General features: G+C 43.1%; 107 protein-coding genes, 2 riboswitches and 1 other annotated feature (2 of these 110 running past the window's edge). Of the genes, 47 read left to right on the plus strand and 60 right to left on the minus strand.

The annotated features are described in order from the left end of the window. From E2R51_RS10130 to E2R51_RS10140, 3 genes are all read right to left on the minus strand, one after another. Positions 1–227, minus strand: the 5' portion of a protein-coding gene (locus E2R51_RS10130) for a YwdI family protein (protein ID WP_133376926.1). The gene continues 55 nt to the left of window position 1, outside the view; only the first 227 of its 282 coding nucleotides appear in the window; it begins with the start codon at positions 225–227; its stop codon lies beyond the left edge, outside the window. Between the two features lie 74 nt (positions 228–301). Then, positions 302–973 carry a uracil-DNA glycosylase gene (locus E2R51_RS10135; RefSeq protein WP_133376927.1) on the minus strand — a complete coding sequence of 224 codons (672 nt, stop codon included), beginning with the start codon at positions 971–973 and terminating at the stop codon, positions 302–304. Positions 974–996: 23 nt separating this feature from the next. Beyond that, complete coding sequence (locus E2R51_RS10140; RefSeq protein WP_165967195.1) at positions 997–1,629, minus strand: DUF4230 domain-containing protein; 633 nt, start codon at positions 1,627–1,629, stop codon at positions 997–999. A 355-nt stretch (positions 1,630–1,984) separates the two neighbouring features. On the opposite strand from E2R51_RS10140, the gene pdxK reads away from it, so the two are divergent. The 4 genes from pdxK (at position 1,985) to bshB2 (ending at position 4,976) form a co-directional block, all read left to right on the plus strand. Next, a complete protein-coding gene (gene pdxK, locus E2R51_RS10145; protein WP_133376929.1) occupies positions 1,985–2,824 on the plus strand; it encodes a pyridoxine/pyridoxal/pyridoxamine kinase in 840 nt (279 codons plus the stop codon). A 92-nt stretch (positions 2,825–2,916) separates the two neighbouring features. Then, positions 2,917–3,192, plus strand: a complete 276-nt coding sequence (locus E2R51_RS10150) for a hypothetical protein (protein WP_133376930.1) — start codon at positions 2,917–2,919, stop codon at positions 3,190–3,192. A gap of 717 nt (positions 3,193–3,909) precedes the next feature. Further along, complete coding sequence (locus E2R51_RS10155) at positions 3,910–4,257, plus strand: YojF family protein (protein WP_133376931.1); 348 nt, start codon at positions 3,910–3,912, stop codon at positions 4,255–4,257. A 38-nt stretch (positions 4,258–4,295) separates the two neighbouring features. Then, positions 4,296–4,976 (plus strand): bacillithiol biosynthesis deacetylase BshB2, encoded by a 681-nt coding sequence (gene bshB2 / locus E2R51_RS10160; RefSeq protein ID WP_205703323.1) that lies wholly within the window; start codon positions 4,296–4,298, stop codon positions 4,974–4,976. Positions 4,977–5,019: 43 nt separating this feature from the next. On the opposite strand, the gene E2R51_RS10165 is transcribed toward bshB2, so the two are convergent. The 5 genes from E2R51_RS10165 to sda form a co-directional block, all read right to left on the minus strand. Next, positions 5,020–5,970 carry an aminoimidazole riboside kinase gene (locus E2R51_RS10165; RefSeq protein WP_133377084.1) on the minus strand — a complete coding sequence of 317 codons (951 nt, stop codon included), beginning with the start codon at positions 5,968–5,970 and terminating at the stop codon, positions 5,020–5,022. A 155-nt stretch (positions 5,971–6,125) separates the two neighbouring features. Continuing rightward, on the minus strand, positions 6,126–7,238 hold the full coding sequence (locus E2R51_RS10170; protein ID WP_133376933.1) for a DUF1648 domain-containing protein: 1,113 nt from the start codon (positions 7,236–7,238) through the stop codon (positions 6,126–6,128). Beyond that, the gene (locus E2R51_RS10175) at positions 7,235–7,633 is read right to left on the minus strand and encodes a GntR family transcriptional regulator (RefSeq protein ID WP_133376934.1); all 399 of its coding nucleotides are present in this window, start codon (positions 7,631–7,633) and stop codon (positions 7,235–7,237) included. The genes E2R51_RS10170 and E2R51_RS10175 overlap by 4 nt, the downstream gene beginning before the upstream one ends. Before the next feature lie 137 nt (positions 7,634–7,770). Then, complete coding sequence (locus E2R51_RS10180; RefSeq protein ID WP_133376935.1) at positions 7,771–8,640, minus strand: Cof-type HAD-IIB family hydrolase; 870 nt, start codon at positions 8,638–8,640, stop codon at positions 7,771–7,773. Positions 8,641–8,770: 130 nt separating this feature from the next. Further along, positions 8,771–8,926, minus strand: a complete 156-nt coding sequence (sda, locus tag E2R51_RS10185; protein ID WP_133376936.1) for a sporulation histidine kinase inhibitor Sda — start codon at positions 8,924–8,926, stop codon at positions 8,771–8,773. 273 nt (positions 8,927–9,199) lie between these two features. Between sda and E2R51_RS10190 the strand changes: the two genes are divergently transcribed. After that, the gene (locus tag E2R51_RS10190; protein ID WP_133376937.1) at positions 9,200–10,564 is read left to right on the plus strand and encodes a YjiH family protein; all 1,365 of its coding nucleotides are present in this window, start codon (positions 9,200–9,202) and stop codon (positions 10,562–10,564) included. Between the two features lie 225 nt (positions 10,565–10,789). Here E2R51_RS10190 and E2R51_RS10195 read toward each other — a convergent pair whose 3' ends face one another. The 3 genes from E2R51_RS10195 to E2R51_RS10205 all read right to left on the minus strand — a co-directional run bounded on the left by E2R51_RS10195 (position 10,790) and on the right by E2R51_RS10205 (position 14,846). Continuing rightward, complete coding sequence (locus E2R51_RS10195) at positions 10,790–12,055, minus strand: ATP-binding protein (protein ID WP_133376938.1); 1,266 nt, start codon at positions 12,053–12,055, stop codon at positions 10,790–10,792. A gap of 257 nt (positions 12,056–12,312) precedes the next feature. Beyond that, positions 12,313–13,263, minus strand: a complete 951-nt coding sequence (locus E2R51_RS10200; RefSeq protein ID WP_133376939.1) for an L-threonine 3-dehydrogenase — start codon at positions 13,261–13,263, stop codon at positions 12,313–12,315. Positions 13,264–13,655: 392 nt separating this feature from the next. Next, a complete protein-coding gene (locus E2R51_RS10205) occupies positions 13,656–14,846 on the minus strand; it encodes a glycine C-acetyltransferase (RefSeq protein ID WP_133376940.1) in 1,191 nt (396 codons plus the stop codon). Between the two features lie 358 nt (positions 14,847–15,204). Between E2R51_RS10205 and E2R51_RS10210 the strand changes: the two genes are divergently transcribed. Further along, positions 15,205–16,590: a tetratricopeptide repeat protein gene (locus tag E2R51_RS10210; protein WP_133376941.1), complete on the plus strand. Its 1,386-nt coding sequence runs from the start codon at positions 15,205–15,207 to the stop codon at positions 16,588–16,590. Positions 16,591–17,052: 462 nt separating this feature from the next. Here E2R51_RS10210 and E2R51_RS10215 read toward each other — a convergent pair whose 3' ends face one another. The 7 genes from E2R51_RS10215 to ybaK all read right to left on the minus strand — a co-directional run bounded on the left by E2R51_RS10215 (position 17,053) and on the right by ybaK (position 23,996). Continuing rightward, on the minus strand, positions 17,053–18,147 hold the full coding sequence (locus E2R51_RS10215) for a PRK06851 family protein (RefSeq protein WP_133376942.1): 1,095 nt from the start codon (positions 18,145–18,147) through the stop codon (positions 17,053–17,055). 86 nt (positions 18,148–18,233) lie between these two features. Beyond that, positions 18,234–19,385: an acyl-CoA dehydrogenase family protein gene (locus E2R51_RS10220; RefSeq protein ID WP_133376943.1), complete on the minus strand. Its 1,152-nt coding sequence runs from the start codon at positions 19,383–19,385 to the stop codon at positions 18,234–18,236. Between the two features lie 138 nt (positions 19,386–19,523). Continuing rightward, positions 19,524–20,180 (minus strand): YczE/YyaS/YitT family protein, encoded by a 657-nt coding sequence (locus tag E2R51_RS10225; RefSeq protein ID WP_133376944.1) that lies wholly within the window; start codon positions 20,178–20,180, stop codon positions 19,524–19,526. Between the two features lie 248 nt (positions 20,181–20,428). Further along, a complete protein-coding gene (locus tag E2R51_RS10230) occupies positions 20,429–20,773 on the minus strand; it encodes a YflT domain-containing protein (protein WP_133376945.1) in 345 nt (114 codons plus the stop codon). 93 nt (positions 20,774–20,866) lie between these two features. Continuing rightward, positions 20,867–22,291, minus strand: a complete 1,425-nt coding sequence (locus E2R51_RS10235; RefSeq protein ID WP_240733033.1) for an SLC13 family permease — start codon at positions 22,289–22,291, stop codon at positions 20,867–20,869. 318 nt (positions 22,292–22,609) lie between these two features. After that, the gene (locus E2R51_RS10240; RefSeq protein ID WP_133376947.1) at positions 22,610–23,395 is read right to left on the minus strand and encodes an SDR family oxidoreductase; all 786 of its coding nucleotides are present in this window, start codon (positions 23,393–23,395) and stop codon (positions 22,610–22,612) included. A 145-nt stretch (positions 23,396–23,540) separates the two neighbouring features. Next, positions 23,541–23,996: a Cys-tRNA(Pro) deacylase gene (gene ybaK, locus E2R51_RS10245; RefSeq protein ID WP_240733049.1), complete on the minus strand. Its 456-nt coding sequence runs from the start codon at positions 23,994–23,996 to the stop codon at positions 23,541–23,543. Between the two features lie 192 nt (positions 23,997–24,188). Between ybaK and E2R51_RS10250 the strand changes: the two genes are divergently transcribed. Next, positions 24,189–25,577, plus strand: a complete 1,389-nt coding sequence (locus E2R51_RS10250) for an MFS transporter (protein WP_133376949.1) — start codon at positions 24,189–24,191, stop codon at positions 25,575–25,577. A gap of 41 nt (positions 25,578–25,618) precedes the next feature. Here the strand turns inward: E2R51_RS10250 and E2R51_RS10255 are convergent, their stop codons facing one another. The 6 genes from E2R51_RS10255 to E2R51_RS10275 form a co-directional block, all read right to left on the minus strand. Then, entirely contained in the window at positions 25,619–27,805 is a 2,187-nt protein-coding gene (locus E2R51_RS10255; protein WP_133377085.1) for a DNA topoisomerase III, read from the minus strand. Between the two features lie 221 nt (positions 27,806–28,026). Beyond that, a complete protein-coding gene (locus E2R51_RS10260) occupies positions 28,027–29,880 on the minus strand; it encodes a cation:proton antiporter (RefSeq protein ID WP_133376950.1) in 1,854 nt (617 codons plus the stop codon). 122 nt (positions 29,881–30,002) lie between these two features. Continuing rightward, complete coding sequence (locus E2R51_RS10265; RefSeq protein ID WP_240733034.1) at positions 30,003–30,692, minus strand: NAD(P)H-binding protein; 690 nt, start codon at positions 30,690–30,692, stop codon at positions 30,003–30,005. Positions 30,693–30,775: 83 nt separating this feature from the next. Further along, a complete protein-coding gene (locus E2R51_RS19990) occupies positions 30,776–31,627 on the minus strand; it encodes a transglutaminase family protein (protein ID WP_240733035.1) in 852 nt (283 codons plus the stop codon). A 60-nt stretch (positions 31,628–31,687) separates the two neighbouring features. Next, the gene (locus E2R51_RS19995; RefSeq protein WP_240733036.1) at positions 31,688–32,656 is read right to left on the minus strand and encodes an alpha-E domain-containing protein; all 969 of its coding nucleotides are present in this window, start codon (positions 32,654–32,656) and stop codon (positions 31,688–31,690) included. Further along, on the minus strand, positions 32,637–34,106 hold the full coding sequence (locus E2R51_RS10275) for a circularly permuted type 2 ATP-grasp protein (RefSeq protein WP_133376951.1): 1,470 nt from the start codon (positions 34,104–34,106) through the stop codon (positions 32,637–32,639). Before E2R51_RS10275 ends, E2R51_RS19995 begins: the two co-directional genes overlap by 20 nt. 215 nt (positions 34,107–34,321) lie before the next feature. Between E2R51_RS10275 and E2R51_RS19815 the strand changes: the two genes are divergently transcribed. Together E2R51_RS19815 and E2R51_RS10280 are read left to right on the plus strand one after the other, a co-directional pair. Further along, a complete protein-coding gene (locus E2R51_RS19815) occupies positions 34,322–34,495 on the plus strand; it encodes an SE1832 family protein (RefSeq protein ID WP_165967196.1) in 174 nt (57 codons plus the stop codon). Positions 34,496–34,742: 247 nt separating this feature from the next. Continuing rightward, entirely contained in the window at positions 34,743–36,809 is a 2,067-nt protein-coding gene (locus E2R51_RS10280; RefSeq protein ID WP_240733037.1) for a cation:proton antiporter, read from the plus strand. 387 nt (positions 36,810–37,196) lie between these two features. On the opposite strand, the gene E2R51_RS10285 is transcribed toward E2R51_RS10280, so the two are convergent. After that, on the minus strand, positions 37,197–37,583 hold the full coding sequence (locus E2R51_RS10285; protein WP_133376952.1) for a VOC family protein: 387 nt from the start codon (positions 37,581–37,583) through the stop codon (positions 37,197–37,199). 27 nt (positions 37,584–37,610) lie between these two features. Beyond that, positions 37,611–38,993, minus strand: coding sequence for an MATE family efflux transporter (locus tag E2R51_RS10290; protein ID WP_133376953.1), 1,383 nt, complete (start codon positions 38,991–38,993; stop codon positions 37,611–37,613). A 166-nt stretch (positions 38,994–39,159) separates the two neighbouring features. Further along, positions 39,160–39,267, plus strand: a riboswitch (TPP riboswitch). Between the two features lie 101 nt (positions 39,268–39,368). Here E2R51_RS10290 and E2R51_RS10295 point away from each other — a divergent pair. From E2R51_RS10295 to E2R51_RS10320, 6 genes are all read left to right on the plus strand, one after another. After that, entirely contained in the window at positions 39,369–40,004 is a 636-nt protein-coding gene (locus tag E2R51_RS10295) for a YkoF family thiamine/hydroxymethylpyrimidine-binding protein (RefSeq protein ID WP_133376954.1), read from the plus strand. Then, the gene (locus E2R51_RS10300) at positions 40,005–40,595 is read left to right on the plus strand and encodes an ECF transporter S component (RefSeq protein WP_133376955.1); all 591 of its coding nucleotides are present in this window, start codon (positions 40,005–40,007) and stop codon (positions 40,593–40,595) included. Beyond that, positions 40,579–42,252 (plus strand): ABC transporter ATP-binding protein, encoded by a 1,674-nt coding sequence (locus E2R51_RS10305; protein ID WP_133376956.1) that lies wholly within the window; start codon positions 40,579–40,581, stop codon positions 42,250–42,252. The genes E2R51_RS10300 and E2R51_RS10305 overlap by 17 nt, the downstream gene beginning before the upstream one ends. Further along, positions 42,233–42,991, plus strand: coding sequence for an energy-coupling factor transporter transmembrane component T family protein (locus E2R51_RS10310; protein ID WP_133376957.1), 759 nt, complete (start codon positions 42,233–42,235; stop codon positions 42,989–42,991). The genes E2R51_RS10305 and E2R51_RS10310 overlap by 20 nt, the downstream gene beginning before the upstream one ends. Positions 42,992–43,182: 191 nt before the next feature. Then, positions 43,183–44,733 carry an ABC-F family ATP-binding cassette domain-containing protein gene (locus tag E2R51_RS10315; RefSeq protein WP_133376958.1) on the plus strand — a complete coding sequence of 517 codons (1,551 nt, stop codon included), beginning with the start codon at positions 43,183–43,185 and terminating at the stop codon, positions 44,731–44,733. Positions 44,734–44,879: 146 nt separating this feature from the next. Next, positions 44,880–46,415, plus strand: coding sequence for an FAD-dependent oxidoreductase (locus E2R51_RS10320; RefSeq protein WP_133376959.1), 1,536 nt, complete (start codon positions 44,880–44,882; stop codon positions 46,413–46,415). Positions 46,416–46,471: 56 nt separating this feature from the next. Here the strand turns inward: E2R51_RS10320 and proC are convergent, their stop codons facing one another. Further along, positions 46,472–47,281, minus strand: coding sequence for a pyrroline-5-carboxylate reductase (proC, locus tag E2R51_RS10325; RefSeq protein WP_133376960.1), 810 nt, complete (start codon positions 47,279–47,281; stop codon positions 46,472–46,474). A gap of 162 nt (positions 47,282–47,443) precedes the next feature. On the opposite strand from proC, the gene E2R51_RS10330 reads away from it, so the two are divergent. From E2R51_RS10330 to E2R51_RS10360, 7 genes are all read left to right on the plus strand, one after another. Next, a complete protein-coding gene (locus E2R51_RS10330) occupies positions 47,444–47,788 on the plus strand; it encodes an ArsR/SmtB family transcription factor (RefSeq protein WP_255509747.1) in 345 nt (114 codons plus the stop codon). Between the two features lie 19 nt (positions 47,789–47,807). Beyond that, positions 47,808–49,106 (plus strand): arsenic transporter, encoded by a 1,299-nt coding sequence (locus tag E2R51_RS10335; RefSeq protein WP_133376961.1) that lies wholly within the window; start codon positions 47,808–47,810, stop codon positions 49,104–49,106. Positions 49,107–49,128: 22 nt separating this feature from the next. Continuing rightward, the gene (gene arsC / locus E2R51_RS10340; RefSeq protein ID WP_133376962.1) at positions 49,129–49,548 is read left to right on the plus strand and encodes an arsenate reductase (thioredoxin); all 420 of its coding nucleotides are present in this window, start codon (positions 49,129–49,131) and stop codon (positions 49,546–49,548) included. Between the two features lie 82 nt (positions 49,549–49,630). Beyond that, positions 49,631–49,990: an arsenite efflux transporter metallochaperone ArsD gene (arsD, locus tag E2R51_RS10345; protein WP_133376963.1), complete on the plus strand. Its 360-nt coding sequence runs from the start codon at positions 49,631–49,633 to the stop codon at positions 49,988–49,990. Between the two features lie 18 nt (positions 49,991–50,008). Further along, on the plus strand, positions 50,009–51,730 hold the full coding sequence (arsA, locus tag E2R51_RS10350; RefSeq protein ID WP_133376964.1) for an arsenical pump-driving ATPase: 1,722 nt from the start codon (positions 50,009–50,011) through the stop codon (positions 51,728–51,730). A gap of 40 nt (positions 51,731–51,770) precedes the next feature. After that, positions 51,771–52,199 carry a protein-tyrosine phosphatase family protein gene (locus E2R51_RS10355; RefSeq protein WP_133376965.1) on the plus strand — a complete coding sequence of 143 codons (429 nt, stop codon included), beginning with the start codon at positions 51,771–51,773 and terminating at the stop codon, positions 52,197–52,199. A gap of 14 nt (positions 52,200–52,213) precedes the next feature. Further along, the gene (locus E2R51_RS10360) at positions 52,214–52,501 is read left to right on the plus strand and encodes an adhesin (protein WP_133376966.1); all 288 of its coding nucleotides are present in this window, start codon (positions 52,214–52,216) and stop codon (positions 52,499–52,501) included. 645 nt (positions 52,502–53,146) lie between these two features. Here the strand turns inward: E2R51_RS10360 and E2R51_RS10365 are convergent. Beyond that, on the minus strand, positions 53,147–54,016 hold the full coding sequence (locus E2R51_RS10365; protein WP_133376967.1) for a permease: 870 nt from the start codon (positions 54,014–54,016) through the stop codon (positions 53,147–53,149). Between the two features lie 55 nt (positions 54,017–54,071). Continuing rightward, positions 54,072–54,368, minus strand: coding sequence for an ArsR/SmtB family transcription factor (locus E2R51_RS10370; RefSeq protein ID WP_133377089.1), 297 nt, complete (start codon positions 54,366–54,368; stop codon positions 54,072–54,074). Positions 54,369–54,588: 220 nt separating this feature from the next. Between E2R51_RS10370 and E2R51_RS10375 the strand changes: the two genes are divergently transcribed. Then, a complete protein-coding gene (locus E2R51_RS10375; protein ID WP_133376968.1) occupies positions 54,589–55,392 on the plus strand; it encodes an alpha/beta fold hydrolase in 804 nt (267 codons plus the stop codon). 37 nt (positions 55,393–55,429) lie between these two features. Here E2R51_RS10375 and E2R51_RS10380 read toward each other — a convergent pair whose 3' ends face one another. The 3 genes from E2R51_RS10380 to E2R51_RS10390 form a co-directional block, all read right to left on the minus strand. Beyond that, positions 55,430–56,389 (minus strand): ATP-grasp domain-containing protein, encoded by a 960-nt coding sequence (locus tag E2R51_RS10380; protein ID WP_133376969.1) that lies wholly within the window; start codon positions 56,387–56,389, stop codon positions 55,430–55,432. A gap of 44 nt (positions 56,390–56,433) precedes the next feature. Continuing rightward, positions 56,434–57,477: an LLM class flavin-dependent oxidoreductase gene (locus tag E2R51_RS10385; protein ID WP_133376970.1), complete on the minus strand. Its 1,044-nt coding sequence runs from the start codon at positions 57,475–57,477 to the stop codon at positions 56,434–56,436. A gap of 107 nt (positions 57,478–57,584) precedes the next feature. Further along, positions 57,585–57,691: riboswitch (SAM riboswitch) on the minus strand. 167 nt (positions 57,692–57,858) lie between these two features. Continuing rightward, complete coding sequence (locus E2R51_RS10390; RefSeq protein WP_133376971.1) at positions 57,859–59,130, minus strand: hemolysin family protein; 1,272 nt, start codon at positions 59,128–59,130, stop codon at positions 57,859–57,861. Between the two features lie 705 nt (positions 59,131–59,835). Between E2R51_RS10390 and E2R51_RS10395 the strand changes: the two genes are divergently transcribed. Further along, the gene (locus tag E2R51_RS10395; protein WP_133376972.1) at positions 59,836–61,215 is read left to right on the plus strand and encodes a dipeptidase; all 1,380 of its coding nucleotides are present in this window, start codon (positions 59,836–59,838) and stop codon (positions 61,213–61,215) included. A 150-nt stretch (positions 61,216–61,365) separates the two neighbouring features. Here the strand turns inward: E2R51_RS10395 and E2R51_RS10400 are convergent, their stop codons facing one another. From E2R51_RS10400 to E2R51_RS10425, 6 genes are all read right to left on the minus strand, one after another. Beyond that, the gene (locus tag E2R51_RS10400) at positions 61,366–61,578 is read right to left on the minus strand and encodes a hypothetical protein (RefSeq protein WP_133376973.1); all 213 of its coding nucleotides are present in this window, start codon (positions 61,576–61,578) and stop codon (positions 61,366–61,368) included. A gap of 128 nt (positions 61,579–61,706) precedes the next feature. Continuing rightward, positions 61,707–62,354 (minus strand): 3'-5' exonuclease, encoded by a 648-nt coding sequence (locus tag E2R51_RS10405; RefSeq protein ID WP_133376974.1) that lies wholly within the window; start codon positions 62,352–62,354, stop codon positions 61,707–61,709. A gap of 15 nt (positions 62,355–62,369) precedes the next feature. Then, complete coding sequence (locus E2R51_RS10410) at positions 62,370–64,271, minus strand: DUF294 nucleotidyltransferase-like domain-containing protein (RefSeq protein ID WP_133376975.1); 1,902 nt, start codon at positions 64,269–64,271, stop codon at positions 62,370–62,372. Next, positions 64,240–65,916: a sodium:solute symporter family protein gene (locus tag E2R51_RS10415; RefSeq protein ID WP_133376976.1), complete on the minus strand. Its 1,677-nt coding sequence runs from the start codon at positions 65,914–65,916 to the stop codon at positions 64,240–64,242. The genes E2R51_RS10410 and E2R51_RS10415 overlap by 32 nt, the downstream gene beginning before the upstream one ends. Positions 65,917–65,964: 48 nt before the next feature. Then, entirely contained in the window at positions 65,965–66,267 is a 303-nt protein-coding gene (locus E2R51_RS10420; protein ID WP_133376977.1) for a DUF4212 domain-containing protein, read from the minus strand. Between the two features lie 22 nt (positions 66,268–66,289). Further along, entirely contained in the window at positions 66,290–66,472 is a 183-nt protein-coding gene (locus tag E2R51_RS10425) for a hypothetical protein (RefSeq protein WP_133376978.1), read from the minus strand. A gap of 493 nt (positions 66,473–66,965) precedes the next feature. Between E2R51_RS10425 and E2R51_RS10430 the strand changes: the two genes are divergently transcribed. From E2R51_RS10430 to E2R51_RS10440, 3 genes are all read left to right on the plus strand, one after another. Continuing rightward, positions 66,966–67,187, plus strand: coding sequence for a YuzF family protein (locus tag E2R51_RS10430; RefSeq protein ID WP_133376979.1), 222 nt, complete (start codon positions 66,966–66,968; stop codon positions 67,185–67,187). A gap of 72 nt (positions 67,188–67,259) precedes the next feature. Continuing rightward, positions 67,260–68,150 carry a manganese catalase family protein gene (locus tag E2R51_RS10435; RefSeq protein ID WP_133376980.1) on the plus strand — a complete coding sequence of 297 codons (891 nt, stop codon included), beginning with the start codon at positions 67,260–67,262 and terminating at the stop codon, positions 68,148–68,150. Positions 68,151–68,216: 66 nt separating this feature from the next. Continuing rightward, complete coding sequence (locus E2R51_RS10440; protein ID WP_133376981.1) at positions 68,217–68,411, plus strand: YwbE family protein; 195 nt, start codon at positions 68,217–68,219, stop codon at positions 68,409–68,411. A 16-nt stretch (positions 68,412–68,427) separates the two neighbouring features. Here the strand turns inward: E2R51_RS10440 and E2R51_RS10445 are convergent, their stop codons facing one another. From E2R51_RS10445 to E2R51_RS10460, 4 genes are all read right to left on the minus strand, one after another. Then, on the minus strand, positions 68,428–70,710 hold the full coding sequence (locus E2R51_RS10445) for a helicase C-terminal domain-containing protein (protein ID WP_133376982.1): 2,283 nt from the start codon (positions 70,708–70,710) through the stop codon (positions 68,428–68,430). 91 nt (positions 70,711–70,801) lie between these two features. After that, complete coding sequence (locus E2R51_RS10450; RefSeq protein ID WP_133376983.1) at positions 70,802–71,986, minus strand: class I SAM-dependent rRNA methyltransferase; 1,185 nt, start codon at positions 71,984–71,986, stop codon at positions 70,802–70,804. 113 nt (positions 71,987–72,099) lie between these two features. Then, positions 72,100–72,915 (minus strand): uroporphyrinogen-III synthase, encoded by an 816-nt coding sequence (locus E2R51_RS10455; protein ID WP_133376984.1) that lies wholly within the window; start codon positions 72,913–72,915, stop codon positions 72,100–72,102. 39 nt (positions 72,916–72,954) lie between these two features. Beyond that, positions 72,955–73,395 carry an SRPBCC family protein gene (locus E2R51_RS10460; protein WP_133376985.1) on the minus strand — a complete coding sequence of 147 codons (441 nt, stop codon included), beginning with the start codon at positions 73,393–73,395 and terminating at the stop codon, positions 72,955–72,957. Positions 73,396–73,646: 251 nt separating this feature from the next. Between E2R51_RS10460 and E2R51_RS10465 the strand changes: the two genes are divergently transcribed. Beyond that, a complete protein-coding gene (locus E2R51_RS10465) occupies positions 73,647–74,456 on the plus strand; it encodes an SGNH/GDSL hydrolase family protein (RefSeq protein WP_133376986.1) in 810 nt (269 codons plus the stop codon). Between the two features lie 144 nt (positions 74,457–74,600). On the opposite strand, the gene E2R51_RS10470 is transcribed toward E2R51_RS10465, so the two are convergent. From E2R51_RS10470 to E2R51_RS10495, 6 genes are all read right to left on the minus strand, one after another. After that, complete coding sequence (locus tag E2R51_RS10470; protein ID WP_133376987.1) at positions 74,601–74,909, minus strand: hypothetical protein; 309 nt, start codon at positions 74,907–74,909, stop codon at positions 74,601–74,603. A gap of 18 nt (positions 74,910–74,927) precedes the next feature. Beyond that, positions 74,928–75,875, minus strand: a complete 948-nt coding sequence (msrB, locus tag E2R51_RS10475; protein WP_133376988.1) for a peptide-methionine (R)-S-oxide reductase MsrB — start codon at positions 75,873–75,875, stop codon at positions 74,928–74,930. A gap of 99 nt (positions 75,876–75,974) precedes the next feature. Then, entirely contained in the window at positions 75,975–77,678 is a 1,704-nt protein-coding gene (argS, locus tag E2R51_RS10480; protein WP_133376989.1) for an arginine--tRNA ligase, read from the minus strand. Between the two features lie 51 nt (positions 77,679–77,729). Then, positions 77,730–77,950: a binding site (T-box leader), on the minus strand. Between the two features lie 209 nt (positions 77,951–78,159). Further along, a complete protein-coding gene (locus tag E2R51_RS10485) occupies positions 78,160–78,534 on the minus strand; it encodes a response regulator (RefSeq protein ID WP_133376990.1) in 375 nt (124 codons plus the stop codon). A 268-nt stretch (positions 78,535–78,802) separates the two neighbouring features. After that, on the minus strand, positions 78,803–79,171 hold the full coding sequence (locus E2R51_RS10490) for a VOC family protein (protein WP_133376991.1): 369 nt from the start codon (positions 79,169–79,171) through the stop codon (positions 78,803–78,805). A gap of 319 nt (positions 79,172–79,490) precedes the next feature. Further along, on the minus strand, positions 79,491–80,240 hold the full coding sequence (locus E2R51_RS10495; RefSeq protein ID WP_133376992.1) for an AraC family transcriptional regulator: 750 nt from the start codon (positions 80,238–80,240) through the stop codon (positions 79,491–79,493). A gap of 275 nt (positions 80,241–80,515) precedes the next feature. Here E2R51_RS10495 and E2R51_RS10500 point away from each other — a divergent pair, with 275 nt between their 5' ends. The 8 genes from E2R51_RS10500 (at position 80,516) to argF (ending at position 91,706) form a co-directional block, all read left to right on the plus strand. Continuing rightward, complete coding sequence (locus E2R51_RS10500) at positions 80,516–81,862, plus strand: MFS transporter (RefSeq protein ID WP_133376993.1); 1,347 nt, start codon at positions 80,516–80,518, stop codon at positions 81,860–81,862. Between the two features lie 494 nt (positions 81,863–82,356). Further along, on the plus strand, positions 82,357–83,388 hold the full coding sequence (argC, locus tag E2R51_RS10505; RefSeq protein WP_165967197.1) for an N-acetyl-gamma-glutamyl-phosphate reductase: 1,032 nt from the start codon (positions 82,357–82,359) through the stop codon (positions 83,386–83,388). A 17-nt stretch (positions 83,389–83,405) separates the two neighbouring features. Next, on the plus strand, positions 83,406–84,632 hold the full coding sequence (gene argJ / locus E2R51_RS10510; protein ID WP_133376995.1) for a bifunctional glutamate N-acetyltransferase/amino-acid acetyltransferase ArgJ: 1,227 nt from the start codon (positions 83,406–83,408) through the stop codon (positions 84,630–84,632). Then, a complete protein-coding gene (gene argB / locus E2R51_RS10515) occupies positions 84,595–85,377 on the plus strand; it encodes an acetylglutamate kinase (RefSeq protein ID WP_133376996.1) in 783 nt (260 codons plus the stop codon). The genes argJ and argB overlap by 38 nt, the downstream gene beginning before the upstream one ends. After that, entirely contained in the window at positions 85,374–86,534 is a 1,161-nt protein-coding gene (locus tag E2R51_RS10520; RefSeq protein WP_133376997.1) for an acetylornithine transaminase, read from the plus strand. Before argB ends, E2R51_RS10520 begins: the two co-directional genes overlap by 4 nt. Before the next feature lie 72 nt (positions 86,535–86,606). Further along, on the plus strand, positions 86,607–87,668 hold the full coding sequence (locus E2R51_RS10525; protein ID WP_133376998.1) for a carbamoyl phosphate synthase small subunit: 1,062 nt from the start codon (positions 86,607–86,609) through the stop codon (positions 87,666–87,668). Then, positions 87,661–90,756 carry a carbamoyl-phosphate synthase (glutamine-hydrolyzing) large subunit gene (locus E2R51_RS10530; RefSeq protein WP_133376999.1) on the plus strand — a complete coding sequence of 1,032 codons (3,096 nt, stop codon included), beginning with the start codon at positions 87,661–87,663 and terminating at the stop codon, positions 90,754–90,756. Before E2R51_RS10525 ends, E2R51_RS10530 begins: the two co-directional genes overlap by 8 nt. Further along, positions 90,753–91,706, plus strand: coding sequence for an ornithine carbamoyltransferase (gene argF / locus E2R51_RS10535; RefSeq protein ID WP_133377000.1), 954 nt, complete (start codon positions 90,753–90,755; stop codon positions 91,704–91,706). The genes E2R51_RS10530 and argF overlap by 4 nt, the downstream gene beginning before the upstream one ends. 280 nt (positions 91,707–91,986) lie before the next feature. On the opposite strand, the gene E2R51_RS10540 is transcribed toward argF, so the two are convergent. Beyond that, a complete protein-coding gene (locus tag E2R51_RS10540; protein ID WP_133377001.1) occupies positions 91,987–92,736 on the minus strand; it encodes an SDR family NAD(P)-dependent oxidoreductase in 750 nt (249 codons plus the stop codon). 138 nt (positions 92,737–92,874) lie between these two features. Between E2R51_RS10540 and E2R51_RS10545 the strand changes: the two genes are divergently transcribed. Both E2R51_RS10545 and E2R51_RS10550 read left to right on the plus strand, forming a co-directional pair. Then, positions 92,875–93,282, plus strand: coding sequence for a DUF2500 domain-containing protein (locus E2R51_RS10545; protein ID WP_240733038.1), 408 nt, complete (start codon positions 92,875–92,877; stop codon positions 93,280–93,282). Between the two features lie 65 nt (positions 93,283–93,347). Next, positions 93,348–93,824 carry a hypothetical protein gene (locus tag E2R51_RS10550; protein ID WP_133377002.1) on the plus strand — a complete coding sequence of 159 codons (477 nt, stop codon included), beginning with the start codon at positions 93,348–93,350 and terminating at the stop codon, positions 93,822–93,824. Positions 93,825–94,053: 229 nt separating this feature from the next. Here E2R51_RS10550 and E2R51_RS10555 read toward each other — a convergent pair whose 3' ends face one another. The 3 genes from E2R51_RS10555 to E2R51_RS10565 form a co-directional block, all read right to left on the minus strand. Then, complete coding sequence (locus tag E2R51_RS10555; protein ID WP_133377003.1) at positions 94,054–95,154, minus strand: YflT domain-containing protein; 1,101 nt, start codon at positions 95,152–95,154, stop codon at positions 94,054–94,056. 222 nt (positions 95,155–95,376) lie between these two features. Next, entirely contained in the window at positions 95,377–96,204 is an 828-nt protein-coding gene (locus E2R51_RS10560) for an aldo/keto reductase (RefSeq protein ID WP_133377004.1), read from the minus strand. Positions 96,205–96,343: 139 nt separating this feature from the next. Beyond that, entirely contained in the window at positions 96,344–97,090 is a 747-nt protein-coding gene (locus E2R51_RS10565; RefSeq protein WP_133377005.1) for a Cof-type HAD-IIB family hydrolase, read from the minus strand. 193 nt (positions 97,091–97,283) lie between these two features. Here E2R51_RS10565 and E2R51_RS10570 point away from each other — a divergent pair, with 193 nt between their 5' ends. The 9 genes from E2R51_RS10570 to E2R51_RS10610 all read left to right on the plus strand — a co-directional run bounded on the left by E2R51_RS10570 (position 97,284) and on the right by E2R51_RS10610 (position 106,747). After that, complete coding sequence (locus E2R51_RS10570) at positions 97,284–97,763, plus strand: hypothetical protein (protein ID WP_133377006.1); 480 nt, start codon at positions 97,284–97,286, stop codon at positions 97,761–97,763. 259 nt (positions 97,764–98,022) lie between these two features. Then, positions 98,023–99,018: a LacI family DNA-binding transcriptional regulator gene (locus E2R51_RS10575; protein WP_306462116.1), complete on the plus strand. Its 996-nt coding sequence runs from the start codon at positions 98,023–98,025 to the stop codon at positions 99,016–99,018. A 21-nt stretch (positions 99,019–99,039) separates the two neighbouring features. After that, entirely contained in the window at positions 99,040–100,341 is a 1,302-nt protein-coding gene (locus tag E2R51_RS10580) for an ABC transporter substrate-binding protein (protein ID WP_133377007.1), read from the plus strand. A gap of 496 nt (positions 100,342–100,837) precedes the next feature. After that, on the plus strand, positions 100,838–102,109 hold the full coding sequence (locus E2R51_RS10585) for a carbohydrate ABC transporter permease (RefSeq protein ID WP_133377092.1): 1,272 nt from the start codon (positions 100,838–100,840) through the stop codon (positions 102,107–102,109). Positions 102,110–102,121: 12 nt separating this feature from the next. Further along, positions 102,122–102,943, plus strand: coding sequence for a carbohydrate ABC transporter permease (locus E2R51_RS10590; protein WP_133377008.1), 822 nt, complete (start codon positions 102,122–102,124; stop codon positions 102,941–102,943). 14 nt (positions 102,944–102,957) lie between these two features. Beyond that, positions 102,958–103,686 (plus strand): ThuA domain-containing protein, encoded by a 729-nt coding sequence (locus E2R51_RS10595; protein ID WP_133377009.1) that lies wholly within the window; start codon positions 102,958–102,960, stop codon positions 103,684–103,686. Between the two features lie 5 nt (positions 103,687–103,691). Continuing rightward, complete coding sequence (locus tag E2R51_RS10600; protein ID WP_133377010.1) at positions 103,692–104,717, plus strand: Gfo/Idh/MocA family protein; 1,026 nt, start codon at positions 103,692–103,694, stop codon at positions 104,715–104,717. Between the two features lie 8 nt (positions 104,718–104,725). Beyond that, a complete protein-coding gene (locus E2R51_RS10605; protein WP_133377011.1) occupies positions 104,726–105,766 on the plus strand; it encodes a Gfo/Idh/MocA family protein in 1,041 nt (346 codons plus the stop codon). Positions 105,767–105,778: 12 nt separating this feature from the next. After that, entirely contained in the window at positions 105,779–106,747 is a 969-nt protein-coding gene (locus tag E2R51_RS10610) for a sugar phosphate isomerase/epimerase family protein (RefSeq protein WP_133377012.1), read from the plus strand. 894 nt (positions 106,748–107,641) lie between these two features. Here E2R51_RS10610 and E2R51_RS10615 read toward each other — a convergent pair. The 8 genes from E2R51_RS10615 to E2R51_RS10650 form a co-directional block, all read right to left on the minus strand. Further along, complete coding sequence (locus tag E2R51_RS10615) at positions 107,642–108,478, minus strand: MurR/RpiR family transcriptional regulator (protein ID WP_133377093.1); 837 nt, start codon at positions 108,476–108,478, stop codon at positions 107,642–107,644. 75 nt (positions 108,479–108,553) lie between these two features. Then, entirely contained in the window at positions 108,554–109,396 is an 843-nt protein-coding gene (locus tag E2R51_RS10620) for a carbohydrate ABC transporter permease (protein WP_133377013.1), read from the minus strand. A gap of 31 nt (positions 109,397–109,427) precedes the next feature. Continuing rightward, the gene (locus tag E2R51_RS10625) at positions 109,428–110,321 is read right to left on the minus strand and encodes a carbohydrate ABC transporter permease (RefSeq protein WP_133377014.1); all 894 of its coding nucleotides are present in this window, start codon (positions 110,319–110,321) and stop codon (positions 109,428–109,430) included. 278 nt (positions 110,322–110,599) lie between these two features. After that, positions 110,600–111,931, minus strand: coding sequence for an ABC transporter substrate-binding protein (locus tag E2R51_RS10630; RefSeq protein WP_483299928.1), 1,332 nt, complete (start codon positions 111,929–111,931; stop codon positions 110,600–110,602). 81 nt (positions 111,932–112,012) lie between these two features. Then, positions 112,013–112,936: an N-acetylmuramic acid 6-phosphate etherase gene (gene murQ / locus E2R51_RS10635; RefSeq protein ID WP_133377015.1), complete on the minus strand. Its 924-nt coding sequence runs from the start codon at positions 112,934–112,936 to the stop codon at positions 112,013–112,015. A 35-nt stretch (positions 112,937–112,971) separates the two neighbouring features. Next, on the minus strand, positions 112,972–113,952 hold the full coding sequence (locus E2R51_RS10640) for an N-acetylglucosamine kinase (protein ID WP_133377016.1): 981 nt from the start codon (positions 113,950–113,952) through the stop codon (positions 112,972–112,974). A gap of 392 nt (positions 113,953–114,344) precedes the next feature. Next, positions 114,345–114,788: a threonine/serine exporter family protein gene (locus E2R51_RS10645; protein ID WP_133377017.1), complete on the minus strand. Its 444-nt coding sequence runs from the start codon at positions 114,786–114,788 to the stop codon at positions 114,345–114,347. A gap of 15 nt (positions 114,789–114,803) precedes the next feature. Next, positions 114,804–115,343, minus strand: the 3' portion of a protein-coding gene (locus tag E2R51_RS10650; protein WP_240733039.1) for a threonine/serine exporter family protein. Its footprint extends 252 nt past the window's final position; the window shows 540 of its 792 coding nt (coding positions 253–792); its start codon lies beyond the right edge, outside the window; it ends in the stop codon at positions 114,804–114,806.

Raw genomic sequence — 115,343 nt, forward strand, 5'->3', positions numbered from 1 at the left:
TCCTTTTGCATGGAAACAGGCTGTTGTACAGGAGCCTGATACACCGACGAAGGCTGAACTGGTTCGATTCGTTGGGCAGAAATGCCGCCTGACGGTTCATCCAAGGCCAAATCACATAACGTTCTAATGGCATGCAGATGCTCTCTCATTTGTGATGAGGGGGCTTGTTTTGCCTGTCCAACCTGTTGTTCAATCTTGGCCAGCAGCTTTTCATGTGAGATATTCAATTGCTGCACTCTCCTTTCATTGCTGCTTATTAGTTTAAATGAATAAAATTGATGTCCAAAAGCACAAAAAACGTCTACTCCAACGACCAATCTATTTCATCGATTCCATTTGCACGCAAGTATTTATTCGCTTTCGAAAAAGGCTTGCTTCCAAAAAAGCCCCGATGAGCAGATAACGGACTCGGGTGCGGTGCTGTCAGCACACAATGCACATTCTCATCGATCAGCTCTCTTTTTGATCCAGCAGGTTTTCCCCACAAAATAAAGACAGTCGGTTTTTCACGCTGGCCAACCAAATGAATAATTTCATTCGTCAGCGTTTCCCATCCCTTCTTACGATGAGAATTCGCCTGCCCTTCGCGGACGGTAAGGACCGTATTTAGCAATAATACTCCCTGTTTACTCCATTTATCAAGGTAACCATCTGTAGGTACTGGAACCTGCATATCGTCTGCAAGTTCCTTAAAAATGTTTTTTAATGAAGGGGGAATTTTCACACCAGGCTGTACAGAAAAGCTCAAGCCATGAGCCTGCCCCTTTCCATGATATGGATCCTGCCCTAAAATAACCACCTTTACATTCTCAAAGGATGTATTATACATCGCCTGATAAATAGAATCCATCGGAGGAAAAATCGTTTCCTCCGTGTATTCTTCTTTCAGAAATGCCCGAAGCTCTTGATAATAAGGTTTGGAAAACTCTTTTTCAAGAAGAGGCTGCCAATCATTTTGAAATAGTTCTTTCATTATGCTTTCACCTCTTCCATTCTTTATTCATCCTCGAATAGAATCGTGGCTTCATAACCAGCAAGCTTGAAGAATTCACTTAATACCCGCTCAGCATTTTTATCTGCCTGACTGAGCAGACCCTGGTCGGTTGCTTCTTCCTTTATCATATCCTGCGCTTGAGCGGCAATCTCAAAGCCTTCCTCCCAATTCACATTGCTCCTAAATAAACCTTCTACAGAAAAAGCTTGAATATTTCCCAAATCGATCGCAGGGTCCTGTAAAAGTGTGGAGCGTGGGATCGTAATTTCAATCTTTTGTGCTTCTGCATCAAGACGTACATCGTCCTCAGTTATTTTTTCTAAATCCACTCCTGCTAAAACAGTACCCGGTACCACAAGCAATAAACGGCGCTGGGTCCCAGGCAGATTAATAGAAATATTTTGCCCGAAGAACTGATTATCCGTTTGCTCTATTACCGCTTTAACGTATGCCTGAGAGGTGGCAAGAGAACTCATATCTCTAATTTGTTCGACAAAAGCTTCTGATTCCTGTTCTGTATTGTCCCCTGAAAGCCATGCGGTCGAGATCAAAATACTGATTCCAAGCAGGACCAGAAGTACCAGGACAAGCAATACATATTTTAAGCGCCAAAGCCAAAATATTGATTTCCCCATTTTCATAACCATATTAAGCAGTATGGGATACGTGATTGCTTATCCAAGCGCCGCCTGAATTAAAAACAGTCATATGCCCCTCCCCTTTCTATACCATTCACATTCTATTAATTATACGAAAAACGTCGTTTAATGGAAACCTATACCTGCAGGCACGTAAATGGCCGACACACCGCTGTCCATATTTCAGACAAATCCATTACTATTTCCCTTTTATACGACGAGATATTTCCCAGGAAATTCTCTCCCTTGCCCGGTTGATCAGAATAATGTAAATACAGGCTTTTCCATGCTATGATAAGAACAGAATAAACACGAATTAATGCGAATACGCATATCTTTAGGAGGAATGATCATGACATTAATGAAAACATTGACGATAGCCGGGTCAGATACAAGCGGAGGCGCTGGAATTCAAGCAGATTTAAAAACCTTCCAGGAACATGGCACATATGGAATGACGGCTTTAACCACTGTCGTAACAATGGATCCAAATAACCATTGGCATCACAATGTCCACCCTTTGCCAATTGAAACATTAAATGCTCAGCTGGACACTGCTCTTTCTACTGGTGTTGATGCCATCAAGACGGGCATGCTGGGTTCAGTCGAAATCATCAAGACGGCCGCTTCAGCCATTGACCGTTCTGGTGTTCAAAAAGTAGTGATTGATCCCGTAATGGTGTGTAAAGGCGAAGACGAAGTGCTTTATCCGGAAACAGTGGGCGCTATGCAGGAGTATTTGCTTCCCCGCGCGACAGTTGTCACACCTAATTTATTTGAAGCCGGACAGCTCGCTGGAACAGGTACTCTGCACTCAATTGAGGATATGAAATCAGCTGCAAAAAAAATTCTCGATTACGGAGCTGCATCAGTCGTTATCAAAGGCGGAAAGCAGCTGGAGCATGGAGAAGCACTTGATCTATTCTACGATGGCACAACATTTTTTATCCTTGAAGCTGAAAAAGCAGAAACAACATACACCCATGGAGCAGGCTGTACATTTGCCGCTGCCATCACAGCAAACCTCGCTAATGGCCAGGCTGTAAAAGAAGCCGTAACCAACGCCAAGCAGTTTGTTACAGCAGCCATTCACCACGGCTGGAAACTAAATGAATATGTCGGTCCAGTTATGCATGGTGCCTTTACTCGATTTGAAAAAAACGAAATTAAAGAGCAATCCATTAAGGCATAATATGCCATTTTTAAAAACATATCTCAGTAATACGTTTAAATCCCTCATTTTAAGGAATACAGAAAGTAAAAGCTTTGCTATGAGGTGAAGATATGATTAATTTTGTAATTGCTCTCGCAATAGGCATCGGTGTATTTCTTGGTTTTTCGTTCATTACGGACTCAACAGGGCTTGCTGTTGGAGCAGGTGTCATCGCGCTGATTATAGCTATGATCGCGGTAGGCTTCTACACCGGACAGCGCAAGGAACAAATTTCAAAAAATGAAGAAGTCCCGCTTGAAAAAGACCGTACACCTGAAAAGGAAAACAAACAGGGTTACAATCCTGACAGCAGTAACGAAAAACGCATTAAAGATCCAACGAAATAACGAAACCGCTGCTCATGTTCGGAGCAGCGGTTTTTTATTTATGCGCTTGTGGATTTCTCGGGTAACGATAAATGGGGAAAGATTTGCTCTCCCGGCTCATCTCGCTACGTCCCCTCTGGCTTGCGAGATCCCCCGCAGACCGATAAATACAAAAACATTTGCGATATAATGCGAAACATGTACGATAAATCACTAAACCGGTTAGATATATTTGCGAAACGGAGAGGTTTGATCGATATCTTCTCAAATGTGATTGATATAACTCAAATGATGGGCGATATCTTCCCGATGTTGTATGATAAACCGGAATATGTGTGCGATAAATCGCCCCCGGCTCACCTTAACCTCACTACGTCCCTGCGAGATCCCCCGCAGACCGATATATACAAAAACATGTGCGATATAATCCCAAACATGTACGATAAATCACCAAACCGGTTAGATATATTTGCGAAATGGAGAGGTTTGATCGATATCTTTTCAAATATGATCGATATAATCCAAATGATGGGCGATATCTTCCCGATGTTGTGCGATAAAACCATAAACGTGTACGATAAATCCCCCACATCCGCCTCCACATCGCCCTCCCTCCCCGCTCCCACGCAAGCATTAAACATGTGCTCCCATCATCACAATCCATTTTTTCGCTTTCTTGTTTTATTTCGAGTAATATAGAAAGAATAGAATGTATGTATGTGGATAAGGAGGTTCTTTATGCAGCCTGTCAATATTGAAGAGGTACAGACATTGATTGACCGCTTTGCGGGAAAGGATGTCTATATTCATTTAGAAACAACGAATGGTTCCTATGCCACTCATGTGGATGAAGCGTTTTTTAACGCAGGATGTTTTATAAGAAATGCCAAAGTGCGCTATGAGCTTGGTAAAATTATTGGTGATGCTCCGTCACGAGTTGGTCTGAAGCTGGAGCTCGGATGGATCTATGCACAAGGCATTACGCACTTTGAATTGGATTCAAACAAACGTTTGCTTATGGCCGGACATGACCATCAGGGCAAGCTTGCTGTTGCATTGCAAATTAGCGAAACTCCGTTTGAATAGGTTGTTTGACGATTTTTCAGGAAGGGGACCGTACGATGATTGTTAAAGAAAAACATGTACTTGTCGTTTTCCCGCACCCGGACGATGAAGCGTTCGGCGTTTCGGGGACGATTGCAACACATCTTCAAATGGGGACTGGTGTAACCTACGCCTGTCTGACGCTTGGAGAAATGGGACGAAACCTTGGTAATCCCCCATTCGCTACCCGAGAATCCTTGCCGCTTATCCGTAAAAAAGAGCTGCAGGGTGCTGCAAATGCAATGGGTCTTACCGATCTTCGCATGATGGGTCTTCGCGATAAGACCGTTGAGTTTGAGGATGACGAAAAAATGACTGCCATGATAAAAAAATTAATCGATGAAGTCAATCCTTCATTAGTCATCACATTCTATCCGGATTATTGTGTTCATCCTGACCACGAAGCAACTGCCCGTGCAGTTGTGCGTGCGGTTGGACGGATGCCTGAAGCGCTAAGACCAAAACTGCATTGTGTGGCTTTCTCTAATAACACCCAGGCTGAGCTTGGGGAGCCCGATGTGGTTCACGATGTCTCTGCGGTTCGTGATCTTAAATTAAATACCATGCGTGCTCATATTTCTCAAACTGCCTGGATGCTGGAGGATTTAGAAAAACGTCTTGCAGAACAGGACCCTGAGGCAGTTAAATGGGTTACACAAGAACGCTTTTACAACTACCGCTGGGACCAGGGGTATGTATAAAACGTAAAAAAGATGCCGTGCGCTGTATGCGCCCGGCATCTTTTTATTTTTCTTTTAAATAGCCAGAAACCTCTTCAAACGTTGGAAGTGCAGTCATCGCACCTTTGGTAGAGGCTGCAAGTGCACCTGAAATACTGCCCACTTCAACCATTCGAACAGCATCGTTAAGCGTAATGGCATTGATGTCCCCTTCATAGGAATGAAGCTCAAATAAAACACCTGACACGTAAGCATCCCCAGCTCCAGTAGTGTCAACAGCTGTTACTTTTCGAGCAGGAACATGGGTGTGACCGTCTTTTGTATACACATAGCTTCCTTCTGATCCATGAGTGACAAGGATCAGCGGGATAGGGTATTGCTGGAGAACAGCCACCCCTTCTTCTATATCAAAAGTTCCGGTTAAAAACTCCAATTCCTCTTCAGAGATTTTCAGTACATCGACCTTATCAAGCATAGAAACGATGGTACGTCTTGCCTCTTCAGGGCTCTCCCACAAATTTAACCGCAGATTTGGATCGTACGACACAATTAGGCCATGCTTTCGTGCAAGCTCCACTGCCTTGATCGTTGCGCCTTTGGAGGGTTCACTTATCAGGGAAATTGATCCGAAATGAAATACCTTTGATTTTTCAAATACCTCTTCATTCAGATCTTCCTCTGATAAAAACCGATCTGCGCTTGGTGTAATGTAAAAATCAAAGCTTCGTTCACCATCCTCAGCAAGTGTGACGAAAACCACACCAGTTCTCACATCTTTTGTGAGCATCATTGATTCCGTGTTAACCCCATATGTATTTAATGTTTCCTTTAAAAACAGGCCCAGTACATCTTGACCAACCTTGCCGATAAAATGTGATTCCACGCCTAAACGGGAAACACCCACTGCGACATTCGCTGGAGCCCCGCCTGGACTTTTATGGTAGCTGCTATTGGTTTCATCTAAAGGAATAAAATCGATTAAAGCTTCACCTAAACTGATTACGCCTTTTTTCATCATTAACTCTCCCTGCTCTAGAAAATTTTCATTGATCATATTTTATCATAAGTTGCAAAATGTTGTTTATGGCAGCCCAAATAAGCAAAAGATGAACACTTCGGCTAAGAAGTTGTTCATCTTTTAAGTTGAATTCTCCAGTATTTACTGTTTATTTAAGCTCCAAGCAGGAAGGGAATGCCTGCTGCCAATAAGATAATGACGATAAAAACCACCCAGGCCACAGGTCGGGCAAGGTTGACCGTCCAGCCCACTCCAAATCGCTTCTCAAGAAAAATAGCTGGATCATTTTTATTAAAATACAATTGCCCTAATTTCCAATAGTGATCATCGTCACGGTCGATCACTGCACTTTCACCTCCGCCATGAGTACGAACACGGCTTCCCCCCTGCCCGGTCGTAATAGAAATCAGAATACTTGCGATCAGTACACCTATGCTGAAAATTAATGGAACAGCAACAAGTACTTGCTGATTGACGGGATAGACATTCGCTACCTGAATCAGTGAGAACATTGCGGTTAAAGCTGTGCCGGTTATGATGATGAAGGCAGACCATCTTCTTCTGAAAATAAGGTTCTGCTTTTTTGATCGTTCCGGTTGCTCGGCACTGATCTGCTGTTTGGCTCTGCTTATGATTACATTTACAAATAGGAACAGAAGGGTTAAATAAATTTGCATCACCGGCATAATCATGACGGTACGGTACGATTTATCTGCCCAATTGGTCACATCCCCTTCAAAATTATACTTCATTGGAATTCTTTGGGGGATCTGCTCATAGAGCTGGATGGTCCATAACAAAGTGCCAACAGCAATGAAAAAGGGAATGATAAACCACAGATTTGAATAAGTAGGACGGGCATCACGAAATGTTGTATCGACCCACACCTGCTGTGATTTTTCTTTGTTCCATGCTTTTTCAGATTTCAAACGCTTCATCCCAAAATGAAACTTCAAATAAATTGCAAAGCCCCCCAGCATGTAAAAGCCGACGGTTCCAAGAATGACTATACTTAATGTTTGTTCATCCATAGAGAGCTGTCCTGCTGCCAATAAAAAAATCAATATGGTGATCATGCTTAGAATCCCTGACAAAAGTGCGTAACGTTTTCTCATCAATTTTAGCAACGGTTCATCATAAACGGCTTCCGGGATCGAAACGCCAAAACTCTCCGTTCTTCGTGTCCAATATGGAATAAACATGAAAGAAATAAAGACAGGAATGAAAACAAACAATAAAAAAGGGACTATTTGCAAACTATTCATTCGTGATCCTCCTTTATATGGTTAAGCTCCTCATAAATGGCTTTGACCATCTTATTGAACTCTTCTTCTTTAACCCCTCTGCAAACGGCTTCTGCGATTAGTGGATGCAAGCTTTTCTGCAGGTTTTTCCGATACTCATCGTTCGCCTGAGGAATTCCTTCCGGGTTAATGACTACGCCTCTTTGTCTGTGAATTAAAATAAAACCTTCCTGCTTTAGCTGCTGATAAGCTTTATTTACGGTATGCAGGTTAATGCCTAAATCTGATGCCATTGAGCGAACAGACGGTAAACTCTCTCCTAAAAGCAGGTCCTTCCTTGCAACGCCCGCTATAATTTGATTTTTTAATTGCGTGTATATTGGTTCCTCTGCTTCTAAATCAATATGAATATACAAAGCATACTCCTTTCTGCAAATTTATTCGCTTGTTATATATATAGTATAACAGATGTTACATAATGATACTACTTTGGAAACTATTTTTCCAAAAAAAAAGACCGCCATGCTGGCGATCAAATTCGTGTTAAATCTATTTAGGATGATGGAACCATAACTAGCTGCTGAATCGCTTTAGCGACACCGTCCTCGCGGTTGGTGGCAGTTATATGAGCACACTGTTCTTTAATATCATCAGGTGCATTTCCCATTGCTACAGCATAACCAGCTTTTTTCATCATGGAAATGTCGTTATAATTGTCTCCAATTGCCATGACGTTCTTTAGGGAAATTCCTTTTTGTTCACAATACCATTCAAGCGCGAGGCCCTTTTGAGCATGAAGGCTCGTGATCTCCAGATTTTCCTTCCCAGAAGAACTGATCGCCAGCCCATCAAGCTTTTCAAGAATATTTCTTGCCTGCTCAAGTGATTCCGGATTTGATGAAAAAGCTAAGAATTTAAAAACGGTTTGAGCACTGTCATTGAAGATGCATTCATATCCTTCAACCACTTCTATATGCCCTTCCTCATAGCGGTTATTTGCTTCAGTGTGAACATGTGGAAGAGGCGTATCGGGATTAGTAGTAAGGAAAATATCAATCAAAAGCTGAATGCCCTGCTCCTTGTCATTTGTAAAGGTTCCCTGATCTGTATACACTTCAAAATAAATATCGAGTTCTTCAAGTTGTTTTGCCGTATGCTTCGCCATTTCCTTATCGATGCCTTTAACAAAAAGCTGTTCTCCGGTTTCGTTACGTATTTCCGCACCGTTGACCGCAATGACAGGGCAGATAATGCCGGCTTGTTTAAGAGGAATCATTGCCTCCTGATACGACCGACCGGTTGCCACGAGCACTTCCACCCCATGTGCCTGTGCTTCTTTAATCGCTTTTATATTTTCAGGACCAACGATATGGTCCTTATTTAGGAGTGTTCCATCCATGTCTGAAGCCATTAATTTGATCATAATCGTCACCTTTCTTCTTTTAATGTTCCTTATTGTATCATGCCCTACTTTTTGGAAGCCCTTACAGTGTTTTAACTTTACAATTTCTTAATCAATATAAAAAACATGGCAATTGAATCACCATGTTTGTTTAGCTTATTAATTGCACTAATTCTCTTGATGTAATTTCGCTTTCGAGAAGTTTTATAAAATCTTCCGAAAGATCCTTTTCTATGGCCATTTCAAAGGCTTCAATCAGTTTTTCATCAGACAATTTGTTAAGGGAACGCAATATGACCCACCTCATTTATTCTTTTTTTATTTATTTCCCGATTTACAACACTTTACACCTATTTTTAACTAAAATTTTATTTTCTGAATATAATATATTTTTCAGACATTTATTGAAATGTTAGAGAAGGAACAGTTATAGTAGTAGTAAGGCTTAACAAGTTTTTTTCAGGGTATATTTAAAAAACATTGGATTTTGTAAAGGGAGTGAATTAAAATAGAATATGTCTTATTTTTATACAGGAAATAAAATTTCCATTTTATTTACTAAAATCAAAGGAGAGAAAGTATGAAACACCCTAAATCTATAGATTATTTGCGCTTTATCATCCCATCCATAATTGGGATTTTATTATTTATGACTCCTTTCCCATCCGGAGATGGGTCTGTTACGATTCCAATCGCTATTTTATCCAATCTGCTTCAGGATGGAATCGGAAATATTATTCCCGCTCTCATGACATCTATTATTGTACTGACTGCTTTACTAACGTTGCTGGCACGGTTGGGCAAACCAACTTTTATTATGAACAGTGATTTTTTGAATAACCTGTTTTTTGTAACCTGGTTCTGGGTCATCGTCCGCGTGGTGGCTGCTGTCTTTGCAGTTATTACCCTTTTACAGCTTGGCGGCTCAGGCACAGAATATATTTGGTCATCAGATACAGGCGGATTACTGCTTGAAGAAGGCGGACTATTAACCGTATTATTCTCTGTATTTTTGTTCGCCGGAATGTTTTTGCCTTTATTATTAAATTTTGGACTGCTTGAATGGTTCGGTTCGTTAATGGCGAAAATTATGCGCCCTCTTTTCACTTTGCCTGGCCGCTCCTCCATTGATACACTCGCTTCGTGGCTTGGGGATGGAACAATTGGCGTGTTGCTGACCAGCAAGCAATATGAAGAAGGTTTTTATTCCAAGCGTGAAGCTGCTGTTATTGGTACGACCTTTTCGATTGTATCGATCACCTTCAGTATTGTTGTGATTGAAGAAATTGGACTGGGCAGCTATTTTGTACCCTTCTATTTGACCGTTACACTTGCGGGTATTGTTGCTGCTTTTATTATGCCGCGTATTCCGCCTCTGTCACTTAAAAAGAAAACGTATATCACAGAAGCTGCGGAAGATGCTGATCTTGAAAAAATTCCAGATGGCAAAAGCCGCATGCAGCATGGCACTGAAATGGCTTTGGCTGCCGCTAAACGAAACAACAGTGTGAAAAAATTTGTTGTTGATGGCAGCAAAAACATTTTGGATATGTGGATGGGTGTAGCTCCAGTGGTTATGGCTTTTGGTACGATTGCACTTATTCTTGCAGAAAAGACCAGCACATTTGTTATTCTTGGTGCTCCTTTTGTGCCAATTCTTGAATTACTTCAAATACCTGATGCAGCAGAAGCAGCACAAACAATGGTTGTTGGTTTTGCGGATATGTTTTTGCCAGCAATTATCGGACAAGATATCCCCTCTGAATTGACCCGGTTTGTAATCGCGGCTGTCTCTGTTACTCAGTTGATCTACATGTCCGAGGTTGGGGGACTTCTTCTGGGATCACGGATTCCTGTTTCATTTATTGATCTCGTGTTGATCTTCATTTTGCGTACGCTTATCACTCTGCCGATTATTGCAGGTGTTGCACACTTACTTTTTTAACAGAATAAAAAACAAAAAAGAGGATGGGACAAAATTTGTCTCATCCTCTTTTGCCTGCTCACTGCGCTTCAGGCAGACGTTTTCCGCAGGGACTCTGCTTAAGCCCTCCTCAGGCTTCGCCCTTCGGGGTCTCAAGCGGAGTCAAATCCTGCAGGAATCGCCGCCTTCCACTCCGTTCACCTCACGTTTTCAATTAAATTAACTCGGTTAATATGCCTTTTGCAGTTATGTCCCAAACTCTTCTTTTTTGTATAGCGGGAGCTTTATCTGCACTGTAGTGCCCTTGTTTAATTCACTCCGGAAAGTAAGCTGGCCTCTGTGTTCATGAATGATTTTGTGACAGATCGTAATTCCTAAGCCCATCCCTTTTGGTTTCGTGGTAAAGAACGGCTGCCCTAACTGCTCAAGATCTACATTTGAAATACCAGTGCCTTTATCTTCTATTGAAACTTCAATAAAACTTTTTTGATTCCTGCTTCTTATCGTGAGCCTGCCTCCTTCATTCATCGCTTCAATTCCATTTTTCACAAGATTGATGATCACCTGTACCAGCTGATTGCGATCGCCCAAAACCAGATCAAACTCTGCTTCAGCTTTCTCAAAGTGCAGCGTAACATCTTTATCCATTGCCTGGTGCTTCATTAAATTTAGTACGTACTCTATGGCAGCGTGAATGGAAAACGATTCCTCCAGGCGTGTTCTGGGTTTTGATAATACCAACAGCTCTTCTACAATCGAATGGATGCGATCGATTTCTGAAGACATTACCCCTATGTTTTCATTTGACAGCATAGGTGCTTCTCTCATGAGCTGAACAAAACCTTTCAGACTCGTTAACGGATTTTTTATTTCATGGGCTACCCCTGCTGCCAGTTCACCTGCAACTGCCAGTTTTTCCTGCCTTACCAGACGCTCTTCAGCGATTTTCTGCTGGGAGATATCACGGCCGATTGTGATCAGTGCCTTTCTCTGTCCATTTTTAAAAAAAATAGGCACTTTAATCACATCAAATGTTTTAAGTTCTCCTGAAGGAATGTAGAAGGATTCCTCGCAGCGGACCGTCTCGGCATTCTGCCATGTTTCTTCATCTGATGTAGCACAGTAGTCGAAGGCGTCTTTAAAAAAAGGATTCAATTCCCCAAGTTGCCGGTCTGTTTTTCCTATATACTGGTTTTCTTCCAGCTCATAAAGTTCCAGACCAAAATCATTGGTTCTTATCCACCGTCCTTCGCCATCTTTAAAGCACACAAAATCTGGCATGGATTGAATAAGAGCTGTCATTTTCAGTTCTTCTTCTTCCATTTCCACAAACAAATTCTTCACTTTACGATATCGATAGAAAATAATGGATCCTGTCACGGCAATTAAAAGAGCTATAAAAATTTCAGAAGCAATATAGACATCCGTTGGCACCAGCCCATTTAAACCTGCAATAACGAGGGTCATTTCTATAATAAAAAGTAAGATAAAAAGTCCCAATAATACTTTCATTTGAGATATTACGTAAGACTGTAACAGCTTTATCACCTCCCCGGCCGCGATTTCTTCTTCATTTACTCTTTTTCATACCCAAAGTATATGCCATATTGATGTCACATGTCGAATGATGCTGGATTAAATAAGCAGAAAATTTTATATATTCAGATGAGAAAGTTGTGTATGTTGTGAATAAAAGGGCTAATTTCAATTTCTTATAAAATAGATATAGATTAACCCGCTTGAACAAATTTGTTCAAGCGGGCTGTTAATTAGCTCATGATGGTTGTTCTTAGTTTTTGCAGCATGTCTTCTGTCATAGAAGACAGATCATGCGTTGTTTTAAAGCCCCATTCCCTCATGGCAGCTGTGGCATCAATGGAATTCGGCCAGCTTTCAGCGATTGCCTGGCGAACAGGATCGACCTGGTAATTTAATTCAAAAGCAGGAATATGTTTTCTTATTTCTGCTGCGATTTGTTCGGGATCAAAGCTCATTGCCGTGACATTAAACGCATTTCGGTGTTTTAAACGTGATGGGTCAGCCTCCATTAAATCAACAATTGCCTGAAGTGCATCCGGCATATACATCATATCCATGTATGTACCTTTGTCGATAAAGGAGGTATAACGGCCTGTTCTCAGAGCTTCATAATAAATCTCCACGGCATAATCCGTTGTACCGCCGCCTGGAGGCGTAACGTATGAAATTAATCCAGGGAAACGGACCCCTCTTGTATCCACGCCGAAGCGGCTGTGGTAATAGTCGCAAAGAAGTTCTCCTGCCACTTTGTTGATGCCATACATTGTTGTCGGACGCTGCAGCGTGTCCTGAGGAGTCGCTTCTTTAGGTGTATCAGGTCCAAAGGAACCTATAGAGCTTGGTGTGAAAAATTGGAGCTTCTGCTCCCGCGCTACTTCAAGAGCATTAACCAGTCCGCCCATATTTAAGTTCCATGCAAGCTGAGGGTTTGATTCTGCCCGTGCAGAAAGCAATGCAGCCATGTGCATCATCGTATCAACATTATACTTTTGAGCAACTGCAGCCATTTGGTTGGCGTTTGTTACATCAAGTATTTCAAACGGTCCTCCGTGAACGACTTCATTATCTACAGAACGGATATCTGATGCAATAACTGCTTCGGCACCATATTCTTTTCTTAATTTCACGATTAATTCTGATCCAATTTGACCAAGAGCTCCCGTTACTAATATTCGTTTCATTCCGATGTCCTCCTTAGTTGCATGTATACGTAAAATGACTGGCTATGAAAAGAACAAGTGTCCTCGTAGAGAATACACCTTGTTCCGTTGATGTTTTTATATACTTATAATTTAACATATTCAAATAAAAATGTTTATACCGGGAGGACAAATCAGAAAATTTACTTTTTTACGAATCTATTTTTCCCAGGATTTCCTCTCCACTTAATCAACTTTTCTGCATGCTGCAAAAGGGACAGGGTCAGTTAAAAGGGACAGCTTAATTTCCCCTTCAAGGTAACCTAAGCTTTACTATTTTACGGCGTAATACAAAAATGATTCTTTGTAAAAAAAGAATACCCTAACGAACATGTTCTTGTTCGTTAGGGCATTCCGGCTGGATTTTTTTATTTTCAACTAATAATATTTAGTTCTTTGCCTACTTTTTCATAGGCTGCTAATGCCTCATCAAGCATTTCTTTTGTGTGAGCCGCTGTTGGCATATTGCGAACACGTCCTGTACCGCGCGGAACGGTCGGGAAGACGATTGACTTTGCATAAACGCCTTCTTCGCTCAGGCGTTTACTGAATTGCTGCGTCAGCTTTTCTTCACCAATAATACATGGCGTGATAGGCGTTTCACTGTTTCCGATGTCAAAACCGATCTTTTTCAGCCCGTCTTTTAAGTAACGGCCATTTTCCCATAGCTTGTCGTGAAGCTCCGTGCTGTCAATTAACATCTGCAGTGCTTCTGTGATAGCTGCTGTATCCCCCGGTGTGAGGGCGGTTGAGAAAAGGAATGGGCGCGAACGGACCTTCAGCCAATCGATCAGGTCCTGTGTTCCTGCGACGTACCCGCCAACAACACCAATTGCTTTTGAAAGTGTTCCCATTTGGAAATCAACTTCCTTGGCCAAACCGAAGTGCTTAACAGTTCCAGCCCCTTTTCCCATAACACCTGAACCGTGTGCATCGTCTACATAGGAAATTAAATCAAACTCTTTTGCAATTTCCACAATTTCCGGAAGCTTGGCAACATCTCCATCCATGGAGAAAACTCCATCTGTGATAACCATTACTTTATTGTATTGCCCGGATTCTGTTGCTTCCTTCGCTTTCGCCCGGAGGTCTTCCATATCTGAATGATTAAACCGGATTATTTTTGCCCGTGACAAGCGGCAGCCATCAATAATAGAAGCATGATTTAATTCATCAGATAAAATCGCATCATTCTTATCCATTACAGCTGATATAGCTGCCATATTGCAGTTGAACCCGGATTGATAGGCAACAGCCGCTTCTGTACCTTTAAACTCAGCCAGCTTGTCCTCCAGCTTAACATGAAGATCAAGCGTTCCATTTATCGTACGAACAGCTCCTGCACCTACGCCGTATTTATCAATTGCATTTTTTGCGATTTCTTTTAGATGGTCATTCGTTGCAAGACCGAGGTAGTTGTTTGAAGAAAGATTAATAAGCTCTCTTCCCCCAATCTTTATCTTTGCCCCGTTTGCTCCTTCAACGGGATCAATTTCGTTATATAATCCGCGTTCTTTTAAATCGTTTAAGTTATCTTTTAAAAATTGATCTAAGATTTTCGCCATGATAATTCCTCCTAAACTGGTTTGAATCAGACAAATGTCCTTCTGACGTAAACAGTATAACCAAAATTCTATTGTTTATTAGCTCTTTATTCCATAGTAAGTTTAACATGTTTGTTTCATATGGACAATTATTCTTAAGCTGAGGCTGCGGGTTCCGGCATGGCATTACTCTCTTCCCTCATGCTTCACCTATCATTTCTATATAATCAGCAGATTCATTCAGCATTACCTGATCAAAATCTTCTTTTATAGATAATATTGGATATTATGTGTGTATTTTCAACATTTCTTTCTGGGAAATGATTATACTCGGAAGGGTTGATATGTTATGGTAGAAGTATTAAAGGGAGGGATTCGTATGAACCATTTGACCACAATTACGTTGATGGAAAAAGGAAATCGCAAAACCCTGCTTACTCCAATTCGGATGGCTGTCCATTCACCCTGCAGCATTTTGGAAGCCACTTCATCCACTGGAGATCTTTATCACGCATATTTTTATCGGCAACAATTCCTTGCCGCCAAAAAGATAACCCGATCAAAACGGAGCAGTTATCTTGAACAGGCGCTGACAAAAGGAATTGTTTTTTTATGTCCACATCCCGTGGTTGATAAGCTGGTATCGCAAAACGAAACTTTTAAAAACCGTTCTTTAACTGACTTGCTTTCCTTTACAAAAAGACGCTACACCCCGATCGAGGTCTCGCAGATTTTCCGCTGTATGGATTCATTAATTCAAGGTGACAAGCTGTTTAAAGTGATGCGGGATGTTTATTACGACTACCGCAGGGATGGAAAATGGGGAAAAGCCTACTCGGTTTTGCTTACTCTTGAGGAAGCATTTCCTGAAAACCAGTGGATTGCAAGCACAAAACACGATGCGAGCTTTTCGTCCTACCATGAAAAATATGAGTTGAATGATGAGTCTCTCTTGCAGCATGACCGCTCCACGCTTGAATGGAAGCTGTGGAAAAATCGCGAGCACCCGGTACACCGTTCGGTATGGATGTCCTCCTTTGGGAATGACCCCTCTTATTCCATTGCATCCTTCTCTCTTCTTTATGAGGAGCAGTACTTGAACACGACCGAGGATTCTTTTTCCTTATTTTTAGATACAGCCAGACATCATTTCACGCAGCATGAATTAAAGGATATTCTTATTAGAATGGCCGATTCAGAACACAGCGTGATCCATCAGGCGGCATTTAGGCAATGCATTCGAATTTCTGCCTGGGAGGAAGCAATGACCACGCTTATCCACCATCCATTTGACCTGTCAGCACAAGACAGCAGAAACATTAAAGAAGCCATCCCAAAAGTAAATTGGGATAACCAACTTCCAATCGAACAGCTGAGTATGGCACTCATTCCCATTTTAAAAGAGAACAAACATGAGTTGGATTCCATTCTGACCGCCTGCATCCCGATACTAAGTAAAACTCATAATCTGGCTTATCTTGTGGACTGGTTAAAACCTCTTGAAAAGGTGCAATGCAACCTGCCAATTTATCAGCGGGTTCAGAAGCTGCTCAAATATGCGGAAGATCCAAATCAACAGGCACTTGCCGGTGAACTTTATTATCAGCTGGGCTTAAACCGGGAAGCCATTGATTCATTCAGTTATGAAATGGAATTGAATCCTGAGGACCCATCTCCTGTAAAATGGCTGTCGACTCTTTACCGGGAAACTGGTCAGGCTGATGAAGCAGCTGCTTACCAGCAGCTCTTGCAATCGATGCGTTAAAGACAGCATCCAGGCTGGGTAGAATGGAAAATTCAAGAATTCCTGTAAAATGAGACCCTAGACATCCTAGACCGGTTCATTTTCGCTGCAGGCGACGCTTTCCGCGTGGCGGGAGGCTCACCCTTCCCGCTGTATCACGCAGGAGTCGCCGCCTTCCGCTCCAATGAACCTAGGCGTTCCAATGTTTACAGGATAATAATTAAAGGAAAATATTCTGCAAAATGAAAAATAAGACTGGGACAAATGTGTCTCAATCTGTTCTAGCGGTTCACTGCGCTTCAGGTGGACGCTTTCCGCAGGGACTCTGCTTTAGCCCTCCTCAGGCTTCGCCTTTCGGGGTCTCAAGCGGAGTCAAATCCTGCCGGAGTCGCCACCTTCCGCTCCGTTCACCTCATATTTGCAATTAAAATAGGCTCAATATACTTAATTTATAGAGTTTTGTCCCAGAACTAAAACCTACTATTACGTCTCTGCAATCTCTTCAATTTGGGTGTGAATTGCCTGTTGAATTTGTTCTACTCTCTTGAAGTCCATTGCCTGAATATAAATGGACTCCAATTCATCATGGAGGTGCTTCGCTTTTTTCAAGCAGGCTGTTCCTTCATTCATTTTAGCGTTATACCGGTCACGTATTTCTTTTATTTGGTGCAGATTTTCTTCATCTGTGCCTTTTTGAATAATTTCTTCATACGTATCCAGAATTTCGTCTCCCTCCCGCTCAGGGAAGTACTCGTGAGGAGCAGTACTGTCAAATATGGCGAACCCGAGTTTTCGTACAATGACCATATCCAGGCTCCCCGGATCGAAGCCGCAGTGGTAAATTTCCACATCCAGCCCCCGGTCTTCGGCGGTTTGCGCTATTTTCTTTAAAAAAGTTGATTTTCCAGTGCCTGGTCTTCCCTTTATAAAATAACGTTTCGGAAGCTCATAGGTGAGATTTGGAACATAATCGACTGCACCCTTAGGAGTGGCAGCACCTAAAAAACGGTGTTTAACATCCGCTTTTCTGTTATCATTACTTTCACCAAAAAGCTTTTGTATATAGCTTTTCGCCAGCTTATCAGCCGCTTCACGATCCAGCTTGCCGATATAAATTTCTTCCCATTCATCATGAATCTTTAATGCTTCAGCAAAGGTTTGATAGGCTTCTTTATAACACCCTTCAATCTCTTTATTATACTTTTCCACTTCTTTCACATGATTCTCCAGCTTCTTTCGGTTCCATGCCTGCCCCAGATTCACATATTCTTCTTTTGCACCTGGCGCTGTTGGTTCTAAAATATGGGGAGCCGTTCCATCCACCAAACCGATCTTTAATGCTGGAATAATCATGCCATCCAGCGAGTCAGGATCACCTGCGCAGTGAATCCATTCAATATTATATCCTTTTTCAAGCCAGGCATGGCCGATCTGCTTCATCAGCGTGGACTTGCCTGTACCAGGTCCGCCTTTTAAAATCCAAAGCCGATTCAGAGAAGAAAGATTTGAATCAAAGAAGTGGTGGAATCCTTTCGCGGTATTTCCTCCAGCGAAATAATGACGAATCTTACCAGTCATACTTCATCCCCCCGTTTTAAAGTCCTACTTGACCATGTATATGTTGATTTATTCCTTCTATTCGATTCAAATAAAAAAACATCCAATTAAGGATGTTTTACAGCTTTGTCTCCAAAGGATTTTTTAACCATATCCTCCATCGGCGGGTTATGAAGACCCATGCGGACGTCATTATAATAGCGCTGCATGAGGCTTGATTCTGACATTGCCTGAGGACCGACAATTCTCATTGCTCTGTCTACAATATCAATCGCTGCGTTCGTTACTTTTACTTTTGCAGACTGAAGCAGGTTTTTCACCTCATCTTTCTCTAATGCTTCATCGTAGGCAAGCGCTGTGTGATAAAGAACTTGGCGCGCACTCAGCAGCTCAATGTCCATTTCGCCGATTTGCTGCTGGACTGTGGAAAGAGACCCGATTGGTTCACCAAGAGAAGCCGGTTCATAATCAGCTGCAAAGGATACGGCTTCATCCCGCGCAGCTGCAGCAATACCGATATAGCAGGCAGGAATATGAAGCAGCCAGCCAGGTGCTGCGGATTTATTTTCGGCGTCATGTTTTTTTACGAGATAGTTTTTTGGTATTTCTACGTTTTCCAATACTAAATCATGGCTCGCAGTTCCCCGCATCCCCACACTGTCCCAGGTTTCCTTAATACTTACCCCTTCCGTATCCTGAGGTATAACAAAAGTTGCCACTTCCTCCGTCTCTTTAATGGTTGCAGTCACAAAGAAATAATCGATGAGCGGAGCAAGTGAAGTATAGGATTTTTCACCTGATATTGTCCACTTCCCATTTTTTTCGGTTGCAGTTGTCATTGGCAGCGCTCCGCGAGTGGGGCTTCCTGCACCCTTTTCCGTCGCTGCTGTATTGATTAAAGCACCAGCTCTTATTTTCTCAGCCAGCCAGGAAACCACCTCAGGGTTCCAGTTCCGTTTCTCACTGAACTCAAGCAAGCTTCCCCCATGCCACCCTATAGATAGTGAGGTTGCTCCGCTTCCTTTGGCGATTTGTTCCTGTCCTAAAACGAGCGTATACAAGTCTCCGCCAGCTCCTCCAAATTCTTTTGGAAGAGTCAAGGAATGATAAAAAATATTCTTTAAATCCTCTATATTCTCTTTAGGATATGAATTCAGTTTACTAAGATTATGTTCTCTTTCCTTAAATGCAGGGATTAATGCTTCAATTGTTTCGATCATTGACTGCTGTTCGTTTGTGCGGACGAAATCGAACACCAAACCACTCCTGTCTATCCTTCTGTTTTCTGTAAGTCTACCTTAATCATATGCATAATTCCAAGCAGATCGATTGGACATTAGACCCTTTGCCTTTAAAAAAGAAGCCGATAAAAATCAGCTTCTCCTTAAGTCTTCTATTTACAACGCTTTTTTTGATGCCAGTTGCTGTTCGTGATTTTTATTTTCCCTGTCCATCAGCCGCTGAAGAAGGATCGTACTTTGAGGAAGAGAAAGATGTACGATGGAGCCAACGAAGAAAGCCGTAATCAGTGTTCCCACTCCAACTGGCCCGCCTAAGCCAAACCCTGCAGCTAATACGACTAATTCAATTCCTCTTCGCACTCTGCTTATCCCCCAGCCGGTTTTTTCAACGACCATCATCATAACCGTGTCCCTCGGACCTGCCCCAAGATCCGCACTTACATAGATTCCAACGCCGTAACCCATTACCACAACGCCGAGGACAAAAATAAAGATAACTCCTGCCAGTGAAGAAGGCTCTGGAAGCAGCCAATTAAAAAGATCGATAAAAACGCCGACTAGCAGCATATTTAAAATAGCTCCGATTCTGGGAAGCTTTTTCGTTAGTGAACAAGTCACCAATAAAATAAGGGAACCCATAATAATTGACCAGGTTCCAACCGTCAAACCCAATTGTTGAAACAAGCCAACATGCAGCACATCCCATGGACTAATGCCGAGCCTTTGACCCTTTATCGTCATGGTGATTCCAAGTGCTAATATCACGAGTCCCGCTAAGAAAAAAATCCAGCGCAGTCCATAATTCCGTTTCATTTGCCATTCCTTCTTTCAGTCCAGTTAATTCTTCGACTAGCTAAATTGTTATTTTCATACTTTAACATAAAACGGCCCGCCGCTTCGATTAATTTATTTTAATACTGCAGAAAAATAGAGGCTGTTTGGGTGATAGATGGTAAAGGGACTGAACTGGCAAGCATCCAGGGTGTCACCATAAAAAATCTGCACAAAAAAACCCTTATGAACAAGTCTCTTGTTCATAAGGGCATCCTGTATTAATTATCTTAGATCGCAAAACCAGCAGGTGCGTCCTTGATCACCACAATAATTTTACCTTGATCCAGCTTGTCCTCCAGATTTTCAGCTTCTGCCGGAGTGAATCCAAGCTCTTGGAATTGTGCACGAAGCTCGTCGCCTTTTTTGCGGAACACGTTTTTCGCTGCTGTAGCAATCCCTACATCAGAAGCGCCGACTGTGTTTGCATCTGCGTTGCCTGCCACACGTTTTGTGCGGTCGTCATCGTGAGTGATCACGTAAATGGTATCTTCATTAATGCCTCTTGTTTTAACGGAGTTAACGGCATTTACAACTTCTTCATCGTTTGAATATTCTTTGTAAAATAAGCTCATTTGTTATCTCCTCCTAAATTAGTCTACATGAAGAATATTACCCGCTGATAAAGCTAGTAAACATAGATAACTAGAAAAAGAATTTCAAACTGCCTACTGCATGACAATTGGCTGCCAGAAATAAACGAACAGCACGATGACAAAAATCGCTAAAATATTCATAAAGAACCCTGCTTTCACCATATCATTAATTGTTAAATAATCCGAGGTGAAAACAGCAGCGTTTGGCGGTGTCGAAATAGGCAGCATAAAAGCACAGGATGCACTAAGAGCGACGATTCCCATGATTGCGTAAGGTTCAACACCAATGCCCAGTGCCAGTCCGATACTGATTGGGATAAGCATATTTGAAACGGCGGTGTTAGACATGATCTCTGTCATAAACAGAACAATTGCAGCTAAAGCAATCAGGATGAGGATAAATGGCAGCGACCCCAGCCCCTGTAACAGCTCGCCAAACCAACCCGTTAAATTCGAAGACTCAAATGCTGCTGCAAGCGATAATCCGCCCCCAAATAAAAGCAGAATCCCCCAAGGCAGCTCCTTCATATCCTTCCAGACCATTAATCCTCCTTTTGCCTGTTTGGCAGGAAAAAGGAACATGGAGGTCGCACCAATCATGGAGATGGATGTATCGGAAAGTGCATACGCCGCTGGAAGAAATCCACTTGTCATCCATAGCAAACCGACGACAGAAAACACTGTTAACACGGCTTTTTCCTCATATGACATTGGTCCAAGCTCCCTCAGCTGTTCTTTTGCGAAGTCGGAGGAGATATCCTTTTGATTCTTAACTTTAAATTGGAACTTCGTTATATAAAAATACATGAAGACCAGTAACACGAGTGTCAACGGAAACCCAAATAAAAACCAATCAAAAAACGTCACAGTCCGGTCAAGACTGTTGGCCGCTACAGCGACAAATACGGCATTTGGCACCGAGCCGATAATCGTTGCGAGACCGCCGATGGATGCTGCGTAAGCCACTGACAGAAGCAATCCTTTAGCGAAGCGCTGAAGAGATTGTTCATCCAAAAAGTTTTTCTCTTTAATTTCAGTGATTAATGCGAGAGCAATCGGGAGCATCATGAGAGCAGTCGCCGCATTGGAGATCCACATCGACAGCCCGGCGGTGGCGATAATAACGCCCAGAATGATACGCTGACTGCCAGTCCCGACAAAGGATAAAATAAACATGGCAATTCTCTTATGTAAGTTCCACTTCTGAATAGCAAGTGCGATCGTAAAACCACCCATGTACATAAATACAATAGGGTCGGCATAAGCCATCGTTGCTGTTCTTTCCTCTGCACCGCCCGTAATCGGGAGCAGAAAAATCGGCAATAAAGATGTCGCCGGAATTGGCATAGCTTCCGTGATCCACCATGCAGCCACCCAGGCGGTTACAGCAAGCACAGCTCTCGGTTCGTCCCCAAGACCGGTGAGAGACGGGATAAAATATAAAATGGCGAATAATGAAGGACCAAGCAGCAGCCCTATTTTTTGTCTAAGATCCACATGACTTTCCTCCCTTAACGTGTTAATTTGAAACCGCTTACGAAAGTCCAAATTTATCATGAGAGAACAGAAATGTAAATATCGCATTCTATTAAATAAATTTTCATTTGGTCATTTTCGCACAGATTTCCCAACTCATGAAAGATCATTAGCATGGAGAGGAGAGGATAAAAACCGGACTGATGCCCATGGCAGCTTTTTTACATGCAGTGAATCCTATAGTCTCCCTTTGCTGAATCCACTAAAAAGCACAAAAGACCCCGGCAGAAGGACGAATAAAAAGTGCCTTCTGCCGGGGTCTTAGTATTAAAATACATATTATACTTTCTCTTCCCACTTGTCCTTTTCTTCCTGCTTCATCATATCCTCTGTTTCCTGCGGAAAGGCGGTACGGAAGGCATGGTGATCAGCTTCAATAACTTCGACCATTTTATCAATCATGTCCTGAGGGGGATATTGCTGATCAAGAAGCTGCCTCAAATCGTCAAACGATTCCTCCGGTGTAAAATTCTTTTCAGGGTCGTACCATTTTTTTCTTTCTTCAAACATCCGGTCATTGAATCCAGTTTCAAATGGTCCCGGATTAATGGTTGCCACTTGGACGCCAAATTCCTCAAGCTCTGCTTTCATCGTTTTCGCAATGGCTTCGATTGCATGCTTGGAGGAAACGTATGCGCCAAGATATGGCATGCCGACAATTCCTACAATGGAACTGAGAAACATAATTTTACCCTGCTTTTTCTCCACGAATTTTCTGGCAGCTATTTGAGCGTTCTCAAGTGTGCTGAAAACATTTGTCTCGTAAATGCGTCGCACACGGTCAACCGGAATTTCAGCGATCGGACCGCCTTCACCAATCGCTGCGTTGGCTACGAATACATCGTAGTCGTATTCCGCAATCAGCTCCTGATCCCGCTTGCTTGTAATATCTAATTTAATCACTTCAAGCTCCACTCCGGCTTCAGACGCCGCTTCACGTAAGCTTGTCACTTGAGAAATCACTTCAACCGAGGCAATGACATGATGCCCCTTTTTTGCTAAACCGATTGCTGTTCCTTTACCAAGACCGGTTCCTGCCCCTGTAATAAAAATTGTTTTGCCCATTTACTTGTTCCTCCTTTATAAAAACATCCTTATAAAGGGAATACCCTGCTCAGCATTCCTAAAACAACCAAATATGCTCGTCATATCTAAAGAGGGATAAACCGTTTAATGGCGCAGCAAAAAATTGCCTGGAGCGTTATCGGGATTATTCCTGTACTATATCCGCAAAAACTGCTTCCGCTGCCAGAAGCAGGTCCTCTACCTTTACCTCAATCTGTTTGCCTACCTGCCCCCCGCTAACCAGTACAGCCGTTAAAGATGAGGCTTCTTTTGCCAGAAAAGTGGGGTACTTTTTCTTCATTCCGATGGGAGAGCATCCCCCTTTTACATATCCCGTTACCTTTTGCAGGTCCTTAACAGCGATCATGTCAATTTTCTTTTCACCTGCCGCATGGGCCGCTTTTTTTAGGTGCAGCTCCTTTTCCACTGGCACCAGAAAAACATAATATTGTTTCGAAGCAGATTGTGTAACAAGGGTTTTATAAATTTCATCTGTTTGTCTCTCAGTCTTACGGGCTACTGAAATGCCATCATTTTGTCCGTCTGACTCGTCGTAATGAATGATGCCATAGGAAATATTAGCAGCATCGAGCTGACGCATGGCGTTTGTTTTCCCCTTTTGATTCTTAACCAAATCGACCACCATCCCGTTGTTTGAATAGTTTTATTATAGCTTATCCAAACATTTTAGGTTGAAGATCCATCACAAAAAACCTATGATTAGTTTGATCCCCGAAATAATTTTTACGACTATAGATAAAAATAGGTTTTTAGGAAATGAAGGTGGTACTCTATGCATAAAAAATCAGAAACGATAAAAGAAGTCCCTGAGGCTCAGAAAAAGAAACTAACCTTTCTTGTCTGTTTAATATTGGCCTTTACTGTGATGAACGGCACGATGTTTAACGTTGCCATCCCGGATATTTCAGCAGATTTTGATTTATCCCCTTCTCAGGTGAGCTGGGTGATGACCGGGTATATTTTAGTTTTTGCGATCGGATCGCTGATGTACGGGAAACTGGCAGATCTCTTTCCAATCCGGACCCTGTTTACTGTCGGCATCGCATTGTTTTCATTTGGAGCATTGCTTGGCTTTCTTTCACCAAGCTTTGAGGTGCTTATTCTGGCTCGTATTCTGCAGGCTATGGGAGGCGCAAGTATTCCAGCCCTTTCTTTTATTATCCCTTCCCGCTTTATGCCCAGCAGCCGTGGGAAAGTATTTGGCTATGTGGCATCAACAGTCGCTTTCGCTTCCGGTGTGGGACCGATCTTGGGCGGTGTTTTAGGAGGAGCCTTTAACTGGCGGTTTTTATTTATTTTTTCTGTATTTGCCGCTCTTTCAATCCCTCTGTTCAGAAAATGGCTTCCGCGCGAGGAACGGCGCTATGGTTCTGTCGATCTACTTGGCGCAGGACTGATCGCTGTTTCTGTAGCAAGCCTGTTGTTTTTTATCACGACATTTAATTATTTCATGCTGCTTGTTTTTGTCCTGTTTATCATTCTGTTTGTTTGGCGGACTATCAAGGCGCAGGAACCTTTTATTCAGCCTTCTATATTAAAAAACAAACGGTATACGGTAACTGTATTTTCCAGCTTCTTTGGAACCGCCTGCCTGTTCGGTTTGATTTTTGTTATTCCGATTATGCTGCGTGACCTGAATACGTTATCGACCATCGGCATTGGGATGGTTCTTTTCCCTGGAGCCATTGTGAGCGGCATCCTCGGTCAGTACGGCGGACGGGTCATTGATCAAAAAGGCGGAGTGCCTGTTGTAAAAGTGGCATTAACGTTGATTGCTGCTGGCTGTCTGCTCATCTCTACTTTTGCAGGGAGCAGCGCGCTGGTTATTTCGCTTTGTATGCTGGTCGCTTATATCGGCTTTCCGCTGATCCAAAGCTCAACAGCCGACCTGCTCACAACAACTCTGTCAACTGAACAGACCGGAGTGGGAATTGGCCTGTTTAATCTCTTAAACTTTATGGGAGGCGCATTTGCCAGCGCCATTTTTGGCAGTGTGCTTGAAATTCAGAGTGTTACAACAAAGTTGAATATCCTCTCATCAAACGGGTCAAATGTACTTTACAGCAACCTCTTTCTAGTCTTAAGCCTGCTTGCTATCCTGACCGCTGCTGCTTTTTCTGTTTTTTACAGCAGGGCAGCACGGGAGATTGACACCCAATAAAAAAATGCGCTTCAGCCAAACCGGCTGAAGCGCATTTTTCTTTAAAGCTTTAAATTTTTTAAAGCATCTGCCAGTGCACTATTAACCGGCTCTTCTTTATTTTGTTTTTTCATGTAATTGGCTACATCCCGTTTACCCGCTTTATTATTAGAGGATTCTTTTCTCCTCTTTTGGAAAGCCGACAGTTTTTCACGATGGCCGCAGACACAGCTGAAGGTCTGCCCTTCTCCCTCTCCGCGCAGTTCAAGTTTCTTGTGGCAATTCGGACACCGGGCATTGGTTTTTTTTGCCACGTTTTTCCGGTGACCGCACTCCCGGTCCTGGCAAACAAGCATTTTTCCTTTTTTGCCTTTTACTTCGAGCATCAGTTTCCCGCAGTCAGGACAATGCGTCCCGGTAACATTATCATGTTTAAATTTTGCGTCGCTGTTTTTAATCGTGCGGACAACTTCTTTTGTGAAATTGGTCATTTCTGCGATAAAATCGCTTTGTTTCAGGGAACCTTTTGCGATGGCTGCCAGCTTTTGCTCCCACTGGGCCGTTAAGGCAGGCGATCTTAATTCTTCCGGAACTAAATCGAGCAGCTGTCTTCCTTTTGAAGTAATAAAAATATCATTTCCTCTTTTTTCAATTAAGAAGCTGTTAAAGAGCTTTTCAATAATGTCAGCACGTGTGGCCACCGTCCCTAATCCACCGGTTTCTCCAAGTGTTTGAACAAGTTCTTTTTTCTCATTTTTCATATACGCTTTTGGATTTTCCATAGCTGATAAAAGGGTGGCTTCATTAAAACGTGCAGGCGGCTTCGTTTCTCCTTTTGTCATTTCAACTGACTTAACTGATATGCTCTGTCCCTGCCTTACATCTGGCAGCTGCTGGGACTGATCTGCTTCCTGCTGCTGATCCTGCTCTCTGTCATAATCGTCAAAAATGGCTTTCCAGCCTGTAACGGTAGTGATATTTCCTTTAGCCGAAAAAGTTTCTCCCGCGATTTGTACTGTGATATTCGTTTGCTCATATTCATGAGCAGGCATTAGTACCGCAAGAAATCGATTGGCAATTAAATCATACAGCTTCCATTCCTTGTCGCTTAATGTGTCAGGGAGCAGCCTTTCCTCTGTCGGAATAATGGCGTGGTGATCCGATACTTTTGAATCATTCACAAAGCGGCTGTTTGCTTTAACCGGCTTGCGCAGGATTTTAGCTACATGTGCTGCATAAGGTTTAACCTGCATGCCTTTCAAGCGCTCTGGCAATGTTTCAACTAAATCTTCAGTTAAAAATCTGGAATCTGTTCTTGGATAGGTGACAAGCTTATGCTGTTCATAGAGGCGCTGTAAGACTGAAAGAGTCTCTTTCGCCGAAAAAGAATACCGCTTATGTGCATCACGCTGCAGTTCTGTTAAATCATATAGTGCAGGTGCATACGATTTTTTTGGTGTCTTTTTGACATCTTTTATTATCGCCTGGTTTCCTTTTAATGTATCAAGGGTTCTTTCAACCGCTTCTTTATCAAATAATCTGGTTTGACCTGACTTTTTGTCCTGCCATTGAAGAGTAAGTCCATCCAGCCTTGCCTTTATTCCAAAGTATGATTGAGGCTTAAACTCATTGATTTCCTTATCCCTCATGGCAATCATTGCAATCGTCGGGGTTTGAACCCGGCCTGTTGAAAGCTGCGCATTGTATTTGGTTGTTAGTGCGCGCGTAGCATTGATCCCCATGATCCAGTCCGCTTCTGCCCTCGCCACTGCAGATGCATACAAGGACTCGTAGCTGCGGCCATCCTTCAGATTCTTAAACCCTTCCTGAATGGCTTTATCTGTTACGGATGAAATCCACAAGCGTTTAATCGGTTTTTTCACATTCGCTTTTTCGAGAATCCATCTGGCAACCAGTTCTCCTTCACGTCCTGCATCTGTCGCAATCACTACATCACCTGCATCTGGACGTGACAGCTGCTGCTTAACAGCTTGAAACTGCTTTCCTGTTTTCTTTATAACAACAAGTTTCATCGGGTCCGGAAGGATCGGCAGGTCTTCCAGCCGCCATGACTGATAGTCATTTCCATATCCTTCAGGGTCTGCGTGGGTGACCAGATGCCCAAGCGCCCACGTCACAATATAGCGTTCTCCTTCAATAAATCCGTTGCCTTTTTTATGGCAGTTTAACACGCGTGCAATATCGCGGCCAACGGATGGTTTTTCTGCTAATACGATCGTTTTTTTCATCATCAAAATCCTTTCATGTCCATTTCTTCTTATAAAAAGTATAACATGAGCCATTAAAATCAAAAGTCATTTGACCATTAATGAGACTGGCATGGGCATTAGAAAAAGCCTCTGCTGTCTGCAGAAGCTTTTTCTTTTCTCATTCCCCTTGAAAATCTACTAGCTTAGGTTCATTGGAGCGGAAATTAACCGGCCCCTTTTAAAGCGTTATTTAATCTTGATCAGTCACCATTGCTTTTTCTTTTGGCTTTTTGAGATTTCTGCTGAATTTTCTCTGTTTCTTTTGTAAGAGAAGATAGTCTGAGCACCGTATCTCCTGCTTCAATTCCAATTTCAGAATCCTTCGCCATCGGTTCAAAATGGCCTGATTTCTTGAGAATACCTACAACTAAATCTTCTTTGCTGATTTCGTTTTTATACTGTTCATAGCTATATTGCTCAGTAATCGACGTTTTCTTAAAAACATGCCCCTCATTGATTCTTCTGATTAGCGAATGGAGGCTGGTTTCATCATTAAATAATACTCTGCCCCCCACGCTATGGGTAAGACCGTCCAAATCCGCATCCTGTTTCTTTTCAGTCGATACCTGAAATAAATGCTTACGTCCAAACGAAGGCGTAAAGGTAGAGCATACAAGCGAATTATAAGAATCCGATTGACTTGCTGCAATAATCGTTTCATATGGCGTCATATCCAGCTGATATTCCGTCTGTTCAGAGAGCACTTCCCCGTGGAAGGTCGGGAGGCCATTTTGTCTGGCAGCTGCCACATTTCTCCACGACGAATCGATTAAAACAGCAGGAATTTTCATTTCCACAAGCACCGCTACAAGCGCTCTTGTGAACGGATTTCCGCCAACGACCATTACGCCTGGTCCTTCATCATTGGCAAGCTTCAGTTTACGTGCAACCCATCCGATCGAAAATCCATGAGCACATACGGTCGCAAAGACAAGTGCAAATGTTAATGCCGTTAATAATTCTGCATCTTCAAAACCTGTTCCAATAAGGACGGAAGCGAAATAGCCTGAAACCGTCAGCGCCACAATTCCGCGCGGTGCAATCCATCCAACCAATGCTTTTTCCTGCCAGGCTAAATCTGTACCTATCGTGGAAAGCCATATCGATAATGGCCGCACAAAAAATAACATCAACAACACGTACCCAATAATGGCTGGATTAAAAATTTCAAATAACGTTTCAATCTGCAGTGACGCAGTTAACATTATGAAAATAGTGGAAATCAACAGCACCGAAATATTTTCCTTAAAGTGCCTCATATCTTTCATGGATGAAATATGCATATTCGCCATCGTAATTCCCATCGCGGTTACAGACAGCAGCCCGGTTTCATGCATCACTTCATCAGCAATCGCAAAGCAAAGCAGGACCACAGCAAAAAGGACAGGTGATTTCAGAAATTCAGGTATATACCCTTTTTCAAACATCCAGCCCATTCCTTTTCCGCATACCCAGCCGAAAATGGTTGCAAAGATGGCTGCAGCAAAAAACAGCAGCAGCGTCATGAATGTAACCTTCTCATCAACGAAGAAAAGGATAATATGAAAAGCAAAAAGCGCAAGCAAGACACCAAATGGATCTACCACTATGCCTTCCCATTTTAATATTTTCGCCGGGCGGGGTTTCAGCTTTGCCTGCCTCAATAATGGCAGAATCACGGTAGGACCGGTAACAATAAATAATCCACCGATCACAAATGCCACAGGCAGTGATAATCCCGCTACATAATGGGCTGCAAGAGACCCCAGTACCCAAGCGATGAAGGCACCAATGGTTACAATTCTCATCACCGGTTTGCCCAAATCACGAATTTCTCGAAAGTCTAATTGCAGGCTTCCTTCAAACAATATAATCGCAACGGCCATTGAAATAATGGGGCCATAAAGATCTCCAAATTCCTGTTCAGGATTGATAATTCCAAGTACGGGTCCAACGACTATACCCGCTACAGACATAACCACAATTGCGGGGAGCCGTACCCTCCACGAGACCCATTGAGATAATATTCCTAAAAATACAACAAGCATTACAGTGAATAATAAAGAATCAAACAATCCTGGACACCTTCTTTCCTCCATACAAAAATCTTAAATTATACTTTATCAGTAGTTGAGGCAGAGGAAAAGAATTTGTGTTTCGTTTTCTATTGCACGGCTGAAAGGATCATTTTCAATTGTCATTTTTTCTCTATTAAAAGTGCCGGCTTTTCTACTTTTTCTATGTCGGATGAAAGATGAATTTTCACTTTTTCTACGGAAGGTGCCAGCGCACCTTCCACCATTGCCAGTGCAACCTGTTCTGCCCTCACCGCCTTTAATGATTTTAAAGGACCGACCAGCGCCCAGCTCATAGCACTCATTACTTTTGCTCCAACTGTTTCACCCAGACGAAACTCTTTCCTGTCGCCCAATAGCAAGGAAGGCCTGAAAATCTGAAGATGAGGCAGATCAAGCTCAATTAATTGTTCTTCCATCAGTCCTTTAATACGGTTGTAATAAAACGTCGACGATAAGTCCGCTCCCATAGCCGATATGACCAGAAATTGCCTCGCATTATTCTTTTTGGCAAGTGATGCTAATTGTAATGGAAAGTCTAAATCCACTTGCCTGAAAGCTGCTTTAGACTTTGCCTTTTTCATTGTCGTACCCAGACAGCAAAATACATCATCAGCCACACCGATATGAGAACCCTCCAGGTAATTAAAGTCGATGATGCTGACAGTAAGCTTTTCATGCTCCATTTCAATTGGCTTGCGGGAAATGATCCTTACTTCGCCATATTCATCCCTGCTGCAAAGCTCTTTTACAACCTCTTGTCCAACTAGCCCTGTAGCACCAATAACAAGCGCAGTCCGTTTATTTATCATATCTCTCTCCTCGATTTACATTTATTTTGATGCTTAGTAAAATCACTTAAAAATGACGCCCGTGCTAGAAGGGCGTCATTTCTCTATTGCTCAATCAACTTTACACTAACCTTCACATCCAGCGTGTGCTGTCCGCCTCTGTATACTCCTTGAAGAGGACTGACATCTGCGTAATCTCTGCCTGCTCCTACACGAATATGATTTTCCAGCGCTTCTACATTATTAGTTGGGTCAAGCCCGACCCAGCCAATACCCGGAACCATCACTTCAACCCATGCATGAGTCGCGGAATCACCAACAAGTGCAGAGTTTTCTCCTACATAAAGATAGCCGCTAATGTATCTTGCCGGAATTCCTCTGGCTCTCAGGACTCCAATCATCACATGGGCGTAGTCCTGGCAGACACCTTTTTTCCCTTCAACCGATTCACTTGCTCTCGTATTTACATGAGTTGCTTCACCATCATACGTAAACATGTCATGGACATATTTCATCAGGTCAAGAGAAAATTGCACCGGATTTTCCGTATCGCCGATCTCTTGGACAATTTTATCCACCTGCTGCTGTTCCATAAATGTATACGCTGTTTGATTAAGAGAAGCCAGATAATGGCTTTTAAATAGATCAGAATGAAAAATAGACTGCATTTCAGGTGAATAATCAATTCTTCCTATGAACGGACTTTTTTGTATGCTCACCGTTGAGATCGTTTTTACTTCCAGCGATTTATGGAAATCTGCAATAAAAAACGATTCCACACTATTGCCCCAAATATCAATGTATTCCTTTGTTAAGGAGGCCGGGGTAATTTCAGACCGGTAATATAACAGTCTCTGACATTCGTCTGTTCTCGGTTTTAATCGGATATCATTCATGCTTTGATCAACAATAGTTTCATAGTGAAAGGTATTGGTATGTTCAATGTGGTATTTCATCCCATTTTCACGTCCTCTTAGGTGATTCTCGTTGGTGGCCAGTATCCTTCTGCCACCCTTTCATGGCACATGCGAAGGCTCAATAAGATAATACGTTTGTGAAAATACTTCACTAATATCATTGCAGCGATCCTGAAATTCATCAAGGTATGAGCTTATTTGATGGACATCAAGAGATTTAAGCTTCATTTCATCAAAATCATCCATCAATCGGTCGAGCGCCGCATACATTCTCCAGGAATAATGTGACACCCTGCCTCCTTCAAGGGCAATAATGGCTTCCCTGACATGATCCATACAATACTGAATCGATCGTGGAAAAGCATAATCTGTGACCAAAAAAGTCAGTACATCCTTTTCGTACATTCTCGGAGGGTATTTTTTTAAATATTCATCGTACCCATTCAGCAGCTGCAGTGCTGACCGCCAATAATAGTAGTTCGTGCCGTCTGCGCGCTCTGCATCCTGCGATGATTTTTCACTCAGGACATTTAAAATACGGGTTGTTTTTTCTGCCCGTTCAAGCCATTTTGCAATTTTAATAAACCGGTATGGAACGCCCCGGGACATGGATGATTCAATCACTCCCTGAGAGGTTAATGAAGCTATTTTTACTCTCTTTATAAAATGGTGAACCTCCCTGAGAGATCCTGCCGGAATATAAATATTGGAACTCTCTAAATAGAGGTCATTCCAAACCTCAAACAAATCAGTGGGAATAATATCTCGAGTGACGCGTGCATTTTCCCTGGCAAACTTTATACAGCTTAGTATAGAGCTGCCATTATCCTCTGAAAATGCAAGATAATCAATCACGTTATTAATCGAAAAATGATCGTACAGCTGGTTGAATTCATATAAGGAGCCGCAAATTTCGATGACGGCCTCCCAGTCATATTTTGCGAGGGAATCTTCTGAGGAAGCTTCGAGCATTTGAATTAATTGTACTCCCAGCACCCGTGCATTGTTTTCAGCCCGTTCAATATTTCTGGACATCCAGTAAAGGGAATCAGCTACTCTGCTGAGCATGATTCTCAACTCCTTTCAGTACCCAGGTATCTTTTCCTCCGCCGCCCTGAGATGAGTTCACTACTAAGGATCCCTCTTTTAAGGCTACTCGGGACAAGCCACCCGGCAGGACATGGGTTTCGTCGCCCCTCATGACAAATATGCGCAAATCAACATGGCATGGATAAAAACGTCCATCCTGGAAGGCCGGAGCGCGGGAAAGCTGAATTGTCGGCTGTGCAATGTACTGGCTGGGATTTTCCAGAATCTTTTCTTTGAACATCGCTATCTCTTCTTCAGAAGCATGCGGACCAATCAGCATATCGTAGCCGCCTGAAGCCCCAACATTTTTGATTACCAGTTCGTCCAGCCGTTCCAGCGCCCACCTTCTCTGTTCCTCATTACGCATAAAATAGGTATCCACATTAGGAATCAGCGGTTCTTCATTTAAGTAGTAGCGGATCATTTCAGGCACATAGGCATACATCGCTTTGTCATCGGCAACGCCATTTCCTATGCCATTTAAAATGGCTACATTTCCTTTACGGTAAGCTTCAAGCAATCCTTCAACCCCTAAAGTTGAATCTGGATTAAACGCTTGCGGATCAAGGTATTCATCATCAATTCTGCGATAAATAATATCCACCTGCTGAAGTCCTCTGATTGTTTTCATATAAACAATGCCGTTTCGCACCTTCAGATCTCTTCCTTCAACAAGTTCAATCCCCATTTGCTGTGCCAGGAAAACATGATCATAATAAGCTGAGTTATACATTCCCGGGGTGAGAAGCACAGCTCTCGGATCCCGTTCTTCCCCACAATTTTTCGGCGCATGTGCAAGGACCGCATCGTGCATATTAGACAGCTGATGCTCCAATGAATGGATGCTGTGGCGGTTAAAAAATTCAGGATAAACCTGCCGCATAACATAGCGGTTTTGATAGACATAGGACATTCCGGACGGATTGCGCAAATTATCCTCAAGCACCCGGTAGGTTCCCTGCTGATCGCGAATAAGATCAATACCCGCTAAAAAAATATGATTGTTAAGTGGAATATCAACCCCGCCGACCTGCTCACGGTAATAATTCGGATTTTGTTCCACCAGCTCCCGCGGAATGACACCATCCTTTAAAATATTTTGTTCCTTATACACATCTTCCAAAAATAAATTCAGTGCTTCCGCACGCTGTTTCATTCCTTTTTCAATGTTCGACCAGGCATCCGGCGGCACAATGATCGGAATAAAATCAAATGGCATGGTTCGCTCCGTTCCTACATTGTCGTTATAGACTGTGAACGTGATGCCCTGTCTAAGAAAGCTTAATTGTGCCGTTTCATGCTTTTCCCTTAATTCCTCTGCTGAAAATTGGTTAATCATATTGTGAAATGCCTGATAATGCAGTTTGGTTGTACCGTTCTGCTGCAGCATTTCATCAAAAAAATGATCCGATTCATAAGGCTTAAACATATGTACAGCCCCCCTTTTTGACTTCAACACAAACAAGTTGTACAACTGTATTTCGACAAGTTCTTCATTAAATCCTCTAAATTTTCCGAAAACTTTCTATTACCATATACCCCCCTGGACTGAAACTTATGTATGAGAAAGCAGAATTTTTTGCAAATCTTCCAATATTTCGTTAGACTAGGAAACAACTTTCGCATCATAAGGGGGATTTGACGTTGAATCAACGAGAGATTGAAGATAGAATCCAGGAGCTTAAGATGGAGTATATTCGTGCACAGGATGACCTTGAAAAGCTTGAATCGCTTGGCATTGACCCTTCTTCTGCAGACAGCAGGCTCACAAGAATTGAAGCTGAGCTTAGCGAATTAAGACAAAAGCAGCAGACATAATAAAGAGAAGGTTGAAAATCATAGCCGGCGTCCATTCATATTGAAAAATGGACGCCGGCTTTTCTCTGCAATTTAACCCGCACCTTGTAGTGACTCTTTCAGCGCAGCCCCATCGTATCAGCTGCATTTGACCAGATTGGGAACTGCCGGGGTGCTGTGATTAATGGGCTAAGCAAAACCTCCACCCTTGTTCTGTGGTATAATCAAAAATATTTTTTAGATTAAATGGAGAGAAGGTGCTTATTCAATGATGTCGCTTCCCTTTCAGGAGCCGGTTTTAGTATTTGGAATGGCGGTTATAATTTTTTTACTCTCTCCAATTATCATGAGCAAGCTGCGAATCCCAGGTATTATAGGCCCAATCATCGCTGGAGTAGCGGTGGGCCCCAATGGATTTGGGCTGCTTGAAAGAGGAGAGACGATACAGCTTCTCGGTACAGTCGGTCTTTTATTTATTATTTTTATCGCCGGACTTGAACTGGACATTGATGGCTTTAAAAAATACAGAAAACGGAGTGTTTCTTTTGGGCTGATGTCCTTTTTCATTCCATTGATTTTCGGTACATCAGTCGGTCTCTACTTAGGATTTAACTGGGCTGCAGCCATCCTTTTAGGATCAATTGTCGGCTCCCATACCCTTCTTGCCTACCCGATTGCTTCGCGGCTGGGTGTAGCAAAAAATAAGGCCGTAACGACAGCCATAGGCGGAACGCTTATGACAGACACTCTGGCAATGCTGATTCTTGCTGCCGTAGCCGGATATGCGTCCGGTGATGCGACAATAGGTTTTTGGATTAAACTAATTCTTTCTACATTGCTTTTTGCAGCTATTGTATTAGTAGGCGCTCCATTCCTGGCAAGATGGTTTTTCAGGAATTCAAATAATGAAGGACAAATGGAATTTAATTTCGTTTTAACGATCCTTTTTGTTGCTGGAAGCCTGGCACTTTTAGCAGGATTAGAGCCGATCATCGGTGCGTTCTTATCAGGGCTTGCGCTTAATCGGTATATTTATGATCACGGTCCGTTAATGAACCGCATTCGTTTTACTGGAAATGCTCTATTCATACCTTTTTTCCTATTGTCTGTCGGCATGCTGATGGATTTATCAGTACTGTTTTCAAATCCAGATGCCTGGGTTATAACAGCATGCATTATTGGTTCAGTGCTGGTTGGAAAAAGCCTTGCAAGTATTATTACCAGCCGAATCTATCAATACTCGTCTGATGAAAACCGCGTCATTATAGGGCTTACCATCCCTCAAGCTGCCGCTACATTAGCCGCTACACTGGTCGGGTATGATCTTAATTTATTGGATCAGGCAACCGTTAACGCAGTCATTGTCATGATTTTGCTCACCTGCATACTGGGTCCTTATTTAACTGAAAAGTATGGACGCAGACTGGCTAGTGAAGAAGTGACAGAAGAGCAGGGACAGGATGACCGGCCGGAGCGCATCTTAATTCCAGTTGCAAATCCTCAAACGACGGAAACATTACTTGATTTAGGATTTGTTGTCAGACAGGCCAAGCTGTCAAATGAACCTATCTATCCGCTTAGCGTTGTGCAAAAAGATGTTAAATCAGTTGAAGGCAAAGTAGCCACAGCTGAAAAAATGCTCACGCAGGCGATCGCTTATGCAGCAGGTGCCAATATTCCCGCCAGATCCCTTATTAAAGTGGATCGCAATATCGGCCGAGGGATCGAGCGTGCCGTAGCGGAAGAGAGAATCACCACGATTATTGCAGGCTGGAAAGGTGAAAAATCGTCACAGTCAAAGCTCTTTGGAGGCATTATTGATAATTTCCTGGATCACACCAACGAGCGGGCGATGATTGTAAAATTGGGACACCCATTGAATACAACAGACCGTATTGTGCTTATTTTGCCAAAAGGATCACATCAAAAACCTGGAACGCATGATGCTATAAAAATTGTCAAAGGAATGGCTGTTCAGCTTAATTGTGTTGTAGAATGCCTTATTATCCGGGACAAGGTGGAAAGCTACGAAAAACTATTCTCGTCAGCCAAGCCCAAAGTCACCACCTACCTCCATCGTCTTGAATCCTGGCAGGAGCTGTATGAAAAGCCGGTTGACTCTTTGCGTAAAAATGACCTGGTCATTGTCATGAGTGCACGAAAAGGAACGATCGCATGGCATCCGCAGCTTGACCGGGTTCCTGAAAAGCTAGCCAAAGCAAATCCCGAAACCTTTATTATCTTCTACCCTACTGAAACAGGGGAAATTGATCTAAGGGGAGCAAGAGGAACGGATGTGCCGAAAGAAGTCATGTTTAAACGGGATTATGATTAAACAGACGCAAGAGTTTAAAAGAGACTGTGGGGTATGGCTAGGAGCATGATGCATGGCCAGAAGCGTGGCCATTTATCGATCACCTTTTTCGGTTTATCGAACATCTCAGCGAGTATACCGATCATCTTTGGCAACTTATCTAACTGCTCTCACCATTTATCGGTCTGGTGTCTACTTGACGACGATTTATCGCACATGTTCCCACTTTTATCGATCATGTTTGACGCTTTATCGATCACTATTTCGGTTTTATCGGTCCAGATGCGCGATGGCCTGCTGTCGCGTGTACCCCTGATGACAGGAGCATGGCCAGTTATCTGATTCGGCAAAAAAAGCCCTCACGAACATCATCTTCGTGAGGGCCTTTGTATTTATCCAGACAATGGTTTATTTACGAGCCACAATCTCCACTTTTATCCGGTCTGGGTCCTCCCCATACAGAGCGTAGTGATCCGGCCCCCCGGCATAGGGATACCGTTCCTCATACAGGAGACCATATCCTCTTTTTTTCATTTGCAGCCTTAAATGATCCACCTGTGTTTGGTTTGAAGCATGAAAGGCTATGTGATTTAAACCGATTTGTTTTCGGTGATAACCCGCAGACTTAAAGTCATCCTCCACCTGAACAAAGACAAGATAGGTCTCTTTGTACTTGAAACTGAATCCTTGCTCCCACTCCTGGTACTTCTCGTATTGAAGTTCCGAAAGCAGCCAGCTCCAATATTCTTTAGACCGATCTAATTGGGAAACATACAGTTCTATATGGTGCAGCAAATGCCTCTCTCCCTTATCCTCTTATTTCTATCCGTTAACCTTTGCCTGCCGCAGTCTGGCCTGGGAGGGTGTTTTTTGAAACAGTTTTTGACGGTCACGCCATACAAAAAACAGCGATAAAAGAAATGCTAAAATGTCAGCAATAGGAAAAGCAATCCATACACCCATCACCCCGTAAAATCCAGGCAGAATGAGCACTAACGGAATAAGAAAAATCAGCTGTCTCGCCATGGATAAAATAAAGGATATTTTTGCTTTTCCAAGCGCCTGATACAAGCCGCCTGTCACCATTTGAAAACCAATAATCGGTGTGACAAGGAATATCCAGCGAATGGCTTCTCCCCCGTCCTCAATGACAGTTGAATCAGTGGAAAAAACGGACATCATTGCTGTTGGGAAAAGCATGGTTGCTCCCCATACGAAAACGGCAATGCCAGTGGAAATCATGATGCCAAGCTTTAACGTATCACTGACGCGGTGGTAAAGCTTTGCTCCAAAGTTATAGCCAATAATCGGCTGCATACCCTGCACAATTCCAAACATCGGCATAATGGCAAACATCATGATACGGTTGATGATCCCGTATATGGCAACCGAGGTTTCCCCTCCGTGAATCACAAGCATCCAATTGACAGCAATAAACATAAAGCTTCCTGCCACTTGGCGCACAAAGGTGGCGGAGCCGATGGCGATAATTTCTTTGACCACTTTCGGCTTGGGGAAAAAACCGATCCATCGAAAGGTTAAAGAGCTCTTTCCAGTCCAAAAATAAAGGAAAATCCACACTGCCCCAACTGCTTGTGAGATAACAGTAGCAATTGCTGCTCCTCCTATTCCCATATCAAGTACAAAAATAAAGATCGGATCCAGAACAATATTTAACCCTGCTGAGATGATCATGGTCAGCATGGCGATCTTTGCGTTTCCTTCTGAACGAACGATATTGTTGCTCGACATCATAAAGGCCTGAAAAAGGGAGCCGTATAAAATAATCGACATATACTCTCTGGCAAACGGCAGCACATCAGCGGTTGCCCCAAATGCTGTTAAGATCGGATCGAGAAAAGTCAGTGCCGTTATAACCATGAGAACACTCATTAACCCGACAAGCCACACGACATGGCCAAAAACCTCATTGGCCTCTTTTAACTTTCCTTGCCCAAGCCGCCTGGAGATAATAGATGAGCCACCGATGCCGATTGCTGCTGCAAAAGCTGTCATAATTAATTGAAGAGGGAATGAAATAGATAGCGCAGCTACAGCTGTTGTTCCAACCCCTCTTGCGATATAAAAAGTATCTGCAATGTTATATAGGGCCATCACAAACATGCCAATAAACGCAGGCACTGAAAAACGCAGCATTAATCTGGGTATTTTTTCAGTGCCAAGCTGTGTACTCTGCTGCTTCATTTCGTATTCCCTCCTTTTGAACCGTTCCGATTTTCCTGCATGTAAAACCGATTATAAAGAGATGGTGCCTGATGGGCAACTACTCTGCCTTTGGAATATCTTTTCTTCTTTACAAGATCGAAACGAACCTTTATGATGAACCTGACAAACAAACTGCATACGAAAGTCGATACACTAGGGGTGCTCGAAAGGGCTGTGATGAGAACTGCAATGTTCCGATCCCTCATTACCCGATCCAGGTAATACTGGCGTGGGGAAGTGTGGTGACTCATCACTCAATATAACCACCTTAACTGATGATGAAGAAGCTGCATTTTCCTTTCCGGGATGCAGCTTTTTGTTTTGTCTAAAACAATCATCAGGAGGAATATTAGTATGTCAGACACTCAATCATTCACTACACCAGAAACGGGAATTTCGTGCGGTACAAGCAGAATTGCGGGCTGCCGCTTCTCTCTTCATCCCATGACTGATCAGTTTGTTTCATTGATTAAAGGTGCCATCGAGGAAGTAGATACATCAAAAACCTGGCGTTTCACAGATGACGTCAGCACCTGTGTACGGGGACGTGAAGAACATGTGTTTGACGTCGTGAAGGCAATGGTTCTTCACACATCAAAAACAGGTGCACATGTCGCTCTAAACGCAACTTTTTCAATCGGCTGTCCGGGAGACACCGAGGGAGATTCTTATATGGCAGAGGACGATGTCCGTTTAAACGAACCAGCGATCAAACATTTAAAACAATATGTATCTTCTCAATTCGCTCTTTACCCGATGGGTGATTCAGATTATATGGCGACAATCATGGCTCAGGTCGACACTGCCCAAAAGCACGGAACCCTAAAAAAAGGTGTTCATTACGCAAGCGGGCTGCATGGCGATATTCATGATGTGTTTAACACTTTAGAAGAAGCGTTTCAACAGGCGCAGCAAAGCAAAAGCTCCCATATCGTCATGACGGTTAATATGAGCATAAACAGTCCATCTCATAAAGAGGAGACGAATTAAATGACCGCAAAATGGAAGCTTTCTGAGATTATTGTGCTGTCTGTATTAGCGGTGGTATTTGCGGTTGTCTATCTCGCATTCTTTCAAGTGGGAAATGTCATGGCCGGTATCATGGGACCAATCGGATATGAATGGATTTTTGGAATTTGGTTTATTGTATCGATCATCGCTGCATACATACTCCGCCGTCCCGGTGCTGCTTTTTTATCAGAAACGATAGCAGGAACGGTGGAAGTGCTCATAGGCAATGCAGTCGGGCCGATGCTGATTGTATCCGCCATGATACAGGGAGCTGGAGCTGAAGCAGTCTTTGCCGCAACCCGATATAAACGCTGGGGGTTATGGGTATTGATGCTTGCTGGTATGGGGTCTTCAGTTACAAGTTTTATATGGGGCTACTTTATTTCAGGCTACGGTGCCCTCGATCCCGGTTATGTGGCGATGATGTTTGCCATCCGCCTGGCAAGCGGTGCACTTTTAGCCGGTCTGCTCGGAAAATGGATTTCTGATGGTTTGTATCAAACGGGCGTGCTGAACAGCTACGCGATTGCCCGCGATAAAAAGAGGGAATTCCATGCCAAAGCGTCTTAATTCCCCGGTAATTTCGTTTGACAGAGTGTCCTACCGTCATTCAGAAGAACTTGATCCTGTCGTAAATAATGTATCCTTTGCCATACATCAGGGCGACGGTGTCCTGATTGCCGGACCAAGCGGAGCTGGAAAAAGCACCATTACGATGCTGATGAACGGAATTCTGCCCGCAAACGGAAGTGGTGTAATGGAAGGCTCTATTCACTGGTTTGGCACCCCTGCTTCCGAGTGGACGAGCGGTGCCGTATCCAAGCACATCGGTATGATGTTTCAAGATCCTGAAAGCCAATTTTGCATGACTACCGTTGAAGAAGAGCTTGCATTCGGGCTGGAGAATCTTCATCTCCCCCGGGAAGAAATGAAAAGCAGAATCATTTCTTCCCTGCTTCAGACAGGGTTAGCAGGCTATGAAAAGCGCGTCATCCAAAGCTTGTCCGGGGGGCAAAAACAGCGGGTCGCACTTGCCTGCCTTCTTGCAATGAAAACAGACATCTTATTGCTTGATGAACCATTCGCCAATATCGATCCATTATCCCGCTTGGAGCTTATTCAGTGTTTAGCCCAATTAAAGCGCACCCTGGATTTAACCATCGTAGTAATTGATCATGATTTGAATGGATGGGTTGAATGGATGAATCGTGCAATTTTGCTTGACTCAGAGGGCTCCATCCAGGTAAATCAACCATTAAAAGAAGCGCTCACCCAACGCTACGAAGTATTTGATCAGCTGACGATTGACCTGCCGCTCTTTATTCAACTGCAGCAGGGACAGGCTGGCTTAACCGTTAACGAGCAGGAATGGAGGAAAAGAATAACAGAAGAGCAAGTGAACAGAATCAGACAAAAGCAGGATTCAGTAAAACATGAAATAAGCTTGTCCCCTCCCGTAATTGAAGTAAATAATCTTAGCTACTCTGTAAAGGAACATCTTATTTTAAGAGATATTTCCCTTACGATACGTGAAGGTGAAACCGTGGCATTTTGCGGACATAACGGAGCAGGAAAAAGCACTTTGGCTCTGCTGATTGCCGGTCTGTTTCCAGATTACGAGGGAACGATTTCATTAAAAGGCCGTCCTGTTGAAGAGTATGCCAATCAGGAGATTCGAAGCGAAATTGGTTATGTGTTCCAAAATCCTGAGCATCAATTTGTGGAGCATACTGTAGTAGATGATGTGGGGTTTGGTCTGAGGGTGAAAAAACTGGATGCCGATATGATCAAACAGCGGGTGCAAGCCACCCTTCAGAAAATTGGTTTGAGCGGATATGAGGACCGTCATCCTCTATCTTTGAGCCAGGGGCAGAAAAGACGGCTGAGTGTCGCCGGAATGACAATTGATGATCTGAATATCCTTTTGCTTGATGAACCAACCTATGGCCAGGATGCGCATTCGATGAAGAATCTTGTCCGCATGCTGAAACAGCGTCAGATGGAAGGAAAAACAACCTTGATCGTCACTCATGATATGGAGCTCGTTCACCGGTTAGCTGATCGAACCATCCTCCTCTCCAATGGAGAAATAAAATTTCAGGGAACTGCAGATGCGATGTGGGATTTAGGTGAAGTCTTTCTTAAGCAGCACGGCCTGCTCCTACCCCCATCTGTCAGGCTTCAGCAATGGATAGGAGGTTTTCAGCATGTGGCTGCACACCATTAATCCCTCTGTAAAACTGCTCACTGTGCTGGCGTCTGTTTTCGTGCTTGCTCTTTTTTTAGATCCCGTTCTCTATTTAATATTTTGGGTTGGATTGATCCTGATGACGTTTACGTTATCCCAAACCTCCTGGAAGGTATGGAGTTTATTAACCGCCCCGTTTGTCTTTATGGCGGTCGGTTATGTTTGGACCGCGATGCTGTTTCCCAATGAATCACTCATGGCACAGGAAACGCTGATCTTTGAATGGGGCTGGCTCAGATTGACGGAAGAATCCCTTTTGCGAAGCGCAGGTCTCGGGATGAGGGTGATTACTTTTTCAGCTCTTTCACTCCTATTTGTTCTGACAACGAAGCCGACCTATTTTATGCTGAGCCTTATGCAGCAGCTGAAACTCCCTACCCGTCTTGCCTACGGAATAATGGCCGGGTATCAGTTTCTTCCATTAATAAAAGAAGAGTTTCAAATCATGCAGCGTGCCCAGCAGATTCGCGGTGTCGGCCGTCCGCGCACGATAAAGGAACGCGTTATTCAATGGAAGAGTTTTATCATCCCTTTGCTGGCGAGTGCAATCCGCAAAGCAGAGCGAACAGCCATCGCAATGGAGTCAAAAGGCTTTACCGGAGAACCAAGAACACACTGGTACCGTAAAATTTCGGTTGGACAGAGGGATTTTGTTTTTATTGGAATAATAGGTGCATTGTTTTTATTGTCTTATATCGGCTCTTCTTTTTTTAATTGAAAAGGAAAATGACTCTGTAAAAAACAGGGTCATTTTTCTTTTTGCATTTAAAATAAGTGGTGATCCTTGGAGAAGAAATAGAAAGAAAACCACCTCCATAAAAATCAACTAAATGAATTATACTAGGAGGAATCGTCAAAATAACGTATGATGGAATGAGATCTTTTTAAATATCGGAGGAATTGATTAACATGAGTTTGTTAAATGTAGTAAAGGTCGGGCACACATTTGGTGACCGCACGCTTTTTAAGGATGTTTCGTTTCGCCTTTTAGATGGCGAACATATGGGTCTGGTTGGAGCCAACGGGGTTGGGAAATCAACGCTGATGAGTATTTTAACGGGCGAACTGATCCACGATGAAGGAAAAGTGGAATGGCTTCCGGGTACGCATTATGGCTACCTGGATCAACATACAAGACTGACCCCTGGAAGAACGATGCGGGATACGCTTCGTGACGCCTACCTTCCTTTATTTAAAAAGGAAGAAGAATTAAATGACATCACGTCAAAAATGGCAGATGCTGATGCGGACAAACTGGAGCAGCTGCTTGAGGATATGGCGGAAATTCAAGATGCGCTGGATGCCGGAGATTTTTATACGCTCGACATAAAAATTGAAGAGGTTGCGCGAGGCCTTGGTCTTGATGCGATTGGACTTGACCGTGACGTTGCAGCACTCAGCGGCGGTCAGCGTACCAAGGTTCTGCTTGCAAAGCTGCTCTTGGAAAAACCAAAAGTACTACTGCTGGATGAGCCGACTAACTACCTGGACGTTGAACATATCCACTGGCTGTCGATGTATCTGAAGGATTATCCGCATGCCTTTTTATTAATTTCACATGACACGTCCTTTATGAATGGCGTCGTTGATATTATTTTGCATCTGGAATTCACTAAAATGAATCGTTACACAGCTACTTATGAAAAATTCCTGGAGCTTGCAGAGTTGAATAAAAACCAGCATATTAATGCTTATGAAAAACAGCAGGAGTTCATTAAAAAGCAGGAAAGCTTTATCGCAAAAAATAAAGCACGCTACTCCACAACCGGACGCGCCAAAAGCCGTCAGAAGCAGCTGGACCGGATCGAGCGGATTGACCGTCCTGAAACGGCAGCCAAACCGACATTCGATTTTAAAGAGTCACGCGGAAGCAGCCGGTATGTTATGGAAGCAGAAAATCTGGAAATCGGCTACGAACAGCCGCTTATGCCTAAGATTAATATAACCATTGAGCGCGGCGAAAAAATTGCGGTAGTTGGTGCAAACGGAGTCGGTAAATCCACTTTGCTTAAAACGATCATGGGGAAAATTTCGCCTCTTAACGGAAAAGTTATTCACGGCGACTTCCTCTTCCCTTCTTACTTTGAGCAGGAGCTGAAAGCCAAATCGATTACACCGATTGAAGATGTCTGGACTGAGTTCCCCTCTATGGAACAAAACCAGGTTCGTGCTGCACTAGCCCGCTGCGGGTTGAAAAACGAACACATTACCCGCCAGATGAATCAATTAAGCGGCGGTGAACAGGCAAAAGTTCGTTTGTGCAAGCTAATGATGCACGAAAGCAACTGGCTGTTATTTGATGAGCCGACCAATCACCTTGATGTTACGGCAAAAGAAGAACTACAACGGGCACTGAAAGCCTATAAAGGAACGATTGTTCTTGTGTGCCATGAGCCCGAATTTTATGAAGACTGGGCTACAACCACCTGGAATGTAGAAGAATGGGCTAATAATCAATAATTTATACAGGCTGCCAAATCCATTTAAAATGGATTTGGCAGCTTTTTTATTTATCTGAATCAGCCCAAGGTTTTTATTGGATTGCTTATAACTTCCCGAAATACCGCCATACTATTGAAATGACAAAAAAAGAAAGGTGATCATACATGAACCAGCAATACCAGCAAAAAGCGTATTGGAGAGAATCAGCCAAGCTTCCTGACTATACATGCCTTGAGGAAAGCCGGGCAACCGATGTCGTTGTTGTCGGCGGAGGAATAACCGGAATTACAGCCGCATACCTTCTCTCACAAAAAGGTGTACGGGTTACGTTAGTAGAAGCAGGCGAACTGCTTTCCGGGACGACCGGCCATACTACCGCAAAAATAACTGCCCAGCATGGAGCCATTTATGATGAACTGATCCAGCATTTTGGCATCGAAGGCGCCAGAAGTTTTTATGACCACAATGACCATGCACTTGAATGGATACGCCAAACAGTCAGTCAAAAAAAATGGGATTGCAATTTTGAGGAACAGGATGCCTGGATCTACTCCGGCACCGAATCAAGCATGCAGCAGCTTGAAAACGAACAAAAAGCCTATCAAAAACTTGATATTCCATTTAGAACAGCTTCCAAGCTTCCTTTTGACATTCCGTGTAAGGGTGCACTGGTTATGCCAAACCAGGCACAATTTCATCCTGTTAAATACCTGGCTGCTATGGCGGAGGAAATTATCGCGATGGGAGGCCGCATTCATGAACATACAAAAGCAGCTGACTTGCAGGAAGATGAAGATGAAATACAAATCATTATGGAAAGCGGTCATGCATTAACCTGTCAGCATGTTATAATCGCAAGCCATTTCCCTTTCTACGACGGACTTGGTCTTTATTTTGCCAAGATGAAAGCAGAACGTTCCTATCTGTTGGCTGGAAAGTGGAGCGCACCGGACCCTGGAGGAATGTATTTATCCATCGATAACACTGTTCGCTCCATCCGCTTCTTTTCCTATGATGGGTCACGCGGCATCATTGTTGGAGGAGAACGGCATACGACCGGGCAAGGGGTAACAACGGAACATCATGTTGAAGCACTGCGTGAATTTGCTCATGCGCAAATCGGACCTGTCGACTTCTCCTATCACTGGTCCGCTCAGGACTACACAACACTTGATAAGCTTCCTTATATTGGTGCCGTTTCAAACCGTCACCCCCGCGTACTGGTTGCGACCGGCTACAGAAAATGGGGCATGACCCAGGGTACAATGGCCGCTCATCTTCTAAGCGAACGTATTCTTGGAATATCTACATCTTCAGCTGATCTATTTGACCCGAGCCGTTTTCATGCTGATCCTGCTTTGAAAAAAGTTATATCTATCAATGCTGATGTAGCTAAACATCTCGTCAAAGGTAAAATCGAGGAGCCGCCTATAAAGCTTGAGGAGCTCCCTGCAGGTGAAGGCTCGCACGTGAAATGGAACGGCCAGAATATTGGTGCTTACCGCGATGATGATGGAATGGTTCATGCTGTTGACCTTACCTGCACTCATCTCGGATGTTCAGTTAACTGGAATAAAGCAGAAAAGTCTTGGGACTGCCCATGTCATGGCTCCCGTTTCACGGTTGATGGAGAGGTACTGAATGGTCCGGCAGATAAGCCGCTTCAGGTCATTCATACCGTCAAGGAAATAGCCGAATAACGCTCACTAAAAAATGGATTCCCAATAACAGCATGCAGCTGTACTGGGAATCCATTTTACTTGGAGCCTAACTCTTTTACTTTTTTTGTACAGCTCTCCATGGCGTTTAGGATGCTTCCGCGAAACTGTTCTTTTTCAAGAGTTGAAACAGCTTCGATCGTTGCACCGCCTGGTGAGCACACTTGATCCTTCAGCACGCCCGGGTGAAGCTCTGTATCGAGCACCATTTTAGCAGCACCCAGGACAGCCTGCGCCGCCAGACGGTAGGCCTGATCGCGTTTAAGTCCCTGCTTGACGCCCCCATCTGCCATCGCTTCAATCATCATGTAAACATAGGCAGGTGATGATCCGCTGATGGATGGAATGGCGTCCATTAATTTTTCTGAAATGACTTCCACTTTTCCAAAGGAAGACAGAATGTCACAAATACCAGAAAGTTTTGTTTCACTAACCTGATCATTGGAGCAAACGGCTGTCATGCCCTCTCCCGCTAAAGAAGGCGTGTTTGGCATCGTGCGCACGACACTCATTGCCCTGCCAAACATCCGGCTGATATCAGCGGTGGTGATTCCCGCTGCGATCGTCACAATAATCGTATCGTCTGCTGTCTCGTCACGAATATCAGCGATCACTTCCGAATGCAGATCAGGTGTAATTCCTAAAAATAAGATCGTTGACTTTTTTGCCGCTTCCTTATTTGATGAAGCGGTTTGCACGCCATATTGTTGGGCTGTTTTTTCTCTTGTTTCACTTGTCTTGGAGGTAATAATAATATCTGCAGGCTGAACGATCTCTGACCGTACAATGCCGGCAATCATTGCCTGCGCCATTTTTCCGCTTCCTATAAAACCGATTGTTTGTGTCATGTTCTGCCCCCACTATTTTATTTATTACTAAAAAATCGAATTGCATCTCAGTACTTTATTACAAGCTTGTAAAGATGATCAAAAGTAGTTGCGTATATAAGCATATGCCTATATACTGATAACTGAAATGAACAGACTGCCTTTTGGAGGTGATTTGAATTGATCGCAAAAGAAGCTCTTTCAATAGATAAAGCCGCCACTGCCCTGAAGCTTATGGGTGATAAAACCCGTTTAACGATGCTTCGTATTTTAGCAGATCATGACTGCTGTGTCTGCGAATTTGTTGAGATTTTTAACATGAGCCAGCCTTCAATCAGCCAGCATGTCCGTAAAATGAAGGACATTGGCATGATAAAAGAACAGCGGCGCGGGCAATGGATTGTCTATTCTCTTAATGAAGAATTTGAAGGCTATGAAATGGTTAAAAACGTCCTTCATCATCTTCCAGTGCAAGACCATCATTTAGAAGACCTTATTCAAAGAGGAAAACGAATTTCCTGTGAATAAGCATTAAGGAGTGTCGCATGTGTTAGAGATTAGTTTAGCAATTATCATATTTTTAGCCACGTTAACGCTGGTGATCTGGCAGCCAAAAGGCCTTGGAATCGGCTGGTCGGCCTGTGGAGGAGCTTTGATTGCCCTATTGCTCGGCGTAGTAACGATGCAGGACGTGCTTGATGTAACGTCGATTGTTTGGAACGCCACATTAACATTTGTTGCGTTAATTATTATTTCCTTAATTTTAGATGAGATTGGATTTTTCGAATGGTCCGCCCTTCATATGGCTCGATTCGCAAAAGGAAGCGGCATTAAAATGTTTATTTATGTAACGCTGCTCGGCGCATTAGTGGCCGCATTTTTTGCCAATGATGGAGCGGCGCTTATTCTGACTCCGATCGTGCTCGCAATGGTCCGGAACCTTAATTTTAAAGAAGCGATGATTCTGCCGTTTATTATGGCAAGCGGATTTATTGCTGATACCGCCTCCCTCCCGCTTATTGTAAGCAACCTGGTTAACATTGTGTCCGCTGACGTATTTGGCATCGGATTTGCGGAATACGCCAGCCGGATGATCATTCCAAACTTTTTCAGCATTGGTGCGAGTCTGCTTGTTCTCTGGCTGTTTTTCCGTAAGAGCATCCCGGAAAATTATGATATGAGCCAGCTGCGCAAGCCGCAGGAAGCACTAAAGGATGCGCGGATGTTCCGCTTATCCTGGGGAGTTCTGGCTGTCCTTTTAGCAGGGTACTTTGCAAGTGAATTTACTGGCGTTCCCGTATCGATTATTGCGGGGATCATCGCCATCGTATTTCTGCTGATCGCGAGAAAAAGCCCTGCCGTTCACACTACACAAGTAATCAAGGACGCACCGTGGGCCATCGTGTTTTTCTCCATTGGCATGTACGTTGTAGTGTACGGCCTTCGAAATGCAGGACTGACAAGTGTACTGGCAGATGTTATCGAAATGGCTGCCGGGCAGGGATTATTTGCTGCTACGATCAGCATGGGCTTTATTGCCGCCATTTTGTCCTCTGTAATGAATAACATGCCGACTGTCATGATCGATGCGCTGGCCATTCAGGAAACCAACACCACAGGTATTATTCGGGAAGCTCTTATTTATGCCAATGTCATCGGCTCTGATCTTGGCCCGAAAATTACACCAATCGGCTCATTAGCCACGCTTTTATGGCTTCATGTACTGAGCAAAAAAGGTTTTAACATTAGTTGGGGATACTATTTTAAAGTCGGAATTATTCTCACCATCCCTACCCTGCTTGTCACACTAATCGGCCTGTATTTATGGCTGATCATTATTCTATAAATAATAAAAGGAGCAATTAATTATGTCTAAAAAAACACTTTATTTTCTATGTACCGGTAACTCATGCAGAAGCCAAATGGCTGAAGGATTCGGAAAAGAGTATCTCAGCGATGAATGGAATGTGCTAAGTGCAGGACTTGAAGCACATGGCCTGAACCCAAATGCAGTGAAAGCAATGAATGAGGTTGGAATCGATATCTCGAACCAAACCTCGGATACGATTGATCCGGATATCTTAAACAACGCTGATTTTGTTGTGACACTTTGCGGACATGCCGCAGACCACTGCCCGACTACTCCGCCTCATTTGAGACGTGAGCACTGGGGATTTGATGATCCGGCGAAAGCGGAAGGTACTCCAGAAGAAAAATGGAAAGTCTTCCAAACCGTCCGTGATCAGATTGGTGCAAGAATAAAGGAATTTGCTGAAACGGGAAAATAAATATAGCTTAAAACAAAATAGCCAGCTCACAAGTTTTTTCGTGTGAACTGGCTTTACTTATTGATCAGGGAGGTTTTTTAAAATGGCTGATATTACTATTTATGATCCTGCCATGTGCTGCAGCACGGGGGTTTGCGGTCCCGGTGTGGATCCTGAGCTTACAAGAATCGCTTCAGCTCTTCATAAGCTGGAAACCAAAGGAATTGCAGTGAAACGTTATAATCTTGCTAACGACCCCGCAGCATTTATCGAGAACGATGAAGTGAAAAAACTGCTTCACTCTAAAGGAGCCGATGCTCTTCCCTTCGTTTTTATTAATGGAAATTTTGCTGCTGCCGGCGGCTATCCTGCCAATGAAGAGCTGGCAGAACATTTTTCTCTTGAAACCGGAGATCTGGAACAAAAGAAACCCAAACTCACTATTGACTTAAAATCGATTTGACGAAATGGAGGTGCGATTATGTTTGAACGATTTGATCCAATTTCTGCATCATTAACTCCTTTTTTATTTTTCACTGGAAAAGGAGGGGTCGGAAAAACGTCAACCGCCTGTGCTACTGCCATTTCTCTTGCCGATCAGGGGAAAAAAATTCTGCTTGTAAGCACTGACCCTGCTTCTAATTTACAGGATGTACTGGAAATTGAAGTCGGCCGTGAGCCGACAGATGTTCCGGCAGTAAATGGACTGGATGCCTGCAATATTGATCCGGAGGAGGCGGCCAGAATCTACCGGGAATCAGTCATCGCGCCGTATCGAGGTGTTCTTCCTGATGATGCTGTTTCATCCATGGAAGAGCAATTATCGGGTGCATGCACGGTAGAAATTGCCGCATTTGATGAATTCACCTCCCTGCTTGTGGATCCAGTCATCACATCTAATTATGACCATATTTTGTTTGATACAGCGCCAACCGGTCATACCCTTCGTCTGCTTCAGCTGCCAACAGCATGGAGTTCATTTCTTGATGCGAGCACACATGGCGCAACTTGTTTAGGACCGTTGTCGGGTCTGCAGGAAAAAAAGGCTGCCTACAGCAAAAGCATGGATTCCCTGGCAGATCCGAATCAAACACAGCTTATACTCGTTACACGCCCTGACTTGTCTGCGATAAATGAAGCGAACAGAGCAGCAAAAGAACTGATGGAGATTGGAATGACCAACCAGCACCTGATCGTTAATGGCTGGCTGGATGACCTTCAGACAAATGATTCTGTTGCCCTGGCCTTTTATGAACGGCAGCGCAAAGCAGCTGGTGCTATAAACAGCACCGATGCGGCAGTCTATAAGCTTCCTTTTGTTGCGCATTCCCTCACCGGCGCAGACTCTTTGCGGGACTGGTTCTCTCTAAATAAGAGTCAGCCGCCTGTTGAAGATACTAACAAAAAAGAGACCATCGGGGATTTAAATACGTTAGATGACTATGTGGAGTCCATTATCAACAATCATCAACGCGTCTTGATGATGATGGGAAAAGGCGGAGTCGGCAAAACCTCAATGGCAGCTGCTGTTGCTTCCAAACTAGCTCAAAGGGGATATTCGGTTCATTTAACGACAACCGATCCTGCTGACCATATTACGGGGATGGTGCACGAAGACTCTCCTTACCTGCATATAAGCAGCATTGATCCAAAAAAAGAAATTGCCCGCTATACCGAACAGGTTTTAGCAGAAGCCGCCTCTTTATCTCAATCAGAACGGGATTATCTGGAAGAAGATTTGCGTTCTCCATGCACTGAAGAAATAGCGGTTTTTCAAGCATTTGCTTCAATCGTTTCCCAAACACGTCACGACTTTATCGTCATTGACACTGCACCAACCGGCCATACACTGCTGTTGCTGGATGCGGCACAATCCTATCATAAAGAAGTTGAGCGCATGACAGCGCAAGAAACACCCGACAGCATCAAACAGCTGCTCCCAACTTTACGTGATCCGCTCAAGACCAGTATCGCGATTGTGACTTTAGCGGAGGCAACTCCCGTATTGGAAGCTTCGCGCTTGCAAACGGATCTCATAAGGGCAGGCATTAGTCCCTCCTGGTGGCTGATTAATCAATCACTATTAGCTGCCCAGTCCAAAGAACCGATCTTAATGAGCAGAGCAGAAGCAGAAAAAAACTGGATCCATAAAGTGAAAAAGGAATTTGCAAAAAACACGGCGTTAATTCCCTGGCAGAATTAACCCCCTATCGTTTCACTTACAAAATAAAAGGGGTGTTTAGATGAGTAACAATTATCAATCATTAATCGATCACCGCATTTGGATCGGTGGCGCAGCAGACGTTGAAGCAGTAAACACAAAAGAAACAATTGACGTGGTTTATGATCTGCGCTCAGAAAACAAAGAGCACCATCCTGCCCCAAACCGCATTCACCTGCCGATTGTGGACGACGAGAGCCACCAGGACGAGTCCGTGAAACAGGCGATAAAAACGGTTAAGAATGCAGTTGATGAAGGAAAGAAAGTCTATTTTCATTGCAGCGGCGGAAAAAACAGAACCGGTACCCTTGCGACTGCACTGCTGTTAGAATATGAGAAAGCCTCATCAATTGAAGAGGCTGAAAAATTAGCGAAGTCCATACGCCCAGAGATTGCGCCAAAAAGTGAAATGATGGACGTATTAAAACGTCTTTATCCAACTAAAGCATAAAGGAGCCGATTCTTATGATTATTACCGATGTTGCCCGCGATGCATTTCGCGATTTATTTGACCAGCACGATGCAAACAATGTGCGTGTGTTCTTTGCCGGACAAGGATGCGGAGCACCTCAGCTCGGGCTTGCACTTGATTCCCCTGAGGAAAATGATGTGATGCAAACCGTCAATACGATCTCTGTAGCCATCGACCCTCAAATCCTCATACTGGCGGAAAATATCACACTCGATGTCCAGGATACCCCCCAAGGCCGCGGTATCGTTATGATGGGCCTGCCTGATAGTGATTGCTGTTAATCGATAAAAAAGCCCGTTTTAGCAGACGGGCTTTTTTTATGGGAAGAATTGCGCTTGTATTTGAGTGCCGGGTGGTGAGTGAGCGGGATGCGATGAGGTGAGGCAGGGCAAGGCGGGGCGGAGGAGTTTTATCGGTCAACTTTTTCTGTTTATCGATCATGTTTCTTCTTTTATCGCACATGATCCTGAAGATATCATTCATGTTTGAAGATATATCTAACTTCTTTGATTGTTAAAGTGTTTTATCGATCATGACTATGATTATATCGATCACTTCCCCCTGTTTATCGATCATGATTCCAGTTATATCGGTCAGCCGCCCCCTCGAAGCATTCATCCTTCCCCCTATCGCTCTTATTATCCACCGATATCAGTCATGCTTACCCATGTTTCGAATGCTATCTTCATAAATCTGGACATTTTAGAATTGGCGGGGCTTCAAAAAAGTTTGTTATTGATCCGCATAGGATGGTCAGGCATAGCTAACATGAAGATAAACGCCCTTCTCCGTTACGAGAAAGGGCGTTTTCCGTTTTATCTTTTTTCTTTATCCTTTTCTTCAACAATCTTAATCTTGCAGCAATCATCTTTTTTTTCCTTTTTAAAAACTTTTATTATTTTCTTAAGCATTACCTGCACCCCCTTTTAAAGTAAATAGAAAATAAACCCTGATAATGTGGCCATTGACAGCACAGATGCAATAAAGACAATGACGAGCTGCATTTGAAATATTGATTTTAGTAATACCACCTCAGGGAGGCTTGCTCCTGCTGAGCTGATTAGTAAAGCCATAATCGGCCCCAACGCCATTCCTTTTACTAACAGCACCTGAGATATCGGAATCATACTGGAAAGCCTGATGTACAAAGGAATTCCTATCACAGCCGCTACAGGAATTAACCACCAGGCATCATGCCCGAAATACGCAGCAATCATCTCAGTTGGCACAAGACCATGAATACCAGCTCCAATTGCCGCACCAATTAATAAATAGGGCAAAACCGATTTCATTAGCTTTTTAGTTTCAAGCCATGCCCCTTTCAGATTCCATGCTTCTTTTACATGCTGATTGAACCCTTCCATCATTACTTTTTTCACATAACGCTCAAAACCCAATTTTTCAAGAGAAAAACCAATTAAGATAGAAAAAACAGACGTAACAGCCATATAAATGAATGTCACTTTCCACCCTAGAATAACGCCCATAATGGTCAAGATCGTTGGATCAAGTAAGGGCGAAGCAAACAGGAATACCATCGTTAATCCAAATGGGACTTTATTTTTCAGCATGTTTACAACGACCGGAATCGTCGAACAGGAACAAAAAGGAGTAATAAAAGCAAACAGAACTGCGATTGTTCCCCCTTTTATTGAGGAACTAGTCCTTAAATAGTGTTCAATCCGCTCATAAGGAATCCAGGATTGTAAGGCATTGATGGCCAACGAAATGACAACAAATAGTACAGTAAGCTCCAGTACAATCCATAAAAATGTTTGAAGAAACGCCAACTGTATTCTCTCCTTTCTAATACATCAAAAAAATTTGATGTATAACCTAAAATAAATGCTGTCAGCATTTATCCTCATTCCTAAACAAGCAGCATAATTCCGGGGAGAGAATTTGGTTCAATTCAACATCATTAATGGAATAATAGTTCCATGTCCCCTTTTTCTCTACCTTGACAAAGCCTGCACCCAAAAGCTGTTTTAAATGATAGGACAATTTTGACTGCGGCATATCAATAACCTCTGCTAAATCACAGACACAAACAGACTGGTGTTTTTGGACCAGATGCAGGATATGGAGTCTTTTCTCATCTGCCAATGCTTTAAATTTTTTTTCAAATTGCTGAAATGTTGAGGGTATTGGCTTTAGATCCATTGTTTCCTTCATTAGTTCCCACTCCTTCTATACATCAATTTTTTTTGATATATAAAGTATATGCTAAAGCGGTTATAACCGTCAACTGCTACATCAATTTTTTTTGATTTAAATTCATGACAGTTAGGATGACTATTCCATTCGAAAAACGGGTACTGTTTACTATCTCAATATCGAGAATTAAAACTATAGGAGGAAACTTAAAATGGGACATTATGTTGAAGTAGAAAAAGATATAAACCTTTTCGTGGAAGACATCGGACAAGGACAGCCCATAATCTTTATTCACGGCTGGCCGGTTAATCATAAAATGTTTGAATATCAAATGAATGAACTGCCAAAGCATGGCTATCGTTTTATTGGAATTGATCTGAGGGGATACGGAAAATCAGACCGCCCTTGGACGGGTTATGATTATGACCGGCATGCAGATGATATTCGTGCAGTTATAGACTATTTACAGCTTGAAAATGCTGTTCTTGCCGGATTTTCAATGGGAGGACCCATTTCCATTCGCTATATGGCTCGTCACGAGGCTTTTCAAATCAGCAAACTGATTTTGCTGGCACCGGCAGCACCTAAATTTACAAAATCAGATGATTATGAACTGGGTATTGAAGCGGTGGAAGTGGATGATATGATGGCAAGCATACAAAAAGACCGTCCAGCTTTCTTAACCGGTTTTGGCGAAAAGTTCTTTCATCAGGAGCCTTCTGAACCGTTCAGAAAATGGTTTGGCTCACTTGGATTAGAGGCATCGGCACACGGAACGATCCATTCCGCTAAAGCATTGCGCGATGAGGACAGCCGCCCTGATCTTGCGGCAATTGATGTTCCTACCCTCATCCTTCATGGTAAATTTGATGATATTTGCCCCTACACATTTGCACCTCTCCTGGCCGAGGATATTACCAATGCAGAAGTGATCGCTTTTGAAAACAGCGGACATGGGTTAGTCTTTGAAGAAAAAGAAAAAGTGAATAGTGAAATTCTCAGCTTTTTGAGCTGAATGAAAAACGATCTCCCTAATAAAGGAGATCGTTTTTTTAATAGTGGAGGACAGGAATAAATCCCTGCTTATGAAGCTCCTGCTGCAGGAATTTTGCCAGTTCCAGCATGCCGTATATGCCATTTTCCGCTTCAGCTTCAGCATTATAATTCGTATTTGTATTAATGTCGTACGTATAAATGGTTCCGTTCACATCACGGATGCACTCAATCCCAGCTACCGCAATTTCGTTGTCAGACAGGAAGGATTCGTATTTAGCAATGAGCGGATTCTCAACATTCTCGACTACCTGGAATTTAGGTTTTTCTTCTGCTGCTTCTCCAGCCGGACAGTGAAGATCTCCAATTTGGCAGGCATCTGCAGGACAAAGTTCAAAGCCTTCTGATGTATCTACTCTAACCGCATAGACAAACTTGCCGCCTACGAACTCACACCGCGTAATATAAGGTTCAGGTGCTTGAATGTATTGCTGGATTAGCGTGATCCCGTCAATCGGAAGTTCAAAGTCTTCACTATACACATATTGCTTTAAGGCTTCAATCGAATGAAATAATTGGACGCCCAGCCCTTTTCCTGCACGATTATGCTTGGTGATAAATGATGTTTCCCCAAGCTTCTCAGCAGCCTCAATAATTTGTTTTTGCCCGACAGCAGCAATCGTTTTGGGCGTTTTTATCCCGCAGGCATCGAGCGCCATGTATTGATTGACCTTGCTGACTTCTAAACCCAGCGCCTTTGAGCCATTAAATACTTTTCTGCCATGTCTTTCAAGCCATGCCAATACAGATTGGGTTAATTCAGGTGCATAGCGATGGCCTCTCGTATGAGAAGATGCACTCATGCGGCTGTAAAAAACACCTTCAGGCGGCTCCTCCGTCAAATCAACAATTCCTTCATCTAAATGCCAAGCCTCATATGGCACGTTTAATTCATCTAAACGTCTTGTCAAATGAATGGTCCAATCGTCATTTTCATGCAATATATATACTTTACTCATTATCCTTACACCCTTCCATTACAGTGGTTCGGTTGTTCACTGGTTTACTTGCCATTACGTTTTGCTTCCACCAGCGGCATTACCTGCTGTGAAAAACGTTCCATTTCCTCCAGTTGAGGTGAAAATTGAAGCAAAAGCAAATTGAGACCTGCCTTTTCAAATTCAATGATGCGTTCCGCAATCTGTTCAGGTGTTCCGATTAAGTTGGGACGCAGGCCACGATTTGAAACAGAATAATCCATCAGCTCCACCTGCTGTTCAAGCTGTGACTTGCTGATAAAGTCATCGTATCCCGCATATGCGCTTAATTCTTTAACGTCGGTAATTCGTGCCAGTTCAGCCTGCACTTCTTCCTCTGTATCACGGCAGACAATATAAGCTGCCATTCCAAAGGATTGGAACCCGGCTTTCCCTGCCTTTGCACGGCGTTTTTTCATATCATCTATTTTAAGCTCAATTTCCTCAAGAGTTCCGCCGTGCATAACATAGGCGTCACAATGGTCAACGATTGTTTCTTTCCCTCTTGGGCTTTCACCTCCAGCATACAGAATAGGGTTAGGGCGCTGCACCGGCTTTGGCTCCAGCCTTGTGCCCTCTAAATCATAAAATTTCCCTTTAAAGCTGAAGGTGTCTTCGGTCCAAAGACCTTTCATCACCTGGAGAAATTCTTCTGTACGGTCATATCGTTCATCATGCTCGGTGAAAGCACCTCCGTATTGCCTGGCTTCTTCCGCCCACCATGCAGAAACGACATTCAGTGTAAACCGGCCATTGGAGATCTGGTCGATGTTTGCCGCCATTTTTGCGGCAACCGCCGGATTATGAAATCCCGGGCGAATCGCTGTCATGATTTCTATGTTTTCTGTCACAGCTGCAAGACCTGCTGCAGTGGACCATGCTTCAAGCGAATCCCGCTCTGGTCCTTTTATATCATTCAAGTAAAGTTCGGCGATTAATGTGGTATCATACCCCCATTTTTCAGCAGCCTGCACAACTTTTTTTGCATAATCAAATGTTGGCGGCATATGTTCTTCTTCAACATTGCGAAGCCATCCACCAAAAATCGGCAGCCAAAAACCATACTTCATTTTCACACACTCTCCCTTTTCCATTTGAATTACTTTCTGCCGCCCTGTTTATAGTAGAAACTAAAAAAACTTCTCCTTAGACAGAAGAAGTTTCGCGCTATGCTTCTGTCTTATCTTCCAGGATTTTTCTCCTGTTGGATGTAGCACCTTTCTGAAAAACTTCAGCGGTTGCCGGGCTTCATAGGGCCAATCCCTCCACCTCTCTTGATAAGAGCGTATTCACTTTATTTTGTTAATCCTATAACACCACTCGGTTATACGTCAAGCAGACAACCTGCTCTTAAACTGTTCTATTATTATTTTATTCCAAATTATCTTACTATGTTCACATTTCTTTATTGGCAAAAAAAACGACTGCACTAGGCAGTCGCTGTACATTATTTAATTAGATTTTTCAGTTTCACCTTTTACTTCCTGTCCTTCTACCATACGTTTTTCGATCTTTACTTTGGTAATTTTATTTTTTTCCATCTCCATGATACTAAACCTAAGATGCTGGTAATCGAATTCTTCGCCTTCTTCAGGAAGATGGCCGAATTCTTTCAGAACAAATCCTGCTAAAACATCCTGTTCTTCCGGCAGCTTTAATTTAAATACATCATTCAGCCTGTGAATAGCCAGTTTTCCGTGACAGATAATATGTTTGTCTGTCAGTTCATCAATCCAGACTTCCTCTTCATCGTCGTTTTCATCTGATATTTCCTGACCGATCATCGCTTCAATGATATCTTCATGCGTAATAATGCCAAGCGTGCCGCCATATTCATCAAGCACAATAGCAAAATGCTTCTTTGCTTGCAGCATGCGCTTAAATATACGTTCGATAGAGGTTGATTCCACAGTAAATAAAGGATCATCGTCTATAAACTCACTGAAGGGGCGTTCCGGGTTCATCGACCATTCGATCACCTGCTTGGAATGAAAGACTCCGACGATATTATCCATATTTTCTTTATATACAGGATATCGGGTATATGGATTATCCACTACATGGTTCCTTGCTTCCTCATACGTAAATTCCACAGGCATGCCTACGATATCCACACGGGGCGTTTTCATTGCATCCCCTACATCTTTATGCTGGAAATCAAGCACGCCTTTAATTCGAAGTGATTCATCATTTAAGAAGGTTCCTTCTGTTGAAGCAATATCAACCATGGTACGCAGTTCCTCTTTCGTAATGGTTGCTTCTTTTATATGTCCCTTCGATAAAATACGTATCACGATATTTGTCAGACGCGAAAGTAAGAAAGTAATAGGACTTAAGATGACCATTAACAGCCGAATAGCAGGGGCTACAATAAACGCAACACGGTCAGCAAAAGTAGCTGCAATCGTTTTTGGAATGACTTCCGCAAATACAATGATGGCTACTGTTAAAATACCGGTTGCAATTCCGACATTGAATCCATAGTTTAAGGCAACAATCGTTACCAGTGTCGGCATCATAATATTGGCAATATTATTGCCGATCAGAATAGTGGTAATCATTTTGTCCGGCTTTGCCACTGTAGTTAATAGTTTTTCTGCAGCGACGTCTCCTTTTTCAGCACGGGTTTGCACCTTCATTTTATTCACTGCTGTTAGAGCGGTTTCACTTCCTGAAAGAAAAAATGATACAAAAAGCAAAAAAGCTATGGCTATAAATTCCAACTATATTCCTCCTGATAATAATTACGTTTTTGATTATGAATAGCGTATACTAAATGGCGTATAAATTCCACTTGTACATTTTGAAATCTTAGTCTTTTTCTATGTACTTTATAATTTTAAACATAAATGATGATAATTAGACAGGTTTTATTGGAGGTTATTGCTTAAGAAGGGTTGTAGAGGTAAAGTTAAGAAGAATGAATTGGTTGATTGATTTTACGAGAGTGAGCACTTACATAATACCTAAAACAACGAAAGCCCTACCTCTCTTTCGTCCTTACGGCTCCTCGACCGTGCCAGTGTGAATCAGACATTACTATCTGTATGGAATCGCCATACTTACAGTTATCTGGATATTTTTGGTCTGAAAGGGTTCATGCAACGTGAACCGATAAGAAGTAAAACATGGAAGGATCCTTTGATACGCAGAAAATAGTGGTATGCTGTGTTCATGCGTGTTTACATGATGGCACTTTCCTGAGGGTTATTGCCTATTGTCGGTGTCAAACGATTTTTTACTGCTCAGTAATCTCGCATTTTGAAGCGAGTCATTCAGGCCTTATAAGTCCAGACCTTTATATAAATTTTCTTTGGGCAGCTGGTGAGGACAGCTGCACTTTCTCGTCACTCTCGTAAAACAATCAACCATCATCATATATCATTTGTGTTCTGCTGTCAATATTTTAATAGAAGGAGACATGATCAATGAACAGTAATCTGGAAAACTATTTCACGAGTAACCGTAAAAAGCATTTAGCACAACTAACAGAATGGCTGTCGATTCCAAGCGTAAGCTCCTTATCTGAGCATAAGGAAGACACATTAAAAGGGGCTGAGTGGGTTACGCGCTCACTTGAAGAGATCGGCATGGAAAACATTCAGCTCTATCCAACAGATGGTCATCCGGTCGTTTATGCAGAGTGGCTGCACGCCAAAGATAAACCAACTGTCTTAATCTACGGACATTATGATGTTCAGCCCGTTGATCCGCTTCACCTCTGGGAAACTCCTCCCTTTGAACCTGCTATTCGTGATAATAAAATTTATGCGCGCGGAGCAACAGATGATAAAGGACAAACATTTATGCATTTAAAAGCCATTGAGGCCATCATGGAAACGCAGGGTGAGCTGCCTGTAAACATTAAATTTTTAATCGAGGGTGAAGAAGAAATTGGCAGTGTGAACCTCCCGGCGTTTGTTGAACAACATCAGGAGCTCCTCTCCTCGGATGTCATTGTCATTTCAGATACAGGAATGCAGGAAAAAGGAAGACCTGCTATCTGCTACGGACTGCGCGGATTGGCAGGGATTCAAATTAATTTAAAAGGCGCAAAGGGAGATCTTCACTCAGGGCTGTATGGGGGCGCTGTACAAAACGCGCTGCATGCACTCGTTACTCTATTGGATTCTTTCAGAGACGAAAACGGTGTTATACAGGTTGACCGGTTTTATGACAAAGTGGAAGGTTTGACGGAAGAAGAAAAAGCTGCTTATGAGGAGCTTCATTTTTCCGATGAGGCATTAAAAGAAGAGCTTGCAGTAAATGAATTATTCGGTGAACACGGCCATACCACCCTTGAGCGTATGTGGGTCCGCCCAACTCTTGAAATTAACGGTTTGTGGGGCGGGTTTCAGGGAGAAGGCATAAAAACAGTCCTGCCTAATGAGGCTCACGCTAAGATCACATGCCGTCTCGTTCCTAATCAGGACCCTGATGAAATAGTGGAGCTGCTGACCAGACATGTGAACGCCCATACACCACCAGGCGTAACGGCTACCGTTACACCCTTTGATAAGGGAGCACCTTATGTAACCCCATACGACCACCCTGCAATACAGGCGGCCGGGCGCTCTTATGAAAAGGTATACGGCGTTCCAACACAGTTTATTCGAGGCGGCGGGTCCATCCCGATCGTAGCAGTATTTGATCAAATATTACAGAAACCAATTGTGCTGATGGGATTTGGACTTCCAGGTGAAAACTTCCACGCTCCAAATGAGCATTTCCATCTTGAAAATTTTGACCAGGGTCTTCGCGTCATTGCTGATTACTTCAATGAACTGGCTTCTGCTTTAAAATATTAGGCACTGCGCCGTCCCTGCGGAAACCGTCCGCCAAAAAGCGCAGTGAACCGGTAAAAAAGGCTGAGACATTTGTCCCAGCCTTTTTAATAACAAACATTATCATAAACCTTGTAATGAGATTATATATCAACTGTATCAAACCAGCTGCTCTTATGTTTCCATCAGCCGGCTGCTGGCAATCAGTCTGTAGAGCGTACTGACAGGTTTATTTTGCTCCTCCCACTCCATTGTGATGATAGTTGGTATTTCATACATTTTTTCCATTCGAATCATTAGATCTGCATATAAATCATCTAATTGTTCATGGGGAAATACTTTTGAACGAAGAGCTTCCCATTCATTCATAATGGTTTCAATTGACATTCTTACAGTTTCCTTTCTTCGTGCCCGCAAGGCGAGCCTTCCTAGTACATTTCAATGCACCCTAGAAACTATTCCCGCATAACAATCAATTTAAAACCACAGAAAGCATATTTACCTCCATCCTTTTTTCAGCGTAAGGATGAAAGCTCCAGCACATCGCCCCAGGTTGTTCTCCCCCGTTCTTTGGCCCGTTGGAATAACTCACACAAAAGGTAGGCAGCTGTCAATGCATCCCCTGTCGCACTGTGCCGTTCGTACATTCTTGTTTCGAATACACTGGCGTAATAGGCCAGGTCCTTCATTTCCCAAGTGGGCACTAAAAACGCCAGCAAATCCAGGGTATCAATGGCTGCAGGTGGAGGAAATTTGAAGTCAGCCCTTCTCAGTTCATGTTTCAGGACGAGAAGATCAAAGGAAATATAATGACCTGCAAGCCCATTCGCACCAAACTGTCTGCCAAATGCAAATAACTCTTCAATAGCCTCCAATGCATTAGGTGCATGAACAACCTGTTCGTTTCGGATCGAGGTTAAAGAAGTAATCTCCTCTGGAATATCTCTGCAGGGGTTGACATATGATTGGAAAATTTCTTTTTCTTTCACTTGAAGATTGCATATAGGTACAGCTCCAACCTCAATCAGCCGGTCATCCTTCCCGACCGCAAAACCAGTAGTCTCGGTATCTACTACAAGCAGATTGATTTGATCAAGCGGTGTTGAAAGAGGGATTTCACTGTTTATTTGACTTTGAAATGTTTTTTTGGACCAGATCGCCATCGATAAACTCCTCTCCTAAACCCCTAGTTCTCTTAGTACAATAAGCTGGAATTCCCGCAGCACGGTCAGCGCTCTGGACAGCAGCGCTTTTTCTCTTGATGATATATCGTCAATGATTACCCGGGAGGTTCCATCCTTCTGCTTTTGCTGGAGATTTATAGATAAGATGAAGTCCAGGCTCTCTTTTACTTCTTCCATCATGTCTGTTATCTGGTTTTGCTCATGTAATCTGTCCAACCGGTCATTGGTTGAGCCCTCCACAATCTGGTGCTGCAGTCCCTTTAATTGAAGGGTATGATGGAATGGAAACAGCACTCTTTTTTTTAAGTCAATTTCCTTGCCATCACGCATTATAAATGACCGAATTCGGTGATCTAACGAGGGAATAAGGGTATTTCTTAGCTCTTTTCCCATTTGAACGAGCAAAACCCCAGACCATTTTAACTCTTCCTGAATGCCACCGATAAACGACTGATGTAAAGAGTTGGGACCATAGACAAGTCTCATCGCAAAAAAATTATAGGAGTAAAGAATATTCTGCGGGGTAGAACGGGTGGCGAAACGCCGAATACGCGGCTGCCATTCTTCAACTGATCCTCTCCATAATGGATTGCTGGCCATCATATCTCCATCACAGCGTGTAAACCCCAAGGCTTCAAGCAAATCAACTATTTTATTGCTTAAATCTTCAAAGTAAACCTTACTGAGATTACTGGATTCTTTGTAAACGAGAAAATGATCCTGATCGGTAATCGACAATTGTTCCCCACGGCCGCCGCTGCCCATTTGATAGAATGCAAACTCGCATGGAGCACGCTGTCCATTTTCTTCGAACAAGAGCTGCTGTGCCAGATTGATAACATTCGTAACGACCTGGTCAAACAGAGGGGTCATTGTCGCCATTAACAGCCTCACACTTTCCCTGTCCTCAATAAGCTGATCCGATACTCGTTTTAATTGGTCCGATATTTCCTCCGCAGTACCCTCTGACAGCAGGTCAATTTGTTTCATTACCTGCTGGATCGAACGGTGACGCTGTTTTAATACATCTGATAAAGTAAGCATTCCAACGGGCATTTCCTGATCATCGACGACGACTATATGCCTTAAATCAGGATGCTGCTGAAACAGGCTTAACGCATCGTAATAGTAATCAGACCGATGCAGCACAGTACCCGGATGGTCCGCCAAGGTGACAAGAGCGTCAGATAGCGGCTTATTGTCTGCCATTGCTTTTATTACATCTCTCATGGAGATTACGACTGGTGTATTGGAGGCGTCCAGACAAACCGCAGCACTTAGGCGGTTTTGTGCCATAAACTGAATCCCGTCCTGTATTGAACAGGTGTCGGGGAGAGTCAGCAGCGGAGCAGACATCATATCCTGCACCCTTTTAAACACCTGCTTTTGATTTTCCATCCAGCCCGATTGCTGCAGCTGCTCCGTTAAAGATTGATAGACCTCTTTTAATCGAAAAATGACCTTTTCAAGAAAATAGGATTGGACTTCTTTTACCTCCCAAATTTCCTGCAGCACAGCATATGGAATAAACAATCCAAGCGTTGTTTCCAACGCTTGGATCTCTACTGTGTTTGTCTGCTCTTCAGAAGGCTGTAGCATTGTGCTCAAACTACCCAGCCCCACAATTTCACCAGGACCGACGAGTTCCAGTACTTCTCTTTCATTTCTATAGCCTGATGCGTAAACCTCCGCCAGGCCGGAGGTAATGAGCAGAATGCCTTCTCTTTTCTTTTTGGAATGAGCGATAATAGCCCGTTTATCATACTGTCGTTCTTCACAGCGTTCATAGATCTTTTCAAAGTCGCTGTCGCTTTTGCCAGAAAACAATGGTGTTTTCCTGGTGATTTGTTTTATTGTTTCTCCGTCATTTGGTTGGCGGAACGTCTTCTCCGTCATCCAGCCACACCTCTCCATCCCGATATGTCATTTGCTCAGGATAACGCAAATCTTGTACTTCCTCTTGAATTTTTTTAGATGGCGGCTTAGTCGCTAAAGAGACAATAATATTTGTTAAGATCGCTGCGAAAGCTCCGAAAACACCCGCTCCCGTATCGATAATTCCCAAAATAGTAAATCCGCCGTATTTGGCAGCAAAAATGTAACCAAGCGTTACACTTAATCCTACTACAAGACCTGATATAACCCCGGCTGCATTGGATCGTTTCCACCATACCCCAAGCAATAAAGCCGGGAAGAATGAACCTGAAGCCAAAGCAAATGCCCAGGCAACAATCTGGGTAATCGCACCCGGAGGATTTAAGGCAATTACTCCTGCTGCTAATGAAGCAATTACAATTGACCAGCGCCCAACGGATAAACGTTTTTTATCTGTTGCGTTCGGATTGATTGAACGGTAATAAATATCATGAGAAAGCGAAGCAGAAATGGCGATCATTAATCCTCCTGCTGTTGAAAGTGCAGCTGCCATTGCTCCTGCAGCCATTAATCCGATTACAAAAACCCCCAGGTTCGCTATTTCCGGAGTGGCCATTACCACAATGTCATTGGCAATTTGAAGCTCTGTCCATTGCAATACCCCGTCTCCATTTGTATCAGCCACCTGAAGCATTCCAGTATCGATCCAGGAGTTTGTCCAGGCGGGAAGTGCATCAATAGGAGAATTGGCAACCTGAGTCATTAAAATAAACCGTGAAAAGGCAGCATAGGCAGGAGCAGACAAATAAAGCAGGCCGATAAAAAGAATTGCCCATGCTCCGCTCCAGCGAGCTGCTTTCATAGTGGAAACCGTATAAAACCGAACAATAACATGAGGCAGTCCTGCCGTTCCGGCCATCAGGGTAAACATCAGCGCTAAAAACTGCCACTTCGTTCCTTCGGTGAAGGGCACGATATACTCCGATATTCCCAATTCCTGATCAAGAACCCTCATTTCCTCCAGAACATTTCCGTAGGAGATCCAGGGAAGCGGATTACCTTGCAATTGAAGGGACATAAAAATAACCGGAACCAGATAGGCTGTGATCAATACGATATACTGGGCTACCTGCGTCCAGGTGATTCCTTTCATCCCTCCAAGAGCAGCATAAAATGCGATTAACCCTGCTCCAATAATCGTCCCGATCCGATAGTCCACTTCCAGCAGACGGCCTATTACGACGCCTGAACCAGACATTTGCCCTATGGAATAAGTGAAACTGATAATGATCGTAGCAAAAGCAGCTATCAACCTTGCAGCGTTGCTTCCATACCGGTCCCCTATAAATTCAGGAACTGTATATCGTCCGTATTTACGAAGCTGCGGAGCAAGAAGGAAAGTCAGCAAAAGATATCCTCCTGTCCACCCCATAATATAACCAAGGCCGTCATAGCCCATGATCATAACCGTTCCTGCCATTCCAATGAATGAAGCCGCACTCATCCAGTCCGCTCCAATGGCCATACCATTATAAATAGGCGGCACACCGCGGCCAGCCACATAAAAGTCCGAAGTTTCCTTTGCTTGGTTGTAAATAGCAATTCCTATGTATAATCCAAATGTCGCTAAGATAAATGCCAGAGACACAATAAACTGTGTATCCATCGTATTCCCCCTTAGTCATGCGTACTTTTAATCTCTATTCCTTATATTCTAGTGATCGATCGTTTTGCCCGAACCAATGGATTCATTGCGCGCATCGTCAATTCCGTATTTTTTATCAATCCGGTCGCTTACGATGGCATTAACAAAAAGCAGGATAATAAATGTCAGCACTGCCCCCTGCGCGCCCATATAATAGTGAAGAGGAAATCCATTAAACGTAAAGTCCGAGAGAGGTTCAGCAAACAAAACAACACCAAACGATACGGCAAAACCAATGATCAGATAAATAATAATTAACGTTGTCCTGGTGCGAAAATAGGAATCAGCTACTTTTTTATCAATCTTCTTCATTTCCTTTTCTCCCCTTTCCCTGCTAGCCTTTTAAGTCAAAAATAAATGTTATTGTATCCCATAATGGCAGCGGCACTTTTATAATCTCGATCAGCATGAATACCGCAATGGCGAGCAACGGAAGTGCAAACAGCCTCTTTCGCTGCAGCTTCAATCCCAGAAACACGGAAAAAATGGTAATAAACACAAAAATCCATACCAGCAAGTCTCTTCCTCCTTCCTCCAATTGAAAGCGTTATCATAAATAATCAATAAAAGAATGAAAATTCGATCTTTTTCTATTATTTCTTTAACTATACAATACTGTCAAGGAATTCACATATCGAAATGGGGCTGTTTTTTCTTTCAATCAAGACAAAAATTCTCTGCATCAGCTTGCAGTGGACAGGCATATTTTTCATTAGAATCTCTTCAATTCAACGTTTAACCTCAGTTCAGGTACTGAAAAAATTTCATCGATTAAAATAACTTATCCAACTGCCAACTCCTGATTTATTTTTTACAAATGTATAATTATTAATTATTTTCTATTTAAATGTCGTTTCTTCGTCACCACCTCGCCTTTATTTCCCCAAATACAGTAATTACAAGTAATATAACAGGACCGGTAATTTGCCATCCCTTCTCCATCTGGATGATTCACCCATCCCAAACACCCCTCATATAGTAAAGTAATTGCTAATAAGGGGTGTGTGTTTATGAATGGTCAACAACAGCCAGTTCAGTTAACAAGTGTATATGATCCATATGTTTATCAAACATTGACTTCTGTTATCGGGAAAAACATTGTGGTACAAACAACCCGCAACTCGCTTCAGGGTACTCTTGCAAACGTGCTGCCTGATCATATTGTCGTCGAAATCAATCAGACACCTTTCTTTATAAGAACGCAGGAAATTATCTGGGTCTCCCCTTCTTAAAAAAATCCTCCCTCATATCCACTGCTATGGAAACATACACATAGCAGGAGGACTATGCAGAGGGGGAATTTTATGTTTAAGCGTGTCAACAGGCTGGCTATTGAGCTGCCTATTCCAGAATATGGTGATGCGAATGCCGCAGCTGCAGTTCAGGAGCTTTTAGGCGGAAAATTCGGTGAGATGTCCACTCTCAATAACTATATGTACCAGTCATTTAATTTTCGGCAAAAAGGAAAACTAAAACCTTTTTATGATCTGGTGGCAAGTATAACAGCTGAGGAATTCGGTCACGTTGAGCTTGTCAGTAATACCATAAATATATTGCAAAGAGGGACCTCCTTTACTGCTGAACCCGATCTTACCCCGCTTCAAAACGGCAAAGATGTAAGGAATACATATTCCTTAATCGCCACAGCTCAAACCTCGCTTGCCGGTGATTCAATGGGGAATCCATGGAGAGGGGATTATGTATTCTCGAGCGGAAATTTAGTGCTGGATCTTCTTCATAACTTCTTTCTTGAAGTTGGCGCCAGAACACACAAAATGCGTGTTTATGAAATGACGGACCATCCTACAGCGCGTGAAATGATCGGCTATTTACTTGTCCGGGGAGGCGTTCATATCCTTGCCTATGCCAAGGCGCTGGAAATCGCGACTGGTGTTGATATGACAAAAATGCTGCCAATTCCAAGCCTTGACAACCGCGTCTTTGATCATGCGAGAAAGTATGAAGACCAGGGAGTGGGCAACGTCCTGTTTACTTGGAGTGACGGGGACTATAAAGATATTAATCAAATCTGGAAAGGAACCAACCCAAGCAACGGACAGCAGCTTATTGTTAAGGAAGGTATTCCGGAAGGAGCTCCGGTTCCTGATCTGTCTGATCTTCCTGAAGAGTTTGCGCCTGGAATTGGCAGAGATGAATTTGAACAAATTTCAAAAAGACTGCTGGCTAACATGTAGTCATCAACCTTCTCCTATTAACTGTGTTATGATTAAACAAACGTTTAATAGAGAGTAGGTTAACGCATGACGGGCCAGCAGCGAAGTGCTATCCGACCGGGGATAGAAGTTGATATTGTGTTAAAGCAGGATCAGCGATCAGGAAAATTAACAAGAGGAATCGTAAAAGATTTGCTTACGAAATCACCCAATCACCCTCACGGCATTAAGGTCCGATTGGAAGACGGCCAGGTTGGACGGGTAAAAAATATTATTAACTAAAAAGCATCCAGACCCTTCACGGGTTCTGGATGCTTTTTTGTCCTCTCCATTCCTCCGGCAGGAGCTGCTGGTACAGACTGGTTTGAAAACGGTCGTCGATCAGCAGCAGAATTCCATGATCGGTTTCAGTTCTGATCAAACGTCCCCCTGCCTGAAGCACTTTGTTGATTCCAGGGTACACATAGGCGTAATGGTAGCCATTATGTCCCTGCTGCTGAAAATATTTTTTCATTTGATCCCGTTCCGGATTCAGCTGCGGAAGCCCCACTCCGACCACAGCTACCCCGGACAGCTGATTTCCCGGCAGATCAATTCCTTCAGAAAAGACGCCTCCCATCACAGCAAACGCTACTATATTTCTTTGCTCATGTTTGAAAGAGTGCAAAAACGCCTCCCTCTCCTCCTCACTCATGTTGATGGATTGAATAAGCAGTTCATAACGGCCGGGTTCCACCTGCAGCTGAAATTCTGCTACAGCTGATTGCATATAGCGATAAGACGGGAAGAAAACAATAAAGTTCCCCTCAGCATCTTCAACCCCCTGTTTTATAGCACGCACAATCTCTTTGATGGTGTGATTCCGATCGCGGTATTTCGTAGAAATAGGATAGATTCTCACATCTATTTGCTCTTTATTGAAAGGAGAGGGGATGGCAACTCCATAATCAGTTGATTCACCACCCAGCATCTTACGCACATATTGAACAGGAGCCAGGGTGGCTGAAAAGAAAACACTTGCCCGGTAGGACTTGGTTGACTCTTTAATAAACAGCGACGGATCCATACAAATTACTTTAACGATCACATCACTGCTTCTCTTTTCTACTAAAACGTAAAACCGTTCGTCCATGGATTCAATTACATGAAGCATTCTTTGGGCTGCAAAATATAAATCAATGATAATTTCATCCGCAGCACCGTTCTTTACTTGCTCCTCAGCCTGTTCATAAAAGTGAAGCAGTGAGTCTTTCCATTCAGCAGGTATTTCCTCCAGCATGGCATATTGATGTTCTCCACACTTCTTTTTGATGTCTAAAAAGGCGCGATTTACATTTTTTGCAGCTTTTTTTAATAGCGGAGCCGTGTCTGACTTGCTTAATGCAAGAAAGGGAGCTTTTTGAATCGCTGCTGAGTACATATCCCTCGCGCGGTCAACTAAATTATGCGCTTCATCCACCAGAAGAACTGTGGAGCGTTTCTGCTCTCCAGCCAGCCGTTTTCTTGCTACTCTCGGATTAAAAACATAATTATAATCACCGATCATGGCATCGGTCAGATACGAGAGATCCATTGAATATTCAAATGGACATACCCGATGCTTTTTGGCGTATTGTTCAATAACCGGTCTGGTCATTTGCTGTTCATTTTCCATGATGTCCATAATCGCAGCATTAATCCGGTCATAATGCCCATCTGCAAATTCGCAGTATTCCTTTTGGCAGATTGTTTTTTCCTGAAAACATATTTTATCCTTCGCTGTTAATGTAACAGAGGACATATTCAGTCCATGGTCTGCCATCAGAGAAAATGCTTCTTCAGCAGTGGTGCGGGTTATGGTTTTAGCGGTGGAATAAATTAGTTGGCTGGCTTTTGCTTCACCCAGCGATTTTACCGCGGGAAACAAGGCCGAAATCGTTTTGCCTATTCCGGTCGGAGCCTGCGCAAAAAGCTTTCCTTTTTCGTTGATGGTTTGATATACTGCTCCGGCAAATTTCCGCTGGCCCTGCCGGAATTCTGCATGAGGGAACGTCAGCGATTGTATGGATTCGTTGCGTTTCACAATCAGGTTTTTAATCAGCATAGCAAAAGGTGCATACATGCGGATCATCTCTTCTATCTGACTGCGCAAGGATTCAGCCGTATAGGTCTGGATAAAACGCTGCTCTTCTTTCGTAATAGTCTGGACATAGGTCATTTGAATATCTATTTTTTCCAGCCCTTCTTTTTCGCAGACAATCCATGCGTAAACAGCTGCCTGAGCCAGATGAACAGGTGATGGCGCGTCAATATCCTGTAAAGAGCGTGAAGTGGATTTAATTTCATCTATGATGATTTGATCCTGTTTCCTTAAAAGTCCATCGCATCTTCCTTCAAGGTGAAAATGATTTCCATCTACTTCAATCTTCCTTTCCAGGAATACCTCCTTTTCATCCCCTTCTGCATAATTTTTTTGTACAGCCTGATGAATTCTTGTCCCTTCTAAAAGAGCGGTTGAACTTCCTATTCTTGCATCGATACTGCCGCTTCGATGAACGTATTCGGCAAGCCGTCTAGCCGAAATGCTGATTATGTCCGTCATGGCACCACGTCCTTGTTTTGTTCTGATTGGTTTTAGTGTACCTTTTTCGGGGTCAAAAAAGCCACTCACTTCTTTCGTGAGCGGCTTAAGGCTACTTTCTTTTCACAAATAACACTTTTAGGTAATCCCCTTCAGGAAAAGAAGGTGATACATTAAAATCTTCAGGTAATGAATACGTTTCTAAAATTTCATATTTTAATCCTTTTTCTTTAAATGCTTCATCAATAAAGCGCTGGAACTTTTTCATGGTCAGAGAAGCAGCATTCGTTGATGCCACAATAACTCCCTTGTCTTCTGTAATATCAATTGCCTGCTTCATCAAATTCTTATAATCCTTTGCCGCACTGAACGTATGTTTTTTGGAACGCGCAAAGCTTGGCGGATCCATCACGACGAGGTCAAATTTGATGTCATTTTTAACGGCATAATTAAAATAGCGAAACACATCCCGAACCAGGATATCCTGTGCCTCATAATCAATGCCATTCATACTGAATTGCTCGATTGTTTTCGCTACACTTCGGTTTGCCAGGTCCACGCTTGTCGTTTTAACAGCGCCGCCCAGTGAAGCAAAAACAGAAAAAGCCCCTGTATAAGAAAATGTATTAAGAACATTTTTCCCCTCTGCATAACGATCGCGAATTGCCCGTCTTACATCCCTTTGATCAAGAAAAACGCCAACCATCGCCCCATCATTTAAATGAATGGCAAAATGCGCCCCGTTTTCTTTCACAATCAGTGGGAAAGATGGCCTCTCCCCTCGGACAAAATCATCATCTGCCACATACTGACCTTTCGTATCAAAACGCTTTTTCTCATAGATACTTTTGTACGAAACCAGCTCTTCAAAAGCATCCAGGATTTCTTCACGCAATAAATAAATACCTTCACTGTACCAGGTGAATAAATAATGGCCGTCAAAATAGTCGATTGTTAATCCGCCAATTCCGTCACCTTCCCCATTAAACAGGCGAAAAGCAGTGGTATCATTTTTGCCAAACCACTTTTTACGGCGCCCGATAGCAGCACGCAAACGGTTAACAAAAATACGGTGGTCAACTTCCTCTTCCGGGTCCCATGTGATCAGCCAGCCGACCCCTTTATTTTGTTTACCCTGGTACCCTTTTGCGATAAATTGGTTTCGCTCATCTACAGCAGTAATGATGTCCCCTTCGTTCCCAAGCTGGTCCTGGTGCTCCAGCATTTCCAAAGTCAGCAGTGGAAATCCATTTTTCACTTTATCTGAAAACTTCTTCTTGATTTTAATCGTATTCATGTATGGTTCTCTCCTCAGTTGCATTGAATGATCTTTCAGACACAGATCTTTTGCAATATCCTCATCATAACTGAGCAGGCAGGGTCACACAAATATTCTTTCACAAATCGAAGTCAATTATGATTGTTTTCATAAAAATTAGCGAGCTCGATAATCATGGCACCCATCCGTTCATTTTCAGGAGCAATGAATCGTTCAATCCCTTCTTCTCGCAGGGCTTCAGCTGTGACCTTTCCAACCGCTACTGCCAAAGCATTTTCTTTAAATGCGTTCAGTATGTCTTTGTCACAGCCTTTATTTCTTGCATAATCAAACAGGGAACGGACCTGAGTCTGGGTTGTAAAGCATACAGCGTCCACTTTTTCCTCTGCAAGTTCTTCACAAAGCCTTGCCACCGCTTCTTCCTCAGGTGGAATATGCAGGTATGGAAGAATGGTTTCAACAATCGCTCCTTTACTTTTAAGAAATGCAATGAGTCGGGGAGCAGATTCCCCATGCAGCTGCACCATCACACGCTTATGGGATAAATCCACCTCTTCAAGCGATTGCACCAGCCCCTGTGTGGTACCATCATGATCTACTGCTACAGGCTTGATGTCCAGACGCTTAAGTGCGTTGGATGTCTTATATCCTCTTGAAGCCACCTGTGTTTCCTTGAGCCTATGTAAAAATAATTCCTTAATTTCAAGCTTATCTGCAATACTGATCAGGGTGTCGATCCCGATTCCAGTGGTGAAAATAAGCAAATCTGCTCCTTCATTAACCAGCTTCTGCAGGGACGGCTCAACTTCTTTTTCAGCTAAAAAAACCGTTCCCTGAAGCGGTCTGCTTACCGGGATTCCTCCTTGCTTTTTGATTATGGTGCTTATTTCTTCTATTTTTCGGGATCCTCCAATCACGACCCTTTTACCATCCAGTCCTTTACCCAATTGAATCCCTCATTTCTTTTAATTAGTTGCTCGCGCCTTTTATTGTTCTTTTTCAATAAACTCTTTTAATTTCTGTAAATGAAACAACTCTTCCTTTGAAATCATCCGGACGATCATTCCTTTAAATAAACTCCTGCCAAATCCAGAGGTTCGGACAATACCGTCAAATGTAACAAATGTGCCTTCCTGCTGAGGTTTAAAAGTGTACCTGAACGTAATGCCTACACCGTTTTGTTCACTTGCAACAGCGTACGATTTGTTCGGAACATATTCAATCACTTCAAGTGTTGATTGAACTCTTCTGCCTCCAAGGTTCCGAATTTCGGTATACTTTGTTCCCTCACCAACCGGCCCTTCAGTCATTTTGGTTATTTGCTCGACTTTATCCATTATCTCGGGAGAACGTTCCATATGCGTCGTCAGTTGAAATACCGTTTCAACCGGACGATCGATTACCATTGTCTGATTAAGTGCACCCATTTAGAGTATCATCCTTTCAACAGAAATTTTACCTTTCCTGCCATTATACTGTTTTCGTGTCATTCATTATATAGTGATCAGCCCATTAATGGAGACATAGCACAAAATTACAGGGGAAAAATAATTTTAAAAGAACCATTCGATTTAAGACCTGAAACTGTTGAAGGATTATTACATTTTTGTTACAATTGTAATAATTCGATTTCATTCTTTGACAGAATGACCTAAGAAAGGACTGTTTTTCCAATCCTATGAAAAAAATGATAAGCCTGCTGATCGCCGCATCCGTTTTACTCCTGCTTTTAGGAATGGTACGGGGCGAATACCGACATAAGCAAATTGAAATTGAGCAAAAATTAGAGCGGTTAAATCCCGCATTAAATAATGATATTAATTATTTTGATTACTTGACTTATCGCGTAATGAAAAATGGGTCTGCACGGGTTGCGACATTAGGAAGCAGCGTGACAAAGGGTGTTGGAGCAAGCGCTCCGAGTCAGTCATGGCGCGCCCTGCTTCAAAAAGAATTACGGGATACAAGCCGGCCGCTTAAACATGTGACTGTCAGCAATCACGGTCATTCCGGTTATACCTCTGCTATGCTGCTTGATCAGGACGTTCTTTCTAAAGTGAAAAACAGCCGCCCAGATTTAATCATTCTTGAAACGTCAGTGATTAACAACTATCGCCGTTCTGTTTCAATGGAAGAAACGCAGGCTTCCATTGAAGAGCTGTATCGTACTTTTAAAGAACAAATTCCGGGTGTTGAAATCCTGTTTATAGCACCAAATCCAATACTAAAGGAAAATATAGACCCTTCCGGATTGAATCAGCTGGGACATACCTTTGAGGAATATGTGGACTTTACGGAGCAGATTATTAAAGATAATAAGTGGAATTACTTTGATACCCATGGCCATATGATGGATGAGATGGCGATTAGAGGACTTGAGAAAAAAGACGTATTAAATGACATGATTCATCCGAATGATCTGGGGTACAGCATATGGTTTGAAGAGCTTTTCTACGAAGGTCTCACCAGATCCATTTCAGGAAAATAAATCATGATAAAAATATGCGACAATACCTTCCAAATTTAAAAAAGAATGCACCTTACGAACCCGTGACTTGTTCGTGAGGTGCATTCTTTTTTGTGCAAAATTATTGTTTTATGATATCAAAGCGGAAATCAACACTGCACTTATCTAAAGAAAGTTGGCAATCAAAAAGGTCAATAAAATAGGAGCAATCCACAGAATCGGCAATGAATTAGTGATGATCATCTTTTTCCAATTCTTTTTATGATAAGCAGTCCAGCTCATTGCAATCGTGAAAATTAACACAACCGGATAAGCACCTGCCATATAGACCAGCACGTCCGAAAAAACGCTGAGCTGCTGTTCTTCCTGCGTCATCATCATGGTCAGACCAAAAAAAGCAAACCAAACAGGAATGAACAATAAATAAAACACCTGACTTGACCAAAGTAAAATAGCCGCTTTACTGTTTTTCATATAGGAATCCTCTCTTTTTCATTTTCTCACCGAAAAGAGAAGAAGAAAATCTTCGTACCCCTCTTCTTTAAGTTTCTCTTTTGGAATAAACCGCAGAGCCGCCGAATTGATGCAATAACGCAGACCCCCGGGCTTTGGTCCGTCCTCAAACACATGACCAAGATGTGAATCAGCTTCTCTGCTCCTGATCTCTTTTCTCGTGTAACGGGTTGAAACATCCCATTCTTCCCTTACCATGGAGTCCGTGATCGGCTTCTTAAATGATGGCCATCCGCAGCCGGCATCATATTGATCACGTGAACTGAACAATGGCTCACCCGACACAACATCCACATAAATCCCCTCATATTTATTATCCCAATATAGGTTTTCATAAGGAGGTTCTGTTCCATTTTCCTGGGTCACATAATACTGCATATCCGTTAGTTTTTCTTTTAAGGCTGTACGGTCTTTCGGCCAGTATCTCCGTTTAAACTCTTCCCGGCCTGAGCCGCGAAAATATAGAGCATATCGAAAAGGGTTTTTCGCTTCAAATTGCTGGTGATATTCCTCTGCCGGAAAAAAAGGCCTGGCTTCTTTCACTTTTGTAATGATTGGCTTTTCAAAACGTCCGCTCTTTTCAAGCCTGTTGATTGAATGCAGCGCTTTTTCATGCTGCTTATTTGAGTGGGTGAAAATAATGGATCGGTAAGCCGGGCCTCTGTCACTGAATTGACCGTCAGGATCTGTTGGATCGGTTATTGTCCAAAATAGATCCAGCAGCTCTTCATAAGAAAGCTGGTCAGGATCAAATGTTATCTGAACCGCTTCCACATGGTCTGTTTCCCCTGTTTTGACCGATGAATAGCTGGCACTTTCCGCATCTCCGCCTGTATAGCCGGACACCACCTTCTCAATTCCCTGCAGTTCATCAAAAGGACGAACCAAACACCAGAAGCAGCCGCCCGCTAACGTTGCTTTTTCCATGATCTTCACCCCCGCACAATCAGCCTGTTTACCTTACTATAATAGTATCTTTTAGCATTCGCAGATAGTAAAATGCCTGCCCTCACCCAAAGAGGCAGCTTACATCTTTTCAGGAGCTGCTATTCCCAGTAAACGTAAGCTTTCTTTTAAGGTGATTATAATGGATTTAATGAGCAGCAGCTGCTGGATTTTTGTGGTTGGATCTTTTTCTTTTAAGATGTTTGTATGTGCATAGTAATGATTAAAATGCTGTGCCAGATCAACCGCATATTTGGCAATTTTAGAAGGATCCCATTCAGTAAACGCTTCTGTAATGACACCTTCAAATTCACTCAGTTGAAATACGATCATTCGTTCTTCCTCTCCAAACGAGGAGAAGCATGTATTCGCTGCTGCAGCTGACTCTACTTCACTTCCCTGCACATTTCTTACCAGTGAGCAGGCTCTTGCATGTGCGTATTGAACATAAGGACCAGTTTCCCCTTCAAATCTCAGCATTTCCTCCAATTCAAAATGAACGTCATTTTTGCGAAATACTTTTAAATCATGGAACATGACTGCGCCAACCCCTACCAGTTGGGCAACAGACTCTTTGTTTTCAAGAGAAGGATTTTTCTTTTCGATCGCTTCAGCAGCCATCTCAACCGATTTATCGAGCACTTCTTCCAATAAAACAACCTTCCCTTTTCTTGTAGACATTTTCTTGCTGTCTTTCAGCATCATACCAAATGAAATATGAACCAGATCATCCGCCCATTTGGCATTTAATTTTTTTAATACAGCCTTTAATTGTTTAAAATGAAGGGATTGCTCATTTCCTACCACGTAGAGCGATTTTGCAAAAGAATACTGATCCTTCCGGTAAAAAGCCGCTGCTAAATCTCTTGTCGCGTATAACGTCGCACCATCTCTTTTTTGGATTAAACAAGGGGGCAGATTGTCCTCCAGCCTTACGACCATCGCACCGTCTGACTCCTCCAGCAGCTTTGCCTCTGACAATTTATTAATTACTGCATCCATTTTATCGTTATAAAATGCTTCTCCATTATAGGAATCAAACGAGATGTTCATTTTGTCATAGACCAGAGAAAATGCGTCCAACGAAACGGCTCGAAACCATTTCCAAAGCTCGGTCGCCTCCTGGTCACCATCTTCCAGTTTTCTGAACCAGTGACGTGCCTCTTCATTTAAATCTTCATTTAATTCAGCTTGTTCGTGGAAATACACATATAGCTTGTGTAGCTCAACAATGGGAGAACGCTTCACCTGTTCTTCATCTCCCCACTTCTTATAAGCAGTGATCAGCTTTCCGAATTGCGTTCCCCAATCGCCAATATGGTTAATGCGTACCGGCTTATACCCCACCTTTTCCACTATGTTTGCAATCGCATTTCCAATTACAGTAGATCGTAAATGGCCCATGGAAAACGGCTTGGCAATGTTTGGGGACGATAAGTCAATGGTGATTTTTTCACCGTGTCCTATTGTTTGATCTCCAAATTGCGGCCCCTCATGCAGAATCCGGGAAAGTATCTTTGCTGAAAAGGTTGGAATATCGAGATAAAAATTCACATAACCGCCAACTGCCACTGCTCTATTGATTCCTTCTATGCTAAAGTCCTGCACCAGCTTTTCAGCTATTTGATTTGGTGCTTGTTTCAAGGTACGAGCCAGACGAAAACAGGGAAAAGCAAAATCCCCCATGTCCGGGTGCTTTGGTTTCTCAATCCATGTTTCCACTTTTTCTTTTACGCCCATCTGTTCAAGAAGCTGTTCGAGCTTTTCGGCAATGTGTGTTTTCATTCCTTTTTTCCTCCTCTGCATTAAAAAAAGCATTCGTCTCCTGCATAAAATGCAGGAGACGAATGCTTAATATCCGCGGTACCACTCCAATTGAATGCAAAAAATGCATTCCAACTTATGCATGTAACGGCTGCATCTATCCGGAACTGCCTACTCTGTTCAGCAGTTCACCTCACAAGTGCGCTTCAAGCAGGGGGTTTGCACCAGGCTTCCATCATCCCCGGCTCGCTAAGGCATCGCCCATGCTCTACTTTCTTGCTCATCGATCCTATCTATATGTTGACTTATTATACAAAACGAAGAATACACATTGCAACTACTTCTTTGTGAGCGGAGAAATAAAACCACAAATTTTCACTTTATATGATGCCGCCGTTAAAAATGAAAAAGATTAATTTTAAATTCGTGTTTATTATTAGTAAATTCGTGGTAAATACGTAAAATAAATAAAAAAAACCACCGCAGCCACGGTGGAAACTTTTTATTTATTATAGGGATTTTTTCTGAACAATTGATTATTTAATGTAGCAGTCAAGTTTTCCTTTGAAAACGGCTTGACATCTACATTTCTTTTTTTATCTTGAAAAGCTACCTCAATATTTACAAGGGAATCTTCTTTCGAAAGATAAATAACCGGGCATTTCGAGTGCTCTCTTATTTGACGGTACCAATAATAACCGTCAAAAAAAGGCAATGCGACATTTGTTAAAACCAGATCCGGTTTTTCTTCGTTAAAAATCTCAATAATCCGCTCAAAATCTGTAACTGGGATTGGCTGATAGCCACTCTCTACAATCTGGTCGGCAAGATCTAAGCGTAGATCAGTATCGTCTTCGATAATCATGATCCTTTGCATATAGATTCCTCCTTACTCATTAACCCCGCCCACAATAGGCGCACTTATTACGACTCTTTGGCTAACTTTACTTTCAATCGTTCCACATCTATGAATTCCGTTTTTCCTGCAAATGAAAAGCTGATACTTTTCCAAACTGACAAGCCTATGCTAATTTAGTCTGTAAATAAAGCATATACTGCTCTAAGTTAACAAGCATTGTCTCATACAAACTCTTCTATGTAAAAAATTCAGATTCTGGGAGTGTCTTAAAAGATTCATATTCTTTCTAATGATATTCCATAAATTCAATTCTATTACCAAATGGATCTTCAACAAATAAACGATCGCGCCCTGCAATAGGTTCCTCTTCTTCAATTGTATAAGACGCTTTCTCCAAACGGTCCCGAAGTTCAACAAGACCTTCCACCACAAGAGCAGGATGGGCTTTCTTGGGAGCTGCAAACGGCTCGAGCGTACCAATATGAATCTCCTGCATCCCGCAGCTAAACCAGCAGCCGCCTCTTCCTCGCAAGTTCTCAGGCTTCGGAACTTCTTTCAGCCCGAGCAGCCCGGTATAAAATTCTCTTGCTTTATCTTCATGGCCTTTTGGTGCAACCAGTTGAACATGATCAATCCCTTTAAATAAAAAACCCATTGTAATCCCCCATTTTCTCTTCACAATTTCAAATCGTGATATTTTTTTATAAAATCTTCCGGATGCTCCTTTACTTTGTAAGGGAACAATCCTCTGACAGTGTGAATATACAGCAGACCGTAGCTGCGGGCACTCGATTTATAGGATATATCCAAAATCTCTGAAAAGAAAAATTGATTGATCTGATCTGTGATTCTGTTTTCATAAAGGACCAGCTCATGATTATGCTCGATAATGTGCTGCTCCTCCCATTCAATCTTTCTGGTGACCGTAATATACCCGTGTGTCTTAATAACTTTGATATAGACCCCTCCCCTTTCTAGGATGGCTTTTGGATGGACAGTCTAAATTGTTTTGGTGTAAGACCTAATTGCTCCTTAAACACTTTTGTAAAATAACTTTGGTTGCAGAAAGCAAATTGATCAGATATTTCTACTATTTCCCTGTTTGAAAATTGCAGGTAATATCTTGCCTCAATTACTTTCCTGTGATTGCTGAACTGCTTAACTGTCATTCCAACTTCTTGTTTAAATAATTTAGCTAAATAACTCGGACTCACTGTAAGTTTGTTCGCAACCTCTTCGACTTCAATCGGCTGTTCCAATTTTCCATTAATAAGTTCAATCGCCTGGCTCACGATGGGATGATCGATTAATGGGTTAAGTCGCTCGTGGATCATTTCAGAAAACGCTTTAACCAGCCATTTCCCTCCGCCCATTAATTCCTCTTCAGACTTCCAGGTATAGATTAATTCTATGCAGGCTGAACTAAAACAAAAAATCTTTGTGGGAGAAACCCCGAACCTTTTTAATTCTTTGCCAAAGAGCACAACTTGAGAAAGGTAAAACCGTGGCAATGCTATAGGGAGTTCTTCTTTTGCACGGAGCTGTAAAATCTTTTGCAGCTCTTTCATACTTTTTTCGGCTGATTCAATCTCACCATTTATAATCTGATTCATCAGATTATCCTGTACTTGAAAATAATAGTTGATTCCTTCTACATCTTTTGAAAGCTCGATATCCCGAATATAGTATTGAGCAAATTGTTCATCATATTCCGATTCTTTCATCGAAAAATCAGCCCCCTTGAATCCACGAACAAATGTTCATTGTTTTATTTTATGGTAAATTAATTGTCATGTATTGTAAACAAATTGAATCATTAATTGAAGGTTTCGACAATATCCATTCAGCAGACAGACGTTTTTTGAATTGGTATAATTACTAGATTAATTTGATCTGTTCTGCTCCCGCTTCTTATGTGAATCGGGCATTTTTCTTTAAAGCATTGCTAAACATGGCTGTTGATTTCAGCTGAAATTAATTTAACGAAAGGGGCATGTTCATGACGGCATCTGCAATGACGCCAGCTCCTTCCTATCATAAGACGATACTCGTTTTAAGTGTGGCAGTCTGGTTAACGGTTATGAATACAACCATGTTTAATGTAGCTTTACCTGATGTACTACAGGAATTTTCACTTGCACCCTCTCAGGGGGCCTGGGTAGTATCGGGTTATTCCATCGTGCTTGCGATCTTTACGATTGCTTATACACGTTTATCAGATTATATACCCATTCGAACACTTGTTATAACAGGAATTTCACTATTTGGCTTTGCTTCAATTATTGGATTTTTTTCCACTTCCTTCGAGTGGCTTCTGGCAGCCCGGCTGGGGCAGTCCGCCGGGGCAGCAGCGATACCCGGATTATCAATGGTTTTTGCCGGCCGTTTTGTCCCTATTCACCGACGGGGCCGTGCAATGGCAATGATTGCTTCTGCTTCTTCACTCGGTTTTGGGTTGGGACCGGTTGTTGGCGGAATCATCACCGACTATCTAAGCTGGAATTACCTGTTTATCGTAACGGTTTTTGTGATCGCTGTAATACCTGTCCTGCTTCATCTCCTCCCCGATCAGGAAACCAACAGAGGATCATTTGATGTGCTTGGAGGCATTTTAACCGGGTGTGCTGTTACCTCTTTTTTATTATTTGTTTCAACACTTAACATTCTGTACATTGTTTCGTTTGTTTTGCTCACGCTGCTTCTACTATGGAGAATAAAGAAAATAGCGTATCCTTTTATCCAGCCTGAGCTATTGAGCAACAGGCAGTACCGATTAATTGTGTATTTAAGCTATATCGGCTTTACACTTCATTTCGCCTTACTTATTTTGATGCCTTTAATGATTCAGCAGGTATTCGGAAGATCTGCCACAGCGGTCGGGTTCCTTATTTTCCCCGGAGCAATGCTTTCCGCTGTTGCAGCTATTTATGTCGGCCGTTTAATTGATGAATTCGGGAATGTCAGAGTGATGTTCCTCTCTCAGTTTTTGCTTCTCACATCCGCTGTCTTTTTCACCTTTTTCTCAGGACTTAGTGAATATATGGTGATGATCAGCTATATGTTTACGAGTTTTGGATTTTCAAGTCTTTCTTCAAGCACGACAAACGAGATCTCTCGCATTCTTCCAAAAGATCAAGTTGCTACAGGAATTGGTATGAAGCAGCTCGTGCAATTTGTCGGAAGTGCTACGGGTGCGGTATTAGGCACCTCAATACTCGAATCGAGCGGCCGGACCTATTCCGTAGCCTCCTTTCAGATTGCCTACTCAGCTTTAATTGTGTTAATGATAATCTCTTTACTATTGCTGTTTTCATATAAGAAACGATCGATCGTATTGGACCAATAGTGTCCGATACGATTTTTTTGTGGGGACGGCAGCATGAATTGACGCGACGGGCTGGATCGGCCAACGGGACGGGACGACCGATAAAAGAGAAATGTTGATCGATAAAATGCTGAAAGTGTACGATATCCTGCCAAAGCAGTACGATAAATATCAATTTCCCCTCCGCAGAACGATAAATCCGGAAACGTGAGCGATATATCCCGAAATCAGTGCGATAAAGCCTTAAGTTTGTTTGATATATTCACATAAGTGTTCGATATATTCATTAAAATGCATAAATGCTCCCTGCTTGTTGTAAGATTGCCCGAGAAAATTCACTATAGAAACTTCTTAAACACTCATTTACCAACGATTAAAATAGCAGTCTCCCACAAAATCAAACCTCACACAAATACCACAAATTAAATTAATTTTAAATTATTTATAAAAATACTGTTGATTTTATTTTTATACATACTATAATATGTCTATCTTATTTTTTCGGGGTGATGATTGTGAAGGTAGGAATAATTGGCGCTTCAGGATACGGAGGGCTGGAACTGATACGGCTTTTGCATGGCCATCCAGAAGTGGAGAAAATTGACCTCTTTACATCATCAGAGGAAGGAACAATTTTTTCTGATAAATATGCACATTTAATGAATATTTATAATGAACCGCTACATAAAATTAACCTTGATCATTTAGCGAGTTTAGATGTGGTATTCACTAGTACGCCAAGTGGCGTTTCAAGCAAACTGCTTCCTTCTTTAGTAGGAAAAGGTCCCAAACTCATTGATTTATCGGGAGATTTCCGATTGCCGGAAGATGAGTACAGGCAGTGGTATCAAAAAGATCCAGCTCCTGCTGATGCACTGAATCAAAGCGTGTACGGATTAACGGAGTGGAACCGGGAGCAAATAAAGAATGCTTCTATTATTGCAAACCCTGGATGTTATCCCACCGCTGTTCTTCTTTCTCTGCTTCCCGCCATTAAGCATTCGCTAATTGATGCAGCAGGATTAATCATTGATGCGAAAAGCGGGGTTTCAGGTGCTGGGAATAAACCGAATCAAATGGCGCATTTTAGTGAAGCAAATGAAAATCTATCAATCTACAAGGTTAACAAACATCAGCATATCCCTGAAATCGAACAGGGCTTTGGACTTTTTGCGGAGAAACAGCGACCCATTACCTTCAGTACACATCTTATTCCAATGACGCGAGGAATTTTGGCTGCAAGCTATGCGCCTCTCGCAGAAGGTGTGACTGAACAACAGTTAATTGACTGCTATCAAGATGTTTACCAAAACGAAGAGTTTGTTCGATTTAATACAACAGCATCCAAGTTCTCAACTAATCAGGTATACGGCTCGAATTATTGTGATTTGCAGCTTCACGTGGATCCGCGGACCAACAGGGTCACATTTGTTTCAGTCATCGACAACCTGGTTAAAGGGGCTGCCGGTCAGGCGATTCAAAATATGAATGTGCAATTTGATTTAGACGAATCTACAGGACTTAACGTCATACCATTATTTGTTTAATTTTAAGGAGGAGTAGCATGACCACTGTTTATCCAACAATCAAGCGTATTTCAGGAAATAATATCGCCTCTCCAATTGGTTATCAAGCCGCCGGTCTTCATTGCGGCATTAAGCATAAGAAAAATGATTTAGCTGTACTAGTAAGTGAAGTTCCTGCAAACGCTGCTGGTGTGTATACAACAAATGCTGTTCAAGCTGCGCCTCTGCTGATTACCAAAGAAGCAATTGCCGAAACCGGCAAGCTTCAGGCATTGATTGTCAACTCAGGAAACGCAAATGCCTGCACAGGAAAACAAGGTTTTATCGACGCAAAAAAAATGCAGCAGCTGACAGCTGATAAACTTGGCATCACAGCAAACCTGGTCGGCGTTGCCTCTACAGGCGTTATCGGTGAGAAAATGCCGATGCATTGCATCGAAGAAGGCATCCCTCGTCTGGATCCTGCTGCCGGATTAAAAGGCTCCATTGATTTTTCACAATCGATCCTAACCACGGATACTGTTTCAAAAAATACCGCCTACCGCGTTGAAATTAACGGGAAGACGGTCACGATTGCCGGTACTGCCAAAGGCTCCGGCATGATTCACCCAAACATGGCAACCATGCTTGGTTTCGTCACTACCGATGCTGCCATCGAGTCTGATCATTTACATGCAGCGTTAACTTCTGTTGTAGACCGTACATTTAATTCCATTACTGTCGATGGCGATACTTCCACAAATGATATGGTGGTTGTCATGGCGAACGGATTAGCAAAAAACGAACCGCTCTCCCCTTCCCATCCGGATTGGCCAGTATTTCTTCAGACACTTCTTCATGTTTGTGAGGATTTGGGTAAAATGATTGCAAAAGACGGTGAAGGTGCAACCAAATTAATTGAAGTTGAAGTGACAGGAGCTGTTTCAGATGCTGAAGCACGATCAATTGCAAAAACGGTTGTTGGATCTCCTTTAGTGAAAACAGCGGTGTTTGGGTGCGACGCGAACTGGGGACGAATATTAGCCGCGGTGGGTTACAGCGGTGCAACACTTGATCCTCAGGCGATACACATACAAATCGGCGGTACGACCGTTGTGGAGGGCGGAGAGCCTGCTCCTTTTTCAGAGGATGAATTGATTGAATACCTAAAGCAGCCCGAAATAAAACTAAAAGTCGATGTGAGCCAGGGGATGGGACACGGACTGGCCTGGGGGTGTGACCTGACTTATGATTACGTCCAAATCAACGCAAGCTACCGAACCTAAACCACTTACCGTTATTAAGCTTGGCGGAAGCCTGCTTGAGCAGCTGACTGCCGACTTTTACGTACAGCTTCTGGCGTTAAAAAACAGCGGCCACTCTATTGTGATTGTGCATGGAGGCGGCCCTGCGATTAATCAGCAATTAGCTGATCAAAATATTGAAACACAGATCAAAGACGGACTTAGAGTGACCTCAGAAAAAGCGGTGAAAATCGTTCAGTCGACTCTCGTCGGACTGGTCAACCCTTCTATTGTGCACCAATTAAATTCAGTTGGGATACAGGCAATAGGACTCAACGGGTTTGATGACCACCTGCTGGTATGTGATTATTTGGATCCCGACGTTTATCAATGCGTCGGTAAAATCAGAACAGTAAAACCCGAACTGCTGAGTATTCTCATCGAAAATGACTATGTGCCTGTTTTATCCTGCATCGGCACAACTGAAGGCGGCCAGGCGCTCAATATAAATGCGGATACAGTAGCAGGAAAAGTTGCCTTTGCACTGCAGGCAGATGAACTGCTTCTGGTAACCGATACACCGGGCATAAAAATTAACGACCTGACACAGCAGCACTCTTCCCCTGATCAAATTGCCAGCTGGATCGAATCCGGAGACATCTACGGCGGTATGATTCCCAAGGTAAAGGCAGCTCTTGAATGCATTGAGGCCGGAGTCTTATCTGTTCAAATCGTAGGGGAATCATTGCAGGGAACGACAATCTCAAGAGAGGCGGCCATAAATTGACTTCTTTATTCAATAACTATGCAAGACGTCCCATATCCATTGTCAAAGGACAAGGAACCATTGTGGAAGATCAGACAGGCAAATCCTATCTTGATTTTACAAGCGGAATTGCGGTGACCAATCTTGGCCATGCACATCCGGCCATTGTCGAGGCACTTCAAAAACAAAGTGAAAAACTATGGCATATATCTAATTTATTTGAAAGTCCCGCACAGGAAAAGCTGGCTGAAGCACTAGTGGCAGATACCCCGCTTGCACATGCATTCTTTTGCAACAGCGGTGCAGAAGCAAATGAAGCAGCGATTAAACTTGCCAGAAAGCACACACAGAAGCATGTTATCATCACCTTTGAAAAATCATTTCACGGCCGGACGTTCGGGGCTATGTCAGCAACTGGCCAGGATAAAGTAAAGCAGGGCTTCGGTCCTCTGCTGGAGTCATTCCGCAATGTACCGTTTAACGATATTGAAGCGCTAAAGAGTGCGGCCGGCGATGATACAGCAGCAATCATGATTGAAGTTATCCAGGGTGAAGGTGGCGTAAATGTATTGGATCAGGCCTTTTCCGATGCGATTAAGGAGATTTGTGAGGAAAAAGGAATTTTATTAATCGTTGATGAAGTGCAAACGGGCATCAGCCGCACAGGCACACGCTATGCTTATGAACAAACATCGCTTAAGCCTGATATTGTTACACTTGCGAAAGGACTGGGAAACGGCTTTCCAATTGGCGCAATGCTTGGCTCGCAGGAAATGTTTGAAACATTTGGACCTGGTTCACACGGAACAACATTCGGCGGCAACCCTTTGGCAGTAAGTGCCGCTCAAAAAGTGACTGATATCGCTTTTGAAAAAGCGTTTATCGATGAGGTAAATGAAAAAAGTGAATATCTTCTGCAGCTGCTTCAGCCCATTCTCGATTCAGGAGCTGTCAAAGCTGTTCGGGGAAAAGGATTGCTTTTAGGTATTGAATGTAATACAGAGGATGCTTCCGGCATTGTTCAAAAGGCAGAAAATGCAGGCTTGCTGCTGGTTCCGGCCGGTCCGTCTGTTATCCGCCTCCTTCCTCCTTTGACCGTAACAAAGCAGGAATTAGAGCAGGCAGCATCCATTTTGAAAACAATTATTCCATCAACTGTTTCAACTGCTCCTGAATAAGGAGTACTTTTTTACACATAAATGAATATTATTACAACTTAACTTATATTTATACATTAGGAGGCCTGAGAAATGAGAGGCACATTATCTCTTTCAAACGGAAAATCTTTTACTGGCAGCTGGAAGGGAACCCCTTCTGACGCACAGGGAGAAATTGTTTTTTATACAGGAATGACTGGATATGAAGAGGTATTAACCGACCCTTCATACCATGGGCAAATCATTGTATTTTCTTACCCGTTAATGGGTCAATATGGCATTCAAACAGCACATTTAGAATCAGCTAAAATTCAAGTCGCGGGCATTGTGGCGACTGAACTATACGAAGGTGAACTTGAGAAAGGCATTTCTTTAATAGAATTCGCTACTGCTCAGGGAGTGCCGCTAATGACCGGCGTGGATACACGGTCGGTCATTCAGGAAATCAGGGAGGATGGGACCATGCAGGCGGTAATCAGTCTTGAAGGAAAACCCCTTCCGCCCTGGGAGCCTATTCAAACATTTCTTGTACCGAATGTGACCTCTCCTTCCATTCAAACCTATGGCAGCGGAGAGCTTCATGTCGGTTTAATTGATTTTGGTTATAAAAAATCGATCTTAACTGCTCTTCTTAATCGAGGATGCATGGTGAGTGTATTTCCCTATACAGTTCCAACAAGCGAGCTCGACAGCTTCAATTTGGACGGTCTTGTTTTTTCCAACGGTCCCGGCGACCCATTTTCACTAAAGCATTATATCCCGACTTACCGAGATTGGATGGAACGATATCCGTCCCTTGGCATCTGCCTTGGACACCAATTGATTGCTCTCGCGTTTGGAGCCTCCACCACAAAGCTGCCATTTGGCCATAGAGGCGCCAATCATCCGGTTATGAACAGCAAAACAAACAAAGTCAGCATGAGCTCTCAAAACCACAGTTATGTAGTGGAAAAAGAAAACCTGCCAACATCACTCGGAGTCTTATACCGAAACGTGAATGATTCAAGCATTGAGGGCTTATATCATCTTAAGCTTCCGATTATGACGGTGCAGTTCCATCCGGAAGCGTCACCTGGTCCTGCTGAACATCATGAAGTGTTTGAACAGTTTTTTCTATCTATCGATCCTGAAAAGAAGGTGTATGTAAATGCCTAAACAAGATTCAATTAAAAAAGTTCTGGTTATTGGCTCCGGTGCCATTGTCATCGGTCAGGCTGCTGAATTTGATTATTCCGGCACGCAGGCCTGTGTAGCATTAAAAGAAGAAGGCATAGAAGTGATTTTAATCAACAACAATCCCGCTACGATTATGACCGACAGCTCAACAGCGGATCAGGTTTACTTTGAACCATTAACCGTTTCAAGCGTAACGTCAATTATTAAAAAGGAACGCCCTGACGGACTGCTTGCGACAGTGGGCGGCCAGACGGGTCTTAATCTGGCCATGGAGCTGACTGACAAAGGCATACTCGACCAGTACAATGTCAAGCTTTTAGGCACGGAAATCGAATCGATCAAACAAGCTGAAGACCGTGATGCGTTCCGATCCCTTATGAATAAGCTGAATGAACCTGTACCGGAAAGCGACATCATTTATTCGGTTGAACAGGGTCTTCAGTTTGCCGGCCAGATTGGCTATCCGGTAATCGTCCGCCCTGCTTATACGCTTGGAGGGTTTGGCGGAGGAATCGCTGAAACAGAAGCTGCGTTCATTTCCCTTTTGAAGCAGGGACTGAGTGCAAGCCCTATTAAACAGTGCCTGGTGGAAAAAAGCATTGCCGGCTACAAGGAAATTGAGTACGAGGTTATGCGGGACTCCGCTGGCACGTGTATTACGATATGCAATATGGAAAACCTTGATCCAGTCGGTATTCATACCGGCGATTCCATTGTTGTAGCTCCAAGCCAGACGCTGCATGACAAGGAATACCATATGCTGCGCACAGCTTCCATTAAAATTATCGAAGCTCTTGGCATTGTGGGCGGCTGCAATATTCAATTCGCTCTTCACCCTGAAACATCCGAGTATTTTTTAATTGAAGTAAACCCCCGGGTCAGCCGTTCATCTGCTCTTGCTTCCAAGGCTACGGGTTATCCGATAGCACGATTGGCGACAAAACTGGCAGTTGGCTATCAATTATATGAACTGAAAAATCCTGTTACCGGTACGACGTTTGCAAGCTTTGAGCCCGCACTTGATTACGTAACTGTTAAGATTCCAAGATGGCCCTTTGATCAGTTCACTGAAGCAAACAGAATGCTCGGCACTCAAATGAAAGCAACCGGTGAAGTGATGGCGATTGAACGGAATATGGAGGCTGCCTTTCAAAAAGCGATTCGTTCCCTTGATATAAAACTCGAGGGATTCAGGCTTCCTGCCCTTTCTTCCTGGAGCAATGAAGAGCTTCAGCACGCACTGGTCCACGCAGACGACAGACGATTATTTGTTTTAATGGAGTTGTTTGTCAGAGGAAAAGCACTGAAAGAAATCCAGCAGGAAACGGGAATCTCCCCTTACTTCCTGTCTGTTTTGCAAAAGCTTGTTTCGATAAAAAATGATCTGAAAGAGATTACCTGGACTGAAATAACAAAAGAACGCCTTCATCATGCTAAAAAACATGGCTTTAGCGATGCAGATTTAGCTAAACTTTGGCGCGTGCCAGCTCCTTTAATACGAAAGCAGCGAAAAGAATGGTCGATCACTCCATCCTATCGAATGGTTGATACCTGTGCTGCTGAATTTGAAGCAAAAACGAATTACTTTTATTCCACTTGGAATGGCCGTTCAGATGACAGAACATCCTCTGCTAAAAAGGTCGCGGTAATCGGCTCAGGGCCTATCCGTATCGGTCAGGGAATCGAGTTTGATTATTGCTGTGTACACAGCGTCATCGCGCTGCAGAGACTGGGTTATGAAGCGATCATGATTAACAACAATCCTGAAACAGTCAGTACTGATTATGAAGTAGCCGATGCACTATATTTTGAGCCGCTGACGACAGAAGATATTTTAAATGTGCTCGACTTTGAAGGCATCGATCAAGTGATCGTTCAGTTCGGCGGCCAAACATCAATTAATGTGGCACGTTCATTAGAAGAAGCCGGCATTACAATCCTGGGATCCTCTTCAGATACGCTTGACCAAATGGAAGATCGCGATCGTTTCTATACGTTCCTGGAATCCATCAATTTGCCGGTCATCCCAGGCTTTACGGCCAACCAGCCCGCCGAAATCTGGCAGGCTGTATCTTCCATCGGCTATCCGCTTCTGCTCCGTCCTTCTTATGTGATCGGCGGCAGCGGAATGATCAAACTAAACTCCGAGGAAGAACTGGATGCTTACCTGGCTTCAGCCAAAATTGAGTATCCTGTTTTAGTTGATCGTTTTATTGATGGAAAAGAAGTCGAAGTAGACGTACTGACAGATGGAAAAAACGCATGGATTTCTGCTGTATTTGAGCACATCGAAGGCACTGGGGTTCATTCGGGAGATAGTATTTCCATTACTCCTCCCCTTTCACTTCCGGCTAAAATGCTTGACTATGTATGCAATGTTTCTAAACATATCGCAGAAAAGATGGACTATGTCGGACTCTTTAATATTCAATTTGTCTGCCAGCATGACGGACTTTATGTCATTGAAATTAATCCGCGGGCATCCCGTACCGCACCAATCAGCAGTAAAGTAACAGACGTGCCGCTCGTCCAGCATGCGACCGCTTTAATGCTCGGCAAAACCTTTGATGAGTTAAATATCATGGCAGACTTTAACGGTCAGCGCCAATTTACCGTTAAGGCGCCAGTGTATTCCCATGTAAAACTTCCTGACCTCTCGCCTGCTCTGTCACCTGTCATGACATCAACAGGTGAAGTTATTGCTTCACACAGAGACCCTGGAATCGCGATGCACCAGGCCCTTGTTGGATCGAGCCAGCAGCTGGCTGATATTTGGGAGCCCGGAGGAAGCCTGTTTATTGAAGCTTCGTCTCTTCAGCGTATTGACGTAAAGGCATGGGAGTCATACGGATTTAAGATTATTTCTTCCAATAACCTGTCCTTTGAAAATTGGATGGAACGAAGTGATAAAAAAGGATATATCAATTTAAATACCGATGCTGCTGCAGTAAATGCAAAAATAGCAGCGATTCACCGATTGCATGTATGGACACGGCTTGAAACAGTTGAAGCCTTCCAGGGAACACTCGGCCAATCCAAAACAATTCATAAAGGAGTGCTGACATGAATTCTACCCACCCCTTGATACCGGCGATTAAACAAAAAGACCTGCTTTCATTAAAAGACTTTACAGCAAATGAAATTCTTGATTTGATCTACTTGGCTGTGGAGCTGAAAAAGCCTGAAAACAAGTATCTTCCTCTTTTAGAGGGGAAGGTGCTTGGAATGATTTTCGAAAAATCTTCCACCCGCACGCGCGTATCCTTTGAAACGGGAATGCTGCAGCTTGGCGGGCATGCCATGTATTTAAGCACGCGCGACATTCAAATGGGACGCGGTGAAACAATCGCAGATACAGCCCGCGTGCTGTCAGGCTATTTAGATGGAATAATGATCCGTACATTTAAGCAATCCACAGTGACGGAGCTTGCTGAAAACAGTTCTGTCCCTGTCATTAACGGGCTGACCGATGATTATCATCCCTGTCAGGTGCTTGCCGATCTGCTGACTATTTACGAGCACTTCGGAACTTTCCAAGGCAAGAAATTGACCTATATCGGAGATGGCAATAATGTAGCACATTCGCTCATGATCGGTGCAGCAAAGGTTGGGATGGACTGCACCATCGCAGCACCCGAGGGCTACTACCCCAAACCAGAGATGGTTGAGCTTGCTCAAGCCATTGCTGCTCATACAGGATCTAAAATTGAGGTTTTAACTGATCCTGTAAAAGCCGTACAGAATAGCAACGTTATTTACACAGATGTATGGGCAAGTATGGGACAGGAAGAGGAAGCATTAGAACGAAGAAAACATTTTGCTTCCTACCAGGTCAATGACGAGCTGGTGTCGCATGCGGATCCTGATTATATCTTTATGCACTGCCTTCCCGCCCACCGTGAGGAAGAAGTGACAGCTGCTATATTAGAAGGAGCACACTCTGTTGTATTTCAGGAAGCTGAGAACCGCCTGCACGCGCAAAAGGCTTTGCTGGCCGCTTTAATGACTAATAAATGAAGCTGGGGAAACCCGCCCTTACGAACAAGATTAGTTCGTAAGGGCATTTTTTATGAAGAAACGTTTTCTTTTATAATTACACCGTAAAATAGTGGAACTTAGGTTAATTGGAGCGGAAGGCGGGGACTCCTGCGGGTTGCAGCGTGACAGGTGAGACCCCGCAGAGCTGCAAGCTCGAGGAGGCTCACAGCACGCCCCGCGGAAAGCCTCCGCCTGCAGCGGAAATTAACCGGCCTCATTTAGGGAGTTGTCATTGTCCCCATTTCCCCCAGCCTATTTTCTAAATGCCCAGCGTATTTCCACCGTTTACGGAGATCGATTGCCCGGTTATAAATCTTGATTCTTCTGATGCCAGAAAAACAACGGCATTTGCAATGTCTTCTCCCTTTCCCACACGTCCAAGCGGAACCCCTTTTGCATAATTGCCCGGATCAATTCCCTCATGTCTTTCAACCGGGATAAAACCGGGATTAACCAAGTTCACCGTAATTCCATGCGGTCCGAGTTCATTTGCCCAGGATCTTGTCATTCCTAGTTGTGCAGATTTTGCTGTCACATAATTTGAAAAGTTAGGATTGCCCAGCTGAATAACCTCACTGCCGATCGTAATAATTCTTCCCTTTTTCCTTTTTTTCATAGCTGGCAGTACCGCCTTGGTAAGCAACAGAGGTGCTTTTACAAAAAATTCGAGCTGATCCATATAGTCCTGCCAGGAACTTTCTTCGATTGAAAGCTCAGGCTGCGGACCCGTCGCGTTATTGACCAGCACATCAACAGATCCCCCCGCTGTCAGTTCGATCTTTTCTACCATCTCCCTTACAGCGGCTTCTTCTGTCACATCTGCCTGAATAGCAAAAGCCCGTCCCCCCTCTTGTTGAATATGCTGTGCCGTCTTTTCTGCCGCTGTCCGATTATGGGCATAGTTGACAATAACCGTTGCCCCTGATTTACCCAAAGCTTCACTTATGAATTTTCCAAGCCCTCTTGAGCCGCCGGTAACTAAAACGATTTTCCCGCTGACATCATTCATTTGCTCACTCCCAATTGTATGTAAGTATTAATAAATCCTATCATACCGTTTATTAAAAATCTGAATTATTAGTAATTTAAGTTATATATAGGGATTCTGTATAATTAAATTACTAATCTTCAATTAGGAGGGGGAAAAATGTTTTTATTACTCCAGTTTACAGCCAACACTTCTTCTGACCTGATGTTTACCGGCGTTCCTATTTTCATAGCAGCTGTGTTTATCATCGTATTTGGCATCATCATATTTACTGTCTTCAAAGGTGTATCGGTATGGTCGACGAACAATCGGGCTCCACGTGAAACTAAAAAAGCGTTTGTATTAACCAAAAGAACATCCACCAATCACCATGTTGGAGGTAATCAGCGTTCTGCCAGCACTTCGTACTTCGTGACCTTTGAATTTACCAATGGCAATCGAAAAGAATTCCAGGTAAAAGGCACCGAATTCGGCCTGATGTCAGAGGGAGATACGGGTACACTTGATTTTCAGGGAACCCGTTTCCATTCCTTTGACAGAGAACTTACAACCTCCCAGCAACCATAGAAAGATTCAGCTCAAATGTGGTATACTAAATCAATTACAATATAAAGAACATGACCGGAGGCATTATGCTTACATTTGAAGAAAAATTAGCAATTTTTGAATCGTATCCTGAATTAACGAGAAATGATGTTTCATTAGGAAGAATTAATTTTCATTTTGAGGAAAGCAAACGGGATAAATCCATTGTCGTTTACCATCTTCATCCTAACGGAAACGCCTTTATTTTCGGAGGGTTTGTAAAAGGTTATAAAAAAAATAATAAGGGCATGATTAACGTCCGTGAATTTCCTGAAGAGGACATCCGTTTGGTAATTGAAAAATCCATTCGTTCCCTGTCAGAGGAACCGCAGGAGGAGCTTGCTGATTTCGAACCGCATGTGGAGGAAACATGGGGCAACCAGAACTTGCAAACACTGACATTAGTGAAAGAAGAGGATATGTGGAGCGTCTATGCAGGAAAGAATCTGGACGGAATCTTCACCACTTATAATGAAGCTGCTTCTTATCTTGAGGAAGAAGGCTTCACTAAAAAAAGATACTAAAAAAGAGGCGGGACAAATGTGTCTCACCTCTTCTAACCGGTTCACTGCGCTTTTAGGCGGACGCTTTCCGCAGGGACGGCGCTGAGCCCTCCTCAGGCTTTGCCTTACGGGGGTCTCAGCTTGCCGTCAAATCCTGCAGGAGTCGCCACCTTCCGCTCCGTTAACCTCATATTTGCAATTAAAAAGGCTCAATTCACATAACTTTGGAGTTATGTCCCAACCTCCTTAATTAAAACCGATCTTTATTTCTAAAGACTCGTTCTTCCTCAAGCAGTCTTCTTTCTTCTTCACTTTTATCCTTTTTATCTTTCGTTCTGCCAGTTTCATGGTTATGGCTGTTGACGTCCTTATCATCCTCTACGCCCTGGCCTCCCCATAAACGGTTTTCATCTTCTACCTGCTTTTCTTCATGGCGGTTACCGATATGAGTGTCATTGCCTACCCAAATGGTTTCTTCACTGGAATTTGAAATGGTGCCGGAATTGCCTTTCCCCCGGCTGTCAGGCGGCCATTCACTATTGTCGGATGATGCAGGTGCTTCCTGCTGCCCGCCTCCCTCCTGGTCAGGACGGATATCACTTCTTGGCGTTCCGGCATCGACAACATCGTCAGAGATTGTGCTGTTTGTCGCACTGTCCATACCCTTACTCTGATTATTCCTTGGGTCGTGAGTTTGATTATTATTGGCAGTTGAACCGATATTAATCCTCGGTTTTTCATTATTGTCTCTACGGCCTGTGTGTTCACCCGTGCTCGTACTGCTGGTCATGCCTTTACTTTCATTGCTGATACCGCTTGAACCGCTTGTTTCATTGCCAAATCGCTGTTTGTCTTCTCTTGATGGCTCAAGATTTTTGCCATGATCACTGCCGGGTTCTGTATGAGTCGGTTCACTTGTAAAGTTTGCACCTGCTGTTCGGTTATCTTCCAGCCCTGTAGGAGGAGCAATATTTCCGTCAACATAATTTGGACTTGTTTCTACTGCAGCTGTCTGGCCTGATTGATCAAAACCACTGTCTGCATACAGTAAAATAGCTCCATTATTGACATCATCGTAATAACGCTCCGCCGCTTCCCGCTCTAATCCCATGCGATGAAACGCTTCTCTTACAGGTGAATCACCCGTTACAAATGCTTTAAACTTATCCATCCAATTCCCCTCGGATGATTCAAGGTCCACATCTGTTCTTCCTCGTACTAACGAAAGTTCTTCTTTATCTCTTGCCATAGCATACATATCTTGTTCTGAGTATCCTTCTAATTTTAACTCTTCAATCTTCCTTAAAACTTCTTCTTGTGTTCTAAATGTTTCAACATATTTTCTAGACATCTGCCATTCCTCCCTGTCATGTTAAAAAATTTGCTGCTCGTTATTCTTAGTACATATTTACCCGATGAAATTAATTCGAAACAGCTCCAAGCGGTTGAATGTGGAAAATAATTCAAATGAACTATCCATACGATTATTTAAACTAATCCTTCCTTCTAGATCCATTTTTCCTGCATACAAAAAACCCCGAACAAATTAATGTCCAGGGTGTTACTTTAACGCCTATTCTTTATCCATTTCATTTGGATGCGGACCTTTACGCTCGTTGCGATCCAAATCATTAATGGTTCTCATTTCATCATCAGTTAATTCAAAATCGAAAACATCGAAGTTTGATTCAATTCTGGATGGCGTTACGGATTTTGGAATGACAATTGAATTGCTTTGCAGATGCCAGCGAATCACCACTTGAGCAGGTTCTTTGCCATACTTTTCTGCAATATTGCGAATTGCTTCATCTTTAAGTACTTCACCGCCCTGCATTATCGGGCTCCATGATTCTAAATAAATATCATTTTTCGCACAAAATTCCTTCATCTCATGCTGTCCAAGATAAGGATGGCACTCCACCTGGTTTACAGCCGGTTTAACGGTGCATTCGTCCATTAAACGCTGAAGGTGGTCAATTTCAAAATTACAAACTCCGATTGCTTTAACTTTGCCGTCTTCGTACAGTTTTTCCATTGCTTTGTATGTGTCGATATAACGATCCTTATCAGGCATCGGCCAATGGATCAGATACAGATCAACGTAGTCAAGACCAAGCTTTTCAAGACTTTCGTCAAGCGCTTTAATCGTTGTATCATAGCCCTGATCTGCATTCCAAACCTTTGTCGTAATGAAAAGTTCTTCCCGGGGTACACCTGATTCTTTAATGCCCTGGCCCACTCCCTTTTCATTCTGATAAATAGCAGCTGTATCAATTGAACGGTAACCTGTTTCAATTGCTTTTCTGACAGAGTCTGCTGCGACCTTGCCATCTTCTACCTGCCAAACTCCTAATCCAATTTGAGGCATTTCAAGTCCATTATTAAGCGTAATCGTATTCATCAGTAAACTCCTTTCGACAGTCGAAATTTTCTCTTATTCAGTATAAACGAGGTTGTTTTTACATGTCGATTATTTAGGCCTGCCTACTGAAAATACCCTTTTTAAGGAAAGTGAAAACCTGCTGAAGTGATACAAATCTTTATAACACAAACTTTTCTATTGCTTTGGCCACTCCATCTTGTTCATTCGTATCAGTGATCCAGTCGGCGGCATTCTTTACTGCCTGCTGTGCATTACCCATCGCAACGCCAATGCCTGCTTCATTGATCATCGCCAGATCATTTAAGCTGTCACCAACCGTCATCACCTCGTCCATGGTGATATTCAACCGCTCGCACACCTTTCGAATGGCTGCTGCTTTATTAATGCCTGCAGCATTTACTTCGATGTTCGTTTCACTTGAATTGGTGATTTCAAGCGCATTATTTAAGGTCAGCTCTTCGCGGATCGTTTCCCTAACCTCGTCGTCTTCAATATCAAAACCGAATTTTAACCATTCATGCTCCTCTAATCGTTCAGGGAAAGCCGTATTTTTATTCCATACGCCTCCGACAGTAGAAGACCAGAAATGCGTCTCATGCTTTTTGGCTAATTCGTACATCTGGTCTATATGGTCCACATCAATCATCGTGCGATCGACCAAGTTCAGATCAGAATCCCAAATCTCGCTGCCGTTTACAGTAATTAAATAGGAAGCTAAATCGAGCGATTCAACAATCTCCTGGCAGTTGATTAATGGTCTGCCTGTACTGACCATGACCTTTACACCCTGCTGCTGCGCTTTTTTAATTATTTTGCGCGTATAGTCCGAGATTGTGTGATCATTTTTCAGCAGGGTGCCGTCCATATCTAATGCAATTAGTTTTATTTTACTTTCTGGCTTCATCTTACAAGATGCCTCCTCTAAACTCTTATCCATTTTTCTCTTTGTAGTATAGCGTGATTAGGACATAAAATCGAACTGAAGCATTTGAGTGCTCCTCTTCTGTCTTTAAATAAATATTTCCATAGGAGCAGGATTTCTACATGATCTGTCAAATGTCTACTATAGAATGTATTTTTTAATTAGGAGGCTGACTATGCGTTTAAAAAAGAAAGTAAAATATACGCTTTATATTACCCTGCTAGTGATTATTATTATAATTTTTAACGCATCTGTTAGTTTCCCTTCCTACAACGCTAAATCTCTCGAAGCCTATTTGAATAACAACATCGCCCAGAAGACTGACGGAGGCATCATTACAGATGCATATAAAATTTATGGAGGAAATGATCAGGAGATGTATCTTTGGTACGGGTTTGAAGTGTGGAACAGGGAACAGCAGGATATTGAAGCCGGGGCATCCCTGCCCGTGGTTATTCAATTAAATGATCAAAATGAGCCAATCTCTCATGAAATTCCTGAAGACGGATCTAATTATACCAACAGCATGAAAGAGTTATTCCCGCTATATGTCCGCATACGAATGAATGATACAGACATGCCAGGATCTATTCGCCACTCCATTGATATGCAGCAGGATTCCCTGCCTCCATCAGATGATGATGAATCAGCTTAAATACGATTTTTAACACAGTCAAATGCGTTCACTTTTGTTTCCATCACAAGCAAAAGTGAGCTTTTTTATTGAGAAAATATAATAAAAACTGGTAAAAATCGCTTGAATCTAGCAAATAGCTGTCTTTTTCATCTGAATAAAAAAAGTATTTAGAATATTTTTATTTGCTATTGCATTTGTCATATCATTGTAATATGCTCAATATGTGAAAACGATTTCATAGATTCATAGTCTTATTTGGGGGTGTTCCTATAGGAGGGTGAGCGCGCTGTATACCATTAAAGATGTTGCGTCCAAAGCTGGGTTGTCACAGGCTACTGTCTCCAGAGTGATTAACAATCATCCTTACGTGAGTGAAGACAAAAAAAAGGCTGTTCAAAAGGCCATGAAGGAACTTGGATACGTTCCTAACTCTTCTGCACAACGGCTGAGAAACTTAAAAACAAAAAAAATAGCCGTTTTAGTGTCACGTATTGTAAACCCTTTCTTCAGCCAGCTGGTGGATGCCATGGAAAATCGGGCCGCTGTATGCGGATTTCAACTGATTTTGTGCAATACCAGAATTGATAAAGGAAAGGAACTGGAGTATTTTCAACTGCTTAAATCTAAACAGGTTGATGGAATTATTATGGCATCAGTCGAGAATCGCTGGGAAGTAATTGAGCCCTTTACCAAATACGGCCCGATTATCTATTGCAACGAATACGATCCTGAAGCCACCGTCATTCGGGTCAGACTCGACCAGGTTGAAGGCGGGTACATTGGTACAAAGCACTTACTCGAAAAAGGACACACAAAAATAGCTTATTGCCAAGGGAATGACAGCAGCGTTTCCGTTAATCGAAGAAAAGGTTATTTAAAAGCAATGACAGAATTTGGGATTGAACCGCTTGACGGCTGGATGTTTAAGAATATTTTCACCATTGAAGATGGCAGAAATATTTTCAGGCAGCTTAACCGTTTAACCGACCCCCCCACTGCCATTTTTACAGGCAGTGACGAGGTAGCTGCGGGTGTAATCAAAGAGGCGCAGCACCATTTGTGGAAGGTACCCGAACATTTAGCGGTGGTCGGCTTTGATGATCAGCCGATTGCGGAGCTGCTTGATCCGCAAATCACAACCATTAATCAGCATACATCTGATATTGGCTTCACTGCTATGGAGGTTATGCTTGAAATCATTAATAACGAGCGTTCAAATGACTCACAAGATATTATACTTCCCATTCGTTTAATTGAACGGCAATCAACTTAACTTTAAGGGGGCTTTCTTATTATGAAACTTTGGAATAAAAAAATTGCAGGTGTTTCGGTGCTTACAATGAGCCTGCTTCTCGCTGCTTGCAGTGATGACGCAGATAACGCAACCGAAGACACTGGTTCTGACGATAATTCATCAAAAGAGCAGGTAGAAATTGTCTATGCCAGCGGAGTTGATGTAACAGGGGCTACAGATGCTTTGATTGAAGCCTTCGAAAAAGAAAATCCAAATATTAAAATAAAACGCCAGGAAATGCCTGCTGATACTGGCACTTCACATGACCAGTATGTAACGACATTCAGCGGCCAAAGTGATGAAATCGATGTATTTGATGCGGATGTTATCTGGCCGGCTGAATTTGCTCAAGCTCAATATGCTCTTGAACTGGATCGGTTCATTGAAGCAGATGGCATCAACATGGATGACTTCTTCCCTGGAACTGTTCAATCAGGTAATTTTAACGGACGTCAATACGCAATGCCAAAATATACTGATGCAGGCCTTCTATTCTACCGCACGGACATCGTAGAAACGCCGCCAAAAACCTGGGATGAACTTTTCGAAATGGCCGGTGAACTTAATGGAGAAGCCGGGACTGAGTTTGGTTATCTTATGCAGGCAAACCAATATGAAGGTATGGTAACAAACGCAGTAGAATTTATCGCAGCCTATGGCGGTGAAGTGGTTAATGAAAACAATGAAGTAGTAGTAGACAGCCCGGAAACAGTGGCGGGTATCACGAAAATGGTTGAATTCGTTAACTCTGATTTTGTACCTAGCAATATCTTAAGCTTCCAGGAAACTGAAACAAACAACGCCTGGGTTGGCGGACAAGCAGTTTTTGCCCGCAACTGGCCTTACATGCAAAACACATCTAATGATGAAGAAGCATCAGAAGTAGCAGGAAACGTTGGTTTTTCTGTATTACCTGCAGGAGATGAGACCAACGCAGCCACACTTGGCGGATGGATGAGCATGATCAACCGCTACAGCGCACACCAGGAAGAAGCCTGGGAATTCGTAAAATTCATGTCCGGACCTGAAGGACAAAAAATCAGTGCAGTTGAAGGCGGACGTGCCCCAACAATTGAAGCACTTTACGATGATCCTGAAGTCCAAGAGGCAGCAGCATTGTTTGCGAACGAAGAGTTTGTAACCACTCTTCAAAATGCAGTGCCTCGTCCAGTATCGCCGATCTACCCGCAAATCACTGATATCATGCAAGTAGAACTTTCAAAAGCACTCGCACAGGACATCACACCAGAAGAAGCAGCCGCCAACATGCAAAGCAAAATTGAAGCTGCAATGGCAGAATAAAAGCGGAAGCGGGCGTTTAGGGGCGACAAGCACAAGGCAAGTGCGAACGGAAGGCCGATCTTTGCCTTCCGATCGTGCTTGACTTGTGACCTCGAGCCCCTGCCCGCTGCAGCTGGATAAAATAAAAGCGGAAGGCGCTCGTTCAGCCCCGACAAGCATAAGACGCGGTGGCCGAGTGGATGCTCTTTATCCACTTGGTCAGCGTGGCTTATGACCTCGAGGGGCTAGCGCCTGCAGCTGGATAACGTAAAAGCGGAAGCGGGCGTTTAGCTTCGACAGACGTAAGACGCGCAGCCAATTAGGCGCTCTTTGCCTAAATGGCTGCGTGACTTACGATCCGAGAAGCTGCCCGCTGCAACTGGATAAAATAAAAGTGGCAACACACCAAAAACTTAACAAAAGGGGGGGTGGATCTTATCACCTCCCCTTTCTATTAACGAAGAAGTGGGTGATACAATTGAAGTTTTCGCTAAATGAAAAGCAGCTTGGCTATCTTATGGTGGCGCCAGCACTTATTCTTGTTATCCTGGTTACCTTATGGCCGGTTGCCCAATCTTTTTACAACAGCTTATTTGATTACCGATTGAATGACCCTTCCCGATCTGAAAGATTTCTTCAGTCCAATATGGATTTGGAACGCTATGCTAATGATTATTTTTATCTTTCCAGAGATTTAGGAGATTTAGCTGGTCAATCACCAGACGATGCTGCAGCTGTCAATGAAATTCGTGAAGGTATCGAAACCTATCACGAAGAGCTTTTAGCAATGGATGGTGTTGGAGAGCAATACGAAGAAGTAGAAACATTGATTGCTTCATTCACCGCTATTTCAGACCGGGATTTAAAATATGCCAAGGTCGAAAATGAATGGGCTGGTGATTATAAAGAATTCCTGGCTACGGCTCAAGAAGATCTTCTGGCTTTAGCTGAAGGATCCTCTGATGAGGCAGTTACAACCACCGCATCAAATGTTGCAGGATCAATTGAATCCACAAACAAAGCCATTATCGAATCTAACTTTATTGGATTAAATAACTACAGCCGCTATCTTCAAGACGGACGCATGTGGCAGTCATTATCCAATACCTTTGTCTTTACGATCGTCTCAGTCGGTGTCGAGCTTATACTCGGATTAGCCATAGCCCTCCTTATTAACCGAACATTTTCCGGACGCGGAATCGTACGTGCTTCCGTTCTTATTCCCTGGGCCATCCCAACAGCGGTTGCTGCAATGATGTGGGGATTTTTATACGATGGCCAAACGGGTATCGTTGCTCATTACTTTGAACAATTTGGTTTGATAAAGGACGCTTCCGTTCTGCTGTCAACAAGTGCAGGCGGCATGTTCTCCGTTATCTTTGCAGATGTATGGAAAACGACGCCATATATGGCCCTGCTTTTACTCGCTGGCCTTCAGACCATTCCAGGCTCTCTTTACGAAGCCGCTGAAGTGGATGGCGCCAGTAAGTGGCAGCAATTTTGGAAGGTTACCCTCCCATTATTAAAATCCGCAATTCTTGTAGCCCTATTATTCCGTACATTAGATGCTTTCCGCGTCTTTGACCTGATCTATGTTTTAACAGGCGGAGGACCGGCAAACTCTACTGAATCAATATCGATTTATGCTTACATTACACTATTCTCGCAGCAAAATTTTGGAGCAGGTTCAGTTCTTTCTGTCATTGTATTCTTATGCGTTGCCCTGCTTTCAACACTATTTATAAAATTCATCGGGTCTGATCTGTTTGCTGGAAGATCAAATCGATAAGGAGGAATCAAGATGAACAAACGTGCAGGTTTTGGTTTTTATATCTTTCTGGTCGTGTTTGTATTTTTCGTGATGTTCCCTTTCATCTGGGTTTTCCTCACGTCGATCAAACCGCCTGGTGAAATTTTTAATAATTTTAATTGGTTCACAGCAGATCCTTCTTTGGCATCTTATGAAAACGCGCTGACGAATCGTCCCCTGGTACGTTATATGACGAACAGTTTTGTCGTTTCAACTTTAACAACCATTATTGCAATTGCATGTGCATCAGTTGCTGCTTATGCCCTGACCCGTCTTCCAATTAAATTTAAAGGGCTTATTCTGGGAACTATTCTTGCAGCATCCATGTTTCCGCAAATTGCGATTATCTCACCAATCTATAACTTTATTACATCAGTAGGTCTTCGCAACAGCTATATGGGGCTTGTCATTCCCTATATCACGATCAGCCTGCCGCTTGCGATTTGGATTCTGTCAACCTTCTTTCAAAAGATTCCTTGGGAGCTTGAAGAATCTGCTAAGCTTGACGGAGCAACACCATTTCAAACGTTTAGGAAGATTATTTTTCCGCTTGCAGCGCCTGGTGTATTTACAACTGCCATTCTTGTTTTTATCGCTGCATGGAACGAATATCTTTTTGCCCTTACCATTAACACAGAAGACACATGGCGTACAGTGCCAGTAGGAATCTCCTTCTATCAGAGTCAATTCACAATTCCTTGGGGAGATATATCGGCTGCTACTGTTCTTGTGACCATTCCTATTGTTATACTGGTATTGATTTTCCAAAGAAGAATAGTTGCTGGATTAACTTCCGGCTCAGTAAAAGAATAAAGGGAGTGTTTTGAATGAATGTAACAGTATGGAATGAATACCGACATGAGAAAAACAATGAAGAAGTAACGAAAATTTATCCGGATGGTATTCATCAGGTGCTGGCATCAGCCCTTGGCGAACAGGGATATGACGTTAAAACAGCTACGCTTGACGAGCCTGAACATGGCTTAACGGATGACGTGCTTAACAATACGGATGTCCTTTTATGGTGGGGCCATGTGGCACACGATGAAGTTGACGATGAAATTGTTGAAAAAGTCCAAAAACGGGTATGGGAAGGAATGGGACTGATTGTCCTTCACTCCGCCCACTTCTCCAAAATCTTTAAAACATTAATGGGTACGGGCTGCGACCTGAAATGGCGTGAAGCCCAGGAAAAAGAACGTCTGTGGGTTGTAGATCCAAGCCACCCTATCGCGGAAGGCATTGGAGAATACATTGAACTTGAAGAAGAAGAAATGTACGGTGAACACTTCGACATCCCTGCACCGGACGAACTTGTTTTCTTGAGCTGGTTCCAGGGCGGAGAAGTTTTCCGTAGCGGCGCGACATTCAAACGCGGCAACGGGAAGATTTTCTACTTCCGTCCAGGCCATGAAACGCACCCAACTTATTATAATAAGCAAATTCAAAAAGTAATTGGCAATGCGATTAAATGGGCTGCACCGACTACACGCGACTATCCTGTGTACGGAAATGCAAAGCCATTAGAAAAGCTTGCGGGCTACAAGGAGGAATAAGTTTCATGAGAAAGCTTAAAATTGGCGTTGTAGGCGCAGGAAGCATTGCTTCGAAAAGACATTTACCAGAGTATGCTGAAAACAAAAACGTTGAAATTGTAGCAGTTTGTGATATTAATGAACAAAGGGCAAAAGAAATCGGGGTTAAATTCGGTGCCGCTAAAATTTTCAGTGACTATCATGATCTTTTAAAAGAAGATTTGGATGCTGTGAGCGTCTGTACGCCAAACTATCTCCACGCCCCTGTTTCCATCGCAGCCCTTGAGGCAGGAAAACACGTTCTTTGCGAAAAGCCAATGGCAACGAGTGAAGAAGAAGCGGACCAAATGATTTCAGCTGCCGAGAAAAGTGGTAAAACACTGATGATCGGCCATAATCAACGGCTCGTCGAATCTCATCAGCAAGCAAAGAATTGGCTTAAAGAAGGCAAATTCGGCAAGGTGTACAGCTTCAGAACAGCCTTTGGCCACCCTGGTCCCGAAGCATGGAGTGCAGACGGAGCAGAAAGCTGGTTCTTTAAAAAAGAAGAAGCCTTCATTGGCGCCATGGGCGATCTGGGTGTTCACAAAACAGATCTGCTGCGCTATATTTTAGGTGAAGAAATGGTTGAAGTAGCCGCAATGGTAGAAACCAGTGCAAAAGATCACGCCGATGTTGACGATAATGCAGTATTGATTCTGAAAACAGAAAGCGGCATTATCGGTACCCTTGCAGCAAGCTGGGCGTATAAAGGCAAAGAAGATAACTCAACTGTGATCTACACGGAAAAGGGTGTATTGCGACTGGAGGATGACGAAAAGCATTCTGTTATTTTCCACAAGCATGATGGAACGAGAGAAGAACTGAGCCTGGGACAAATTCAATCCAATGAAGAAGGCGGACAAGTATCCACTGGCGTTATTGACCACTTCGTAGACTCGATTTTAACAGGGAAAGCTCCGTTAATTACCGGTGAAGAAGGCAAAAAATCTTTGCTTGTTATTTTAGGGGCACTGAAATCAGAGGAAACGAAACAAATCGTAAAGTTATAGGTGATAAAATGGAAAAGTTAAGAATGGGATTAATCGGAGTTGGAGGGATTGCCATATCGAGGCACCTCCCCTCCTTTCTGGCGTTAAAAGATCATGTGGAAATTACAGCGGTATGTGATGTGAACCAGGAACGCGCGGAAACTGTAGCAAATGAACACGCGATTCCCTTTCACACCACACAGTACGAAGAAGTATTCCAGCATGTAGACGCGGTGACAATCTGCACACCAAACAAATTTCACGCTGAAATTTCGATTGCAGCACTGAATGCGGGCATTCACGTACTTTGTGAAAAGCCAATGGCAATGTCTTCAGCAGAATGTGAAGAGATGATTGAAGCAGCCAACAAAGCGGATAAAATTCTGATGATTGCCTATCATTACCGCTACACCAAAGAAGCCCGCGCAGCAAAACGATTTATAGACGAAGGTGAAATCGGCCGGCCGCTCGTTTCCCGTGCGCAAGCGATTCGCCGACGCAAAGTGCCAGGCTGGGGCGTTTTTACAAACAAGGATCTTCAAGGAGGCGGAAGCCTAATTGACTTTGGCTGTCATTTCCTTGATCTGTCTCTGCATCTAATGGAATTTCCGGAAATTGCAGAGGTATCCGGCGCTACATACAATGAACTCAGCCGTCAGCTGGATGTGGTCAATCAGTGGGGGTCGTTCGATCCTTCCACGTTTGAGGTTGAAGACCATGCTACTGCATTTATTAAATTCAAGGACGGGGCCACCCTCCTCTTTGAAACATCCTGGGCAGCTAACCTGGCTGATGACCAGGAAACCGTCAGCGTATCAGGTACAAACGGCGGTCTTGACGTGTTTCCGTTAAAGCTCTATCAGGCAAAATACGGTATGCTCCTTGACCAGAGTGCTTACTGGATTTCAGATGACGAAAATCCAAGCCTTCCTCAGGCAGCCAATTTCATCGAAAGCTGCCGCGGCCGTCAAAAACCACTTGTAAAACCTGAGGAAGCATTAATCGTCTCAAAAATAATCGAAGCTATTTATGAAAGCAGTGAAACTGGCAAGGCAATTTCGTTCACTTAAGGAGGAACAGCAATGAAACTAGGAGTATTTACAGTACTATTTGCACAAAAACCTTTTGAAGAAATGCTTGATTATGTAAAAGAGTCAGGTCTGGATGCAGTAGAAATCGGCACAGGCGGTTACCCTGGAACAAACCATTGTCCGATTGATGAGCTGCTTGAAGACGAGGGCAAGCGAAACCAGTATTTAGATGCTGTCATTTCACGCGGTCTTACAATCAGCGCGTTCAGCTGCCACGGAAACCCGGTAAGCCCGGATCCGGAATTCGCCAGAGAAAGCGACGAAGCCCTGCGCAAAAGCATCAAGCTTGCTCAATTAATGGGCGTTCCTGTCGTTAATACGTTCTCCGGAACACCTGGTGCGGATGCAGAGGCAAAATTGCCAAACTGGCCTGTAGCTCCATGGCCAAATGAATACGGTGATGTTCTGACTTGGCAGTGGGAATCGAAACTCATTCCTTACTGGAAAGAAATTGGGGAAATCGCAAAAGAAGCCGATGTGAAAATCGGACTTGAACTTCACGGAGGATTCTCTGTCCATACACCCCATACCATGCTGAAACTACGCGAAGCAACAAACGAATACATCGGGGCCAATCTTGACCCAAGCCATCTATGGTGGCAGGGAATCGACCCGGTAGGCGCCATCAAAATCCTAGGAAAAGCTGGTGCGATCCACCATTTCCATGCCAAGGATACTTATATTGATCAAGATAACGTCAACATGTATGGCTTAACAGATATGCAGCCTTACAGCGAAATCCAAACACGCGCATGGAACTTCCGCACAGTCGGCATGGGCCATTCCGCTGATGTCTGGGGAAGTATCATCAGTGCACTTCGCACTTATGGCTACGATCATGTTGTCAGCATCGAACACGAAGACCCGATTATGAGCATTGAAGAAGGCTTTCAGCGGGCAGTTACAACGCTTAAATCAGTAAATATCAAAGAGCAACCAGCCGAGATGTGGTGGCTGTAAACGTTAACTAGTCGGGATTCTAAGGAGTTCCAATTCATGAAACTGCACTGGTGAGATGGCTTTTTGGAGCCATTTTGCCAGTGTTTTTTTGTAGGTTCAGGGGGTGGGGAGGTTTCGGCTGCGGACTTTTGGCGGTGAGCTTCGGGGAGGTTGGGGCGGAACTTTGAGCGGGGAGGTTTCGGCGGCTTTATCAATCATCTTTCCGAACTTATCAATCACCTTTCCACTTTTATCGAACATTTCACAACAGATATCGATCACTTCTCAACTTTTATCGATCATCTCCCTCCTCCCACGCATTTTATCGAACTTCTTTCACGTTTTATCTAACATTTTTACAGGATACCGATCATCTTTTTGGTTATATCGGTCGCGGCCTCCTTACTGTGGCGCCTGGGCCTCATTCACTGGAACCGCAGAACGGGGATCACGGAAACGAGGACCACGAGTACCGTTTTTATCGATCATCTTTCCGAACTTATCGATCACTTTTCCACTTTTATCGAACATCTCACAACAGATATCGATCACTTCTCAACTTTTATCGATCATCTCCCTCCTCCCAAGCATTTTATCGAACATCTTTCACGTTTTATCTAACTTCTTTTACAGGATATCGATCATCTTTTCGGTTATATCGGTCGCGGCCTCCTTACTGTGGCGCCTGGGCCTCATTCACTGGAACCGCAGAACGGGGACCACGGGCACCCGTTTTATCGATCACCTCCCTCCTCCCACGCATTTGTATCTAACATCCTTCCAACCAAATCAATCCCCGCCTCATCCTATACTGACACTGGACCAGCATCCCACAATCAAACGTTTGTTTAACCCTCGCCACACCCCGCCAAACCGGCCTGCAACCAAAAAAAGCCCTTATCAAAAGGGCTCGGCTCACTTCTTCTTCAAAAATTCCATTGTCGTTTTAATTTCCTCTAGATAAACGGATGCTTCTTCATACTGATCGGTTACCACGCTTGTAAATAAAATATCGATCATGTGGAGCTGCGCCAGTCGGGAAGATGTGGCGCCGCTTCTAAATGGTGCAGGGATTTCACGGGAGGCTGAGATAAATAAATTGATTTCTGCCTGCTCTGTTACTGGTGAGGAACCGTAACGCGTCAAACTGATTGTCGTGGCCCCTTTTTGCCGTGCAAGCTCCATGATCTTTGCGGTTTCATGCGTTTCCCCTGAGAAAGAAATGCCAAACACAACATCATTTCTTTTTGCATTAGCAATATACATACCAGCATTGTGGATGTCAGTGAAGGCAGATGTTGCTTTGTTCATGCGGATGAACTTCTGCTGTGCATCCTTTGCGATGATTCCGGATGCGCCGACGCCAAAAAAGTGAATTCTTTCAGCATTTTGCATCGCTTCAACTGCTTTCCCCAACGATTCATAGTTAACCAGTTCGGTTGTCTCTTTAATTGCCTGGATACTGTTATTCGTTACTTTTTGGACGATGGATTCCTGATCTTCTCTTGGCTGGATATCGCTGAACTCGTCGTCCTGGTCTTTATGGAGATCTCCTGAAATTCTGAGTTTCAGCTCTTGAAATCCTTTTAACCCCAGCGACTTACATAATCTGATGACAGCGGCGCTGCTTGTGCCGCTCGCTTCTCCAAGCTGCGCGACGGTCAGGTAAATTACCTCATGGGGATGATTGATAATAAAATCCGCCAGTTTCTTTTCTGAAGGCGGCAGCTTATGCATTAATTCATTAAGCATAACCAATCCGCCTGATAGTGATGATTTTGATTTGGTTACATCATTCAAGAGCCTCATCCTTCTACTAATTTTTAACTAACCTTTAATTGCTCCTTCAGTCATTCCCTTCGCTATTCTTTTTTGGAAAATAGCATACAGGACAATTACCGGGATAATCGCTATGGTTAAACTTGCGAATAAGGTTCCCCATGCGTTTGTATATTGGGCTTCGCTGCTGATAAAGTCAATTGCCAGACCCAGCGTATAATTTTCTCTTGATTGAAGGAAAATGAGTGCCATAAAGTATTCATTCCAGAAATGTATGGCATTCATGATGGATACAGTGATAATCGCCGTTGTAGATAATGGCGTAATAATACGTAAAAGTATACCATAGGGCGACAATCCATCGATCGATGCTGACTCCTCCAGCTCTTTGGGAATTGTACCCATGAAGCTGGTGAGGACAAAGATTGAAAAAGGAAGCTGTGAGATCGCATAAACAATCGACAAGCCTATTAAACTATCTAGCAAATTAAATTCCATCAATAGAAAAAATAATGGAATCCAGCCAAGAACCATTGGAATCATCATGGCTGAGATGTAGATCGTAAAAAGAATCCCACTCCCCTTGAACCGGATGCGTTCAATTGCATACGCGGTAGGCAGTGCAAGAACCAGCGTGAGAAACATTCCCAGCACTGTTACGATAACGCTGTTAAAGACGCCTGAATCAATATTGTAGCTGCTCCACGCATCCACAAAGTTCTGGATATTTAATGTTTCAGGGAGCCCCCATGGATTTGCGTAAATTTCAGCATTCGATTTAAATGAGCCAATGAACATCCAAATAATCGGATAAAGGACGGCAATCGTCCATAAAATAAGCGGGATTCTGATCCCTGTCCGAATCAATGCCGGCTTCAAGTTTTTCTTCATTCCCCAACCCTCCTCAAACCTTCCGAACAATCTAGTAATGTACTTTTTCTCTTCTCATAAAGAATTGCAGAACCAGTACGGTGATGAGCGATAAAATCAGGATCATCACGCCGATCGTTGCCCCGTAGCCAAAATTGAATTGTACAAATGCCTGCTGGTATAAATACGAGCCCATGACATGCGTAGCATTATTTGGTCCTCCGCCTGTCATAATCTGCACAATGATAAAAGAGCCATTTAATGTTGTGATGACAATATATAAAATTGAGATTTTAATTTGAGGCCATACCAGCGGAAGAGTAACCTTCCAGAATTGCTGCCATTCATTTGCTCCATCAATTTCTGCTGCTTCATAGTAGCTTTTGGATACATTTGAAATTCCGCCAATGAGCATCAGCATGAATAAACCGATCCCCGCCCAAATTGATGGAAGCACTAGGCTCGGTAAAGCCCAATCCTCGTCGCCAAGCCAGGGCCTTGCCCATTCTCCCAATCCCATAAACTCCAATCCTGAATTAACGAGACCAAGACTCGGATTATAAATAAAAGTCCACAGAATCCCGATTACCACGACAGACATAATATTAGGAAAGAAAAACACCACTCGATAAAAAGGTGCTTCCTTAATTTTCAGTTGGGTAAGCGCCACAGCGAAAAAGATTGCCAGGATCATAATTCCGAACACCTTAGTGATCACTAAAAAGTAGTCGTGAAGAATTGTTCTTGGAAAGATTTTATCTTTCAGAAGCTGCTGGTAATTATCGAATCCAATAAACTCACGGCTGGATGAAGATCCTGACCAATCAAAAAATGAATAGTATAGTCCACTAAACAAAGGATAAAGTGTAAAAATCGAAAATAATATAAACGTTGGAACCAAACAAAAAGCTAAAAATAGATACTTTTGCTTTTTCGACTGTACCATCCAATCACTCTTTCTTTTTGTTTTCAATCGCTTCAATAAGCAGAATGAGGCTGGGACAAATGTGTCTCAACCTCATCTAACCGGTTCACTGCGCTTCAGGTGGACGCTTTCCGCAGGGACTTCGCTTGAGCCCTCCTCAGGCTTCGCCTTGTGGGGTCTTAAGCGCCGTCAAATCCTGCACGAGTCGCCACCTTCCGCTCCGTTCACCTCGTAGCTGAGAAAAACAGACTCCATTTACATGGCTTTCTCACATCTTCATGCCTTTTTAAACGTCTGATTTAATTGCGGTATTCTGCAGCTGCCGCCTCTGCTTCTTCCACAAATTCTTCTGCTGTAATATTACCGAGCATTAGAGATAGAAGTGAGTTTCCAATCGGCGTTTCCAAATCTGCGCTCATTGGATGCGGTTTTTGGTAAATCTGTACCTGTTCCGGATCATTAATCATTGCGTTGGCATCTTTTAAGTAAGCTGGAACATTTTCGTTTTCAGTTAGATCCACACCTGAAATGTTCATGATTGCTCCTGTATGCTCTGAGAATGAAACCGCATAGTCTCTTTTAAATACGAATTCAACAAAAGCTTCTGCTGCTTCTTTATTTTCAGCGTTCTCTGCAATGGCAAGCGGACGTAAATCAGGCACGATGCCAAACGGCTGGCCTGGATCCTGCATAGGTGAAGGAATAAAGCCAAACTCCAAATCCTCCGGTGTATCGTTTGCCATTTCATTTGGAAGCCAGAAGCCTACAGGTACAAATGCGTTTTTATGAAGAAGGAAATTCATTTGTGACTGTGTATGGTTGAGAGCTCCTAAGCCGGAATCAAAGAATCCTGCTTTTTGCATTTCCTCTACCTTTTTCATTGTTTGCAGCACAGCATCGCTTGTCCATGCTCCTTCAGCACCTGTGATTACGTCAGCCAGCAGTTCTTCTCCGCCAGCTGCACCGAATGCCGGATACAATACACCGCGCAGGAAGTAGTAAGGATGCTGTCCGCTTGTCACAAACGGATCGATATCTTCTTTTTCTTTTATGTCTCCCATTGATTCCATAAAGCTGTCAAAATCGGTTGGGACTTCAAACCCTTCCGCTTCGAACCAGGCTTTATCATACCAGGTGCCCCATGTATCAAATACAAGCGGCAGGCTGAAAATTTCCCCATCATGTTTATCAGGATCCACAATGAAATTATCGATCAGCGGCGAGCCGTCCTCTAATTCGATTCCTTCCACCAGCTCCGTAAGATTAGCCAGCTGTCCATCCTCAATCATTTGCGTTTCGCTTGAACCGGCACCATCGATGTAGACAACATCCGGCGGATCATCGGATACCCATCGTGACCTCATCTCATCATTGATATTTGGTCCTTTATGCTCCACAATCGTAAGATCCGGATATTCCTTTTTGAAGTCAGCGATCACTTCCTTCCACCAGGAATCCCCGTAGCCCCCTACAAAATACTGAATTTCCAGTTCACCTGACATCCCATCCCCGCCAGAACCGCCTTCACCGTTTCCACCAGCTTCATCACCTGACGAACATCCCGCCATCATTCCGGCAGAAAGCACAACTCCCCCCAAAAGCAATCCCGGACTTTTCCAATACTTTTTCAAAACGATATCCCCCTTTTAACATTGTTATTATTTGAAAATCATTAACGAATGCACGTCAACGATCGTTCAATCCGTTTTGTTTCAGCTTCCTGCATCCAATTTTCTGGCCGTTTCAATTGCTTTTCTTACATACCCATTGCTTGCTGAAATGGCTTCCTGTGCTTTTTCATAGGTAACATTGGCTTCAATCATTACAATTGCCGGTTTCACTTTTCTTTCGGCCAGTTCAAGTGTTTTCTCTGCCGTTTCGTATGGTACATTGGTGAGTTCCATAATAATGCTTTTTGCTCGTTCCATCAGTTTATAATTGCTTGCATGAACATCCACCATGAGGTTCTCCTGGACTTTTCCAAACTTCACCATAGCCGCAGTACTCATCATATTTAAAATCATTTTATGGGCAGTGGCTGCCTTCATACGAGTGGAGCCTGTCAGTACTTCAGGACCAACTACCACCTCAATCTTGCAATCTGCATATTTACTAATCACCGAATTTTTATTGCTTGAGAGAGAAACGGTATAGGCACCTTTTTCTCGCGCATGCTTTAAAGCTCCTATTGCGTAAGGTGTGCGCCCGCTTGCTGTAATCCCAACCACCACGTCCTTGGCTGTTATTTCCTTAACGGATAGATCAGCAGCACCCTGCTCTTCTTTGTCCTCACTGCTTTCAAGCGCTTTTCCAAATGCGTGAATACCGCCGGCCATAATAGGCTGCACCATTTCATGAGGCGTCATAAAAGTAGGAGGGCATTCTGAAGCATCCACATACCCCAGCCGGCCGCTGGTTCCCGCGCCGCTGTAAAAGAGCCGGCCGCCTCTTGAAAATGCCTGAAAGATCTTTTCTGCTGCTATTTTGATTTCCGGAAGAACTTCTTCTACAGCATGTGCAATTTTTTTATCTTCGTTATTGATTACTTTTAAAATCTCGATAATCTCCATCTGATCCAGATTCATACTGTTTTTATTTCGCTGTTCGGTTACCAGTTCAGAAAGATTTAACGTCATCACAATCACCTTCTATTCTTTAAAATCGCACTTGGCTATCCGTTAAATGACTGGGCGGCTTCATATTGTTCACGGGCGATAACAAGTGCGCCGTCTACGGGGGTGGCATAAGATTTCTGGTAATGGCCTAATTTTTCTTCAGTAATGCTTTTAATAAACTGGTCTTTTATGAGAGCAGAATGTGTCAAAATGGAGCCTGCCGTAGTGATGGCTGTGTTTTTATCAAACTGATCCGACATAAGGTGAAGGCTTCGGACATGCTGAACCAATTCATCGGATGCTTCCTTCAAAATCTGAATGGCTATGTGATCACCTTGATCGGCTGCCTGAATAACAACTTCAGCTAAGCCGGCGATTTCATTTTTTTGTGGTTTTGTACCGTATATGTAGGAGATTAACTTGGGTTCAGAAGACAAATTTAACTTTTCAAGAATCATTTCATTTAACAACGTTTTATTTTCACGCAAATCATAGGATCGGGTTACTTTGTTTAATGCTTTTAACGCAATGTGATAGCCGCTGCCTTCATCTCCCAGAACATGGCCCCAGCCTCCGGTTTTGTATACCGATTCATTTTTTGTACTGCCGATTGCATTGGATCCGGTGCCGGCTATGACAAGGATTCCTTCCTTCACTCCGGGATTCAGCGCTCCTCTCAACGCAATATATAAGTCAGAGCAAATGAATAATCTTATATTTCTGTCAATTCCAATGGACAAAAATTTTTCCCTTATGTACAAGGCAGCTTTTTCTTCATCGTCCTCTCTTCCAACGCCAGCCAATCCGCAGCATACGCTGACAATATCCCGGGGTGGAATGGAGAGCTTATTCAGAAGGTTTTTTATTGTTTCACCAATCTGTTGAGCCATTTCCTGAAAACCAATTACCTGAGGATTTGTTCCTTTTGATTGAAATGTTGCAGCAGGCTGGAAGGTCTTTTGGGTGTGCTTGCTTACTTCACAAATCGAGTAAGTTGTTTTACTTCCTCCGCCATCAATTCCAATTACATATCCCATCTGCGCCCTCCACCTGTATTTTTTTCCATTATACGATCATTGAATTTTTATGTCAATATATTTCGAAAATAGTGATATTTTGTTTCAATCCTATCGAAAAATTTCGACTAAAACGGTATAATATCCTGGGCTAGTGCACTAAAGGGGACCGGTTCATTTCCGCTGCAGGCGGCGCTTTCCGCGGGGCGGGGGTGAGCCACTTTGATGCTGCGCATCTTCAGCGTCTCACCTCTCCCGCTGCATCCCGCAGGAGTCACCACCTTCCGCTGCAATGAACCTAAGCTTTTTGAAGTCTTATTTGGAATCAAAAATGACAAAAAAATGCTCTCGCGAAAATTAGTCGCGAGAACACATTTTTTGGATTTTGTCTTATTTTTTTATCAAAACACAGCTCATCCAATCCTCTTCATGCGGCTTTGACGCATCAGCTGGTTAATTACTTCTGATAATACGATGCCCATAGCTATAGAGCCTGAAATCATAAATGCTTTTGCAGCAAGTGTAATGGCCATATTGTAATCGTTGGTGACGAAATTGCGCATTGAATTGTACGCCATTCCGCCGGGGACAAGAGGGATAATCCCCGCTACGATATAAATAATAATTGGCGCTTTATAGACTTTTGCATATACCTGGCTTACGACTGCGATTAAAAAGGCCGCCGCAACCGTTGAAGGAACTTCGTCGATTCCCTGCGCTTCCATAAGGTAATAGACAGTCCAGCCGAGCATGCCGACAAATCCACATTTAATTAACGATTCCTTAGGAGCATTGAAGATAATCCCAAAGCTTGCCGCGGCAATAAAACTGGTAACAAGCTGTACTAAAACAGACATAATCTTTGCTCCCTTCTATAGAAATGTGACGACTACAGCGATTCCTGAGCCGATGGCAAAGGCTGTCAGAAATGCTTCTGCCCCTTTGGATAAACCGGATATTAAATGCCCTGCGATCAGATCCCGTACAGCATTTGTAATTAACAGGCCGGGCACCAGCGGCATGACAGATCCTATAATAATTTTATCAAGCTCCTGGCCAAAGCCAATCTGAACAAAAAGAAAAGCCATTAAACCGATAATTAAGGAAGCCATAAACTCCGCAAAAAACTTAATGGAAATAAGCTCACTAAAGTAGACCACACTGGCAAAGCCCACTCCGCCAGCCAAAACAGCCGGAAGAAAATCAATCCATCCTCCCTGAAACATCATTAAAAAACAACCGCTTGAAATCGCAGCCGCAGCAAGCCGTGTCTTAAGCGAGTACGTTTCATCCGATTGATAAATTTGTTTTAAAATACGATAGGCCTGCGGAACAGAAAGTTCTCCGTTGGAAATTCTCCTGGACGTGCTGTTTACAAGCATCACCTTTTTTAAATCCGTGGTCCGGTCCGA

Origin of the sequence: Jeotgalibacillus sp. S-D1 (genome assembly GCF_004358665.1) — a bacterium.
Taxonomy (GTDB): Bacteria; Bacillota; Bacilli; order Bacillales; family Jeotgalibacillaceae; genus Jeotgalibacillus.

Excerpts from the sequence above, each read along its gene's own strand:
- E2R51_RS10135 (WP_133376927.1), bottom strand. The coding sequence starts at position 973 with ATGAAAGAACTATTTCAAAATGATTGGCAGCCTCTTCTTGAAAAAGAG.
- E2R51_RS10140 (WP_165967195.1), bottom strand. The coding sequence starts at position 1,629 with ATGGGGAAATCAATATTTTGGCTTTGGCGCTTAAAATATGTATTGCTT.
- pdxK (WP_133376929.1), top strand. The coding sequence starts at position 1,985 with ATGACATTAATGAAAACATTGACGATAGCCGGGTCAGATACAAGCGGA.
- E2R51_RS10150 (WP_133376930.1), top strand. The coding sequence starts at position 2,917 with ATGATTAATTTTGTAATTGCTCTCGCAATAGGCATCGGTGTATTTCTT.
- E2R51_RS10155 (WP_133376931.1), top strand. The coding sequence starts at position 3,910 with ATGCAGCCTGTCAATATTGAAGAGGTACAGACATTGATTGACCGCTTT.
- E2R51_RS10165 (WP_133377084.1), bottom strand. The coding sequence starts at position 5,970 with ATGAAAAAAGGCGTAATCAGTTTAGGTGAAGCTTTAATCGATTTTATT.
- E2R51_RS10170 (WP_133376933.1), bottom strand. The coding sequence starts at position 7,238 with ATGAATAGTTTGCAAATAGTCCCTTTTTTATTGTTTGTTTTCATTCCT.
- E2R51_RS10180 (WP_133376935.1), bottom strand. The coding sequence starts at position 8,640 with ATGATCAAATTAATGGCTTCAGACATGGATGGAACACTCCTAAATAAG.
- sda (WP_133376936.1), bottom strand. The coding sequence starts at position 8,926 with ATGAGGTGGGTCATATTGCGTTCCCTTAACAAATTGTCTGATGAAAAA.
- E2R51_RS10190 (WP_133376937.1), top strand. The coding sequence starts at position 9,200 with ATGAAACACCCTAAATCTATAGATTATTTGCGCTTTATCATCCCATCC.
- E2R51_RS10195 (WP_133376938.1), bottom strand. The coding sequence starts at position 12,055 with ATGAAAGTATTATTGGGACTTTTTATCTTACTTTTTATTATAGAAATG.
- E2R51_RS10200 (WP_133376939.1), bottom strand. The coding sequence starts at position 13,263 with ATGAAACGAATATTAGTAACGGGAGCTCTTGGTCAAATTGGATCAGAA.
- E2R51_RS10205 (WP_133376940.1), bottom strand. The coding sequence starts at position 14,846 with ATGGCGAAAATCTTAGATCAATTTTTAAAAGATAACTTAAACGATTTA.
- E2R51_RS10210 (WP_133376941.1), top strand. The coding sequence starts at position 15,205 with ATGAACCATTTGACCACAATTACGTTGATGGAAAAAGGAAATCGCAAA.
- E2R51_RS10215 (WP_133376942.1), bottom strand. The coding sequence starts at position 18,147 with ATGACTGGTAAGATTCGTCATTATTTCGCTGGAGGAAATACCGCGAAA.
- E2R51_RS10225 (WP_133376944.1), bottom strand. The coding sequence starts at position 20,180 with ATGAAACGGAATTATGGACTGCGCTGGATTTTTTTCTTAGCGGGACTC.
- E2R51_RS10230 (WP_133376945.1), bottom strand. The coding sequence starts at position 20,773 with ATGAGCTTATTTTACAAAGAATATTCAAACGATGAAGAAGTTGTAAAT.
- E2R51_RS10240 (WP_133376947.1), bottom strand. The coding sequence starts at position 23,395 with ATGGGCAAAACAATTTTTATTACAGGGGCAGGAACCGGTCTTGGTAAA.
- ybaK (WP_240733049.1), bottom strand. The coding sequence starts at position 23,996 with ATGCGTCAGCTCGATGCTGCTAATATTTCCTATGGCATCATTCATTAC.
- E2R51_RS10250 (WP_133376949.1), top strand. The coding sequence starts at position 24,189 with ATGCATAAAAAATCAGAAACGATAAAAGAAGTCCCTGAGGCTCAGAAA.
- E2R51_RS10255 (WP_133377085.1), bottom strand. The coding sequence starts at position 27,805 with ATGAAAAAAACGATCGTATTAGCAGAAAAACCATCCGTTGGCCGCGAT.
- E2R51_RS10265 (WP_240733034.1), bottom strand. The coding sequence starts at position 30,692 with ATGATAAATAAACGGACTGCGCTTGTTATTGGTGCTACAGGGCTAGTT.
- E2R51_RS19990 (WP_240733035.1), bottom strand. The coding sequence starts at position 31,627 with ATGAAATACCACATTGAACATACCAATACCTTTCACTATGAAACTATT.
- E2R51_RS19995 (WP_240733036.1), bottom strand. The coding sequence starts at position 32,656 with ATGCTCAGCAGAGTAGCTGATTCCCTTTACTGGATGTCCAGAAATATT.
- E2R51_RS10275 (WP_133376951.1), bottom strand. The coding sequence starts at position 34,106 with ATGTTTAAGCCTTATGAATCGGATCATTTTTTTGATGAAATGCTGCAG.
- E2R51_RS10280 (WP_240733037.1), top strand. The coding sequence starts at position 34,743 with ATGATGTCGCTTCCCTTTCAGGAGCCGGTTTTAGTATTTGGAATGGCG.
- E2R51_RS10290 (WP_133376953.1), bottom strand. The coding sequence starts at position 38,993 with ATGAAGCAGCAGAGTACACAGCTTGGCACTGAAAAAATACCCAGATTA.
- E2R51_RS10295 (WP_133376954.1), top strand. The coding sequence starts at position 39,369 with ATGTCAGACACTCAATCATTCACTACACCAGAAACGGGAATTTCGTGC.
- E2R51_RS10300 (WP_133376955.1), top strand. The coding sequence starts at position 40,005 with ATGACCGCAAAATGGAAGCTTTCTGAGATTATTGTGCTGTCTGTATTA.
- E2R51_RS10305 (WP_133376956.1), top strand. The coding sequence starts at position 40,579 with ATGCCAAAGCGTCTTAATTCCCCGGTAATTTCGTTTGACAGAGTGTCC.
- E2R51_RS10310 (WP_133376957.1), top strand. The coding sequence starts at position 42,233 with ATGTGGCTGCACACCATTAATCCCTCTGTAAAACTGCTCACTGTGCTG.
- E2R51_RS10315 (WP_133376958.1), top strand. The coding sequence starts at position 43,183 with ATGAGTTTGTTAAATGTAGTAAAGGTCGGGCACACATTTGGTGACCGC.
- E2R51_RS10320 (WP_133376959.1), top strand. The coding sequence starts at position 44,880 with ATGAACCAGCAATACCAGCAAAAAGCGTATTGGAGAGAATCAGCCAAG.
- proC (WP_133376960.1), bottom strand. The coding sequence starts at position 47,281 with ATGACACAAACAATCGGTTTTATAGGAAGCGGAAAAATGGCGCAGGCA.
- arsC (WP_133376962.1), top strand. The coding sequence starts at position 49,129 with ATGTCTAAAAAAACACTTTATTTTCTATGTACCGGTAACTCATGCAGA.
- arsD (WP_133376963.1), top strand. The coding sequence starts at position 49,631 with ATGGCTGATATTACTATTTATGATCCTGCCATGTGCTGCAGCACGGGG.
- arsA (WP_133376964.1), top strand. The coding sequence starts at position 50,009 with ATGTTTGAACGATTTGATCCAATTTCTGCATCATTAACTCCTTTTTTA.
- E2R51_RS10355 (WP_133376965.1), top strand. The coding sequence starts at position 51,771 with ATGAGTAACAATTATCAATCATTAATCGATCACCGCATTTGGATCGGT.
- E2R51_RS10360 (WP_133376966.1), top strand. The coding sequence starts at position 52,214 with ATGATTATTACCGATGTTGCCCGCGATGCATTTCGCGATTTATTTGAC.
- E2R51_RS10375 (WP_133376968.1), top strand. The coding sequence starts at position 54,589 with ATGGGACATTATGTTGAAGTAGAAAAAGATATAAACCTTTTCGTGGAA.
- E2R51_RS10380 (WP_133376969.1), bottom strand. The coding sequence starts at position 56,389 with ATGAGTAAAGTATATATATTGCATGAAAATGACGATTGGACCATTCAT.
- E2R51_RS10385 (WP_133376970.1), bottom strand. The coding sequence starts at position 57,477 with ATGAAGTATGGTTTTTGGCTGCCGATTTTTGGTGGATGGCTTCGCAAT.
- E2R51_RS10395 (WP_133376972.1), top strand. The coding sequence starts at position 59,836 with ATGAACAGTAATCTGGAAAACTATTTCACGAGTAACCGTAAAAAGCAT.
- E2R51_RS10400 (WP_133376973.1), bottom strand. The coding sequence starts at position 61,578 with ATGTCAATTGAAACCATTATGAATGAATGGGAAGCTCTTCGTTCAAAA.
- E2R51_RS10405 (WP_133376974.1), bottom strand. The coding sequence starts at position 62,354 with ATGGCGATCTGGTCCAAAAAAACATTTCAAAGTCAAATAAACAGTGAA.
- E2R51_RS10410 (WP_133376975.1), bottom strand. The coding sequence starts at position 64,271 with ATGACGGAGAAGACGTTCCGCCAACCAAATGACGGAGAAACAATAAAA.
- E2R51_RS10415 (WP_133376976.1), bottom strand. The coding sequence starts at position 65,916 with ATGGATACACAGTTTATTGTGTCTCTGGCATTTATCTTAGCGACATTT.
- E2R51_RS10420 (WP_133376977.1), bottom strand. The coding sequence starts at position 66,267 with ATGAAGAAGATTGATAAAAAAGTAGCTGATTCCTATTTTCGCACCAGG.
- E2R51_RS10430 (WP_133376979.1), top strand. The coding sequence starts at position 66,966 with ATGAATGGTCAACAACAGCCAGTTCAGTTAACAAGTGTATATGATCCA.
- E2R51_RS10435 (WP_133376980.1), top strand. The coding sequence starts at position 67,260 with ATGTTTAAGCGTGTCAACAGGCTGGCTATTGAGCTGCCTATTCCAGAA.
- E2R51_RS10440 (WP_133376981.1), top strand. The coding sequence starts at position 68,217 with ATGACGGGCCAGCAGCGAAGTGCTATCCGACCGGGGATAGAAGTTGAT.
- E2R51_RS10445 (WP_133376982.1), bottom strand. The coding sequence starts at position 70,710 with ATGACGGACATAATCAGCATTTCGGCTAGACGGCTTGCCGAATACGTT.
- E2R51_RS10450 (WP_133376983.1), bottom strand. The coding sequence starts at position 71,986 with ATGAATACGATTAAAATCAAGAAGAAGTTTTCAGATAAAGTGAAAAAT.
- E2R51_RS10460 (WP_133376985.1), bottom strand. The coding sequence starts at position 73,395 with ATGGGTGCACTTAATCAGACAATGGTAATCGATCGTCCGGTTGAAACG.
- E2R51_RS10465 (WP_133376986.1), top strand. The coding sequence starts at position 73,647 with ATGAAAAAAATGATAAGCCTGCTGATCGCCGCATCCGTTTTACTCCTG.
- E2R51_RS10470 (WP_133376987.1), bottom strand. The coding sequence starts at position 74,909 with ATGAAAAACAGTAAAGCGGCTATTTTACTTTGGTCAAGTCAGGTGTTT.
- msrB (WP_133376988.1), bottom strand. The coding sequence starts at position 75,875 with ATGGAAAAAGCAACGTTAGCGGGCGGCTGCTTCTGGTGTTTGGTTCGT.
- argS (WP_133376989.1), bottom strand. The coding sequence starts at position 77,678 with ATGAAAACACACATTGCCGAAAAGCTCGAACAGCTTCTTGAACAGATG.
- E2R51_RS10485 (WP_133376990.1), bottom strand. The coding sequence starts at position 78,534 with ATGCAAAGGATCATGATTATCGAAGACGATACTGATCTACGCTTAGAT.
- E2R51_RS10490 (WP_133376991.1), bottom strand. The coding sequence starts at position 79,171 with ATGGGTTTTTTATTTAAAGGGATTGATCATGTTCAACTGGTTGCACCA.
- E2R51_RS10495 (WP_133376992.1), bottom strand. The coding sequence starts at position 80,240 with ATGAAAGAATCGGAATATGATGAACAATTTGCTCAATACTATATTCGG.
- E2R51_RS10500 (WP_133376993.1), top strand. The coding sequence starts at position 80,516 with ATGACGGCATCTGCAATGACGCCAGCTCCTTCCTATCATAAGACGATA.
- argJ (WP_133376995.1), top strand. The coding sequence starts at position 83,406 with ATGACCACTGTTTATCCAACAATCAAGCGTATTTCAGGAAATAATATC.
- argB (WP_133376996.1), top strand. The coding sequence starts at position 84,595 with ATGATTACGTCCAAATCAACGCAAGCTACCGAACCTAAACCACTTACC.
- E2R51_RS10525 (WP_133376998.1), top strand. The coding sequence starts at position 86,607 with ATGAGAGGCACATTATCTCTTTCAAACGGAAAATCTTTTACTGGCAGC.
- E2R51_RS10530 (WP_133376999.1), top strand. The coding sequence starts at position 87,661 with ATGCCTAAACAAGATTCAATTAAAAAAGTTCTGGTTATTGGCTCCGGT.
- argF (WP_133377000.1), top strand. The coding sequence starts at position 90,753 with ATGAATTCTACCCACCCCTTGATACCGGCGATTAAACAAAAAGACCTG.
- E2R51_RS10540 (WP_133377001.1), bottom strand. The coding sequence starts at position 92,736 with ATGAATGATGTCAGCGGGAAAATCGTTTTAGTTACCGGCGGCTCAAGA.
- E2R51_RS10545 (WP_240733038.1), top strand. The coding sequence starts at position 92,875 with ATGTTTTTATTACTCCAGTTTACAGCCAACACTTCTTCTGACCTGATG.
- E2R51_RS10550 (WP_133377002.1), top strand. The coding sequence starts at position 93,348 with ATGCTTACATTTGAAGAAAAATTAGCAATTTTTGAATCGTATCCTGAA.
- E2R51_RS10555 (WP_133377003.1), bottom strand. The coding sequence starts at position 95,154 with ATGTCTAGAAAATATGTTGAAACATTTAGAACACAAGAAGAAGTTTTA.
- E2R51_RS10560 (WP_133377004.1), bottom strand. The coding sequence starts at position 96,204 with ATGAATACGATTACGCTTAATAATGGACTTGAAATGCCTCAAATTGGA.
- E2R51_RS10565 (WP_133377005.1), bottom strand. The coding sequence starts at position 97,090 with ATGAAGCCAGAAAGTAAAATAAAACTAATTGCATTAGATATGGACGGC.
- E2R51_RS10570 (WP_133377006.1), top strand. The coding sequence starts at position 97,284 with ATGCGTTTAAAAAAGAAAGTAAAATATACGCTTTATATTACCCTGCTA.
- E2R51_RS10580 (WP_133377007.1), top strand. The coding sequence starts at position 99,040 with ATGAAACTTTGGAATAAAAAAATTGCAGGTGTTTCGGTGCTTACAATG.
- E2R51_RS10585 (WP_133377092.1), top strand. The coding sequence starts at position 100,838 with ATGGTGGCGCCAGCACTTATTCTTGTTATCCTGGTTACCTTATGGCCG.
- E2R51_RS10590 (WP_133377008.1), top strand. The coding sequence starts at position 102,122 with ATGAACAAACGTGCAGGTTTTGGTTTTTATATCTTTCTGGTCGTGTTT.
- E2R51_RS10595 (WP_133377009.1), top strand. The coding sequence starts at position 102,958 with ATGAATGTAACAGTATGGAATGAATACCGACATGAGAAAAACAATGAA.
- E2R51_RS10600 (WP_133377010.1), top strand. The coding sequence starts at position 103,692 with ATGAGAAAGCTTAAAATTGGCGTTGTAGGCGCAGGAAGCATTGCTTCG.
- E2R51_RS10605 (WP_133377011.1), top strand. The coding sequence starts at position 104,726 with ATGGAAAAGTTAAGAATGGGATTAATCGGAGTTGGAGGGATTGCCATA.
- E2R51_RS10610 (WP_133377012.1), top strand. The coding sequence starts at position 105,779 with ATGAAACTAGGAGTATTTACAGTACTATTTGCACAAAAACCTTTTGAA.
- E2R51_RS10615 (WP_133377093.1), bottom strand. The coding sequence starts at position 108,478 with ATGCTTAATGAATTAATGCATAAGCTGCCGCCTTCAGAAAAGAAACTG.
- E2R51_RS10620 (WP_133377013.1), bottom strand. The coding sequence starts at position 109,396 with ATGAAGAAAAACTTGAAGCCGGCATTGATTCGGACAGGGATCAGAATC.
- E2R51_RS10625 (WP_133377014.1), bottom strand. The coding sequence starts at position 110,321 with ATGGTACAGTCGAAAAAGCAAAAGTATCTATTTTTAGCTTTTTGTTTG.
- murQ (WP_133377015.1), bottom strand. The coding sequence starts at position 112,936 with ATGACGTTAAATCTTTCTGAACTGGTAACCGAACAGCGAAATAAAAAC.
- E2R51_RS10640 (WP_133377016.1), bottom strand. The coding sequence starts at position 113,952 with ATGGGATATGTAATTGGAATTGATGGCGGAGGAAGTAAAACAACTTAC.
- E2R51_RS10645 (WP_133377017.1), bottom strand. The coding sequence starts at position 114,788 with ATGTCTGTTTTAGTACAGCTTGTTACCAGTTTTATTGCCGCGGCAAGC.